Origin of the sequence: Streptomyces sp. TRM68416 (genome assembly GCF_014596915.1) — a bacterium.
Lineage (GTDB): Bacteria > Actinomycetota > Actinomycetes > Streptomycetales > Streptomycetaceae > Streptomyces.
Genome location: NZ_JACVWU010000006.1, coordinates 225,196 through 322,590, shown reverse-complemented (window position 1 = coordinate 322,590; position 97,395 = coordinate 225,196). Strand labels below are relative to the sequence as shown.

General features: G+C 72.7%; 86 protein-coding genes and 2 pseudogenes (1 of these 88 only partly in view). 47 read left to right on the top strand and 41 right to left on the bottom strand.

What is annotated here, in order from left to right; genetic code table 11:
- Positions 1–83: 83 nt before the first annotated feature.
- Both ICC28_RS13295 and ICC28_RS13290 read right to left on the bottom strand, forming a co-directional pair.
- Positions 84–659, bottom strand: coding sequence for a TetR/AcrR family transcriptional regulator (locus tag ICC28_RS13295; protein WP_188288704.1), 576 nt, complete (start codon positions 657–659; stop codon positions 84–86).
- A gap of 4 nt (positions 660–663) precedes the next feature.
- Positions 664–1,026 carry a DUF1304 domain-containing protein gene (locus tag ICC28_RS13290; protein WP_188288703.1) on the bottom strand — a complete coding sequence of 121 codons (363 nt, stop codon included), beginning with the start codon at positions 1,024–1,026 and terminating at the stop codon, positions 664–666.
- Positions 1,027–1,367: 341 nt separating this feature from the next.
- Between ICC28_RS13290 and ICC28_RS13285 the strand changes: the two genes are divergently transcribed.
- From ICC28_RS13285 to ICC28_RS13265, 5 genes are read left to right on the top strand one after another with little or no spacing between them, the layout of a single operon-like run.
- Entirely contained in the window at positions 1,368–3,140 is a 1,773-nt protein-coding gene (locus tag ICC28_RS13285) for a sensor histidine kinase (protein ID WP_188288702.1), read from the top strand.
- Positions 3,137–3,547 carry a roadblock/LC7 domain-containing protein gene (locus ICC28_RS13280; RefSeq protein WP_015655861.1) on the top strand — a complete coding sequence of 137 codons (411 nt, stop codon included), beginning with the start codon at positions 3,137–3,139 and terminating at the stop codon, positions 3,545–3,547. Before ICC28_RS13285 ends, ICC28_RS13280 begins: the two co-directional genes overlap by 4 nt.
- Positions 3,544–3,915 (top strand): DUF742 domain-containing protein, encoded by a 372-nt coding sequence (locus tag ICC28_RS13275; RefSeq protein WP_188288701.1) that lies wholly within the window; start codon positions 3,544–3,546, stop codon positions 3,913–3,915. Before ICC28_RS13280 ends, ICC28_RS13275 begins: the two co-directional genes overlap by 4 nt.
- On the top strand, positions 3,896–4,501 hold the full coding sequence (locus ICC28_RS13270) for a GTP-binding protein (RefSeq protein ID WP_188288700.1): 606 nt from the start codon (positions 3,896–3,898) through the stop codon (positions 4,499–4,501). Before ICC28_RS13275 ends, ICC28_RS13270 begins: the two co-directional genes overlap by 20 nt.
- The gene (locus tag ICC28_RS13265) at positions 4,498–5,745 is read left to right on the top strand and encodes a cytochrome P450 (RefSeq protein ID WP_188288699.1); all 1,248 of its coding nucleotides are present in this window, start codon (positions 4,498–4,500) and stop codon (positions 5,743–5,745) included. The genes ICC28_RS13270 and ICC28_RS13265 overlap by 4 nt, the downstream gene beginning before the upstream one ends.
- A gap of 62 nt (positions 5,746–5,807) precedes the next feature.
- Here the strand turns inward: ICC28_RS13265 and ICC28_RS13260 are convergent, their stop codons facing one another.
- On the bottom strand, positions 5,808–7,544 hold the full coding sequence (locus tag ICC28_RS13260; protein WP_317454006.1) for a hypothetical protein: 1,737 nt from the start codon (positions 7,542–7,544) through the stop codon (positions 5,808–5,810).
- A 201-nt stretch (positions 7,545–7,745) separates the two neighbouring features.
- On the bottom strand, positions 7,746–8,015 hold the full coding sequence (locus ICC28_RS41485) for a hypothetical protein (RefSeq protein ID WP_411158590.1): 270 nt from the start codon (positions 8,013–8,015) through the stop codon (positions 7,746–7,748).
- 126 nt (positions 8,016–8,141) lie between these two features.
- Here ICC28_RS41485 and ICC28_RS13255 point away from each other — a divergent pair, with 126 nt between their 5' ends.
- The 3 genes from ICC28_RS13255 to ICC28_RS13245 all read left to right on the top strand — a co-directional run bounded on the left by ICC28_RS13255 (position 8,142) and on the right by ICC28_RS13245 (position 9,517).
- Complete coding sequence (locus ICC28_RS13255; protein WP_188288698.1) at positions 8,142–8,582, top strand: hypothetical protein; 441 nt, start codon at positions 8,142–8,144, stop codon at positions 8,580–8,582.
- Complete coding sequence (locus ICC28_RS13250; protein WP_188288697.1) at positions 8,579–9,043, top strand: pyridoxamine 5'-phosphate oxidase family protein; 465 nt, start codon at positions 8,579–8,581, stop codon at positions 9,041–9,043. Before ICC28_RS13255 ends, ICC28_RS13250 begins: the two co-directional genes overlap by 4 nt.
- Before the next feature lie 78 nt (positions 9,044–9,121).
- Entirely contained in the window at positions 9,122–9,517 is a 396-nt protein-coding gene (locus ICC28_RS13245) for a VOC family protein (RefSeq protein WP_188288696.1), read from the top strand.
- A gap of 43 nt (positions 9,518–9,560) precedes the next feature.
- On the opposite strand, the gene ICC28_RS13240 is transcribed toward ICC28_RS13245, so the two are convergent.
- Positions 9,561–9,854 (bottom strand): DUF4235 domain-containing protein, encoded by a 294-nt coding sequence (locus tag ICC28_RS13240; RefSeq protein ID WP_188288695.1) that lies wholly within the window; start codon positions 9,852–9,854, stop codon positions 9,561–9,563.
- 20 nt (positions 9,855–9,874) lie between these two features.
- Positions 9,875–10,888, bottom strand: coding sequence for a glutathione S-transferase family protein (locus ICC28_RS13235; protein WP_188288694.1), 1,014 nt, complete (start codon positions 10,886–10,888; stop codon positions 9,875–9,877).
- A 156-nt stretch (positions 10,889–11,044) separates the two neighbouring features.
- Here ICC28_RS13235 and ICC28_RS13230 point away from each other — a divergent pair, with 156 nt between their 5' ends.
- Entirely contained in the window at positions 11,045–11,968 is a 924-nt protein-coding gene (locus ICC28_RS13230) for a cation diffusion facilitator family transporter (protein WP_188288693.1), read from the top strand.
- A gap of 61 nt (positions 11,969–12,029) precedes the next feature.
- Here the strand turns inward: ICC28_RS13230 and ICC28_RS13225 are convergent, their stop codons facing one another.
- On the bottom strand, positions 12,030–12,479 hold the full coding sequence (locus ICC28_RS13225; RefSeq protein ID WP_188288692.1) for a nitroreductase family deazaflavin-dependent oxidoreductase: 450 nt from the start codon (positions 12,477–12,479) through the stop codon (positions 12,030–12,032).
- Positions 12,480–12,813: 334 nt separating this feature from the next.
- Here ICC28_RS13225 and ICC28_RS40495 point away from each other — a divergent pair.
- Positions 12,814–12,933: pseudogene (locus ICC28_RS40495) on the top strand (ferredoxin); the annotation flags it as partial.
- A gap of 9 nt (positions 12,934–12,942) precedes the next feature.
- On the opposite strand, the gene ICC28_RS13220 reads toward ICC28_RS40495, so the two are convergent.
- Entirely contained in the window at positions 12,943–13,500 is a 558-nt protein-coding gene (locus tag ICC28_RS13220; protein ID WP_188288691.1) for a TetR/AcrR family transcriptional regulator, read from the bottom strand.
- Between the two features lie 111 nt (positions 13,501–13,611).
- Between ICC28_RS13220 and ICC28_RS13215 the strand changes: the two genes are divergently transcribed.
- From ICC28_RS13215 to ICC28_RS13205, 3 genes are read left to right on the top strand one after another with little or no spacing between them, the layout of a single operon-like run.
- Entirely contained in the window at positions 13,612–14,070 is a 459-nt protein-coding gene (locus ICC28_RS13215) for a nuclear transport factor 2 family protein (protein ID WP_188288690.1), read from the top strand.
- Positions 14,071–14,079: 9 nt separating this feature from the next.
- Positions 14,080–14,649 (top strand): flavoprotein, encoded by a 570-nt coding sequence (locus tag ICC28_RS13210; protein ID WP_188288689.1) that lies wholly within the window; start codon positions 14,080–14,082, stop codon positions 14,647–14,649.
- Positions 14,650–14,701: 52 nt separating this feature from the next.
- Positions 14,702–15,670 carry an aldo/keto reductase gene (locus ICC28_RS13205; protein WP_188288688.1) on the top strand — a complete coding sequence of 323 codons (969 nt, stop codon included), beginning with the start codon at positions 14,702–14,704 and terminating at the stop codon, positions 15,668–15,670.
- 3 nt (positions 15,671–15,673) lie between these two features.
- Here the strand turns inward: ICC28_RS13205 and ICC28_RS13200 are convergent, their stop codons facing one another.
- Positions 15,674–16,480, bottom strand: coding sequence for a phytanoyl-CoA dioxygenase family protein (locus tag ICC28_RS13200; protein WP_188288687.1), 807 nt, complete (start codon positions 16,478–16,480; stop codon positions 15,674–15,676).
- 64 nt (positions 16,481–16,544) lie between these two features.
- On the opposite strand from ICC28_RS13200, the gene ICC28_RS13195 reads away from it, so the two are divergent.
- Positions 16,545–17,483 (top strand): helix-turn-helix domain-containing protein, encoded by a 939-nt coding sequence (locus ICC28_RS13195; RefSeq protein WP_188288686.1) that lies wholly within the window; start codon positions 16,545–16,547, stop codon positions 17,481–17,483.
- Between the two features lie 326 nt (positions 17,484–17,809).
- Positions 17,810–20,281 carry a ricin-type beta-trefoil lectin domain protein gene (locus tag ICC28_RS13190; RefSeq protein WP_317454005.1) on the top strand — a complete coding sequence of 824 codons (2,472 nt, stop codon included), beginning with the start codon at positions 17,810–17,812 and terminating at the stop codon, positions 20,279–20,281.
- A 33-nt stretch (positions 20,282–20,314) separates the two neighbouring features.
- Here the strand turns inward: ICC28_RS13190 and ICC28_RS13185 are convergent, their stop codons facing one another.
- The gene (locus ICC28_RS13185; RefSeq protein WP_188288684.1) at positions 20,315–22,690 is read right to left on the bottom strand and encodes a SpoIIE family protein phosphatase; all 2,376 of its coding nucleotides are present in this window, start codon (positions 22,688–22,690) and stop codon (positions 20,315–20,317) included.
- A gap of 435 nt (positions 22,691–23,125) precedes the next feature.
- Here ICC28_RS13185 and ICC28_RS13180 point away from each other — a divergent pair, with 435 nt between their 5' ends.
- From ICC28_RS13180 to ICC28_RS13165, 4 genes are all read left to right on the top strand, one after another.
- Positions 23,126–25,369 (top strand): glycoside hydrolase family 9 protein, encoded by a 2,244-nt coding sequence (locus ICC28_RS13180; protein ID WP_188288683.1) that lies wholly within the window; start codon positions 23,126–23,128, stop codon positions 25,367–25,369.
- Positions 25,370–25,402: 33 nt separating this feature from the next.
- Positions 25,403–26,548 (top strand): effector-associated domain 2-containing protein, encoded by a 1,146-nt coding sequence (locus tag ICC28_RS13175; RefSeq protein WP_188288682.1) that lies wholly within the window; start codon positions 25,403–25,405, stop codon positions 26,546–26,548.
- 51 nt (positions 26,549–26,599) lie between these two features.
- A complete protein-coding gene (locus ICC28_RS13170) occupies positions 26,600–26,782 on the top strand; it encodes a hypothetical protein (protein ID WP_188288681.1) in 183 nt (60 codons plus the stop codon).
- Between the two features lie 185 nt (positions 26,783–26,967).
- Entirely contained in the window at positions 26,968–28,854 is a 1,887-nt protein-coding gene (locus tag ICC28_RS13165) for an HEXXH motif domain-containing protein (protein ID WP_188288680.1), read from the top strand.
- On the opposite strand, the gene fxsT is transcribed toward ICC28_RS13165, so the two are convergent.
- The 4 genes from fxsT to ICC28_RS13145 form a co-directional block, all read right to left on the bottom strand.
- Positions 28,797–32,885, bottom strand: a complete 4,089-nt coding sequence (gene fxsT, locus ICC28_RS40490) for an FxSxx-COOH system tetratricopeptide repeat protein (RefSeq protein ID WP_223188757.1) — start codon at positions 32,883–32,885, stop codon at positions 28,797–28,799. The genes ICC28_RS13165 and fxsT overlap by 58 nt on opposite strands.
- Positions 32,882–33,865: an AAA family ATPase gene (locus tag ICC28_RS13155; RefSeq protein ID WP_188288679.1), complete on the bottom strand. Its 984-nt coding sequence runs from the start codon at positions 33,863–33,865 to the stop codon at positions 32,882–32,884. The genes fxsT and ICC28_RS13155 overlap by 4 nt, the downstream gene beginning before the upstream one ends.
- 59 nt (positions 33,866–33,924) lie before the next feature.
- Complete coding sequence (locus ICC28_RS13150; protein ID WP_188288678.1) at positions 33,925–35,400, bottom strand: effector-associated domain 2-containing protein; 1,476 nt, start codon at positions 35,398–35,400, stop codon at positions 33,925–33,927.
- Between the two features lie 156 nt (positions 35,401–35,556).
- Positions 35,557–37,023, bottom strand: a complete 1,467-nt coding sequence (locus tag ICC28_RS13145; protein WP_188288677.1) for a cytochrome b — start codon at positions 37,021–37,023, stop codon at positions 35,557–35,559.
- A gap of 245 nt (positions 37,024–37,268) precedes the next feature.
- Between ICC28_RS13145 and ICC28_RS13140 the strand changes: the two genes are divergently transcribed.
- The 3 genes from ICC28_RS13140 (at position 37,269) to ICC28_RS13130 (ending at position 39,983) form a co-directional block, all read left to right on the top strand.
- On the top strand, positions 37,269–37,514 hold the full coding sequence (locus ICC28_RS13140) for a hypothetical protein (RefSeq protein ID WP_188288676.1): 246 nt from the start codon (positions 37,269–37,271) through the stop codon (positions 37,512–37,514).
- A gap of 3 nt (positions 37,515–37,517) precedes the next feature.
- Positions 37,518–37,895 (top strand): toxin Doc, encoded by a 378-nt coding sequence (locus tag ICC28_RS13135; RefSeq protein ID WP_188288675.1) that lies wholly within the window; start codon positions 37,518–37,520, stop codon positions 37,893–37,895.
- A gap of 516 nt (positions 37,896–38,411) precedes the next feature.
- Positions 38,412–39,983: an RICIN domain-containing protein gene (locus ICC28_RS13130; RefSeq protein WP_188288674.1), complete on the top strand. Its 1,572-nt coding sequence runs from the start codon at positions 38,412–38,414 to the stop codon at positions 39,981–39,983.
- Here the strand turns inward: ICC28_RS13130 and ICC28_RS13125 are convergent.
- From ICC28_RS13125 to ICC28_RS13115, 3 genes are all read right to left on the bottom strand, one after another.
- Positions 39,980–40,939 carry a 2-hydroxyacid dehydrogenase gene (locus ICC28_RS13125; RefSeq protein WP_188288673.1) on the bottom strand — a complete coding sequence of 320 codons (960 nt, stop codon included), beginning with the start codon at positions 40,937–40,939 and terminating at the stop codon, positions 39,980–39,982. The two genes, ICC28_RS13130 and ICC28_RS13125, sit on opposite strands and share 4 nt — an antisense overlap.
- A complete protein-coding gene (locus ICC28_RS13120) occupies positions 40,936–42,105 on the bottom strand; it encodes a lactate 2-monooxygenase (RefSeq protein ID WP_188288672.1) in 1,170 nt (389 codons plus the stop codon). The genes ICC28_RS13125 and ICC28_RS13120 overlap by 4 nt, the downstream gene beginning before the upstream one ends.
- A gap of 73 nt (positions 42,106–42,178) precedes the next feature.
- The gene (locus ICC28_RS13115) at positions 42,179–42,874 is read right to left on the bottom strand and encodes an alpha/beta fold hydrolase (protein WP_188288671.1); all 696 of its coding nucleotides are present in this window, start codon (positions 42,872–42,874) and stop codon (positions 42,179–42,181) included.
- A 350-nt stretch (positions 42,875–43,224) separates the two neighbouring features.
- Here ICC28_RS13115 and ICC28_RS13110 point away from each other — a divergent pair, with 350 nt between their 5' ends.
- A complete protein-coding gene (locus ICC28_RS13110; protein ID WP_188288670.1) occupies positions 43,225–43,659 on the top strand; it encodes a protease inhibitor in 435 nt (144 codons plus the stop codon).
- A gap of 145 nt (positions 43,660–43,804) precedes the next feature.
- On the opposite strand, the gene ICC28_RS13105 is transcribed toward ICC28_RS13110, so the two are convergent.
- From ICC28_RS13105 to ICC28_RS41090, 4 genes are all read right to left on the bottom strand, one after another.
- Positions 43,805–44,002 (bottom strand): CDGSH iron-sulfur domain-containing protein, encoded by a 198-nt coding sequence (locus tag ICC28_RS13105; RefSeq protein ID WP_188288669.1) that lies wholly within the window; start codon positions 44,000–44,002, stop codon positions 43,805–43,807.
- Entirely contained in the window at positions 43,983–44,630 is a 648-nt protein-coding gene (locus ICC28_RS13100; RefSeq protein WP_188288727.1) for a HemK2/MTQ2 family protein methyltransferase, read from the bottom strand. The genes ICC28_RS13105 and ICC28_RS13100 overlap by 20 nt, the downstream gene beginning before the upstream one ends.
- A gap of 27 nt (positions 44,631–44,657) precedes the next feature.
- Positions 44,658–45,671: an iron-containing redox enzyme family protein gene (locus ICC28_RS13095; RefSeq protein ID WP_188288668.1), complete on the bottom strand. Its 1,014-nt coding sequence runs from the start codon at positions 45,669–45,671 to the stop codon at positions 44,658–44,660.
- 143 nt (positions 45,672–45,814) lie between these two features.
- Positions 45,815–45,940: a hypothetical protein gene (locus ICC28_RS41090; protein WP_262928466.1), complete on the bottom strand. Its 126-nt coding sequence runs from the start codon at positions 45,938–45,940 to the stop codon at positions 45,815–45,817.
- A gap of 51 nt (positions 45,941–45,991) precedes the next feature.
- Here ICC28_RS41090 and ICC28_RS41480 point away from each other — a divergent pair, with 51 nt between their 5' ends.
- The 4 genes from ICC28_RS41480 (at position 45,992) to ICC28_RS13075 (ending at position 50,084) form a co-directional block, all read left to right on the top strand.
- The gene (locus tag ICC28_RS41480) at positions 45,992–46,264 is read left to right on the top strand and encodes a hypothetical protein (RefSeq protein ID WP_411158589.1); all 273 of its coding nucleotides are present in this window, start codon (positions 45,992–45,994) and stop codon (positions 46,262–46,264) included.
- Positions 46,261–48,051, top strand: coding sequence for an ABC transporter ATP-binding protein (locus ICC28_RS13085; RefSeq protein ID WP_188288667.1), 1,791 nt, complete (start codon positions 46,261–46,263; stop codon positions 48,049–48,051). Before ICC28_RS41480 ends, ICC28_RS13085 begins: the two co-directional genes overlap by 4 nt.
- A gap of 79 nt (positions 48,052–48,130) precedes the next feature.
- Positions 48,131–48,394 (top strand): hypothetical protein, encoded by a 264-nt coding sequence (locus ICC28_RS13080; RefSeq protein WP_223188754.1) that lies wholly within the window; start codon positions 48,131–48,133, stop codon positions 48,392–48,394.
- A complete protein-coding gene (locus ICC28_RS13075; protein WP_188288665.1) occupies positions 48,381–50,084 on the top strand; it encodes an ABC transporter ATP-binding protein in 1,704 nt (567 codons plus the stop codon). Before ICC28_RS13080 ends, ICC28_RS13075 begins: the two co-directional genes overlap by 14 nt.
- Before the next feature lie 423 nt (positions 50,085–50,507).
- On the opposite strand, the gene ICC28_RS13070 is transcribed toward ICC28_RS13075, so the two are convergent.
- Together ICC28_RS13070 and ICC28_RS13065 are read right to left on the bottom strand one after the other, a co-directional pair.
- On the bottom strand, positions 50,508–50,690 hold the full coding sequence (locus ICC28_RS13070; protein WP_188288664.1) for a hypothetical protein: 183 nt from the start codon (positions 50,688–50,690) through the stop codon (positions 50,508–50,510).
- Between the two features lie 58 nt (positions 50,691–50,748).
- Entirely contained in the window at positions 50,749–51,747 is a 999-nt protein-coding gene (locus ICC28_RS13065) for a Ppx/GppA family phosphatase (RefSeq protein ID WP_188288663.1), read from the bottom strand.
- 252 nt (positions 51,748–51,999) lie between these two features.
- On the opposite strand from ICC28_RS13065, the gene ICC28_RS13060 reads away from it, so the two are divergent.
- Positions 52,000–52,662, top strand: coding sequence for a hypothetical protein (locus ICC28_RS13060; RefSeq protein WP_188288662.1), 663 nt, complete (start codon positions 52,000–52,002; stop codon positions 52,660–52,662).
- On the opposite strand, the gene ICC28_RS13055 is transcribed toward ICC28_RS13060, so the two are convergent.
- The 5 genes from ICC28_RS13055 to ICC28_RS13035 all read right to left on the bottom strand — a co-directional run bounded on the left by ICC28_RS13055 (position 52,659) and on the right by ICC28_RS13035 (position 59,724).
- Positions 52,659–55,478: an NHLP bacteriocin export ABC transporter permease/ATPase subunit gene (locus ICC28_RS13055; protein WP_188288661.1), complete on the bottom strand. Its 2,820-nt coding sequence runs from the start codon at positions 55,476–55,478 to the stop codon at positions 52,659–52,661. The two genes, ICC28_RS13060 and ICC28_RS13055, sit on opposite strands and share 4 nt — an antisense overlap.
- 1 nt (position 55,479) lies before the next feature.
- A complete protein-coding gene (locus ICC28_RS13050) occupies positions 55,480–57,699 on the bottom strand; it encodes an NHLP family bacteriocin export ABC transporter peptidase/permease/ATPase subunit (protein WP_188288660.1) in 2,220 nt (739 codons plus the stop codon).
- A complete protein-coding gene (locus ICC28_RS13045; protein WP_188288659.1) occupies positions 57,696–58,502 on the bottom strand; it encodes an HlyD family efflux transporter periplasmic adaptor subunit in 807 nt (268 codons plus the stop codon). Before ICC28_RS13045 ends, ICC28_RS13050 begins: the two co-directional genes overlap by 4 nt.
- 130 nt (positions 58,503–58,632) lie before the next feature.
- Positions 58,633–58,848, bottom strand: coding sequence for a type A2 lantipeptide (locus ICC28_RS13040; RefSeq protein ID WP_188288658.1), 216 nt, complete (start codon positions 58,846–58,848; stop codon positions 58,633–58,635).
- A 462-nt stretch (positions 58,849–59,310) separates the two neighbouring features.
- Positions 59,311–59,724 (bottom strand): PaaI family thioesterase, encoded by a 414-nt coding sequence (locus ICC28_RS13035; protein ID WP_188288657.1) that lies wholly within the window; start codon positions 59,722–59,724, stop codon positions 59,311–59,313.
- A 187-nt stretch (positions 59,725–59,911) separates the two neighbouring features.
- On the opposite strand from ICC28_RS13035, the gene ICC28_RS13030 reads away from it, so the two are divergent.
- Positions 59,912–61,183 (top strand): S1 family peptidase, encoded by a 1,272-nt coding sequence (locus ICC28_RS13030; protein WP_188288656.1) that lies wholly within the window; start codon positions 59,912–59,914, stop codon positions 61,181–61,183.
- A gap of 126 nt (positions 61,184–61,309) precedes the next feature.
- Here ICC28_RS13030 and ICC28_RS13025 read toward each other — a convergent pair whose 3' ends face one another.
- Positions 61,310–61,720: a VOC family protein gene (locus tag ICC28_RS13025; protein ID WP_188288655.1), complete on the bottom strand. Its 411-nt coding sequence runs from the start codon at positions 61,718–61,720 to the stop codon at positions 61,310–61,312.
- Between the two features lie 583 nt (positions 61,721–62,303).
- On the opposite strand from ICC28_RS13025, the gene ICC28_RS13020 reads away from it, so the two are divergent.
- A complete protein-coding gene (locus ICC28_RS13020; protein ID WP_188288654.1) occupies positions 62,304–62,912 on the top strand; it encodes a response regulator transcription factor in 609 nt (202 codons plus the stop codon).
- On the opposite strand, the gene ICC28_RS40485 is transcribed toward ICC28_RS13020, so the two are convergent.
- The 4 genes and pseudogenes from ICC28_RS40485 to lanKC form a co-directional block, all read right to left on the bottom strand.
- A complete protein-coding gene (locus ICC28_RS40485) occupies positions 62,889–64,901 on the bottom strand; it encodes an ATP-binding cassette domain-containing protein (RefSeq protein ID WP_411158588.1) in 2,013 nt (670 codons plus the stop codon). The genes ICC28_RS13020 and ICC28_RS40485 overlap by 24 nt on opposite strands.
- A gap of 437 nt (positions 64,902–65,338) precedes the next feature.
- Positions 65,339–67,060 (bottom strand): annotated as a pseudogene (locus tag ICC28_RS13005) (ABC transporter ATP-binding protein); the annotation flags it as partial.
- A 93-nt stretch (positions 67,061–67,153) separates the two neighbouring features.
- Positions 67,154–67,270: a SapB/AmfS family lanthipeptide gene (locus ICC28_RS13000; RefSeq protein WP_188288653.1), complete on the bottom strand. Its 117-nt coding sequence runs from the start codon at positions 67,268–67,270 to the stop codon at positions 67,154–67,156.
- 55 nt (positions 67,271–67,325) lie between these two features.
- A complete protein-coding gene (gene lanKC, locus ICC28_RS12995; protein ID WP_188288652.1) occupies positions 67,326–69,932 on the bottom strand; it encodes a class III lanthionine synthetase LanKC in 2,607 nt (868 codons plus the stop codon).
- Positions 69,933–70,120: 188 nt separating this feature from the next.
- Here lanKC and ICC28_RS12990 point away from each other — a divergent pair, with 188 nt between their 5' ends.
- From ICC28_RS12990 to ICC28_RS12965, 6 genes are all read left to right on the top strand, one after another.
- Entirely contained in the window at positions 70,121–72,547 is a 2,427-nt protein-coding gene (locus ICC28_RS12990) for a SpoIIE family protein phosphatase (protein WP_188288651.1), read from the top strand.
- 118 nt (positions 72,548–72,665) lie between these two features.
- Entirely contained in the window at positions 72,666–73,085 is a 420-nt protein-coding gene (locus ICC28_RS12985) for a CBS domain-containing protein (protein ID WP_188288650.1), read from the top strand.
- Positions 73,086–73,180: 95 nt separating this feature from the next.
- Positions 73,181–74,248 carry a glucose-1-phosphate thymidylyltransferase gene (locus tag ICC28_RS12980; protein WP_188288649.1) on the top strand — a complete coding sequence of 356 codons (1,068 nt, stop codon included), beginning with the start codon at positions 73,181–73,183 and terminating at the stop codon, positions 74,246–74,248.
- Complete coding sequence (gene rfbB / locus ICC28_RS12975) at positions 74,245–75,225, top strand: dTDP-glucose 4,6-dehydratase (RefSeq protein ID WP_188288648.1); 981 nt, start codon at positions 74,245–74,247, stop codon at positions 75,223–75,225. The genes ICC28_RS12980 and rfbB overlap by 4 nt, the downstream gene beginning before the upstream one ends.
- Positions 75,222–76,091: a dTDP-4-dehydrorhamnose reductase gene (rfbD, locus tag ICC28_RS12970; protein WP_188288647.1), complete on the top strand. Its 870-nt coding sequence runs from the start codon at positions 75,222–75,224 to the stop codon at positions 76,089–76,091. Before rfbB ends, rfbD begins: the two co-directional genes overlap by 4 nt.
- A 28-nt stretch (positions 76,092–76,119) precedes the next feature.
- The gene (locus ICC28_RS12965) at positions 76,120–76,932 is read left to right on the top strand and encodes a class I SAM-dependent methyltransferase (RefSeq protein WP_188288646.1); all 813 of its coding nucleotides are present in this window, start codon (positions 76,120–76,122) and stop codon (positions 76,930–76,932) included.
- Here ICC28_RS12965 and rfbC read toward each other — a convergent pair.
- Both rfbC and ICC28_RS12955 read right to left on the bottom strand, forming a co-directional pair.
- On the bottom strand, positions 76,917–77,525 hold the full coding sequence (gene rfbC, locus ICC28_RS12960; protein WP_188288645.1) for a dTDP-4-dehydrorhamnose 3,5-epimerase: 609 nt from the start codon (positions 77,523–77,525) through the stop codon (positions 76,917–76,919). The genes ICC28_RS12965 and rfbC overlap by 16 nt on opposite strands.
- 16 nt (positions 77,526–77,541) lie before the next feature.
- Positions 77,542–79,491 (bottom strand): glycosyltransferase family 2 protein, encoded by a 1,950-nt coding sequence (locus ICC28_RS12955; RefSeq protein WP_188288644.1) that lies wholly within the window; start codon positions 79,489–79,491, stop codon positions 77,542–77,544.
- Positions 79,492–79,929: 438 nt separating this feature from the next.
- Here ICC28_RS12955 and ICC28_RS12950 point away from each other — a divergent pair, with 438 nt between their 5' ends.
- Together ICC28_RS12950 and ICC28_RS12945 are read left to right on the top strand one after the other, a co-directional pair.
- Positions 79,930–81,900, top strand: coding sequence for a GTP-binding protein (locus ICC28_RS12950; RefSeq protein ID WP_188288643.1), 1,971 nt, complete (start codon positions 79,930–79,932; stop codon positions 81,898–81,900).
- 94 nt (positions 81,901–81,994) lie between these two features.
- On the top strand, positions 81,995–83,836 hold the full coding sequence (locus ICC28_RS12945; RefSeq protein WP_188288642.1) for a cellulase family glycosylhydrolase: 1,842 nt from the start codon (positions 81,995–81,997) through the stop codon (positions 83,834–83,836).
- Positions 83,837–83,926: 90 nt separating this feature from the next.
- Here the strand turns inward: ICC28_RS12945 and ICC28_RS12940 are convergent, their stop codons facing one another.
- Positions 83,927–85,183 carry a YncE family protein gene (locus ICC28_RS12940; RefSeq protein ID WP_188288641.1) on the bottom strand — a complete coding sequence of 419 codons (1,257 nt, stop codon included), beginning with the start codon at positions 85,181–85,183 and terminating at the stop codon, positions 83,927–83,929.
- Positions 85,184–85,365: 182 nt separating this feature from the next.
- On the opposite strand from ICC28_RS12940, the gene ICC28_RS12935 reads away from it, so the two are divergent.
- On the top strand, positions 85,366–86,028 hold the full coding sequence (locus ICC28_RS12935) for a TetR/AcrR family transcriptional regulator (RefSeq protein WP_188288640.1): 663 nt from the start codon (positions 85,366–85,368) through the stop codon (positions 86,026–86,028).
- 28 nt (positions 86,029–86,056) lie between these two features.
- Here ICC28_RS12935 and ICC28_RS12930 read toward each other — a convergent pair whose 3' ends face one another.
- Complete coding sequence (locus ICC28_RS12930; protein ID WP_188288639.1) at positions 86,057–86,422, bottom strand: nuclear transport factor 2 family protein; 366 nt, start codon at positions 86,420–86,422, stop codon at positions 86,057–86,059.
- Positions 86,423–86,592: 170 nt separating this feature from the next.
- On the opposite strand from ICC28_RS12930, the gene ICC28_RS12925 reads away from it, so the two are divergent.
- The 3 genes from ICC28_RS12925 to ICC28_RS12915 all read left to right on the top strand — a co-directional run bounded on the left by ICC28_RS12925 (position 86,593) and on the right by ICC28_RS12915 (position 89,128).
- Positions 86,593–86,886 carry a hypothetical protein gene (locus ICC28_RS12925; protein WP_188288638.1) on the top strand — a complete coding sequence of 98 codons (294 nt, stop codon included), beginning with the start codon at positions 86,593–86,595 and terminating at the stop codon, positions 86,884–86,886.
- 207 nt (positions 86,887–87,093) lie between these two features.
- Positions 87,094–87,609, top strand: a complete 516-nt coding sequence (locus ICC28_RS12920) for a hypothetical protein (protein WP_188288637.1) — start codon at positions 87,094–87,096, stop codon at positions 87,607–87,609.
- Between the two features lie 79 nt (positions 87,610–87,688).
- A complete protein-coding gene (locus ICC28_RS12915) occupies positions 87,689–89,128 on the top strand; it encodes a flotillin family protein (RefSeq protein WP_188288636.1) in 1,440 nt (479 codons plus the stop codon).
- A gap of 48 nt (positions 89,129–89,176) precedes the next feature.
- Here ICC28_RS12915 and ICC28_RS12910 read toward each other — a convergent pair whose 3' ends face one another.
- Positions 89,177–89,611: a GNAT family N-acetyltransferase gene (locus ICC28_RS12910; RefSeq protein WP_188288635.1), complete on the bottom strand. Its 435-nt coding sequence runs from the start codon at positions 89,609–89,611 to the stop codon at positions 89,177–89,179.
- A gap of 180 nt (positions 89,612–89,791) precedes the next feature.
- On the opposite strand from ICC28_RS12910, the gene ICC28_RS12905 reads away from it, so the two are divergent.
- The 3 genes from ICC28_RS12905 (at position 89,792) to ICC28_RS12895 (ending at position 92,525) form a co-directional block, all read left to right on the top strand.
- Positions 89,792–90,877 (top strand): S-(hydroxymethyl)mycothiol dehydrogenase, encoded by a 1,086-nt coding sequence (locus tag ICC28_RS12905; protein WP_188288634.1) that lies wholly within the window; start codon positions 89,792–89,794, stop codon positions 90,875–90,877.
- Positions 90,877–91,506, top strand: a complete 630-nt coding sequence (locus ICC28_RS12900) for an MBL fold metallo-hydrolase (RefSeq protein WP_188288633.1) — start codon at positions 90,877–90,879, stop codon at positions 91,504–91,506. Before ICC28_RS12905 ends, ICC28_RS12900 begins: the two co-directional genes overlap by 1 nt.
- 104 nt (positions 91,507–91,610) lie before the next feature.
- The gene (locus tag ICC28_RS12895; RefSeq protein WP_188288632.1) at positions 91,611–92,525 is read left to right on the top strand and encodes an SDR family oxidoreductase; all 915 of its coding nucleotides are present in this window, start codon (positions 91,611–91,613) and stop codon (positions 92,523–92,525) included.
- On the opposite strand, the gene ICC28_RS12890 is transcribed toward ICC28_RS12895, so the two are convergent.
- Positions 92,516–93,064, bottom strand: a complete 549-nt coding sequence (locus ICC28_RS12890) for a hypothetical protein (RefSeq protein ID WP_188288631.1) — start codon at positions 93,062–93,064, stop codon at positions 92,516–92,518. The two genes, ICC28_RS12895 and ICC28_RS12890, sit on opposite strands and share 10 nt — an antisense overlap.
- 50 nt (positions 93,065–93,114) lie before the next feature.
- Between ICC28_RS12890 and ICC28_RS12885 the strand changes: the two genes are divergently transcribed.
- Both ICC28_RS12885 and ICC28_RS12880 read left to right on the top strand, forming a co-directional pair.
- Complete coding sequence (locus tag ICC28_RS12885) at positions 93,115–93,921, top strand: SDR family NAD(P)-dependent oxidoreductase (protein ID WP_188288630.1); 807 nt, start codon at positions 93,115–93,117, stop codon at positions 93,919–93,921.
- A 190-nt stretch (positions 93,922–94,111) separates the two neighbouring features.
- Positions 94,112–94,813, top strand: coding sequence for a L,D-transpeptidase family protein (locus ICC28_RS12880; protein WP_188288629.1), 702 nt, complete (start codon positions 94,112–94,114; stop codon positions 94,811–94,813).
- Positions 94,814–94,845: 32 nt separating this feature from the next.
- Here ICC28_RS12880 and ICC28_RS12875 read toward each other — a convergent pair whose 3' ends face one another.
- Both ICC28_RS12875 and ICC28_RS12870 read right to left on the bottom strand, forming a co-directional pair.
- Positions 94,846–96,045, bottom strand: a complete 1,200-nt coding sequence (locus ICC28_RS12875; protein ID WP_188288725.1) for a Gfo/Idh/MocA family protein — start codon at positions 96,043–96,045, stop codon at positions 94,846–94,848.
- Between the two features lie 14 nt (positions 96,046–96,059).
- Positions 96,060–97,395, bottom strand: partial view of an ABC transporter substrate-binding protein gene (locus ICC28_RS12870; protein ID WP_188288628.1) — the 3' portion only. It continues 8 nt past the right edge of the window; 1,336 of the gene's 1,344 nt are visible here — the last part of the coding sequence; the start codon falls outside the window, past its right edge; it ends in the stop codon at positions 96,060–96,062.

Below are 97,395 nucleotides of genomic sequence, written 5' to 3'. Positions count from 1 at the left end.
GGGCCTGTCCGGCGGATCATGCCGGTGAGCGATGAGTCACCGCCGCTTTCCTGCGACCTGATCCGCCGGACAGGCCCTGGCCGTCAGCGGCTGGCGTGCAGGGCGACCAGCAACTGCCAGACCTGGTGGGCCACTTCCTCGGAGTCGGCCTCGATCATGCCGTGCAGCCAGTCGGCCAGGACTCCGGCGAAGGTGGCGGCGACGGCGGAGGCGACCAGGGGAGCGTCCGCCGCGCCCGCCAGTTCCCGCTCGCGCAGGCTGTACGCGCGCAGGTCGCGGTGGAGCACCCGGCCGAGCGGACCGCCGCCGCCCGGGGCGAGCAGCGCGCGGTACAGCGCGGAGTGCGGGGTGAGCGAGGCGAAGAACTCCACCAGCGCGGGCGGGGCGTGCACCGGGTCGGGCCGCCCGCGCCAGGCGTGCAGCGCCTCCACCGCCTCGCGCACGACGTCCGCGCACGCGTCGACGGCCAGGTCCTCCAGGCTGTCGTAGTGCACGTAGAAGGTGGCCCGGCCGATCCCCGCCCTGCGGACCAGGGCGGCCACCGCCACCTCCGCGAGGGAGCGCTCGGAGCACTCGTCGAGGAGGGCCTGCCGCAGCCGCGCCCGGGTGCGCGCGGACCGCGGGTCCTTGGGTGGTGCCTGCCCGGCCGTTCCGCTCATCCGATCATCCTGCTACGAGGACCGCCGTCAGGGCGAGTGCGCCGGGCAGCGCCTGGGCGAGCAGGATGCGCGGGTTCGCCGTCACCGCGCCGAAGACGCCCGCGACGACGACGCAGGACAGGAAGAAGACCTGCACCCGGTACCCGGTGGGGTCGGCCGCGATCAGGCCCCAGACCAGACCGGCCGCGAGGAACCCGTTGTACAGGCCCTGGTTTGCGGCCATCGGCGCGGTCGCCCGGGCCATGGCCGGATCGAAGCCGTGGAACCCCAGGCCGGGCTTCTTCTGCCACAGGAACACCTCCATCACCAGGATGTAGACGTGCAGCGCGGCCACGAGGCCGACCAGGACGTTCGCGACCGTTTCCATGCGGGAGAGCTCCTTCGTGACGGGACGGACCGGTGGGAGGGATGCCGGACGGGCATCCGCACTTCATGGACAGGTGTCCACTATACCTGGACAACTGTCCATGAGGAGATTCGGCGCAAAGTCGCACCCGAAGTCGCCCGAAGTCGCGCCCGAAATGTGGCGGAGCGTGACGGAACCCTCAGCTCCGCCGAGTGATCAAGGTTGATCCTTTTGCCTTCAAACCCGATAAGCTCCTGTGCGGCGCTGCGAGTTGAATCGGTCGTAATCGGTCGTTCGCGGTGCGTACTCATGAGTGCGGTCCCCTTGCACACCCCCCTTGTTCGTTGGTTCGAAGGATGCAGATGGAACTCGCCACTCCGCCGCCGGCGGCGCGGGCCCCTGTCGCCTGGTACAGCTGGTGGCTGATGCCGCTGGCCTTGGGAGGCGGAACGGTCGCCGCCACGTTCATGAGTTCCGAGCGGATCACCGCCGCGGTCGCGGGCGCGGCGGCGACGGCCGCCGGCACCGTCTGCGTACGGCTCCTGATCCGCACCCGGGCCCAACTGAGCCGCGCCGAGAGCGAGTTCCGCACCTCGCAGGCCCAGTACTCGCAGCAGTGGCAGCAGCACGTGGCCGGTCTGGAGCGGAAGTTCGCGGCCGAGCGCGTCGCCCTGGAGGGCGAACGTGCCGCCCTGGAGGACCGGCTCGCCGAGCAGACCGGCGTCTTCGAGGACCGGCTCGCCGAACAGGCCGGCTCCTTCGAAGCGCAACTCGCCGAACGGACCCGGGCGTTCGAGGAGCGGCTGACCGGCCAGACCGAGTCCTACGAGGCACGGCTCGCCGAGCAGGAAGCGGCCTGGAAGGAGCGGCTGACGCACCAGCAGGCCGCCGTCGCGCGGCTCGCCGACGAGCATCTGCCCGACGCGCTGGCCCGGCTGCGCGCCGGTGACGCCGTGGACGACGTGCTGCCCACGGCGAACCAGTGCGCCAAGGTCAGCGCCGAACTCCAGGCCGAACTGCGCAAGATCATGCGCACCGCCCTGATCGGTGTCGAGGAGGAGTTCAACCGCTCGACCTCCGCCGAGCAGGCCGTGATCAGCATCGGCAACCGCATCCACGTGCTGACCAGCAAGCTCCGTGGCCGGCTGCACGAGATGCAGGGCGAGCACGGGCGCCTGCCGTCCGTCGCCGGCGGTCTGATGGAGCTCGACCAGGCGATCGGCCCCGCCGACTGCCTGGCCGCCAGCATCGGCGTGCTCGGCGGCTCCGACCGGCCCGGCCGGCAGTGGCAGGAACCGCAGCGGCTGCTCAGTGTGGTCCGCGGCGGCATCGGCCGGATCAAGGACTTCCACCGGGTCGACGTACACCATCTGCCCGAACTCGGCGTCGACGGCGGGCTGGTGGACCACCTGACGCTGATCTTCGCCCACCTCCTGGACAACGCCGCCCGCTACTCGCCGCCCACCGAGCCGGTGGTCGTCTCCGGCAAGGAGGTGCCCAACGGCGTCGGCATCGAGATCCAGGACTCGGGCAAGGGCCTGAGCGAGGAGAAGAAGCGAGAGGCCGAGCACGCGCTGGCCGGCACCGCGCCCGGCGCGGGCCTGGGCGGCATCTCGGAGGACGCCAACATCGGCCTCCGGGTCGTCGGCAGCCTGGCCCGCCGCTACGGCATCCGCGTCACCTTCGCGGACTCGCCCTGGCTCGGCACCTCGGTGGTCGTCGTGGTCCCGCACAAGTACTTCAGCCCGCTGCCCGCCGTCACCGCGTCCGCCGCACCGGCCGCCGCACCCGCGACGGCCGCACCGGCCCGCACCCCGGCCGTCGCGACGGCGCCCGCCGAGGCCGTGGCCGAGACGGGCCCGGCAGTGGAGACCACGCCCGGCGGTCTGCCCCGGCGCCGCAGCAGGCGGAACGAGCCGGCCCGGCACGAATCGGTCGCGCGCAGCGAGCGGACCGAGGGGACGGCGGTCGCCGCCGTCCCACCGGACGCCTCCTTCGCCGGCCTGGCCGCCTTCGCCACCGCAGGCCGCGATCCCGGTGAGGAGGGCGGGGCCGACGACGCCCCCGCCGCCGACGTCCCCGCCGGACGTGAGGCCACCGATCACCGCACCGAAGAGAGCGACAAGTCCGCATGACGCAGCAGGGAACCGACGTGAGCTGGGCGCTCCGCGATCTGGTGGAGTCCATCCCGGAGATCCGCTTCGCCCTCGTGGCCTCCAGCGACGGCAAGGCCATCACCTCCTACGGCGCCGAAGACCCCGACGACGTCGACCGCTTCGCGGCGGTGGTGGCCGGACTGCAGGCACTGGCCCAGCCGGTGGCCGAGCAGTTCCCCAAGTACGCGGGACAACTCCGCCTGGCGATGATCGAGGTCGACGGCGGCCATCTGTTCGTCGTACGCGCCGGGGTGGAGACGTATCTCGGCGTCCTCGCCCGGGAAGGCCTCGACCAGGGCCTGCTCGGACACCAGATGAGGGACCTGGCACGCAGAATGGGGGAGCTCCTCGGCACCACGCCGCGCCTGGAGGAGCACTCTGGATGAGTGCCCCCCGCCGGCCCAAGGACCCGTCCGGTCTTGAGCGCTACTACGTCCTGACCAAGGGGCGCAGCGGACCGGGCGGTTCGGCGTCGAGCCTCGACGTGGCGACCCTCGTCGTCTCCCGCGCGGCCCCCGTACCGGGCATGCAGCACGAGCACGAGGAAATCCTCCGGCGCTGCCGCGATCCGCTGTCGGTCGCCGAACTGGGCGCCCACCTCGGACTGCCCTTCAACATTCTCGCGGTGCTGCTGACGGATCTGCTGGACGCAGGCCGTGTCGAAGCCCGTGACCCCATCCCGGCACACGACGCCGGCCGCGGGCCCGACCTCGCGCTCCTTGAGGAGGTACTCAGTGGACTTCAAAGGCTTTGACCACCCCGGCGGGCCGGACTCGGCGGGCACCCGCTCGGTGAAGGTGATGATCGCGGGCGGCTTCGGCACCGGCAAGACCACCATGGTCCGCTCGGTGAGCGACATCAAGCCGCTGACCACCGAGGAGACCCTCACCCAGGCCAGCGCCGACGTCGACCACCTCATCGGCGTCGCCGACAAGACGGAGACCACCGTCAGTCTGGACTTCGGCAAGATCAGCATCAACGACAGCCTGATGCTGTACCTGTTCGGCACCCCGGGCCAGGAGCGGTTCTGGTTCCTGTGGAACGGCCTGTTCAAGGGCGCGCTCGGCGCGGTCGTGCTGGTGGACACCCGCCGGCTCGACTCCAGCTTCCGCGCGATCGAGGAGATGGAACGGCAGGACGTCCCCTTCGTCATCGCCCTGAACGTCTTCCCCGACTCCAAGGAGCACCCCGTCGAAGAGGTCCGGGACGCCCTGGACATCTCCCCCCACACCCCGATCGTGGTCTTCGACGCCCGCGACCGGTCCTCCAGCCGTGACGTCCTGATCGCCCTCATGCGTCACTTGAAGGAACGCTCCGCTGTCGCCCTGGAGTCCCGATGAACGACGAGAACCCCGACCGTCCCGCCGCTCCCCGCGGCTGCCCGGTCGAGCACGGTTCGGCAGAACCGGTCCGCCTGTACGGGCCCGAGGCGGCGACCGACCCGCACGGCATCTACGAGCGGCTGCGCAAGGAGCACGGCTCCGTGGCGCCGGTGCTGCTGGAGGGCGACATCCCCGCCTGGCTGGTCCTGGGCTACCGGGACAGCCGGCGCGTGCTCGACAACCCTCGCCAGTTCGCCCGGGACGCGCGGATCTGGCGGGACTGGCAGGAGGGGCGGGTCGCGGACGATTCTCCGCTGGTGCCGATGCTCGGCTGGCGTCCCGACTGCGTCTCCCAGGACGGCGAGGCCCACCGCCGGCTGCGCGGCGCCGTCAGCGACGGGCTGCAGTCGGCGGCCGGCCGCGGTGTCCGGCGCCATGCCACGCACTTCGCCAACAAGCAGATCGACACGTTCGCGGACGCGGGCCGCGCCGATCTGGTGGCGGACTACGCCGACTTACTGCCCATGCTCGTGATCGCCCGCATCCTGGGGCTGGCCGAGGCCGAGGGGCGTCGCCTGGTGGAGTCCTGCGCCCAGGTGATGAAGGGGGGCGAGGACGCCGTCATGCACGACGGTGTGATCAGGGAGATCTTCGGCGAACTCGCCGAGCGCAGGCGCACCGAACCCGGCTCCGACCTCGCCACCGGCCTGCTGGAGCATCACGCGGGGCTCGACCACGACGAGGTCGTGAGCCATCTGCGTACGGTGCTGATCGCCGCGCACGTGACCACCGGCCTGCTGGCCCGGGTGCTGGAGCTGGTGCTGACCGACACCTCCCGGCTCTCCGGACTGATCAGCGGTCAGCTGAACATCTCGGCGGTGATGGAGGAGGCCATGTGGAACTCCCCGCCGCTGGCCGTCCTGCCGGGACGCTTCGCCGCCAGCGACGTCGAACTGGGCGGGCACCGCATCGAGGAGGGCGACCTGCTCGTCCTCGGTCTCGCCCCGGGCAACCTCGACCCCGAGATCCGGCCCGACCCGAGTGTCTCGGTCCACGGCAACCAGGCGCACCTGGCGTTCGGCTCGGGCCCGCACGAGTGCCCCGGGCAGAACATCGGGATGTCCGTCATCGAGATCGCGGTGGACGTGCTGCTGCACCGCCTGCCGGGTCTGCGGCTGGCCGTGCCGCCGGAGGAGCTCACCTCGACGGCGTCCACCTGGATGTCCCCGCTGGACAGCCTGCCGGTCGAGTTCACGGTGTAGGGCCGTCGGCGCCGCTGCCCGCCCGGGCGGCGGCGCCGATCCCCACGAAGGGCAGTGCGGCGTCAGCCGTCGAGCCAGTCGCCCGCGAGGTCCGTGGGACGGTGGCCCGTGGCGTTCCAGAGGAAGTGCGGGTGGGCACCGCCGAACATGTAGGCGAGCAGTGCGGTGTCCTGCCGGCCGGTCCCGGGGTCGAGCAGGGTGTGGAAGAGCTCCGCTCCCACCACGCCGGAGTCCTGCTGTATCGCGCGGGCGCGGTCCGTGGACGGTGCGGCCCCGGAGGCCTCCACGGCGGCGATGTACGTACGGCGCAGGATCTCCCACGTGCTGTCGGTGTTGCCGTGCCAGGGACCGTGCAGCGCCTCGAAGGCATGCAACTCGGTGTCGAACAGGGCCCATGCCCCGGGGTACTGGTCCCGGCAGCGTGCGGAAAGCTCCGCGGCCCGGGCGCTCAGCGCCGGTACGGTGGCCCGCGCGGCGACGGTGAGCGTGGTGCCGTCGGTGAGCAGGCCCGTGCACGCGTTGGGCTGAAGGTCGCACAACACGCAGTCCTCGGCCGGGGGCAGGCCCTGGGTGATGCCGTCGAACCACAGGGCGTGGCGGCCCGTGAGACCCATCCAGACCACGGTGTTGGTCATCAACCAGGTGTTCCACATCGGGCGACGCGCCTCGGGCATGCACCCGTACTTGACGAGGGCGATGGCGCAGGCGGCGTAGAGGGCCTTGGTGTGGGCCGGCATGTCGGCGAGCCAGAAGTTGCTGATCTCGCCGGTGAGGGCGTCGACACGGACGTCGGTCATGTCGTCGACGACGCGGCACAGCAGCAGGGAGGCGAGGTGTTCCTCCTGCCAGAGTTCGGTGTCGGGGGAGACGTGCCAGAACAGGCAGTCCATCATCTGCAGCACCGAGTACGTGCCCTGGTCGAGCGGGTTGGTCTGGGGGAGTGCGACGTTGCCCGCGTGGTGCTGCTGGAGCCAGTACTCGTCGACGGACCGCTTGTGGGCCGCGTAGAGCCCGCAGACCAGCGCCCGTGCGGTGTTGGTGCTGAAGTTCTCGGCCAGGCGGCCCTCGACGAGCCGGGTGAGGCGCTCGGTGTCTATGGTGTCGACCACGCGCTTGTACTCGTGGAAGAGGAGGATGTCGTCCTCGAAGCGATGGCGGTAACCGAGGTCCCGTTCCAGGTCGTTCATCTGCCGGACCACGGACCAGCCGCCGGTCAGGACGCTGTCGAGTTCCCGGCGGTAGGGCCAGGTCTTGACGGCGAGGGGAAGACCGGCGCTCTGCCGCCAGCGGTAGTCGTCCAGCGTACGCGCGGGAGCCGTGGGCAGCCGACGGCACAGAGGGCAGGCGCAGACGGCGGTCCGCTCCTCCTCGCGCTCGCGCGACGGGGTCAGGGCCCGGCTGCGCCAGGCCCCTTCGAGCATCATGCAGGTCAGCCGACAGACCTCGATGTCGGTGCTGACCTGGGGAAATGCCTCCTCGATCACGCGCAGGCCGTCGTCGAGCCGCTTCAGCCTGGCGTGGCCCTCCTCGTCGGGCGGGAGGAACGCGCGCGACGCCGCACGGAGAGCTCCCGTCACCTGCAGCGTGGTGCCGGGGTCTACCGGTCCGAGTGCGTCCAGCCGCTGTTGGGCGGCGTTCTCGCAATCTCGGAACTCCTCCGTGCGCCCCTTGGCGTGTTCCGCGAAGAGGCGGGCCAGGGCGCTCCCCGCCTCCTCCGGCCGGAGCCGGGCGCTCGGCTGCGCCGGGACCGAGCTGACGGTGGACGTCTTCCGGGCACCGCCTACGACTCGATGGTTCACACCGGTTTCCCTTCACGCTGTGGTCCTGGCGACGGAATCGATCGGCAGTGGTGGTCGGCCGGCCGCGTACGAGGCGCGGCGCAGAGTCCTCCGGCCCTGCGAACGGGCGGTCGTCGATGACCGCCCGTGCACTCGAACTTGCTTGCTCAATACGAAAATTGAACCGACAAGCGGAACGAGGCTTCCCAGAGCGTAAATGATCTACACCGTGACCCTGCCGTGATCTCCGTTACTGCTCAGGTGCCTTGAGCTGCGTATACTCGCCCGCCCGCCATAAAGGTCTGGTCCACTCGGCGTGTCGCCGCTCGACTCGAGCGGCGCGCCGAACGGATCGCGGTCCAGCACCACGAGGTCCGTCGGCGCCCCGGGCCGCGCCCGGCCGGTGTCGTCGAGGTGGTTCAGCCGGGTCGATCCGGCCGCGTACGCGGTCAACGCCTGGGCCGGATCCAGCCGTTCACCGGGCAGGGGCACGCGGCCAGTCGCTGCACCGTCCCCGCCGTGGCCCGGGCACCGAGCGGCCGCGTTGCGGCGGCCGGAGTTCCGTAGCCAGGGCCGACCCTGGACCGCGCCGGGCCGAGCGTACGGTCCCGGCCGAGCGTGCGGTCCCGGCCCATCGCGCACCTGGCGCGGGCGGTCGGAGTCACCCCCGTCTGCACCACGGCCACCGCCGAGAACACCAGCGCCATCCACGGCAGTACGGGTCGGCGGCCGCGCGGCGAGCCGGTCACCGAAGAGGGCCGGCCCGTTGACTCCGCGAGCACCGCCCCGCCCCGGGCCGCCCACGCCGAGGAGGCATCCGTACGGCCGCCCGCCTACGGCCGCCCGCCTACGCCCGCCCGCCGGCACCCACCGCCCGCGCATCGCGGCGACGGCCCGCCACTCGTCGCCGGCATGCGGCACGGCGCCTGCCCGGTGGCGCCGGACCCGCTGCGTGAAGCGGTCGGCGCGCGGTCGGCGGAAATCGCAGGACAGGCCCGACCGGCCGCGGTCACACTGGACATGTTGATCAACGTCCCGTCAGGAGGCACTCCACGATGACCCCTCAGCCCGCGCGCCCCGCCAAGCAGCGCAAGCTGGACACCCTGCACCGACTGGAGCACGACGAGGACGTGTGGGTCGCCACGGCCGTCGCCGACGGCGCTGCTCCCTACCTCGTGCCGCTGTCGTTCCTCTGGGACGGTGAGACCCTGCTGCTGGCCACCCCGGCCACCAGTCCCACCGGCCGCAACCTCAAGGAGACCGGCCTCGTCCGCCTCGGCATCGGGCCGACCCGTGACGTGACGATGATCGAGGGGACCGTCGACACCGTCCCCCCGGCCGAGCTGACCGAGGCGGAGGGCGACCGGTTCGCCGCCAAGACGGGCTTCGACCCGCGCGAACTGGCCACCCCCTACCTGTACTTCCGGGTGCGCCCCCGGCGCATCCAGGCCTGGCGCGAGGCGAACGAGCTCGCCGGGCGCACGCTGATGCGCGACGGAGCGTGGCTGGTCGCGGACTGATCCCGCCGTCCGGGGATATCCGCAAGGGGAGGGCGGCGGGGCAGACCGCCCCGCGCCCGCGGACCGTACGGAGGAGACATGGCACTGGTGAAAGCGGGCGTCGTGGTGCTCGACTGCGCCGAGCCCGAGAAACTCGCCGTGTTCTACAAGGAGTTGCTGGAGGGCGAGCAGACCGCCGTCACAGCCAACCGCGTGGAGATCAAGGGCGCCGAGGGCACCCGGCTGGCCTTCCGCCGCGACGTGAACGCCACCCCGCCGAGCTGGCCCCGCCCGGAGAACTCCCTCCAGGCGCACCTGGACCTCGTGGTGGAGGACCTGGACGAGGCCGAGCGCAAGGTGGTCGGCCTGGGCGGCCGCCCGACGGAGACGAAGGGCTCCACGGGCCCGTTCGAGGAACGGAGCTACGCCGACCCCGCCGGCCATTCGTTCACCCTGCGCCGGGAGCAGCAGTTGACGGCCCCGAAACGGGGCTGAGCGCGGAGCCCGCCACAGCGCGCCCGCGGACGGACACGACGGCTCAGTCCCGGCCCTCCTCGGAAGCGGGCCAGACACCGGTGGTGCGCTCGATCGCCTTCGCCCCGGTCCGGTCGACCGCACTGCGCACCGCGGCGAAGATGGCGCCCTGGATCGCGGCGGCGAGCAGCACCTCGCCCCACCCGCGGTCGCGGTCCAGGGCGTCGGGCGCGTCCTCCTCGTTGCGCAGCACCATCCACGTACGGCGGAAGGCGAGCCCTGCCAGCGCCCCGCTGACCCAGCCCAGGGCGAACCCCAACGGCTTGTAGGCGAGGGGGAGTTTCTTCTTCTTGGCCACGTCGGTCTCCTTCGTCGTCGTCAGGGCCGGCCCCGGGGCGGGATCCGTTCCGCCGCCGGTACCGGACCCGGCGGGGTGCCGTCCCCGAACGGCCGGCCGCCCAACTGCTCGCGGTGGTGCGGGGTCAGCCAGCCGGACAGGTCCGGGCCGACCGGCACGATGCCGGTCGGGTTGATGCCGGTGTGCACCTGGTAGTAGTGCCGCTTGATGTGGTCGAAGTCGACGGTGTCACCGAACCCGGGCGTCTGGTAGAGGTCCCGGGCGTAGGCCCACAGCACCCGGTTCTCCGTCAGCTTCCAGCGGTTGCACTTGAAGTGGCCGTGGTAGACGGCGTCGAAGCGGACCAGCGTGGTGAACAGCCGGATGTCCGCTTCGGTGAGGGTGTCGCCGACCAGGTAGCGCTGCCGCTCCAGGACCCCGGCCAGCAGCTCCAGCCGCCGGAAGACCCCCGCGCACGCCTCCTCGTACTCCCGCTGTCCGGTGGCGAAGCCGGCCCGGTACACACCGTTGTTGACGTCCTCGTAGACGTCCGCCATCACCTCGTCGATGCGGTCGCGCAGCGCCCGCGGGTACAGGTCGGGCGCCTCCGCGCGGTGCAGGGAGGTCCACTCGGTGGCGAAGTCGAGGGTGAGCTGCTGGTAGTCGTTGGTGACCAGCCTGCCGCTGGGCACGTCCACGACCGCGGGCACGCTCACCCCGCCGGGCGCGTCCGGCTCCCGCCGTTCGTAGGCCTCGGCCAGGTAGCGGATGCCGAGCACGGGGTCGCGGCCGCCCTCGTCCAGGGTGAACCGCCAGCTGCGGTCGTCCTGGACGGGGTCGGCGACCGCCAGCGACAGCGAGTCCTCCAGCCCGAGCAGCCGCCGGGAGATGATCGCCCGGCTCGCCCACGGACAGGCACGGCTGACGACCAGCCGGTAGCGGCCCGCCTCCACCGGCCAGCCGTCCCGGCCGTCGGCCGTGATCCGGTCCGTGAAATGGCTCTTGGACCGCTTGAACGCCGTACGGCCGTACGCGTCGTTCCCGTCGGTGCGCATGCCCCTCTCCTTCGTACGGTGAGCCCCCGCCCCCACCGGGTCCCCCGATTTCCGCCGTCCGCACGGTGTGATCGGCACCGACCGGGGCAGTCGGCGTGGGTGAGCGGGAGGACCAGGGAAACGGACCGGAAGGCGGACCGCAGGACGCGTGTCACCGTGCTGGTGGCGCTCGCCGCCAATCTGCTCATCGCGCTGGCCAAGACCGTCGGCGGCGTGGCCGCCCAGTCACCCGCGCTGCTGTCGGAGGCCGCGCACTCCGTGGCGGACAGCCTGAACGAGGTCTTCCTGCTGGCCGCGCTGCGCCGCAGCCGCCGCCCCGCCGACCGTAGGCATCCGTTCGGCTACGGCAAGGAACGCTTCTTCTGGTCGCTCCTCGCCGCCGTCGGGATCTTCGTCATGGGCGGCTGCTTCTCCTTCTTCCAGGGCTTCGGCGCCCTCCGCAACGGCACCGGGGAGAGCCGGGAGGGATACGTGGCCGGCCTGATCGTGCTCGGCTTCGCCCTCCTCGCCGAGGGGGCCTCACTGCTGCGGGCGGTGCACCAGGTACGCCGGCAGGGCGGCCGGGCCGACGGCGGGCTGCGCGACCCGGCGCTGCGCACGGTCGTCGCCGAGGACGGCACCGCCGTACTCGGCGTCACCCTCGCCCTGGCGGGCATGAGCCTGCACATGGCCACCGGCCGCATCGTCTACGAGGCCGTCGCCTCGCTCGCCATCGGCGCGCTGCTCGTCTACGTCGCCTACCGGCTCGGCCGCGACGCCCGCGACCAGCTGATCGGCGAGGCCGCCGACCCCGAGGCGGCCGCCCGGATCCGGTCGCTGCTGCGGGCGCAGCCGGAGATCGACAGCGTGGAGGCGCTGTTCACCATGAAGACGGGGCTCGACACGGCCCTGGTGGCGGCCCGCGTCGACCTGGTGCCCGGCCTGGACAGCGAACAGGTCGAGGAGGTCGCCGACCGCATCAAGCGGAGCATCGGCGACACGATCCCCGAGGCGGACCAGATCTTCCTCGACGTGACCGACCGGGTCGCGCAGGAGGCAGCAGAAAGCCCCGCCGCGACGGGGGAGCGCGGCGGGGCCTGACGCACGTGTGCCCGGCGGACGCCGGTTCATGCGCCGTCGGCCGGAAAAACCTTCCCGGCCCTCATTCCCTGGCGAAGGGCTCCAGCACGAAGACCGGGATCTCGCGGTCCGTCTTCTTCTGGTAGTCGGCGTACGGAGGGTAGGCGGCCACGGCACGCTCCCACCACTCGGCCTTCTCCGCGCCGGTGACCTCGCGGGCCTTCATGTCCTGCTTGTGGGGGCCGTCCTGGAGCTCCACATGGGGATCGGCCTTGACGTTGAAGTACCAGACCGGGTGCTTCGGCGCCCCGCCCAGCGAGGCGACGGCGGCGTAGCGCCCCTCGTGCTCGACCCGCATCAGCGGGGTCTTGCGGATCTTTCCGCTCCGGTTGCCCCTGGTCGTCAGCAGGATCACGGGCCTGCCCGTGTTCTGCAGCGTCGTCCCCTCCTTGCCGCCGGAGCTCTCGTACAGCTCCACCTGCTCGCGGACCCAGCGGGTGGGGCTCGGTTCGTACTCGCCCTCAAGAGGCATGGCATCGGTCCCATCGTCGTAGAGCGCGACTGGCTGACACCCTCCCTCAACACCCGTGCCGCCACGTTTCATCCGCACTGGGGCCGAGGGCGCCCGCACGGGAGCGGTCCCGGCCGGAATCCGGCGTCCGTCGATCCGGCGCGGGCATCTCAGGCTGACCGGCACGCCGCGCCCTTCGTCTGCGAGGTCTCCCACGACGGAACCGGACACGGTCGCCTTCCCCCGGAACCGCACCCGCCCCTACCACCCGAACACCGCCTACGACCCGCTGCGCGCCGCCCGCCCGCCGGCCCGGCGCCCCCTCTACGACGGCCGCCCGGCCCGGCTCCTCCGCGTCTTCACCCAGGACGACGACGGCTGCCGCACCCTGCGGCCCGGCCGCGAGGGGGGCTCCGGTGGCCCGACGGTCCGTGAGGCGGCCCGGGCCTGCCCGGTCGGGGCGAGCACCGTGTCGTGGCCGCGATCACCGTGTCGCGGCGCTCAGCAGGAGCCGCGCCGCCTCGCGTGCCTCCCGGGCGGGCTCCGTGCTCTTGACGATGCCCGCGGTGACCATCGCGCCCTCGGCCAGCAGGAACAGCTGCCCGGCCACCGCGCCGGGCAGCCCCGCGTCGGTCACGAGACCGGTCAGGTACTGCCGGAACGCCTCCTTGTGCGCCCGGACCTGGGCCGCCACCCGCGTCGAGGTCGCGCCCAGCTCGCCGTAGGAGTTGATCCAGGCGCAGCCGCGGAAGCCGTCCTCGCCGAACCACCGCTCCAGCCAGTCGAAGACCGCGAGGAGCCGCTCCTGGGGGTCCGCGTGCTGCTCCACATGGGCGGCGAGGCGTCCGCGCCAGCGCTCGTCACGGCGCTCCAGATAGGCCTCCACCAGCAGTTCCTTCGCGGGGAAGAGCTGGTAGAGCCGCTTGAGCGAGACGCCGGAGGTGCCGCGGACGTCGTCCATGCCCACCGACTGCACGCCCCGCCCGTAGAACAGCTCCTCGGCGGCGTCCAGGGCCCGTTCCCGGGCGGTTGCGCTGTCCATGTCCGGCCACTCTCTCGTGCGACGGTCGCTTGACTGGAGAACCAACGTTCTCCTACGGTGTCGATCGTAGCGGAGAACGCTCGTTCTCCCGTATTCGTCACGGAGGACCACATGACCACCCGCCCGCCGCTGCCCCCGTTCACCCGCGAGACCGCCGCCCGCAAGGTGCAGGCCGCCGAGGACGCCTGGAACACCCGCGACCCGCACCGGGTGGCCCTCGCCTACTCCGAGGACTCGGTCTGGCGCAACCGGGACACCTTCGTCACCGGGCGCCCGGAGATCGTCGAGTTCCTCACCGCGAAGTGGGCCCGTGAGACGGAGTACGCCCTGCGCAAGGACCTGTGGGCCTTCGACGGCAACCGCATCGCCGTCCGCTTCCAGTACGAGAGCCGCGACAGCGACGGCCGCTGGTGGCGGTCCTACGGCAACGAGCTGTGGGAGTTCGACGAGCGCGGCCTGATGACCCGGCGCGAGGCCAGCATCGACGACGTGCGCATCGAGGAGAGCGAGCGCCGCATCCACGGCCCGCGGCCCGAGGCCGAGCGGGGAGTTCCGTTCCCCCTCCAGTAGGGTTTCCGGATGACCGAACTGGCCGGGGGGACCGGGGAGACCGGGAAGCCCTTCCTCTACGTCGTCGTCTGTGCCGCCGGAATCGCCGACGGCGTCGACAAGCTCGTCACCGCCGCCCAGGAGCGGGGCTGGGAGGTCGGCGTCATCGCCACGCCCGTCGCGATGAACGGCTTCTTCGACACCGCCGCCGTCGAGGCGCAGACCGGCCGCCCGATCCGCTCCGCCTGGCGCACCCCGGGCGACCCGCGCCCCTTCCCGCCGCCGGACGCGGTCGTGGTGGCGCCGGCCACCTTCAACACCGTCAACAAGTGGGCGGCGGGCCTGGCCGACACCCTCGCCGTCGCCACCCTGTGCGAGGCCTACGGCCTCGGCGTCCCCGTCGCCGTCCTGCCCTGCGTCGCCGACGCCCTCGCCGCCCACCCCGCCTACCGCGAGAGCCTCGCCCGGCTGCGCGCGATGGGCGTCCGCTTCGGCGAGCCGTACACGGGGAAACCCCAAGTGGACGGCGGGCGGCCGGAGTTCGCCTGGGAACGGGCGCTGGACCTGCTCGGAGACCGCAGGGTGACGCCCCAGGCGTAACACAGGACGTACGCTCCCCCTCGTACCGACCCCGAAGGCAGGAGCAGCAACGATGCAGTACGTGAAGCTCGGTTCGACGGGCCTGGACGTGTCGCGGATCTGTCTGGGCTGCATGACCTACGGGCTGCCCGACCGAGGCGTGCACGAGTGGACGCTCGACGAGGAGGCATCCCGCCCGCTGATCCGGCAGGCGCTCGACGCCGGCATCAACTTCTTCGACACCGCGAACGTCTACTCCGACGGCACCAGCGAGGAGATCGTCGGCAAGGCGCTGCGCGACTTCGCCCGACGCGACGACGTCGTCCTGGCGACCAAGGTGCACGGCCGGATGCGGCCCGGGCCCAACGGCGGCGGCCTGTCCCGCAAGGTGATCATGACGGAGATCGACCACAGCCTGAGCCGCCTGGGCACCGACTACGTCGACCTGTACCAGATCCACCGCTACGACCCGCACACCCCGGTCGAGGAGACCATGGAGGCCCTGCACGACCTGGTCAAGGCCGGCAAGGTGCGCTACCTCGGCGCGAGTTCGATGTACGCCTGGCAGTTCTCCAAGATGCAGTACACCGCCGAACGGCACGGCTGGACCAAGTTCGTCTCCATGCAGAACCACTACAACCTGCTCTACCGCGAGGAGGAGCGCGAGATGCTGCCTCTGTGCGCGGACCAGGGCGTCGGCGTGCTCCCGTGGAGCCCGCTGGCCCGCGGCCGGCTCACCCGGGACTGGGGCACGGTCACCGAGCGCAGCGCCAACGACAACTTCGGCGGCCGGCTCTACCAGGAGGGCGACCGCACGATCGTCGAGGCGGTCACCCGTGTCGCCGGCGACCGCGGGGTGCCGCGCGCCCGGGTCGCCCTGGCCTGGCTGCTGGCGCAGGAGACCGTGGCGGCCCCGATCGTCGGCGCGGGCAGGCCGCAGCACATCGAGGACGCCGTGGCCGCCATGGAACTCGACCTCAGCGACAAGGAGATCGAGGAACTGGAGCAGGCGTACACGGCACGCCCGATCTCCGGTCACTGACCCTCAATGAGGTCCCTGCGGTGCGAACTCCGTGCCGCAGGGACCCGCGCCCTCGCTCTCGGGCAGGACGACCCGCTCACCGCTCATCGTGAGCGTCCGGTAGTAGCCGCCGATGCGCGCGGTGGAGCGGCCCACGTAGTGCCCGATGAACGACCGGCGGAACCGGTCGGCCGAACGGTTGGGCCGCGAGCCGTGCACCAGGCTCCCGTTGAAGAACAGCACGTCGCCCGGCGCCATGTCGACCGGCACTGCGGCGAGACCGGCCGGCGGCGGCACGTACTCCCGCGCGAACGACACGTCCGGGTCCGCCGTCTCCGGACAGAAGAGGTCCATCTCGTGGGTGCCGGGGACCACTTCGAGGCCCCCGTTCTCCCGGTCGATCTCGTCGCAGGCGAGCCAGGCCGCCACACACGTGCCCGGCTCGACCCGCAGATAGAAGTTGTCCTGGTGCAGCGCCTGCCCCCGGGCACCCGGCGGCTTGAAGTAGAACATGCTCTGCGCGGCCAGCACCTCCTCCCCGAGCAGCACCTCCAGCACGGCACGCAGCCGCGGATCCAGCAGCACACCGAGGGCCGCGTCGTCGATCTCGTGCGGCTGCATCACCCTCGGGTACCTGCGCAGGGGATCGGCGTCCGCCGGGCGCGGCTCGAAATGCCCCGGCACCGGCCCGGCCGCGTGCAGCGCCGCGAACCGCGCACGCAACCGCTCGATCTCCTCGTAGCCGAACAGCCCGCGTACGACGGTGAACCCGTCCGAGCGGAACTCGTGCAGGATGGTGGTGCCCAGGGCGCCGATGTCCGTGGCTGTCATGCGTGCACTCCTCGGTCGGGTGTCCTCCGGCCCGCCACGCTAGGCCGGGGCGTGCCCGAGGAGGATGCCCGTGCGTGCTGACCGATTGCCCGACACCGCTGCCCCCGGCGACCCGGCACCGCCGCCGGGTGTGGTGGTGGTCGGCCGCTTCGACCAGCGGCCGGGCTACGCCGTGGACCGTCCGCGCGGCGCCGACAGCTGGCTGTTCACCTGGACGACCGGCGGCCACGGGCGGCTGAGCCAGGGCGGCGCCGGTACGCGCGCGGGCACCGGCGACCTCGTGGCACTTGCACCGGGCGCCCCGCACCGCTACGGCGTCGAACCCGGCGCGCAGCACTGGCAGTTCTGGTGGGTCCACTGCCAGGCCCGCCCCTCCTGGCAGTCCTGGCTGCGCCCGTACGACGCCGGTGACGGGATGTACGTCGTGAGCCCGACGCCGGCCGCCGTGCACGAGCGGGTGACGGCGGCGTTCGTCCGGATGCTCGCCGACGCCCGCTGGACGGGCACGCAGGCGCCGCCCGCCCCCCGGGCCACGGACGGCTCGGTCGCCGTGGCGCACGACACCGCCGCCCGTGAACTCGCCCTGTGCTCACTGGAGGAGGCCGTCCTGCTCACGGCCGCCGGGACGCGGACGCCCTCCCCGCGACCCGGCGTCGACGCCTGCGTGCTGCGCGCTCAGGCACTGATCGCCGCCGATCCAGGCGCCCCGCACACGGTCCGCTCGCTCGCCGCGCACGTCGCGCTGTCGCCCTCCCGCTTCGCCCACCTGTTCGCCCAGCAGCTCGGGCGGTCGCCGATGCGGGCGCTGCGCGAGGCGCGGCTGCGGCATGCCGCACGGCTGCTGGAGAGCACCGACCTGTCCGTGGAGCGGGTAGCGGCCGCGTCGGGCTTCGCCAGCCCCTTCCACTTCAACCGGGTCTTCCGCGAGCGGTACGGGACGCCGCCCGGGGCGTACCGGCTGGGCGGCCCAATGGTTGGCGACGGGCCGTCGGCTGGGAGCTGAGGCCGAATGGGCCCGTATGACCAGGCGAAGTGGCTGGTCAACGGTTGTTCAATGGTTCCCGGCGGCTCCCAGGTCCAAGTCCACTGATTACCATTTCCGATTTCCGGGCCCGGTCCCGCATTGCTCGGCATTCTGTTATTGACGGACGGTCAATTACCTGTGCCTCCTGCACATTGCGCAAATTCGCAGCATCGCTTGTTACCCGCCCTTGACCTGTGCAAAGGTGACCCAGCTCCCTCACGCCCCACGCTTCACAAGAGCCGCGCCCGGAGCATACCCATTGGTATGGACCATCAATGCCGCAAGTCCTCCGGAGGAATGCCGTCGTGCATGACGCAGGCCTGTCGAATTCACCGGACACCACGAACCTCTTCGATGTGACCGACGCCCAACTGAGCGCCGAACTGAAGAAGTGGACCGGAGCGTCACCCGCGCTCCATCCCGTCGGTGAACTCCTCGACCGCCACTGGGAGGCGGGCTTCGCCTACGCACGGCTGTGCACCGCGGACGCCCGTTCCGCGGGCATGCTCACCACCGCGGCCTTCACCCGGCTGTTCGGCGAGACACTGCGGCAGACCGGACCCACCTCCGCCTGGCGCCCCCATCTGCTCGTCACCGTCCGGCGCATCGCCGCGGAGTGGGACACCGACCAGCGACGCGAACTGCTCCACCCCGACCTGACCTCCGGCACCGACGGCGAGCGGGCCGCCGCCCGCCTGCTGCCGCCCGCCCACCTGCGGCTGCTCTCCGGCGCGTTCCAGCGGCTGCCCCAGTCGGCGCGCTGCGTGCTGTGGCACACCGAGGTCGAGGCCGAGCCGCTCCGCGTCCCCGCCGGGCTGCTGGGCCTGGACGAGGAAGGGGCCCGGCTCGAACTCGGGCGCGCCCGCGACCGGTTGCGCGAGGAGTGCCTCCAGCTCCACCGCGAACTCGCCCCGGAGCAGGACTGCCGCCGCTACCTCCGGCTCCTCGACGTCACCTACCGGCGCGGCGGCGCCGACGTCGACCCCGACCTGCGCGACCACCTCACCCACTGCCGGCACTGCCGACCCACCGCCGAGCAACTGGACCGCTTCAACCACGCCCTGGGCCCGGCACTGGCGGAGGCCGTCCTCGGCTGGGGCGCGCAGGCCTACGTGGTGTCCAGGACCGTCGTCGACGAGGCGGAGACGGAAGCGGCGCCTGCGGTCCTGGCGGGCGAGGACTTCGGCGCGGACACGGAGACGGCGCCCGCGGCCGGCACGGGCGCAGGCGCAGGCACGGGCATCGGCGCAGGCCCAGCGGCCGCCGGGCCGACCGCCGCCGTTCCGCCGACCGGACCCGCACCCGTCGACGGCGCGGAGTCCGACCCTTGGGCCGGTTTCAGCGGCGATGCTGGCCGTTCGGCGGCGGGCGCGGAGTCCGACCCCTGGGCCGGTTTCGGCGGCGATGCTGCCCGTTCGGCGGCGGGCCCGGGGACAGGCATGGGACCCGGTTTCGGAGGCGACGCCGCGGCCCGTGCGGCGGCGGGCATGGAGTCCGGCCCGGGGCCCGGTTTCCGTGGCGGGGATGCTGCGCAGTCGGCGGCGGGCGCGGAGTCCGGCCCTTGGGCCGGTTTCGGCGCGGATGCCGCTCGTACGGCGGCAGGACCGGAAGCAGACCTGGGGTCCGGTTCCCGTGGCAGGGACGCTGCTCGTACGGACGCGGGCCCGGGGTCCGGCGGTCGGGCTCGGCTCCGGCGACGGGACCGTGCCCGTCCCGAGTCCGGACCCGGCACCGGCCCCCGCCGCTCGGACCCCGCCCGCGCGGAGCACGGCGCGGAGCCGGGCCCGGAGTCGAGCCCCCGCCCGGGCCGCCGCCGGGACCCCGCCCGCGCCGCGTCCGGTGGCGGCCCCGCCCCGACCGGCCGCTCCGCGCAGCGCACCGCCCGACGTGCCGCCCGGCGCCGCAACCTGACCGCGGCCGTGTCGACCGTGGCCGCCCTGGTCGTGGTACCGCTGGTCCTGTGGTCGGCCCTCGGCCCGGCCGACGACACCGGAGCGGCCGAGGGCGAGCGGCCCACCGAGGCCTCCGGCTCCGGCGACGCGGCGAGCGCCGACCCCTCCTGGGCCGGCGCCGAGGAAGCCGCGCAGGGCACGCTGACCGGGCGGCTGTACAACCTGTCCTCCGGCCTGTGCGTGGGAGTCGTCGGCGGCAAGGCCGTCAAGGACGCCGAGACCGAACTCGCGAAATGCTCGGGGCAGGCCGGCCAGCAGTGGTCGTACGAGACCGACGGACTGATACGCAGCGTCGCCGACCCCGGTCTCTGCCTCGACTCCCGCCTCGGCTACTCGGTGCGGCTGGCCCCGTGCGCAGACGCGTCCGCCTCCGCCGCCAGGAACGTCCGCTACGACTTCACCCTCCGCGGCGCCCTGGTCCCGCGCTGGAACCAGGACCTGGCACTGACCCCCGCCGCCACCGACGGTTCCGGTGCCCTCGTCGTGAAGACCCGCGCGGACCGGAGCCGGGAGGAGTCCGCGGCCCAGCGCTGGGTGGTCGACACCTCCAAGCCCGAACTCCAACTGGAGGTCGTCAACTGGGCCGTGCCCGAGGAGACCCCCTCGGCCGCCCCCGCTCCCGGCCCCTCCCGGACATCCGCGCCCACCCCGACCCCGAAACGGTCGACGCCGCAGCCCACACCGACGACCCAGGCCCCGACGCCCACGCCCTGCTACGGCTACTGGTGCTCGTGGGAGGGCAACGGAGACTCGGGAAACGGACCCGGGCCTGGACCCGGACCGGGACCTGGGCCCGGATTCGGGTACGGCGGCGGGTGGCGCTGAGGAGCCCCGCCAGGTCAGGGCCCCGGGTGCGGGTCAGTCCTCCTCGAAGAGGGCCAGCTCGGCCCAGATCGTCTTGCCCTCGGCGGTGTGTCGGCTGCCCCAGCGCTGGGTGAGCTGGGCGACCAGCAGCAGCCCGCGGCCGCCCTCGTCCCAGGTCTTGGCCCGGCGCAGGTGCGGGGCCGTGTGGCTGCTGTCGGAGACCTCGCAGATCAGGGTGGCCGCGTCGTGGATCAGCCGCAGCCGTATGGGTCGGGAGCCGTACCGGATGGCGTTGGTCACCAGCTCGCTCACCACCAGCTCGGCCGTGAACGACGCCTCGCTCAACTGCCACACGTCGAGCTGCTCGACGACCTGCTTGCGGATCGGGCCGACCAGCGCAGGGTCGGCCGGGATGTCCCAGGTGGCCACCTGGGACGCCGGCAGTCCGCGGGTGCGGGCCAGCAGCAGGGCGACGTCGTCGGCGACCCCGCCCGGCGGCAGCAGCGCGTACAGGATCCGGTCGCAGGTCTCCTCCAGCGAGTCGGCCGGAGCCGACAGCGCCTCGGACAGCAGCGCGTGGCCGGCGTCGGCGTCGCGCTCGCGGCTCTCGACCAGACCGTCGGTGAAGAACGACAGCACGGTGCCCTCGGGCAGATCCAGCTCGGCCGACTCGAAGGGCAGTCCGCCGAGGCCGAGCGGCGGCCCGGCGGGCAGGTCGAGCTGCCGGGGCGCGCCGGCCGGCGGGACCATCATGGGCGAGGGATGCCCGGCCCGGGCCAGGGTGCAGTGCCGGGAGACCGGGTCGTACACCGCGTACAGGCAGGTGGCGCCGACCTCCCCGGGGCTGCCCTCGCCGCCGGCCTCCGCGGACAGCCGGACCACCAGGTCGTCGAGGTGGGTGAGCAGCTCGTCGGGGGCCAGGTCGATGTCGGCGAGGGTGCGCACGGCGGTGCGCAGCCGGCCCATGGTGGCCGAGGCCTGGATGCCGTGGCCGACGACGTCCCCGACGACCAGGGCGACCCGCATCCCGGACAGCGGGATCACGTCGAACCAGTCACCGCCCACCCCCGAGCGGGCCGCCGGCAGATAGCGGGAGGCCGCCTGGACTGCGGCGGTGCGCGGCAGCGTCCGGGGCAGCAGGCTGCGCTGCAGGGCGAGGGCGGTGTCGCGCTCGCGGGAGTAGCGGCGGGCGTTGTCGATGCACACGGCCGCGCGGGCGGTGATCTCCTCGGCGAGCAGTACGTCGTCGTCGGTGAAGGGGTCCGGCCTGCGGAACCGGGTGAGGACGGCGACGCCGAGGGTCAGGCCGCGGGCCTGGATCGGCACGGACATCGTGGAGTGGATGCCGTACTCCCGGACCCGCTCGCTGCGGGCCGAGTCGCGGCGCAGCCAGTCGTCGAGCTCGCCGCTGGGCACCGAGGCGACGACGGACCGGCCCGCGGTCAGTGAGGCGGCCTGCGGGGACTCGGCCGGGTAGAGCTCCAGCTGCCCGGGCTTGACGAGGGCCTCCGGGCTGCCCGGGTTCACCGACCGGTGGGCGGCGCGGCGCAGGCCGACCGGCGCGGTGAGCGGGAAGGTCGGCTCGCCGCCCTGTGCCTGCGGGTCGAGCAGGTCGACGCTGACGAAGTCCGCGAGCGCCGGCACGCAGACGTCGGCCAGTTCCTGTGCCGTGCGGCCGACGTCGAGGGTGCTGCCGATGCGGACGCTCGCCTCGTTGACCAGTTGGAGCCGCTCCCGGGCGAGGTAGTTCTCGGTGAAGTCGTGGGCGGCCAGGCAGACTCCCCGTACTCGCCCCGCGGTATCGGTGACGGGTGCCATCCGGGCGAGCCAGGCGTGCGCGTGCTCCTCGCCGCCGGTGCGCAGGTACGTCTGCACGTCCCGGGCCAGGCCGGTGGCCAGTACCTGCGCCAGGTGCTCCTCCAGTTCCTCGCTCTGCGTCTTGCCGCCGATCTCGGACAGCCGCAGGCCCCTGATGCGCTCCTCGGGCAGCCCGACGACCTGGGCCATCGCGTCGTTCTGGCGGCGCAGCCGCAGCCGCTCGTCGTAGACGGCGACGGCGCACGGCGACTGGGTGAGGGCGGCGGTGTCCAGCGGGTCGTCGGGGGAGTGGGGGCCGTCGCCCTCCAGCGGGGTGACCACGAGCCAGTGGGCCGCGCGGCCGTCGCGGGACGGCCGGTGGTGGGCCAGCAGCCACACCCGTACGGTGTGGCCGTCGTGGTGGCGCAGCGGGAGGGTGCCGTGCCAGCGGGGGCCCGTCGGGGCCGGTACGGCGGCGTCGGCCAGCAGCTCGGCGGCGGGACGCCCCACCACCTGGTCCGGCGGCCAGCCCAGCAGGCGCCGGGCGCCGGCGTTCCACTCCAGCAGCATGCCGTGCTGATCGATGACAGCCCGGGCCGTTGCGGCGTCGTCGAACGGGTCGTGCGGGGTCATCGTCGCCACTCCAACGCGGACACTCACAGTGAACAGGCGCGTCACTTGAGTTCCAGCCTAGTGTGTCCGGGCCTCCGGCGGACGGGAACCCCTGTGCGGAGGGTCGGACGAGCGAGAAGGGGCTTCCGGCAAGGGGTGCGCCCGGCTCTGTCGGGCCCCTGCAGTCGTTGTGTGGCGCCCCGTCGGAATCTGTGCGTTCGCGATCAGCAGTGAGCACTTCCGAGACCTGGTGAGGTCTTCGGCGCGGTGCGCCTCGGCAGGCCGGCGGTGCCGGGAGTCCGAGCAGGTCGTCATCCTTTCGTGCGGTCCGGAGGAGAAACCAGTCCCGTCCGGACCGTTGACGCAGTGTCATGACTGCAACAACCATGGCCTCGTCCGCATCTGGGAGCGCTCCCACGACGAGCGTCGCCCGCACCTCTCCCGAGGAGCCCAGACGTGAAACGACGCAGAACCGCCCTGTTGTCCCTGGCCGCCCTGCTGGCGGCGGGACTCAGCACACTCCCGGCCGCACCGGCGGGCGCAGAGGAGGTCGAACAGCTCAAGAACGGCACCTTCGACACCACCGTCGAACCCTGGTGGACCACGAGCAACGTCACCGCGGGCCTGTCCGACGGACAGCTCTGCGCCGACGTCCCCGGCGGGACCGTCAACCGCTGGGACGCCGGCGTCGGCCAGAACGACATATCCCTCGTCGAGGGGGAGTCCTACCGCTTCTCCTTCAGCGCGAACGGCACCCCCGAGGGCCACGTGGTGCGGGCGATCGTCGGCCTGTCGGAGGCGCCCTACGACACCTACTTCGAGGTGTCGCCGCAGCTCAGCGTCTCCGGCAACGCCTACACGTACACCTTCACCTCGCCCGTCGACACCGACGGGGCCCAGGTCGCCTTCCAGGTAGGCGGCAGCGCGGACCCGTGGCGCTTCTGCATGGACGACGTCTCGCTGCTGGGCGGAGTGCCGCCCGAGGTGTACGAGCCCGACACCGGCCCGCGCGTGCGCGTGAACCAGGTCGCCTATCTGCCCGCCGGGCCGAAGAACGCCACCCTGGTCACCGACGCCACCGCGAAACTGCCCTGGCAGCTGAAGAACGCCTCCGGGACCGTCGTCGCCCGCGGCTGGACCGTGCCGCGCGGCACCGACGCCTCCTCCGCCCAGAACGTCCACTCCATCGACTTCGGCGCCTACCGCAAGCAGGGCAGGGACCTCACGCTGGTCGTCGACGGAGAGACCAGCCACCCCTTCGACATCGGCACGGCCGCCTACGAACGGCTGCGCCTGGACGCCGCGAAGTACTACTACACCCAGCGCAGCGGCATCGCGATCCGCGACGACCTGCGCCCGGGCTACGGCCGCCCGGCCGGCCACGTCGACGTCGCGCCCAACCAGGGCGACGGCAACGTGCCCTGCCAGCCCGGCGTGTGCGACTACCGACTCGACGTCACCGGCGGCTGGTACGACGCCGGCGACCACGGCAAGTACGTCGTCAACGGCGGCATCTCGGTGTGGGAGCTGCTCAGCACCTACGAGCGCGCCCTGCACGCCCGCACCGGCCGGCCCGGGAAGCTGGGCGACGGCACGCTCGCCATCCCCGAGAGCGGCAACAAGGTGCCCGACCTGCTGGACGAGGTCCGCTGGGAGCTGGAGTTCCTGCTGAAGATGCAGGTGCCCGCGGGGCAGCCGCTGGCCGGCATGGCCCACCACAAGATCCACGACGAGCAGTGGACCGGCCTGCCGCTGATGCCGCACGACGACCCGCAGAAGCGGGAGCTGCACCCGCCGTCCACCGCGGCGACCCTGAACCTGGCGGCGACGGCCGCGCAGGCCGCGCGCCTGTACAAGCCCTACGACAAGAAGTTCGCGGCGAAGACCCTGGCGGCCGCCCGCACGGCCTGGGCGGCGGCGCTCGCCCACCCCGACCGGTACGCCTCCGAGAGCGACGGCATCGGCGGCGGCACCTACGCCGACGACAACGTCACCGACGAGTTCTACTGGGCGGCGGCCGAGCTGTATCTCACCACCGGTGAGAAGGAGTTCGCGAACCACGTCCTGAACTCGCCCGTGCACACGGCCGACATCTTCGTCCCCAACGGCTACGACTGGGCCAGGACCGCCGCCGCGGCCCGCCTCGACCTGGCCACCGTCCCGAACAGGCTCCCCGGCCGTCACAAGGTGCGCCAGTCCGTGATCAAGGGTGCGGACCGCTACCTGGCCACCCTGAAGTCACACCCCTACGGAATGCCCTACGCCCCCGAGGACAACGTCTACGACTGGGGCTCCAACCACCAGATCCTCCACAACGCCGTGGTCATCGCCACCGCGTACGACATCACGGGAGGAGTGAAGTACCGGGACGGCGCGCTGCAGAGCATGGACTACATCCTCGGCCGCAACGCCCTCAACATCTCGTACGTCACCGACTACGGCGAGGTCAGCGCGCAGAACCAGCACGCCCGTTGGTACGCCCGCCAGCTCGACCCGAGCCAGCCGAAGCCGCCGCGCGGCACGCTGGCCGGCGGACCGAACTCCAGCATCCAGGACCCCTTCGCACAGAGCAAACTCCAGGGCTGCGTCGGCCAGTTCTGCTACATCGACGACATCCAGTCCTGGTCGACCAACGAACACACCATCAACTGGAACTCGGCGCTGACCCGCATGGCCTCCTTCGTGGCGGACCAAAGGTGACGCGCTGACGCCCCCGGGCGGCACACTGAAGGCATGAACTCACCGGCTCCGCAGCTCGATCCGCGTCGCAGCACCGTCGTCGTCGTGGGCATCGACCGCTACGAGGCGGGGCCGAAGTGGGATCTCGACGGACCCGTGGCCGACGCGCTGCGGTTCGCCGAGTGGTTCATGTCCCGAGGTGTGCCGCCCGACCGCATCACCGCACTGCTCTCGGCACCGCCCGAACGCGCCCCCCAACCGGACGACTTGCCCTACGGCGTCCTGAACGCCGACCGCGCGACCGTGCACCGCACCCTGCTGAGAACCGTCACGGCGGCACCCAGCGACCTGCTGTGGGTCGTATGGGGCGGCCACGGCCTGGTGGACGCCGAGGGACGACGGCGGCTCCTCTACGCGGACGCCACCGAACACGACCCCCTCAACCTCGACTTCGACGCGCTGCTGACGTACTACCGCTCGGTGCCCGGCCACCCGCGCCAGATCTGGCTCGTCGACGCCTGCCAGAGCCTGCGCGACCCGTGGCGCGCGCGCCGTCTGCTCCCGCACGAGGACTACGGCGCCGCGCGCCCCGTGACCGCGCGCAACCAGGCCGTCCTCTTCGCCGTACGCCCCGGCGAGGCCGCCGCGAACCTCACCCCCTCCCGCACCGGTCTGTTCAGCCGGGAGGCACTGGCCGTACTCGCCGGCACCACCGACTGGCCGCCGGACCCCGGCGCGGTGATGGACCGCCTGCGTGACCGCTTCACCCACCTGCGGGCCGCCGGCCGGCCGCAGCAGACCCCCACCTACGTCTGGTCCCGCACCTGGGACGGCGACGAGGGCCAGCTCCTGTCCCGCGGCCACCCCGACGGACGCGCCCCCGAACAGGACACCGACCTCACCCCGGACCGCCTGCGCGCCCTGACGGACGCCCTGCTGGCGGTCCCGGAGTTCGTCGAACCGCAGGGCCGGGAGGAGATCCTGGGCCTGCTCAGAATCGGCGTCCGCGCCGCCGTCCCCCGGCACAGCCGCCCCCGCCTCGACACGATCAGCATCCTGCGCACCTGCGCCCGGCGTCCGGGAGCGCTGCGGGAGCTGGGCGAGGCGGTGCTGCTGTGCGCCGGCGGCAGCCCTGCGGCGGAGCGGGTCCACCGGCTGATCGACGACGCGGCAGAAGCGGTTGACGGCAAGGGAAGTTGACCTTCTCGCAGGTTGCCTGTGTTTGCCCCGTCCGTGGCCTACCATCGGCCCATGCGTGAACCCCGTGATGCGGCAGAGCCCGCTGGTGTCGACTCCTGGCTGCCCTGTCTGTCGCACCTGACACTGGACGATCTGCCCCAGGTCAGCTCCGCGGCGCTGCGGCCCGCCATGGACATGCTGCTCAGCAGCGTGGACCGGCCCTTCAGTACCCGCGGCGGCAGCGAAGGCAGTTGACCCGCTTACGCTTCCCGCCCCCGCCCTGCGGGTAGTCTGCGCGGCACGTCGGGTCCGAGCGGCCCGAGGCCGGGGACACCGTGGGTGAGGAAGTGTTGGTGCGCACGTCAGTCGAAGAAGGCAGAGCCGAGGCGGCAGCGGGGTCCGGCGGCTTTGAGGAGCCGTCCGGACCGGCGGACCACCCCATGAGACATCACCGTCTCGATCACGCCTGCCTCGAACTCCTGTGCTCGGCCGGGGAACGGGCGGAGGTGACGCGTGTGCTCCTCGACGCCGAGTACAGCCGACGCCTCCTGCTGCTGCGACTGCTGGTCGACGAGGCCGCCGCCCGCCCGGCCGCGGCCGGTGCCCTGCCGCCGGTGGGGGAGGCCTGGCAACTGCTCGCACGGGCCCAGCGCCGCCACCCGGCCGCGGTGCGCCGTCTGCTGATGGACCCCCAGGTAGGCCTCTGGGCCGCCCATGTGCTGCGCAGGCTGCGCGGCTCCGCGGACGACGACGCTCCCTTGTGGACCGACGTGGGCCGACTGCACGCCCTGGCCGCCTCCGGTGCCGTCCTCGCCGGTCTCGACTTCCGGATGCCGGTCCCGGCCCGCGCCGGCACCGTACTCCTGCCCTGCCTCGGGCAGGCCTCGTGCGGCACGCGCGAACCGTGGGCCCTGGCCGAGGTCAGCGCGCACGGCGGCGCCACCAGGGTCGGCATGGACGGCGGACACACCGTGGACGTACCGGCCGACGCCACCACGGACACCGAGAACTGGTCCGCCGTACGCCGCCTGACCACCCGTCACCGGGGCCTCGTCCTCACCCTCACCGTCGACGACCTGGCGCTCTACCCGGTCATCGCGGGTACGGCGGGACCGGCCCGCCTCGACGAGGCGGAGCTGCGGCGCTGGCAGCTCGGGCTCGACCGGGCGTGGACGCTGCTCGTCGAGGACCACCGCGAGAGCGCGGAGGCGCTCGCCGCCGGACTGCTCTCCCTCGTCCCCCTGCCGCCGGGCGAGCGGTTCCGCCCGCGCAGCGCCTCGGCCTCCGAGGCCTTCGGCTGCGTGATGCTCTCGGCGCCGGACCCCGGCGTGCCGGAGCAGGAGGCCACCGCCGAACTCGCCGTGACCCTCGTGCACGAGTTCCGGCACACACTGCTCAACGGCCTGATGCACCTCGCACCGCTGACCGAGGACTGCGCCGACCTGTTCCACGCACCCTGGCGCGACGACCCCAGGCCGCTGACCGGCATCCTGCACGGGGCGTTCGCCTTCTCCGGCGTGGCGCGGTTCTGGCGGACCCGCTGCGCCCGCGACACCGGCAGCGCCCGCGAACGCGCCCGGTTCGAGTTCGCCCTGTGGCGCCGTCAGGCCCGGACCACCCTGGAGACCCTCGACACCCACCCGGCCCTCACGGCGACCGGCCGGAAGCTCGTGCGGGGCCTGCTCGCCGACCTCCGCTCCTGGGACGACCGCACGCTTCCCGAGTCGGCCCTGCTCCTGGCCGAACGGGCCGCGGCCCACCAGCGGGCCGCCTGGCGCGCCCACCACGTCGTGCCCGACGAGGAGACGGTACGCGCCACCGCCGACTCCTGGCTCAGCGGCGGCCCCCCACCGCGGACCGTCGCGGACGGAACCGTACGCACCGATCCCGACGGCTGCCGACTCGACGTCTTCGCCCACCTGGTCCGGCTGAGCATCGCGGACCCCCCGGCCTTCTCCGCCGCCCGAACCACCGACCCCGCGGCCGTGAACCATCTGAAGGGCGTCACACCCGCCGACCTGGCCCACGTGGCGGGCGACCTGGCGGAGGCCCGGGCCCTGTACGCCCGTCAGACCGCCACCCGGCCCGGCTCCTGGGGCGGACTCGGGCTGCTCCTCGCCGACCGGCACCGCGCGCTCGGGGAACGGCCCGAACTGCTGCGGGCCGTCTCCCGGGCCGTCACCCGGCGTTCCGGACAGGCCGTCCCACCGGCCGAACTGGCCGAGTGGCTCGCCCGGGCCTGGAACGGCGACGGCTCACCGGCCGACGCTCACAGCGGCAGCGGATCGATGTCGCAGTCCGCCCGGTGCTCCCAGTCCACCGCCTGACGCACGGCGGGATGATCCGCCCCCAGCGCACGGTTCAGCCGCTCCGCCGTCGAACTGTGCCGGCGCTCCGCCTCCTCGCGCCGGCCCAGCGCCCGCAGGTCCAGCGGAAGGTTGGCGGCACAGGCCAGTGTCGACGGGTGGTCAGCCCCGAGCACGCTCGTGGAGAGCGCCAGGGTCCGCTCGTCCAGCTCCAGCGCCGCCGCGTACTCGCCCAGCGCGTACAGATCGCTGGCCAGGTTGGTCGCGCACACCAGGGACGAGGGATGCTCCTGCCCGAGGACCCGGCCGAAGTCCGCCAGCACCCGCTCGTCGATGGTGCGCGCCACGTCGGCGTCGCCGATGAGCCGGTGCGTGATGGCCAGGTCGACCTCGGCCGACAGGGTGTGCGGATGCGTCGGGCCGTAGGTCGCGGCGTACTGGCGGTGGATCTGTGCGCCGAGTCTCCGGGCCGTGTCGAGTTCGCCCGCGTGCCGCAGGTCGATCGTCAGCTCCAGCGTCGACGCCATGGACCCGGGGTTGCCCTCGCCGTAGCGGCGCACCAGGTCCGCGCGGGCGCGCTCGGCGGTGGCCCGCGCCTCGTCGTGCCGGCCCGCCTTCCGCAGCGCCACCGCCAGATGGCGGTGCGTGGAGAGCGTGAACGGGTTGTCGTGGCCGAGCAGCCGGCCCGCCTGATCGGTCAGCTCCCGCTGGTAGGTGAGGGAAGCGAGGTAGTCGCCCAGCTCCCGGATGTCCAGGATGAGCCCGAGCCAGGTCACCAGGCTCACCACATGGTCCTGGCCGTAGATCTGGGTCTTGCTGTGCAGGGTCTCCTCGTCGAGTTGCCGGGCGCGGGCGAAGTCCCCGGTGAGCCGGAGGCTGACGCCCACGTTGTGGGCCGCGCGCAGGGTCTCGGGGTCGTTGGGGCCGAGCAGCCGCAGATACCGCTGGTGCACCGACTCGGAGAGCTGCCCGGCCGCCGCGAAGTTGCCCTTGACCCGCTCGTCGATGGCCACGTTCCCCAGCGCGTCCAGCGTGTCCTCGTGGTCCTCGCCGACCGTGCGCCGGTAGGCGTCCAGGACCCGGTCGTTGACCTCGGCCGCCTCCGTGTAGCGGCCCATGCTGAACAGCACGAACCCCAGCCACCGGGAGACCTCCAGGGTCTGTGCGTCGTCCTCGCCGCCGTCCTGGCGCCAGCAGCCGTAGGCGGACTGCGCGAGATGCAGCGCGGCATCGAAGTTGCCCCAACGGAACAGGTACCGCACCTCGTTGACGATGAGTGCCCGCACCCACGGGTCCGTGGAGCGGAAAGCCTCGGAGACGAGCAGGTGCGCGTACAGCTCGCCGTAGCGCGGCCAGTGGCTGACATTGTGCGGGTCGTTGGGATCGTTGGCGGAGAGCAGCAGATGGGTACCGGCGCGCATGCGCTGCTGCTCGGTCTCCGTCATCCGGGAGATGAGCGCCGCCTGCACCAGCCGGTGCATCTGGATGGAGTTGGTGCGGTAGTCGAAGCGGGCCAGCGAGTACCGGCCGATCTCCCGGATGGCCTGGCCCAGCCGGATCGGGTCCCGCAGCACCGCGTCCAGCTGGGGCGCGATGGAACCACCGGGGCGGCCGGCGAACAGGGTGCGCGAGATCGGCTCCGGCGCGCAGAACGCGCAGATCTGCAACAGCTGCATCGCGGCCGGGTTCTTCGCCTCCAACTGGTCCAGGGAGACGTTCCAGGCCGCGATGACCGGCAGCTGGTAGTCGAGCGGGGCCGCAAGTCCCAGCAGGTCCACCTGCTTCTCGTCCAGCAGGCGCAGGTATTCGTCCGCGGGCATGCCCGTCTCGGCCCGCCAGGCGGCGGCCTGCTCGATCGCCAGGGGCAGGTCCCCGAGGGCGTCGGCGAGCCGGTCGGCCTCGTCGTCGCTGATCTCCGGGCCGCGCCGGCGCAGCAGGGCCACGCTCTCCTCGCGCCGGAACACGTCGACCTCCAGCGGCTGGGCCACGCTCGCCCACTGCGGATTGCGCGAGGTGATGAGGATGTTGCCCGGCCCTCCGGAGGGGAAGTAGGGGCGCACGCTCTCGGGGCTGTCGGCGTTGTCGAAGACCAACAGCCAGTTGTCGTAGGGCTCGCCGCGGCGCAGCGCCTCCAGAACGGCAGCCACCGACCAGGTGGCCTCGCTGCTCGCCTCAAGACCGAGGCGGGGCGCCAGTTCCACCAGGGACAGCGCGATCTGGGTGGTGCGTTCCGCGGAGATCCACCAGACGACGTCGTAGTCTCCGAGGTGCTGGTACAGGTACTCGACCGCGAGCAGGGACTTGCCGACGCCGCCCATGCCGTGCAGGGCGTTGGGCAGCACCGCCGTCGCCTTCTCCCGCCGCAGCCGCCGGTGCAGCGCCTCCAACAGGTCTTCCCGGCCGGTGAAGTTGGGGTTGCGCGGCGGTACGTTGCCCCAGACGGCCGGCGTGCCGCGGGTACCGCCCCGGCCCTCGGGACCGGGGGGCGGGCGGCGCGGACCGGCGGTGCCGACCGGTCCGGGCCCGCCGGGCGGGACGTCGCTGCTCGGCTCGGGTCCTGTGCTCGGCTCGTTCACCAGGTCCTCCCGCTTCCGGAGGTGCATAGGGGGTGGGGTCGGGGTGCGCCCGCGGACCGGGGCGCGGGACTCCTCGACCGCGCGCTCCAACTCCCGCGCGCGGACGGCGTAGGGGCCTGACAGGGCCTGCAGTACGGCGATTTCGGCCTCGGCCCAGGCGCGGGTCTCCGCGTCCAGGGGACGGGGCCCGCCGGTGTCCTCGCCCGCGAGCAGTCCGGGGACCCGCCAGAGCCTCTCGGCCACCGGCCCGAGCGCCTCGCCGACCACGTCCACGACCCGGCGCAGATCCTCCGTCCGCCCAGCGGCCAGCAGCTCTCCCCGGACACCCGGCTCGAACTCGTAGGCGATGCGCGGGCCGATGAGGATGGGGGACGGCGGCGCGGTCCGCGGCTCTCCTCGTGCGTCCGGCGCGCAGTCGTCGGCGATGCGGAGGCCGTTGACAGCGGTGGACGGCGACGGTGCGGCGGCCGGTGGCTCTCCTCGTACGCCCGGCTCGGACTCGTGGGCGATGCGGGGCCCGGTGACGGACGGCGCGGCGGTGGGGTGGACCAGGCCGTGGGTGAGCAACTGGACGAAGTCGGAGATCCGCGCCCCGGGCCGAAGGACCGTCAGGACCCGCCGCACCAGCGGTACCGCGAGCGGCGTCGCGGCGAGCAGGGTGGCGAGGACGGAGACGTCGGGGGAGACCGAGCGGCGGAACGCCGCGACGCGCTCGGCTGCCCCCGGCCGGCCGGACACCGGGGACGGCGCCACGGGCACTCCGCCCGGGACCGGGGCGGCGAACGTCAGCGGCAGCCGGATCCACGGCCCCCGCGGTCCGGCGACCAGCCGCGCCCACGCCGCCAGGCTGCGGGGCGCCAACTCCAGTACCGGTACGGGCAGATACGGGGCCGCACCGGCCGGATCCCCGGGTGTTCCCAGCCCCACTCCGCGTGGCTGTGTGTCGAGCCGGCGGTTGGGCACACCGGGGCCCGCCGCTCGCAGCGACAGCGGCCAGGTCGGGATACCGGCCTCGGGCCAGGACTGATACGGCAGCAGGTGCAGCACGGCCAGCGTGGTCGTCTGCGCCCACCGGTGCAGGACGTGTCCCAGGGCGCCGGTCCGCCAGCCCGGCGCGTTGCCGTCGGTGATCACCAGCACCAGCCGCCGCGAGCGGCTCGAGGGCGCCGCGCAGCCGCGCGGCGGCACGTCCTGCCCCGGTCGCAGCTCGCGCCGGTCCACCCGGCGGAACGCCCGCGAGCGCCGCAGCAGTTCGGTGAACTCCGCCACGGTCTCCCGCCAGACCGCCATACCGGGATCGGCGTCAACGGCCACCACCACGTCCCGGACGCCGCTCCCGGGCAGGCCGCGCAGCAGGTGCAGCGCCCGCAGCGTGCCGTGCGGGTCGGTGATGTCGGTCCAGCGTCCGGGGGCCGCCCAGGGTGCCCTCGGCCCGCTGCTCCCCTCGGCGCCGTCCCGGCCGTCGAAGGACTTCATGGCCCCTCCACGGCAGCCCAGCGCCAGACGGCGTCGAGAGCCGCCTGCCCTTGCTCCTCTCCTTCCCAGGTTCCGCCGAGCGCACCCGCCCGCACCAAGTGCAGTGCGTTCAGGAGCCGTTCGGCCACCGGTCCGGAACCGGGATCACGGGCGGCACGGTCCAGCAGGGCGTCCAGGAGCGGGCCCTGCTCCCCGGCGAGCGCCGGGAACCGGCTGCGGGCCAGGGCGGCGAGCCGCTCCGACGTCATCCGCGGCAGATCGAGCGTGACGCAGCGGCGCAGGAAGGAGGCCGGCAGATCCCGCTCCCCGCCGGTCGTGGCGATGAGCAGAGGCGGCTCGTGGCAGCGTACGACGGCTTCGCGGACCGTCGCCGTGACGCCCGGCTCGCAGGTGTGGACGAGGACGCCCGAGCCGTCCGCCGCGCCGGCGCCCAGGAGTTCGGGTACGGCGAACTCGCCGTCCTCCAGGACGCCCAGCAGCTCGTCGGGCAGGTCGAACCCGCTTCGGTCGAGGTCGTCGGCCAGGATCACGCGCGGCAGCCGACGGGGCAGCAGGGCGGTACCCAGCGGCCCGAGCCGTACCACCCCGGGCCCGGCGGCGACGTAGAGTCCCTCGCCGAGGGTGCTGCCTCCGGTGATCCGCCAGCGCAGCACCGGGCCCAGGCCGAGCTCCCGGGCGATCCGGTGGGCCAGCGCGGACTTGCCCGAGCCCGGTTCGCCCGCCACCAGCAGCGGCCGGCGCAGGAACAGCGCGGTGTTGACCCGCAGTACCTCCTCGGGATCGGCCGCCACGGAGCCCCCCACGGCGCCGAGGACCCTGGTGCCCGCCGTGTCCGGCGGCCGTGCGGCGGACTCGTCGGGGACTCCGGCGTACGTGCGCCAGGGCGGCGGTGCGGGCCATCTGCGGTCGCGTTCGGCGGGGTCGAGCGGCACGCCCGTGCCCCGGTAGAGCCACCAGGAAGGGGTGGAGGCGGAGTCCATGGCGGTTTCCTCCCTGCGAGGGTCGGCCGGGTGAGGCCGGCCGGACGTCGGAGATCCGGTCACAGCGGCTTCCGGTCGGGGTCGTCCCACAGCACCGCGAGATGCCGGCCGATCCGGTGCTCCGGTGTGCCTGCCCCGAGGGCGGCGGCCTGACGGCGAAAGCGGGTGATCCGGGGCAGCAGGTCGGCGAATCCCTCGGCGAGCAGATCGCCCACCACCTGCCGGAACTCCGTCGTCGACTCACTGGTGCGGTGCCACACCACCACCGGATAGCCCGTGCACAGCGCCGTCCTGAACTCCAGGCAGCCGTACGGCCGTCCGGCCTCGGGCGGTTCGCTCAGCACCGCGGCGACATGCGCCTCGTCGGCGAGCTCCGCCGCCACCCGGTCCGGATGCTGCGGGCTGCTGCTCGGGATGCTCATGTACACGGAGCTGGTCGTCGGCTCCTCGCACAGCTTCTGCCAGCGCAGCCGCCACCAGCCGTGCCAGCGCCGGTCCATCAGCCGGTCCAGGCTCCGGACGACCACCGCCGGATGGCTCGTGCCCAGCAGGAGATGAGAACCTTCGGCGACATCCAGGGGCCAGGACTCGACGGGCAGGTTGATCAGTTCCAGCGGGAGCACGAACTCCAGTCGCAGATGTCCCGGCCGGTCCCCCTCCGTCCACTGCACCTGCGAGATCACGCCGCTGACCGTCTGCTGCAACTCGGCGAAGGGGACCGTAGGGCTGTCACTGCGTCCCTCGAAGTCCGGCCCGCGCAGGGCGGAGTGGAACCAGTGGGACACCGTGTAGTAGCCCTCGTCGTAGGGCGCCTCCATGATCCGGATGGCCAGGTGCTCGGCGTGCGTGGACGGCTGTTCCGAGGGCTGCCGGGCGTACCGCGCCCGGTCGAGTGTGTGGCCGAACTCCCAGCGGGCGGCGGGTCTGCGGTTGATCGCGCGCAGATTGCGGCGGTGCGCCGCGTCCAGCCACGTGGACGCGGCGTCGAGATAGGCCATCCACGGCGGTACATGGTCCGGCGCCGTGTTCTGCCCCACCAGATAGAGGAAGTCCGACCACACGGTGATGCTGTGGCGGGGGAGGCTGCGTAATCGGGACTGGGTCGCCTGCGCCACCATGGCCCTGCGCTCCGCGTCGGGAATGCGTACCGACTGCAGCGCCTGTTCCAACAGCCCCCAGGAGTCGGTGAACTCGTCCGGCAGCGTCCGCACGGCCTTCCACTCGTCCGCGAGCCGGTACATCAGCAGTGACTCCGCGCAGCCCGGGTCCAGCAGATCGAGGACGGCCGCGAGGCAGGTCAGCCCGTCCGTGCCGCCGGAGGCGGGCGGGGTCGTCATACAGAAACGGAGCAGCGCCACGTACTGCCCGCGCGGCGTGCTGTGCCGCTGCAGCCCGCCGCTGCGCCGGAGCCCGTCCAGGACCAGACCCAGGAACTGTTCGCGGTCCTCGGGCGAGCCCAGCGTGTCACAGCGCACCAGGGCGTCGACGGCGCGGCGCCGTATCCGGTCCTTGATCTCCTCTGTCTCCTCGCACACGGCGGCTCCCCCCTCCGGCGCCCCGTGGCGGGGACGCGCTCCCTTGCCCCCGTGCGGCGACGACTCGCTGTGCACGGTCCGTGACTCAAGATTAGAGGCGACCGTGCCGGACGGAAGGGGCTGGGAGAAGCGTCCCCGCGGAGGCGGGGGAGACGGCTATGGTTCGCGCTCCACCAGTTCGCCGGGCCGTTCGTGTGCGGTGAGGGTGTGCAACTGCGCCTGGCTCAGCGGCTCGTGCACCTCCACGTACTCGCCGTGCGGCAGCCGCTTGATCACGCCCGTCTCGCGGCCGTGCGCCACCCGCTCCCGGTCGCGGAGTTGCAGGCCGAGGCAGATGCGCCGGGTGAGGACGAAGACGGCGGCCGGGACGACGAACACCCCGATCCGGAGCGTCCAGGTGACCACGTTGATCGACAGGTGCAGCCGGGTGGCGACGATGTCGTTGCCGCCGGCCACCAGCAGGAGCAGGTAGAGGCTGAGCCAGGAGGCGCCGATCGCGGTGCGGACCGGGCGGTTGCGCGGGCGGTCCAGGAGATGGTGCTCGCGCTTGTCGCCGGTCAGCCACGCCTCCAGGAACGGGTAGACGCCGATGAAGACCAGCATCAGGGGGAAGACGACGACAGGGATGAGGACACCGAGGACGAGGGTGTGGCCCCACAGGTTGATCTCCCAGCCCGGCATGACGCGGACCAGGCCCTCGGCGAAGCCCAGGTACCAGTCGGGCTGGGCGCCGGTGGAGACCTGGTCGGCGCGGAACGGGCCGTACGCCCACACCGGGTTGACCGTCGCGACCGCGGCGAGGAGGCAGAGGGTGCCGAAGACCAGGAAGAAGAACCCGCCCGCCTTCGCCAGGTAGACCGGCATGAACGGGGCGCCGACGACGTTGCGTTCGGTGCGGCCGGGGCCGGCGAACTGGGTGTGCTTGTGGTGGACGACCAGCAGGACGTGCGCCACCACGAGCGCCGCCATGACGCCGGGGATCAGCAGCACGTGCAGCGAGTAGAAGCGGGCCACGATGTCGTCGCCGGGGAACTCGCCGCCGAACAGGAACAGGGACAGGTACGTCCCGACGATCGGCACCGACAGCAGGGCGCCGTTGACGAACCGCAGACCCGTGCCCGACAGCAGGTCGTCCGGAAGCGAGTAGCCGAACAGGCCCTCGAACAGGCCGAGGAAGAGCAGCGACCAGCCGAACAGCCAGTTGACCTCGCGGGGTTTGCGGAACGACCCCGTGAAGAAGTGCCGCATCATGTGCGTGAGCATCCCGGCGACGAAGACCAGCGCCGCCCAGTGGTGCAGCTGCCGGATCAGCAGCCCGCCGCGCACGTCGAAGCTGATGTCCAGGGTGGAGGCGTACGCCTCGGACATCCGCACGCCGTTGAGGGGCAGGTAACTGCCCTGGTACGTCACCTCGTTCATCGACGGGTGGAAGAAGAGCGTGAGGTACACGCCGCTGAGGATCAGCACCACGAAGCTGTACAGACAGATCTCGCCCAGCAGGAACGACCAGTGGTCCGGGAAGACCTTGCGCAGGTACTTCCGGCCCAGGGTGTGGGTGCCCAGGCGGCCGTCGAACCAGTCGGCGAGTCGTTCGCCCTTCCCGGGCGGTGCCACGGCTGTCACTGCTCCTCCTCGGGGGCGTGCGTGAGCCTGTCGGGACGAACGGGGATCTCGGACATGCGCAGGGCCTCCGCTGCGTGGGCTCGCACCTGCGACGGCCCCAGAGGGCCGAATGTGACATCCGAGAGACTCGATGTGACCCACGTCTCACCCGGGGGTGGTGCGCGTGAATCCCTCGCGGTACCGTCCCGTGAGCCGCTTGACCTGGTGATATTTACGGTCGAGTACCCGCGCGGTACCGTGAGGGCATGCCAGCTCTCAACGTGGAGTTCAGCGACCGCGAGCTAGAGGACCTGCGGCAGATCGCCAAGGAACGCGGTACGTCCATGAAGGCCCTCGTCCGCGAGGCGGCGGCGGCCGACATCGCCCGGCACCGGGCGCTCCAGGAGGGCGCCGAGGCCTTCCGCCGGTTCTTCGCGTCCCACGCCGACGAATTCGCGGCCGCCTTCCCCGACGACGAACCGCCCGCCAAGGACGAGGGGCGGGCCGCCTGACCGATGGCACCTGTCATCCACATAGACGTGCCGTGGCTGCTCCAGCGGCACGAAGAGGTCCTGCCGGACCAGCCCACGATCAACGACTTCTCGGCGCTGGTCGCGGCCGTTGCCCGGCACCGCGTGGACCCGCCGCGGCTCGGCGTGGACTCCGACCCCGCCTGGCGGGCCGCCGCGCTGCTGCACACCCTCGCCCTGCTCAAGCCGCTGCCCTCGGCCAACGCCCGCTTCGCCTGCGCCACGGCCGTGGCCTACATGTTCGTCAGCGGTGTCGGCATTGATCCGCCCTACGGCGCTCTCGTCGACCTCGCCCGCGATCTGATCGACGGCAAGACCGACGTCTTCGGGGCCGCGGACCGGCTGCGCTCCTGGCAGATCTGACGGCCGCTGTCCGGCGGGCCCGTGGGCCGTCGGCCCCGGCCGCCTCCCTCGGGGCCGCCGACCGAGGGCGGGAGGATCGGGGTCGGCGGCCCGTTCGCACAGGAGAGCCGCCGTCCTGCGCGGGGCCTTCCGAGGGGCCGCTTCCAGTGGACTGCGCCGCGGCGTGCGCCGGGAGCGTGCGCGCCGCCCCGGAACGGGTGCGCGATTCACACGGGGCACAGGGAATGACGAATGCCAGTGCGAGTGAGTCGAGTTGCCGTCGAATCTGACTATCTTTCAAAGGTGCTGATGTTGCCCGAGTGCCTTGTTGGGCAAGAGTGTTTTGTGCGAGGGTGAAGTGCCCGTGCGGGGGGTAAAAGCCGGGTCGCATTCGTCCGTGGGGGAACCGGACCGAATGGGGGTCGGTGGAATTCGCGCTCCCCGCGTCCGGCGCCCAAAAGGGACGCACCAGGCAGAACTCCTTTTCGGGGGCCGGAGCTTCTGTGTGTCACCTTTGCGTGGGAAGGAATCCGCTCAGTGCCCACCCCCCACCCCCCTCGCCCTCCTTACCCGCCGCCCGGCGGGCCTCCCGGGGAATCCGACGAGGGGCTCGCCGTGCTGCTGCGCGGCCGGCCCGACGGCGAGGCCGCCCAGTCCGTCGCCCTGCTGATGGCGCGGCACTGGCAGCCCGTCCAGGAGTACGCGGTGATCTGCCTCGCCTCCCGTGAGGACGTCGCGTCGATGGTCACCGCCGCCGCCTTCCACCAGGTCCTCGGCCGGCTGACCCTCGGCGAGTCCGCCGCCGCGCTGCGCCCCCGGCTGCTCGTGGCCGTCCGGGACACCGTCCGGGACTGGGCGGCCGAAGAGCGAATAACCGCGGTCCTGCCGGATCTCGGGAAACCTGCGGGCGGCCGCGGTATGCGGGCCGCGAAGTCCATGACGCCGGAAAACCGCAAGCTGGCCGGGCGTTCATTCCATGCCCTTCCCGGACTCTCCCGGTGTCTGCTCTGGCACACCGAGGTCGAGGCCGAGCCGATAACCGTCCCCGCCGGCCTCCTGGGCATGGATGCCGACACCGCGTCGGTCGCACTCGAACAGGCGCATGAAAAATTCCGTATGGGTTGTGTACATGCCCATCGGGAACTCGCGCCGACCAAGGATTGCCGGTTCTACAACCGCCTTCTCGACGTCCCCATTCGGCGCGGCGGAGCCCTCCTGCCGGACGTCGAGGAGCATCTGGCCCAGTGCCGCTACTGCCGCGGTGCCGCCGAACAACTGGGTCATTTCGAGGGCGCGTTGGGGGGCCTGATCGCCGAGTCCGTGCTCGGCTGGGGCGCCCGCCGCTACTACGAGTCCCGTCCGGGCCGCACCCAGCAGGGCGCCCGCTCGCGCGCCCGCGGCTCCGCACGGCACGGCCGCGGCCGTCGCCGGCTCCTGCCGCAGCAGCTGCGCAGGACGCCGGGCGGGCCGCGGACACTGCTCACCGGCGTGGGCCTCACCTCCGTCGGACTGCTCGCCACGATGATGGTCGCCGGAGTGTGGTCGGAGGACGACGGCACCGCCCCGGCCGTCTCCGGCAGCGCCGTGGAGAACCCGCCCACGGCGTCCTCCGCGCCCCCGGACACCGCCCGGCTCCCCGTCCCGTCCCAGCGGACCGGGCTGCGCAACGCGGACGCCGACCTGTGCCTGGCCGTCCGGGGCGAGGTCCGCCGCGGCGCCGGCACCGAGCTCGCGCCCTGCTCCGCCACCGCCGAGCAGCAGTGGACGTACGAGAAGGACGGGCTGCTGCGCAGCGCGGCGGACCCGGATCTGTGCCTGGACTCGCATGTGGACGCCGGGGTCGTCGTCCTCGGCCGGTGCGCCGACAGGGACGCCGGCCGCGGTGACGACGTGCGCTACGACCTCACCGCGCAGGGCGAGTTGCTGCCCCGCTGGGACGAACGGCTCGCCCTGGCCTCCACCACCGGCGAGCCGGGCGCCGACATCGTGGTCAAGGTCCGCGACGGCACCGACACACAGCGCTGGCTCGCCGACCCGGGGCCATCGGCGGGCCCGGGGTCGTTCGCGGTCAGTGACAGTGCCGCCCAGGTCTCGGACGGTTCCCTCTAACCGATCACGTCCCGCGGCGGGCCGCCCGCCAGATACCCGGTCACGTTCTCCACGGCCGCCAGGGCGATACGGACCAGGGTCTCCCGGGTGACGCCGCCGACGTGCGGGGACAGCACCACGTTCGGGGCCCGCAGCAACCGCAGCGCCGGGGTGGGCGGCTCGGGGTCGAAGACGTCGAGGCCCGCCCCGGCCAGGGCGCCCTTCTCCAACGCGTCCGCGAGGGCGTTCTGGTCGATCAGGGCGCCCCGGGCCGTGTTGATCACGAACGCCGTCGGTTTCAGCAGGGCGAGGCGCCGCGCGTCCAGCAGGTGCCGGGTCTCCTCGGTGAGGGGTGCGTGCAGGGAGACGTAGTCGGCGGTGCGCAGCAGCTCGTCCAGGGGGACGTGCCGGGCGCCGGCGAACTCCTGCGAGCGGGGGGCCGCGTAGACGACGGTCATGTCGAACGCGGCCGCCCGGCGGGCCACCTGCCGCCCGATACGGCCGAGGCCCACGATGCCGAGGGTCTTGCCGGACAGCTCGGTGAGCGAGCCCTGGAGCCGGGGGAGCGCCCAGTCCGCCTCCACCAGCGCGGTGTGGGCCGGGATCAGCCGCTTGGCGAGCGCCAGCATGAGGGCGAAGGTCTGCTCGGCCACGTTCTGCGCCTCGGCGCCGCTGGAGCCGATGGTGCACACCGGCACCCCGCGGGCCCGGGCCGCGCCCAGGTCGACGTAGTCGAAGCCGTGGCTCGCGCACTGCACCAGCTCCAACTCCGGTGCGGCGGCCAGGTGTTCGCCGGTCACCGGGGCCAGCGCGGTGATCAGGACATGGGCGGTGCGCAGCGCGGCCGGGTCCTCGTCCGCGGCCTCGACGACGGTGACGTGCGCCTCGGCGGGGAAGAGCGCGGCGAGTCCGGATGCGACGGCGCGGCCGCCCACGTGGGGTGCGACGACGGCGAGGACGTTCCTCACGGCGGTCATGCGGAGTCCTCCACGAGGTCGGCGGGGCCGACGGTGGCGGGACGGGCGTGCCCGGTCAGCGCGAGGGTGAGGTCCAGCTCGGCCAGCAGACAGCGGATCACGTGCTCCACGCCCGCTTGCCCGTCGAGTCCGAGACCGTATACGTACGGCCGCCCGACGAGCACGGCCCGGGCGCCCAGCGCGAGCGCCTTGACGATGTCGTCGCCCGTGCGCACGCCACTGTCGAACAGCACCGTCAGTCGCTCCCCGGCCGCCGCCACGATGCCGGGCAGCGCGTCGGCCGCCGCGACCGCACCGGCCACCTGCCGGCCGCCGTGGTTGGAGACGACGACCCCGTCCATCCCGGCGTCGGCCGCCGCCACCGCGTCCGCCGGGTGCAGGATGCCCTTCAGCACGATCGGGCCGTCCCAGTGATCGCGCAGGAACGCCAGGTCGGGCCAGGTCTTGGCGGGGTCGGCGAACATCCCGACGAAGTGCATCACCGCGGCGTTGGGATCCTCGTGCACCGGCTTGGCCAGACCGGCCAGGAAGGCCGGGTCGGAGAAGTAGTTGGCGGTGCCCACGCCGTGCAGGAACGGCAGATAGGCCTGGTCCAGGTCGCGCGGGCGCCACGCGAGCAGCGGGGTGTCCAGGGTGACGACGAGCACGGTGAACCCGGCCGCCTTGGCCCGGCCCAGGAAACTGCGCGCCACCTCCGGGTCCTTCGGCCAGTACAGCTGGAACCAGCGCTCGGCGTCCCCCATGGCCTCGGCGACCTGCTCCAGGGGCGTGCTGGACGCCGAGGACAGCACGAACGGCACGCCCTGCGCCGCGGCGGCCCGGGCGGCGCCCGGCTCGGCGTCCGGATGCATGATCGACAGCACCCCGACCGGCGCCAGCGCCACCGGGGCGGGCAGCCTCCGGCCGAGCACCTCGACGGACAGGTCCCGCTCGTGCACGTCCCGCAGCACGCGCGGCACGATCCTGCGCCGGTCCAGGGCCCGCCGGTTGGCGAGGGCGGTGCTGCCGTCCCCCGCGCTGCCCGCCACGTACCCGACCGGGCCGGGGCCGAGCCGCTGCTCGGTGAGCGCCTCCAGCCGGGTCAGATCGGTGGGCAGCCGGGGGACGGCTCCCGTCATGCCGTTCAGATAGATCTCGTACTGGAAGTCCGCCCAGTGCCTGGCCATCGGTACGACCGCCTCTCGTCGCTGAGAACGCGCTGCACGCCGACCATACCGACTGGTAGGCAGGGGCGGGTGATCAAGCGCGGGGCGGCAACGCGTCCAGGATGCGGGCCAGTTCGCGCGGCTGCGAGAACATCGGCCAGTGGCCGGTGTCCATGGTCGCCAACTCCCACAGCTCGCTGCTGAGGAGCTCGGCCGCGGCGCCCCACGGTTCCTCGCCGTCCAGGAGGCACTTGATGTAGGTGCCGGGCAGCTCACTCAGTGGGCGGGCCATGACCGCCGGTTCGGTCAGGGTGGCGCCGGGGTGTGCGGTGGCGCCCTTCACGATCCGCGCCACCTGCTCGTCCGTCAGTCCTTGACCGGCGAACTCGGCGGCGTCCGGGCACGGCCAGAACCCGTCGTGGGCGGCGATCGCCTCCCGCACCGGGTCGCTCGGCCAGCCCGACAGGAAGCACTCCCCGTCCACCGCCGCGTTGCCGTCGACGATCACCACCCGGTCGACCCGCTCGCCGAGCCGTACGGCGGCCTGGCCCACCGGAACGCCCGCGTAGCTGTGCCCGACGAGGACGACCCGTCCGAGGCCGAGGCGCTCGACCTCGTCGACGACGTCCCGCACATGCGTCTGCTGCCCGGCGGGCACCCCTTGCTTCTCCGCGAGGCCGGACAGCGTCAGCGGGTGGGCGCCGTGCCCCGCCGCACGCAACTGCGCGGCCACCTCCTCCCACGCCCACGCGCCGAGCCAAGCACCTGCCACCAGTACGAAGTTGGTCATGCCCGCACCGTAGCCGCCGGCACTGACACCGGCCCTTCTCCGCCCGCGACCGCGGAGTCGACCGAAGGCCGCATCGGCCGCGGGCCGGAATCGGAATGTTTCAGGCCGATTGCCGAGCGAGTGGAATCCGGCCACTTGGCTGCTCCAGGCGATCAAGATCGGCCCGGTTGCGGGGTTGGAACGTTCGAATTCCGTCACTTCGCGCCACTGATTCAATACGCAAGGTTACTGAAACCCGTGGGTCGGATGTGTGTTCCGGCGACGGACTCGGCAGACTCGCGCTCGCTGGTTCCGGCCCGACCGGGCGTGGTTCCGGCACACCCTCGACAGTCAGCGGAAGGATGCACACAATGCGGAACACCGCGCGCTGGGCAGCGACTCTCGGTCTGACGGCCACCGCCGTCTGCGGTCCCCTCGCAGGGGCCGCCCCCGCCGCCCCGGTCGCCGCCCCCGCCTCGCTCTACGCCCCCTCGGCGCTCGTCCTCACCGTGGCGCACGGTGAGAGCGCGGCCCTCGTCCGGCCGGAACGGGCGGTCACCCTCTCCTGCGCGCCGACGCCGACCGGCACGCACCCGGCCGCCGCCGAGGCCTGCGCCGAACTGCGCGCCACCCAAGGGGACTTCGATGCGCTGGAGGGCATCGAGGGCGTGATGTGCACCCGCGAGTACGACCCCGTCGTCGTCACCGCCGAGGGCGTCTGGCAGGGCCGCCGCGTGTCCTACGAGCGGGTCTTCTCCAACGAGTGCATGCAGATCTCCCTCGGAGCGAGCGTCTTCGCGTTCTGAGGGACCGGGATCGCACGGTTCCCGTGAGGACGTGCAGCGGCTCGTAGCTGGGGAGTGCGAGCTCTGACGCGGGCCGTGCGATCCCGCGCCGAGGGCCGGCCGGGCGGAGTGGGGCCACCCGGCCGGCACCTCGGTACCGCCGCCGTCAGCCCCGGTCGCGATGGCTCGTGTCGCACCAGGGGTAGCGGCGGCTGCGCCGGCAGGTGCACAGGGCGACCCGGAAGCGGTCGGAGGAGACGGTCGTGCCGTCCTCCAGCTCGACCTCTACCGGGCCCTCCACCAGCAGCGGACCGCGGCGCTGCATCGTGATCCTGCGGGGCGGCTCAGACCGGGAGTTCGGCACGGACGACCACCAACTCCTCCTTCTCCTGCGCGGCGGACAGCAGGCCCTGCGCCCGCAGCCACGGCTCGCGCGAATGCAGTACCGGACCGAACGGGATCCGGCGCCGCCGGGTCACGGCCGCCTTCAGTCCGGCCTCGCGCAGCCCGTCCACGGTCCGGCCGGGCCCGCTCAGCGCCGAGTGCACGACCAGCAGCACCCCTCCGGGGCGCAGCAGCGCGGGTGCTTCGCGGCAGATCCGGTTCAGGACCGACCGCCCGTCGTGCCCCGCGTCCCACGACCGGGCCGGCCCGCGCGGACCGGCCTCGGCGGCGGGTGCGGGAACATAGGGCGGGTTGGCGAGGATGAGGTCGAACGACTGCCCCCGCACGGGCGCGAACAGATTGCCGTGCCGGATGCGCAGCGGGAGCCCGGACAGCCGGGCGTTGAGCCGGGCCGCGCACACGGCCCGCCACGACACGTCGACCGCGGTCACCCGGGCGGAGCGCCGGGCCGCCGCGAGCGCCAGCGCGCCGGAGCCGGTGCCCACGTCGAGCACCTCCGCGCCGGTCGGCAGCGGCTCGTCGGCGAGGGCGCCGGCCAGCAGATCCGTGTCCTCCTGCGGGGCGTAGACGCCCGGTGGTATCACCATGTTCACGGCGCCCGGGTACCCCGGCAATCAGGAGATATGGGGTATTCCGGAAGGAAGTGGCGTCCGCAGCGACGACCTGCCCGCCCGCCAGGCGGTGAGCAGCCGGTCGGCGAGACGGTCCTCCAGGTGGCCCGTGGCGTCGATGCCGAAGGCCATGTCGGGTGCCAGCTGCGGCTCCTCGGCCAGCAGACCGCCGATGACGTCGTGCCGTACCACCTGCTCGTGCACCGCGTCCGCCTCGACGTGCTCGTCGTAGAAGTGCTCTGCCGCCGGTCCGGCGCCGGTGCGGCGCATCGCCTCGGCCAGCCGCCGGGAGCCCGGCGAGGAGGTGATCTCCACCGCCGCGAAGTGGCCGACGAGGGCGCCTCTGAGGGTGCGGTGCAGTCCGAGCAGGGACATGAGGTTCACCGTGGCCAGCAACTCGGCGCCCGCCGCGTCCAGATAGCGGCCGTACGCCGTGTCGAGGTCCAGATCCGTCATCAGGTCGGCGAACAGGCGCGCATGGATGCGGTCGGGGCGGCCGGCGCCGTACTCGTCGAACTCCACCGCCGCCATCGCCGACTTGGCCCGGCCCCACAGCCGGGGCAGCACCCAGGCGTGCGGATCCGCCTCCTTCAGGTGGTACAGGGAGCGCAGCGCCGCGTACTCCCGCACGTGCCACAACTCGCCCTCGCCGCACAGGAAGTGGCTGACTCCGGTGCCCTCGACCGGCTCGACCAGCAGATCGGCGAGCGCCTCGTCGACGCCGTCGTGGACCGGGGCGTCGGTGCGCAGGGTGGTCAGGAAGCGGTGTTCCAGTGCCGCGCGCACCCGCAGCAGGTCGGGGTCCCACTCACGCTCCGCGGGCACCCCGGCGAAGCCCCGGTAGTGCAGCTCGTAGCACAGGTAGAGGGCGAGCTGGAGGTCGTCGCCGTACACGGGGGCGCCCGCGAGGTCGGCGTCGCGTGGCAGGGGGCCTGTGCCCCGCAGATACCGTGTGACGGCTGCGGACACCGGCCCCCGGGTGCCCGGCAGCCGGGGTTCCGTACGCTCGTGGGTCATGCGGGCCGGGTACCCGGCCCGCGCCGGGCGACCCGTCCGAGTGGAGCGGGCCGCCATGAAGGCATGCGTGATCAACCGCACCCTGAAGAGGCCGCCCCGATCCCTCCGGGCACGGGGGCACTGGCCCGGGGCGTCACCGTCGGCTACGGCGGCCGGACGGCCATCGACGGCCATCGACGGCCGAGCTGCTGTACGAGGCGTTCGGCCTGCGGGCCCATGATCGACGCCCCGGTGAGGGCGGCCGCTCGTCGTGCCGGGTGGTCGCGCATACGTCCAGGCCAGCCCCCGGGGAACCCACATGCTTAGGCTAGGCTAACCTCATGCTCATGCGACGCGACGGCGACTCCGGCCCCAACGGCGAAGAGTTCGCCGCCCTGCGCCCGGACCTGATCACCGCGGTCCGCTCCGAGGCCGCCCGGGCCGCCCACGACGGCTTCTGCACCAAACCGTCCCCCGAGCGCATCGACCGCGTCGACGGCGACCGCGTCTTCGTGCTCACCGACAAGATCTCGTACCTCCGCGACAGCGAGGCCCCGGCGGTCGGCGCCGCCCTCGCGATCGACGCATGCGTCAGGTCGGCCGGGCAGGGGTGAGCGCGACAGACACGCGCGCCGCCGCCCCGGCGGCCCTGCACACGGCGACCGGACGCGAGGCGTGGCGGTGGGTCGCGGCGCACTGCCGCGAGGTGCCCTGGCTGACCGCCGCCACCGTGCTCACCACCGTGGCCGGGGCGGCTCTCCAGGTGCTCCCCGTGCTGCTGCTCGGCCGGGTCGTGGACGGGGTCGTCGAGGGTGAGTCGCGCTCGATCCTCGTCACCGTAGGGGCGTTGATGGTGGCCGCCGCTCTGCTCGGCGCGGCGGCCACCGCCGTCTCCACCTATCTGGTCGGACGCCTCGGCGCCGATCTGCTCGCCCGGCTGCGGGAGGGCGCCGTCCGGGCCGTCCTCGGCATGCCCAGCGCCCGCATCGAGCAGGTCGGCCGGGGCGACGTGCTCTCCCGCGTCGGAGACGACGTCGCCGTCGTCTCCAAGGGCATCCGCACGGCCGTCCCCACCATCTTCTCCGCCGGGGTACTGGTCGCCATCGCCACGGTCGGCATGTTCGGCCTCGACTGGCGGCTCGGCCTGGCGGGCGCCGGCGCGCTGCCCGCGTACGCGCTCGCCCTGCGCTGGTACCTCCCGCGTTCCGCGCCTCTCTACCGCGAGCAGCGCGTGGCCCAGGCCGACCGGGCGCAGGCGCTGATCAGCGGCCTGAACGGGATCGACACCGTCCGGGCCTACCGCCTGGAGGGCGCCTTCCGCGAGAAGGTCACCCAGGAGTCATGGCGGGTGCGCGACCTCGGGATCGAGGTGTTCCGGTTCTTCGGCCGGTTCGTGGGCCGGGAGAACCGCGCCGAGTTCATCGGTCTCGTCCTGATCCTCGTGGTGGGCTACGCCCTGCTGGAGGCCGACGCCGCGAGCCTCGGCGAGGTGTCGGCGGCCCCGCTGCTGTTCCACCGGCTGTTCACCCCGCTCGGCCTGATCATGTTCACCTTCGACGAGGCGCAGAAGTCCGGCGCGAGCCTGACCCGCCTGGTCGGCGTGCTGGGGGAGCCCGCCGAGGAGCGGCTGGTCGGCGACGCCGCCGTCACCCCGGTGGACACCGCGCCCCTGCCGGTGACCGTGCAGGGGCTGACGTTCACGTATCCCGGAGCCGAGGAGCCGGTGCTGCGGGACGTCGACCTGACGATCCCGGCGGGCGGTTCGCTCGCGCTGGTCGGGGCGACCGGCGCGGGCAAGACGACCCTGGCCGCGCTGATCGCGGGCATCGGGACCCCCGACGCCGGGTCGGTGCGCATCGGGCCGACCGACCTCGCCGACCTGGACGAGGCCGGGGCGCGGGCCCTGGTGAGCATCCTGACGCAGGAGACCCACGTGTTCTCCGGCCCGCTCGCCGACGACCTGTGGCTGGCCGCGCCGGAGGCGACCGACGCCGAACTGAGGGACGCGCTGCGCACGGTCGGCGCCGACGGCTGGGCGGACACGCTGCCCGAGGGGCTGGGCACTCCGGTCGGCGAGGGCGGTGAGCGTCTCGACGTCACCAAGGTCGCCCAGCTCGCCCTGGCCCGGCTGGTGCTGGGCCGGACACCGGTGGTCGTGCTCGACGAGTCGACCGCGGAGGCGGGCAGCGAGGGCGCCGCGGAGCTGGAACGGGCCGTCCTGGCCGCGTGCGCGGGACGGACGACGCTGTTCGTGGCGCACCGGCTGACCCAGGCGATGACGGCGGACCGGATCGCCGTCCTGGACGCGGGACGCGTGGTGGAGCAGGGCACGCACGACGAGTTGGTGGCCCTCGGCGGCCGGTACGCGCGACTGTGGCGCGCCTGGCGCGAGGGCAGTTAGGCACATTTCCGAGTCGGGTGCGGGCCGGCGGGAGCCGGCCCTCGCTCCTGGAAGGGGCACGGGGTCTTCGATGACGGGGATGACGGAGATCTGGAAGGGGCACGGGGTCTTCGATGGCGGAGATGACGGGATGACGGCGACAGCGGAGACGACGGCGACAGCCGAGACGACGGCGACAGCGGAGATGACAGGACCGCGCGCTCGTCCCGCCCTGCGCGGACTCCAGGCCGTACGGCTGACCGGACTGCTCCGCCGCGAGTACGGCCCTCTCATCACGATCCGAGACCTGTTCACCCCGCGTACCCCGGAAGCGATGGCACGCCACCCCGATGACCACTCCTGACACGCAACAGCCCCGCACGGGGGCGGACATCCTCCGCAGCGCGCTGCGCCGCAACGTCGGCGCCATGATCCGGGGCACCCTCCTGATGGGCCTGTACCAGGCGGGGGAGACCGCGTTCCCCATCGCGCTCGGCCTGATCGTCGAGCACACGATGCAGGGCGAGCGCAGCCTCGGCGCGCTCGCCGTGTCGATCGCCGCGCTGGCCGTGATCATCACGACGGTGTCGCTGTCCTGGCGGTTCGGCATGCGCATCCTGCAGAAGGCCAACACGACCGAGGCACACCGCTGGCGGGTCCGGGTCGCGGGGTGCGGACTGCGGCCGGTGGCACGGGACGTCGACCTGAAGTCCGGCGAGGTGCTGACCATCGCCACCGAGGACGCCGACCAGACCGCCGACATCATCGAGGTGGTGCCGCTGCTGATCAGCTCGCTGGTCGCGGTGCTGGTCGCGGCGGTCGCCCTGGGGCTCGCGGACATCCGGCTCGGCCTGCTGGTGATCGTGGGCACCGTCGCGATCCTGTCGATCCTCAGCGTCCTGTCCAAGCGGATCGGCGCGAGCACCCGGGAGCAGCAGGCCCGGGTGGCACGGGCGGGCGCGAAGGTCGCCGACCTGATCTCCGGCCTGCGCCCACTGCACGGCTTCGGCGGCAACCACCAGGCGTTCCTGGCCTACCGGCAGGTCAGCACCGAGGCGAAGCACCAGGCGGTCACCGTCGCCCGGGCGAACGGCGCCTACGCGGGCGCCGCTCTGGTCCTCAACGCGGCCCTGGCCGCCGCCGTCACCCTCACGGCGGGTCTGCTGGCCTTCGACGGCCGGATCACCGTCGGCGAACTCGTCATGGCCGTGGGCCTCGCGCAGTTCATCATCGAACCGCTCAAGCTGTTCTCCGAGATGCCGAAGTACGTGATGATCGCGCGCGCGTCGGCCGAACGGATGGCGCTGGTGCTGGCCGCGCCCCCGGTGCTGGTCCCCGGATCGGAACACCCGTCCCCCGGAGGGGACCTGGAGGTCGACGGTGTCCGTCACGGAACCCTGCGCGGACTGAAGTTCCAGGTGCGGGCGGGCGAGTTCGTGGCAATCGCCGCCTACCGGCCGCGCGCCGCGGCCGACCTGGCGGCGGTCCTGGCCCTCAACGTCCCGCCCGCCGCCTACGAGGGAGCCGTCCGGGTCGGCGGGCGGGAACTCGCGGAGCTGTCGGTCGAGGCGGTCCGCGCGCACCTGCTGGTGAACCCGTACGACGGGGAGATCTTCGCGGGCACCCTGCGCACGAACATCGACCCGTCGGGCACCAGCCGGACGGTCCCCGAGGCCGTCGAGGCGTCCCTGCTGACCGACGTGGTCGCCCTGCACCGCGAAGGACTCGACTACGGCGTGCGCGACCGCGGCGCGAACCTCTCCGGCGGGCAGCGCCAACGGCTGTCCCTGGCCCGGGCGTTGGCCGCGGACTCCGACATCCTGGTGCTGCACGACCCGACGACGGCCGTCGACGCGGTCACCGAACAGCTCATCGCGCGCAACCTCGCGGAGCTGCGCCGGGGCCGTACCACCGTCGTGATCACCAGCAGCCCGGCCCTCCTCGACGCCGCCGACCGGGTCCTCGTCCTGGACGAGGGCGTCGTCACGGCCGAGGGCACCCACCGCAACCTGCTGGTCACGGACGCGGAGTACTGCGCGGCGGTGACGCGCTGACCTGTTCGTCGGGGGTCCGGGCGGCCTCCCTCGGCAGGGCGTGCCGACATGCCCACCTCGGCGTGCCGACAGTCCGTGTCGTCCCACCGGCGCAGCGGCACCGGCTTGGACCAGCTCCCGAGCCGCGCCACAGGAACAGTCACCCAGCCGCCGTCCCCGGGCGGCGTCGACGCGGGCGACCCGGCCACCGCCCAGGACCGCTCGGTGCCGAGCCTGCCGGGCGGCCCGAACGCGACAAAGCCGTCCACCCTTCGCCGACGTACCCGGCGGATGGACGGTCGCCCCGGAGGGGAGCGCACGCAACGCGTGTCCGGAGTTCGTCCAGTCCCACCGGACGGACCTGCGCCCCGCTCGCTCGTGGACTCCGCGGACGCCTGACGGGCGTGCCGTCACGCGTTCCGCGGAGTCCTCGTATCGGAAGGATCAGTCGCCCTCGGACTCCTCCTGGGCGCGCGTGTTGGGGGTGACGGCGTCGGCGGCCTCACCCCTGCGCCGCCGTTCGTCGTCGGAGTCCCGGGTGCGGTGCGCGGCTTCCCTGATCTCCCGCAGCACCTCCTCGCCCGCCGTCCTGGGCGGCTCCTCCCGGTGCTCGCGCTCGTCACTCATGGCTCGCTCCTTCCTCGGGTGCGTGCGGTCGGCTTGTCCCTTCCTCGGGTGCGTGCGGTCAGCTCGTCGCGATGCGCAGCGGCACCGGATCGTGCGCCGCGGGCTCCTCGTACCGGTTGACCTCCGCCCACCAGGACGGGCCGTCCTCGATGAGCCGCAGCAGCACCCCCTCCCGGATCGCCCACGGGCAGACGGTGACCGTCCGCAGGCCCGTGAGCTTCATCGCCGTGTGCCCGACCACCGCACCGGCCAGGCTCTGCGCGGCACGCGGCGCGGAGATGCCGGGCAGCCGCGAGCGTTCGGCGGCAGGCAGCGAGGACAGCCGTGCGATCGCCTCGCGCAGGTCGCGGCGGTGCAACTGCCGCTCCACGAACGGGCCGTGACGCCCCGGTGCGGAACCGCACAACCGGCCCAACTGCTGGAACGTCCGCGAGGTGACCACGGCGGTGCGCGGCCCCTCCCAGCGGATCCGCGCCGCCACGTCCCGCATCTGATGGCGGACCTTGCGGCGCAACGCCCGTACCCGCTCCGGGGCCGGCGGGTCGTCGCCGTCGAAGAACTCATGGGTCAGCCGACCCGCGCCGAGCGGCAGTGAGGCCGCGAAGTCCGGCAGACGCCCACGGCCGAACGCCACCTCCAGTGATCCGCCGCCGATGTCCAGCAGCGCGAGCGGCCCCGACCGCCAGCCCATCCACCGCCGCGCCCCGAGGAACGTCAGCTCCGCCTCCACCTCACCCGGCAGCGTGCACAGGTCCACCCCGGTCCGCGTGCGTACGGCACGCAGTACCTCCCGCCGGTTCGGGGCCGCGCGCACCACGGCCGTCGCGAAGGCCAGCGGCGCGGTCGCGCCCCACCGGGTCGCGGTCCTGCTCGCCTCGGCGACCGCGCCGACCAGCCGGTCGACGGCCTCCTCCGGAATCGCGTCCCCCGGTCTGACCTGCTCGGACAGCCTCAACCGCCACTTGGCGGTGTGTACCGGTAACGGCACCCCGTCCGCGGCGTCCGCCACCACGAGCCGGACCGTGTTCGAGCCCACATCCACCACGCTGATACGCATGGGCACGTGAGTACCCGTTTTCGGGGCCGGACAACAAGAGGGCCTCCCTCTCCCCGGAGACGGCGGCCCTCTCGCGCTCGGACGGCCCGAGGGCCGGACCGTTGGCGCCGACCCCGTCGGCAGGCGGTGTCGACGAGGGCGGCGTCCAGCACCACCATCGGCTGCGCGACGGAGACGACCGCCGGAATCCACCACCGCCCAGGTGGGGCGGCGGGCGGCTCTGGACGGCCCGCCTGCGGATACGGTGCTGTCATGTCTCGATCAGCAGAAACCGGATCTGTCCCGTCCGCCGTCACCGCGGACGACGTCGGCCTGGCCGTGCGGCTCGCCGTGGGCGTCCTCGGGGACGCACCCCCGCACGGGTGGGACGCCAGGGCCGGTTCGCTGGAGTGGGACTGCTGGGAGACCGTCGAGCACCTCGCCAACGACCTGGTCTACTACGCCGTGCAGCTCGGGCCGCAGAGCCCGCCGCTGGACACCCATGTGCCCTTCGCGCTGCGCCGGAAGAGGCCCGACGGACCCGCGTACTTCCTCCTCGCCGAGCGCGACGCGGGCCCGGCCGGCCTGGTGCAGGTGCTGGAGGCGTGCGGCGCACTGCTGGCCGCCATGGTGCGTACGACGCCGCCCCACGTCCGCGCCCACCACGCCGCCGGGGTCTCCGACCCCGAGGGCTTCGCGGCGATGGGGGTGGTGGAGACGCTGGTGCACACCCACGACGTGGCGGAAGGCCTCGGGCTCGACTGGACCCCGCCCGCCGCCCTCTGCTCGCGCGCGCTCGCCCGGCTCTTCCCACAGGCCCCGCAGGGCGCGGACCCCTGGCTCACCCTGCTGTGGGCCACCGGCCGCGCCGAACTGCCGGGACACCCGCGCCTCACCACATGGCGCTGGACCAGCACACCGCGGTCGCGAAGCTAGGCCAGCTGGCGCCGCACCAACTCGTGCAACCGCCCGCCCGTGTCCGCCAGCAACTGCGCCGGCGACCCCTCCTGGGCCACCTTTCCGTCCTCCATCACGATCACCCGGTCGGCGTCCAGCACGGTGGACAGCCGGTGGGCGATCACGATCCGGGTGGCGTTGAGGGCCTTGGTGCTCTCGATGACCGTGCGCTGGGTCTCGTTGTCCAGCGCGCTGGTCGCCTCGTCGAAGAAGAGGATCCGCGGCCGCCGGATCAACGCCTGGGCGATCATCAGGCGTTGGCGCTGGCCGCCGGAGACCGCGCCGCTGCCGGAGACGATGGTGTGCAGGCCCATCGGCATCCGCCTGATGTCCTCGGCGAGCCCGGCCATCTCGGCCGCCGCCATCGCCTCCTCCGGGGTACAGGGCTCGGTGCCGCAGATGACGTCCAGGACGGACCCGGTGAACGGCTGCGCGTGCTGCAGGACGACACCGCACTGCCGCCGGACGGCCGACTGGTCGAGGGCCGCCAGGTCCTGGCCGTCGTAGAGGACGCTGCCCGAGGCCGGCCGGTCGAAGCCGATCAGCAGTCTCAGCAGGGTCGACTTGCCGCAGCCGCTCGGGCCCACGATCGCCACGAACTCGCCCGGGCGGACCGAGAAGGAGACGTCGTCCAGCACGAGCGGGCCGTCGTCGGTGTACCGGAAGGACAGCCGGCGGGCCTCGATCGCGCCGGTCAGCGGGCCCGGCCGGGTGCTCGCCGCGCGCACCTCCGGAGTCGCGTCGAGTACCGGCCTGATCTGCTCGAACAGCGGCAGCGCGGCCACCATCGAGACGAACGCGCCGGTGATCTGGGTGACGGAGGTCAGCAGCATCGTCACCGCGGTGTTGAAGGTGAGGAACGCCGCCGCCGACATCGACCCGCGCGCCGGACCCGCCAGCAGCATGAACATCAGCAGGGTGCACAGCGGCAGGTACACCGCGCCCAGCACCGTGGTGAGGTTCTTGATCCGGCCCACCTTCTGCTGGAGCTCACGGCTGCGCGCGAACCGGTCCGCCCAGGCCGCGTACGCGTAGTTCTCGGCCGCCGCCACCCGCAGCTTCGGCAGCCCGCGCAGCGTCTGGAAGGCCTGGTTGTTCAGCTTGTTGCCCAGCACGACCAGCCGCCGCTGCCAGCGCACCTGCCACAGCCCGAGCCCCAGGAACACGGCCGCGACGACGACGAGCATGCCGATCGCCGCCAGCGCCATCGGCACGCTGTACCAGAGCAGCAGCCCCAGGTTCATCGCGCCGACCGTGACCGACTGGGCCACGGTCGGCCCGACCCCCGCGAGCAGCCGCCGGATCGCGCTGATCCCCATCGCCGCGCTCGCCAGCTCGCCGGTGGAACGCTCCGTGAAGAACGACGTCGGCAGCCGCAACAGCCGGTCCCACACCGCCGGTTGAAGGGTCGCCTCGATCCGGCCCTCCAGGCGCAGCATGGTCAGGTTCTGCAGCAGCATGAACGCCGCGGCCACCACGCTGCTGACCATCACCGCCAGACACATCCGGACGATCGGCCCGGTCTGCGCCTGCGGCACGAACTGGCCGAGCACCTTGCCCGTGGCGATCGGCACCAGTGCGCCGATCGCGACCGTCACCAGACCGCTGAGCAGCAGGTTCGTCAGATCGCCCGAGGTGCCGCGCATGCTGAACCGCAGCAGCCCGAGCGGGCCGAGCCGACGCTCGGGCAGCGGCCGGTAGAACATCACCGCGCGCGGCTCGAACTCCTCCGCGTTGGCCTTCTCGACCGGTGTCTCCCGGCCGGTCGCCGGATGCACGGCGACATAGCCGCCGCGCCGCCACAGCAGCGCCACCGGTGCCCCGGACAGCGCCCGGTGCCCCACCAGCGGACCGACGTTCTCCCGCCACCAGCGGCCGTCGAGGCGGACGGCGCGGGTACGGACCCGGGAGGCCAGGGCGATCCGCTCGACCGGGTCGAGCCGCTCGCTCTCGGTGCCCGACCGCGCGGGCTCGGCCAGCGTGATCCCGGCCGCCCGTGCGACCAGCCTGCAGGCCGCGTAACCGGCGTCCGCGTCGGCGGCCGTCGTGCGCTGCGCCGACCGCTTGCCGATCGACGCCAGCAGCGTGCGGTCGGCCCGGGCGCGCACCGCCTCGCCGGCCCTGATGCCCTCCGCCGTGCGCGACTCGTGGGTGCGTTCCACCTGTTCGATCCAGCGGTCCAGCGTGGTCAGCAGGCGGTACTGCTGGTCGACCATGCTCTGCCAGACCGCCGGGTCCATCAGCAGGTCGGCGGCGGCCTCCTGGCCGTAGAGCGCGCCGTACTGCACGCTGCCGGGCGGGACCTGCATCCAGAAGACGTCGTCGTCGGTGAGCCGGCCGGCCGTGCCCTCGGTGGCCATGGGCGCCTGGAAGAGGATGGAGAGGCTGCGGCCGACGCCGAGGGCGAGGGCGTACTCCAGCGGGCTCGTCGTGGGCGGCACGTACTGCGGGTTGCCGTACGCGTCGTAGGACCATGTCTGCGTCTGCGCGGGCTGGTACAGCTCCCGCAGTCCGATGCGGTGCACCACGCAGTCCCGCAACGGGCGTGCCACCAGCGTGTGGTGCGGTCCTGCCACCGGCCCGAGCAGCAGTGACCCCGCCTCCAGGCGGCCCAAGTGGTGCCAGTGGCCCTGCTGTTCGGCGTCCACGGCGAACAGGTCCACCGCGCCGGCCGCCACCAGCCACAGCACCTGCGGCCCTTCGAGGTCCAGCCGGGTGAGCCCGGCACAGTCGACGCGCGAGCCCAACTGCCCGAGGGCGTTGAGGACCAGGTCCCCCTCGTGTACGGAGGTCATCTCACCGCTCCCTGACCAGCGCCGCGTACGCGCCGCCGCGCGCCACCAGCTCGTCGTGCCGGCCGCGCTCCACGATCGTGCCGTGCTCCAGTACGACGATCTCGTCGCTGTCGCGCACGGTGCTCAGCCGGTGCGCGATCACCACGCACGCGCAGCCGCGCCTGCGCAGGTTGTCCATCACGACCTGCTCGGTCTCGGCGTCCAGGGCGCTGGTCACCTCGTCCAGCACCAGGATGCTCGGCCGGCGCACCAACGCCCGGGCGATCTCCAGACGTTGGCGCTGCCCGCCGGAGAAGTTGCGGCCGTCCTGCTCGACCCGGCTGTGCAGACCGCCGGGCCTGCGCATGACCACGTCGTACAGCGCCGCGTCCCGCAGCGCCTCGATCACCGCGTCGTCCGGGATCGACGGGTCCCACAGCGCCACGTTGTCGCGGACGGTGCCCTCGAAGAGGAACACCTCCTGGTCGACGAAGGAGACGGAGGCCGCCAGCGCGCCGCGCGGAATGTCCTCGAGACGCTGACCGTCGATGCGGATCACGCCCTCCCAGGGCGCGTAAAGACCCGAGATCATCCGGGACACGGTGGACTTGCCGCTGCCCGAGCCGCCGACCAGGGCCACCTGCTGACCGGGGCCGACGGTGAGGTCGAAGCCCGTCAGCAGCGGCTTGTCCAGGGGGTTGTAGCCGAAGCTGATGTTCTGCAGCTCGACGTGCCCGTGCAGCCGGCGCGTGGAGTCGCCGCCGGGCCGGTCGTAGAGCGGGTCGGCCCGGAAGTTCTCCACGTCCTTCAGCCGGGCCACGTCGGCCGCGAAGTCCTGGATGCGGCCGGCCACGCCGTTGAGGCGGGTCAGCGGGGCGGTGAACCGGGTGACCAGCGCCTGGAAGGCGACCAGCAGACCGACGGAGATGTGCCCCTCGACCGCCCGCATACCGCCGATCCACAGGATCAGCGCGCTGTTCAGCGTGGCCAGCGTCGGCGCCACCACGCCCAGCCAGGCACTCGGCACGCCGAGGCGCTGCTGCTCCTCCAGCGTGGTGGCGTGCTGCCCGGCCCACTTGCGGAAGTAGCCGTCCTCGCCGCCGGTCGCCTTCATCGTCTCGATCAACTGAAGGCCCGTGTAGGCGGTGTTGGTGAGGCGGGCATTGTCGGCGCGCAACTTCGCGGTACGGGTGGCGCGCAGCCGGATCACCACCCGCATCGCCACGATGTTCAGCAGCGCGACCCCGATGCCGACGAAGGTCAGCTGCGGGTCGTAGGTGTACAGCAGCAGCGCGTACAGGACGACGACCACCGCGTCCACGCCCGCCGCCGCCAGGTCGCGAGCCAGCGTCTCGGCCACCGCGTCGTTGGACTGCAGACGCTGCACCAGGTCGGCCGGGCTGCGCTGGGAGAAGAACGTCACCGGCAGCCGCAGCAGATGGCGCAGGAAGCGGGCGCTGGAGAGGGTGGAGGAGATGATCCGGCCGTGCAGCAGGTTCGCCTGCTGCAGCCAGGTCAGCACGACCGTGAGGAGTACGGACGCCCCCATCGACGCGAACAGCACGCCCAGCAGCGAGGTCTGACCGCCGATCAGGAACATGTCGATGTAGGTGCGGCTGAGCGCGGGCACCGCCGCGCCGACCACCACCAGCAGCAGGCTCGCCAGCACCGCGGCGGGCATGGTGCCCGCGGTGCCGCGCAGCCGCGCCGGCATCGCCCCGAGGACGCCCGGCTTGCGGCCGCCCCTGCTGAAGCCGTCGCCCGGCTCCATGACCAGCACGACGCCGGTGAAGCTGCCGTCGAACTCCTCCATCGGCACGAAACGCCTGCCCTTGCCGGGGTCGTTGATGTACACCCCGCGGCGGCCGAAGCGACGCCCCATGCCGTCGTAGACGACGTAGTGGTTGAACTCCCAGAACAGCACGGCCGGGGTCTGCACCTCGGCGAGGGCGGCCGTGTCCATCTGCATGCCCTTGGCCGTCAGGCCGTAACTGCGGGCGGCCTTGAGGAGGTTGCTGGCCCGGGAGCCGTCCCGGGAGACTCCGCAGGCGATGCGCAGCTCCTCCAGCGGGACGTGCCTGCCGTAGTGGCCGAGGACCATCGCCAGGGAGGCGGCGCCGCACTCGACGGCCTCCATCTGGAGCACGGTCGGGGTGCGGACGGTCTTCGCCCTCCCCTTGGGCACGGGGCGCTTGGGCGGGGCGGCGCGGCGCCTGCCCCGCGTGTCCTGGGCGGCACTCACGGCAGCAGCCAGTCGACGGGACGCTGATCGGCCAGGTGCACCGAGGCGTCGGCGAGGGTCATGGAGGTGAGGGGGAAGGGCGGGCCGTCCGCGGACGACCACCGGTAACCGCTCTTCGTGGCGGCCGACGTGTCCAGCTTCACCAGCACGGCCACCGGCCTGCCGTCCTTCGTGAACTGCTCGCCCAGCTGGCTGTCCCCGAGGAACGCCGCGATGGACTGGGCGGACTGGGCGGTGCGGTCCACCGACGTCACCCGGCCGCGCAGCACGCCGTACTCCTGGGCGGGCACCGACTGGACGGTGAGGTCCACGGCGGCGCCGTCCGGGATGGCGGCCGCGTTCCCGGCGGGCACGTAGACCGTCGCGTACAGCGGGTCGTCGGCGTGCGCGACCTTCTCCACGGCGGCGACGTTCGCGCCGGTGGAGATGATCTGGCCGATGGTGGCGGCGAGCGCGGTGACCCGTCCGGCGGCGACCGTGCGCACGACCGTCGTGCCCTTGGCCGTACGGACCTTCAGGACGGGGGAGTCGGCGGGCAGCCGCTCGCCCTGCTCGGCGAGGACCGCGGTGACCTGGCCCGCGACCGGGCTCTGCAGCAGGTAACTGCCCTGCCCGTGCGTCAGGACGGCGGGCGCGCCGACCGTGGAGGTCACCGAGCCGGTGACCGCCCACACGGAGGCCGCGGCCATGACGGCGACGGTCACGGCGAGCGTGAGCCAGCCCTGGGGCCGGGCGAAGCGCACCGGGAGATCCAGCTCCTCGGGCGACTGGAGCCTGGCGAGGGCCTGTTGGCGGAACTGCAAGGAACTTCCCTCACCTGTGCGGGAGAGTCTTTCGTGAAGGAGCCGGGTTCGTGAAGGAGCCGTCACGGCACCCGAAGAGTCCCGGAGCCGGGAAGCGGCTCCGGGACTCGACGTTCAGAACAGGGTGCGATCAGAGACCGGCGACCAGGCTCGTGACCGGGGCGGTGTTCAGGCCGGTGGCACCCTCGACGGTGCCGACGGCCGTGTCGACCAGGCCGGAGACGGGGGCGACGCCGTCCACCAGGCCGGTGACGGTGCCGAGGGCGTTCACGGAGAGGCCGCCGGAGACGTTGTCGAGGTCGGCGTCCGAGATCTCGGCGGTCTCAACCTGGGGGGTGGAGTTCATGATGGAACTTCCCTTCGTATGGATAGGTCACAAGGGGGGAGCGGCCCCTCGTCGGCCCCTCGGGGACTGACGGACGGCCGCGACCGCGGGCGCCCGGCGCCCGTCTCCGGGTGCCTTCACGGCTCCCGCGGTGCGATGGATCAAAGCACGCGGCGTGCGGGCGCTTCCAATCAACCGTCCGGCTCACCAGGCAACTTGAGCCCCAGGGGCAACCATCCGTGCAGGCGCGGGCACCACTCGTCGAAGACTTCTCCACATGCGTCACCGCATCCGCTCGCGAGTGCCCTTGCCCTCGCCCGGCGGAATCAGACACTCCGGCCCCAATGACGTAACCGGCGGCAGCGGGTTGTGGGGGGTTCCGGACGCCGGTGACTTCGTTGGGCAGTCGATGTGCAGATTCGCTGAAGCCGGGATTCCGCTCCGGGCGCGCCACCGAACGTCACCGGGTGGACGCGGAACGTGTCAGCCCAGCAGCGCGTACACCGTGCTCGCCTTCGCGGCCAGCTCCCCGGACTTTGCCGCGGTCATCGTGATGTCGGCGAACGCCGTCCGGCGCCCGAGCCTGGTGACGACCGCCTCGATCAGGACATCCGAACCGACCACCGCACGCTGGAAGGACGTCGACTGCTGAACGGTCGTCATGGGCCCGTACCCCCCGCGCGCGGCCGACACGGCGATCACCGTCGCCGTGTCGGCCGCGGCCATCAACGCCTGCCCCGACAGCGCGCCGCCCTCCCGGGCCAGCCCGTCCGACCAGGGCAGACGCAGCATGGCCCGGTCGTCGCCCAACCGCTGGACCGTCAGGCCCAGCGCGAGGACCCAGGGGGCGAAGTTGTCGGCGAGGATCTTGTCGGCTTCGGCGGTGGTCATCGTCATATGGGGGATTCTTCCCGTCACGCGCCGCCGGTGCGCGGCGGTTGGCCGATTCGGCGTCTCGGCCGGGGCGCGCGGAAACGGAATTGAACGCCCCGCCCGGCCCGTGCGTACCTCCTGCCATCCAGGCGCCCCAACCGCCGCCCAAGACACGGCGGCACGGACCCCGTCCCCCAGGAGGTCGAGAAGTTTGAGTCACAAGCGAATGCCGAAGCGGAAGGCCGCGATAGCGGCGGGCGGCGTCGCGGCACTCGGAGCGGCCGCGATTCTGCTGCCCAACGCCAACGCATCCCAGGACGGCGCCTCGGACGGCAGCGCGGCCCCCCGGACCCTGAAGGCGGCGGACGCCTCGGACCTGGCCTCGCAGCTCGCCGGGCTCCTCGGTGACGCCTTCGCGGGCTCCTACTACGACGCCGACAGCCAGCAGCTCGTCGTCAATGTCGTGCCCGGCGACAACAACAACATCATCGTCCAGGCGAAGAAGGCGGGTGCGGCCGTCCGCGAGGTCGACAACAGCCTCGCCGAACTCGCCGCCGGCGCGCAGACCCTGAAGTCCGAGGCGACCATCCCGGGCACCGCGTGGGCCGTCGACCCCAGAACGAACAAGATCCTGGTCACCGCGGACAGCACCGTCACCGGCGACAAGTGGGACCAGCTGGAGTCGACCGTCGAGACCCTCGGCTCCGGCATGGCCACCATCAAGAAGTCCCAGGGCACCTTCAAGACCTTCCTCTCGGGCGGCGACGCCATCTTCGCCGGGGGATCGCGCTGCTCCGCCGGCTTCAACGTCGTCGCCGGTGACGGCACGCCCGCCTTCCTGACGGCGGGGCACTGCGGCGTCGCGGCCGCCGAGTGGTCGGACGCCCAGGGCGGCGCCCCCATCGCCACCGTGGACCAGGCCACCTTCCCTGGCGCGGGCGACTTCGCGCTCGTCAAGTACGACGACCCGGCGACCGAGGCGCCCAGCGAGGTCAACCTCGGTGAGCAGACCGTGCAGATCAGCCAGGCCGCGGAGGCCGAGGTCGGCCTCCAGGTCTTCCGGATGGGCAGCACCACCGGGCTGAGCGACGGTCAGGTCGTCGGCCTGGACGCCACCGTGAACTACCCCGAGGGCACGGTCACCGGCCTGATCCAGACCAACGTCTGCGCCGAGCCCGGCGACAGCGGCGGTTCCCTGTTCACCCAGGACGGCCTCGCGATCGGCCTGACCTCCGGCGGCAGCGGTGACTGCACGGTGGGCGGCGAGACGTTCTTCCAGCCGGTCACCACGGCCCTGGAGGCGGTCGGCGCGAGCCTGGGCGCGGGCGGCGCGGAAGGCGGCGCCGGCGAGGAGGCCGGTGCGGGCGAAGAAGCCGGCGCCGGTGAGGAAGTCGGCGGGGGAGAGGCCGGTGGTGAGGAAGCCGGCGGCAATGTGCCGGGCGCGGGCGTCGGCAACGGATTCGGCCTGAACAAGAACAACTGACGGCCACCGACCCGGCCTCCACCCTCGGCCGGGTCGGACAGGAACCGGTCCGGGTGACCGGCCCTCCGGCGGGAGGACCGGCCGCCCGGACCGTCGCACGAGGCCCTGCGGACCGGCCCCCGGGGACTAGGGACGGACGTAGGGCCTCGTCATGATCTCCATGTTGTGGCCGTCCGGATCGTCGAAGTACGCGCCGCGACCGCTGAACAGATGGTTGATACGCCCGGGTTCGGCATGGTGGGGATCGGCGTAGTAGGTGACGCCGACCGCCTCCAAGCGGGCGATCATGTCGTCGAACCGTTCGTCGGGTACGAGGAACGCGTAGTGCTGCGGCTGGATCGGCTCGTCATGCTGCTCGTAGTAGTCCAGCGTGACGCCGTTGCCGAGTTCGACGGGGAGGAACGGCCCGAAGGGCGCGCCGATCTCCAACCCCAGGATCACGGTGAGGAATTCGGCCGACAGCCGTCGGTCCCGGGCATGGACGACGGTGTGGTTCAACTGCACGGTCGTCACGGGGTGATGTGCTGCGTCAGGCATGGGTGAGGTGTCTTCCGGGTCGGGAATCCGTGGAGAGGGGCGCCGCTTCGGGCGCCGGGCGGAGGAAGACGCGGGAGGGCGGGGCTCTGGCCCGCCTCGCCCTCACGTCGAGGCCGGGAACCCGTTTCGTGTATGGCTCTTGGCCGACCCGGCAGTCACCCGTCCGACCCTAACGGGCGTCACCGGCCGGAACAACCGGGCTTCCCCCCTTCCCCCTGCGCCCGCAACAGCAGCAACGCCACGCCGTCCGAACGTCCCTGCGGTATCGCGCAGTGCCGCACCGGACGGTCGGCCGGCTGCTCCAGCGGCCCGTCCCGCACGGCGTGCGGTCCCGGCGGCGGCTTCCCGGGGCTGCCGCGTACGGGCGCACGGGTGCCCCTGGGCGGCGGTGCGCGGTGTGTACCCGCAACCCCTCGGCGTATGCCACCACGGTCGTTGCACGCACGGTGGCACGGGCCCCCGGGTGTGCGCCCCCGCGCACCCGTATGGCTGGATCTCCCGCCCCGGCAGCCGTTAAGGGCGCGAAGAATGGGACACGCGCTCATCCACCGAGAACCGGCGTAGGCAGGCTGAAGGGGCGGCAGTGATCCGGGTGCTTCTGGTGCACGACGCGTGTCTTGTGCGATCGGTCCTGGCGGAGTGGCTGCGCCGGGAACCGGACCTCAAGATCTTTGACAGTCCGTGGCGGAACGCCCCCGCGCGCGTGCGGACCGTCCAGCCCGATGTGTGCGCCGCCGATCTGGAGTGCTCGGACGCGTACGGCATTCCGCCGCTCGGCGAACTGCGGCCGCGCGGCACGGAGACGCCGCCACCGCGGCTGCTGGTGCTGGCCACGACGAACCGGCCCGGCCTGCTGAAGCGGGCGGTCGAGGCCGGCGCGCTCGGCTACGTCGACAAGGAGGCGTCGCCCGAGAACCTGGTCCGCGGGATCCGGCGCGTCGCACAGGGGGAACGTTTCATCAACGACTCGCTGGGCTTCGGATTCCTCAAGGCCGCGCAGATGCCGCTGACCAGGCGGGAGCTGAGCGTGTTATCCCTGGCCGCCGAAGGCGCCTCGATCGCGGAGATCGCGGGCTGCCTCCACCTGTCCCACGGGACCGTGCGCAACTACATGGCGGCCATCACCCGCAAGACCGGAGCGCGCAACCGCATCGAGGCCATCCGCATCTCACAGGGCGAGGGCTGGGTCTGACCGCCCGCCCGGTCCGGGCGTCCACCCGCCGACCAGCTCGCGGTACGGCGCCGACCGGTCCACCAGCTCCGCATGAGTGCCGTACGCCGTGTGCCGCCCGTCCAGCAGCAGGACCCGGTCGGCCCGGCGGGCCGAACTGATGCGGTGTGCCACGACCACCAGGGTGCCGCCCGGGCGGGCGGCGAAGGCCCGCTCGGCCCGCTCCTCCGCGGCCGCGTCCAGGTGACAGGTCGCCTCGTCCAGCAGGGCCAGGGGGGCGTGTGCCAGATATGCCCTGGTGAGGGCGATGAGCTGCCGCTCACCCGCCGACAGGGCCGCCGGATCCACCGGCGCCGCCACACCGCCGAGCGCTTCGAGCAACGGCGTGAGCCCCACCGCCTCCGCCGCCGCCAGCAACTCCGCCTCGGACACCGGGTCCGGCCGCAGCATGCACAGGTTCTCGGCGAGGGTGCCGGTGACCACGTACGCCTCCTGCGGGATCAGCACCCGCAACTCCGCACGGTCCGGCCCGTCCACCGGCCGCCCCCCGATCCTGATCACCCCACGCCCGGGCTCCAGCAGCCCGGCGACCAGCGCGGTGAGCGTGGACTTCCCGACCCCACTGGGCCCTACGACCGCCAGATGCGCGCCGGGCGGCAGGACGAGGTCGAGCCCCTCGACGACCGGGGCGCTGTGCGGGCCGTAGGCGAAGCTGACCGAGTCGAGCATCAGGGCGGGCACGGCGCCCCCGGGAACGGCGGGACGGGCGACCGGGGCGGGGGCCGCCGGGCCCTGCGCGGCCTGCTCGCGGAGGGCTCCACCCTTGACCGGCGCAGCGCGACCGTTGCTCCGGTGCGCGGAGCCCCGTCGCCCGGCGACCGGCTGTCCGGCGGTCCCGGCGGTGGGGGGCGTGTGTCCGTCGGTCGGGTGCCCCGTGGTCGGATGCGCTGCCCCGTGGCCGGCGGCTCGTTTCCCGGCGGGCCCGTCGCTGGGAGTCTCCTGTACGTCGGCCGGGTGGGCGGTGGACCCGGGCCAGGACTCCGAGGGCCCGGGAGCCTGTTCGCCGGTCGCCTCGGCCCCGTCAGGCCCTTGCGCTGCTGCCCCGTGCCCAGGGGGCCGGCCCCCGGACGCGTCGCCGGCCGTGCCGTCCCGCATCAGGCGGCGCAGCACCACCAGGAGCCGCGCGCCGCTGGTGCCGAGACCGTGGACCAGGTTGCGCAGGGCGGGGAGCAGGGACTGGGTGACGTAGGCGAGGGCGCCGACCAGGGCGCCCGCGGTGACGCCGTGGGCCAGGAGCCAGGGGCCGGCGGCGAGCAGGAGCACGATCGGCAACTGGCCGCCGACGGCGAGGGAGGACACCCGCAGGACGCTCCAACGGGCGAGGGAGCACGCGGCGCGCAGCTCGGCGTCGATCCGCCGGCCGGTCCCCTCGGCGATCTGCCGCTCCGCCCCGCTCGCGGTGATGTCCCGCAGCCCCGGACAGACGGCACCGAGATCGGCGGCCAGGGCCTCGTCGGCGGCGAGGAACACTTCCTGGCGTCGGGCCAGCGGCCGCAGGCTCAGCACGAACAGCGCCACACCGGCGACCAGCGGCGGCCCGACGACCAGCAGGAGCAGCGGGTCGAGCGAGAAGAGCCCGACCAGCGCGCCGACGGACGTGAACAGGAACGCACGCGACACCATCACCAGCCCGGCGAACGTGTCCCGGGCGATCTCCACCTGCTGGGTGAGCCCGGACAGCGCACCGCTGTCCCCCTCCCGCACCCCGCGCTCCACGACCCGTGTGACGAGCCGGTCCCGCAGCGGCTCCACCAGCTCCGCCACCGCCGCGTACACCCGGGCCGTGCCGTACGCGCCGACGAGCACGCCGAGGGCGGCGACCCCGAGCCAGGCGAGGCCGGTCCGGAGCTGCCCCGCCAGGAAGCCCTCGTCGAGGGCGCGGGCGGGCGCGTACCCGGTGAGGAAGGTCTGCGCGGTCTCCAGCAGGGACCAGCCACCCAGCCGCCCCACCACCCGCTTCCGGCCCCACAGAAACCTGAGACCCGGCCGCCGGATCCCGCCCCCGCTCACCGCACCGTCCCCTCACCGGACTCCTCGAAGCCCACCGAGGCCCCCTGACTCCGCGGCAACCCACCGGCCTCCCGAGCGCCCCCGCCCACCCCGCCCTCCGGCTCTCCGACACCCCCGTGCCCGTGGTCCTCCGACTGCCCGGCGCCGGTGTGCGTGCCGTCCTTCGGCTCTCCGACACCCCTGTGCCCGTGGTTCTCCGACTGTCCGGCGCCGGTGTGCGTGGCGTCCTGCGGTGTCCTGGCACCCGCATGCATGCCGTTCTCCGATGCCTTCGCGCTCGCGTCCTCGCCCTTCTCCGATGCCTGGGCGCTCGCGTGCCCGCCCCCCTCCGCAGCCCCGGCACCCGCGTGCCCCCCGTCCGTAGATGCCTCGGCACCCGCGTGCCCCCCGTCCGCAGATGCCCCAGGAGCCCCCTGCACCCCGAACACCGCCCGGTACTCCGCCTCCCCCCACAGCGCCTCGTGCGGTCCCATCGCCCGCACGCGCCCCCCGTCCAGCCAAGCCACCATGTCCGCGCGGGCCGCTGTGACGGCGCGGTGGGCGACGAGGAGGCGGGTGGTGGGGGAGCCGCCGGCGAGCAGGGCGGCGGTGATGTGGGCCTCGGTGACGGTGTCGAGGCTGGAGAGGGCGTCGTCGAGGATCAGGAGGCGGCCTCCGTGGGCGAACGCCCGTGCCAGGCCGAGGCGTTGGGCCTCTCCGCCGGAGCAGGGGGCGTCGGCGACGGTCGTGTCGTAGCCCTCGGGCAGCCGGCGGACGAACGCGTCCGCGCGGGCCGTCACGGCCGCCTCCCGGACCCGGTCGGGGGAGGGGGACGCGAGGCCCAGCGCGAGGGTGTCCTCGACGGTGGTGCCGAGCAGCGCCGGACGCTCGAAGGCGTATCCGACCGACCGGCGCAGCTCGTCGTGGGACAGGTCGCGCAGGGGCACCCCGTCGAGCCGCACCTCACCGGCGTGCGGGTCGGTGAGCCGTCCCGCGACCGCGGCGAGCAGCGACTTGCCCGCGCCGGACCGGCCGACCACGGCGACCGTCGACCCACCGGGCACGACGAGGTCGACCCCGTCGAGCACGGTCCGAGTGCCCCGCCGGGCCACCACCCCGCGCAGTTCCAGCCGGCCGGGACCGGGCGGCAGCCCCGACCGGCCGTAGGCGGGCGCGGGCTCGGCCAGGACCTCGCCGAGCCGTCCGGTCGCCGCGCGGGCCCGGGCCAGGCCCGCGAGATGGCCGACCAGCAGGCCGACTCCGGTCGCCAGGACCGCGTACCGGGAGGCCGCGAGGACCTCCCCGACCGTCACCCGGTCCCGGGTGAGCAGCACACCGGCCACGGCGACCACCGCGAGCTGGAGCAGCGGTGCCACGGCGACCGCCTGTCCGGCGGCCCGCCCCTGCACCTGCCACATACGGTGTCCGGCCCGGGACAGCTCGGGCAGCGGCCGCAGGATCCGTGCCGTCTCCCGCGGCGCCGCCCCGGCCGCCGCGACGGTGCGCCAGCCGCCGACGGCCTCCGCGAGCGAGGCGGCGATGCGCCCCTGCACCCGCTGGTACCACGCCACGCACTCCGTCGTGTCGCGGCTGAGCGCGCGCAGCAGCAGGACCAGTACGGGCGCCCCGGCGAGGAACACCGCCGCGAGCCAGGGGTCGATCAGGGCGAGGGCCACGATCGCGCCGAGCGGCCCGGCGAGTGCCGCGAACAGCGCGGCACGCGCGGTCGGCGCCGTTCCGGCCTGCGCGGCGTTGCCGACCAGCCGGGCCACCAGGTCGCCCGGGCCGAAGCGGTCGGCGGCCCGGGGGCCGACGGCCAGCACGTGCCGGGTCAGCCGCCGGCGCAGCCAGGCGGTGGAGCGGGCGTCGACCGTGCCGCCGAGCACGGTCTGGCAGGCGTCGAGCAGGGCGAGCAGCGCCACGAGCCCGGCGCAGTACAGCACCCACCGGGTGGCCGGTGCGTCGGCCAGCAGCAGGTCGAGGGTGCGGCCGAGAGCGGCCGGAAGCAGCAGACCGGCACCGGTCGCGGCCGTGCTCACCAGGGCCAGGGCCAGAACGCGGCCGGGGACCGGTCCGAGCGGCCCGGGCAGTGTCCGGTCGTCTGCTGTGGAAGTCGTCATGCGGGTGCGGCCCTCACCGGTCGGCGGACGCAGGACCCTGGGCGGCCCCTCCCTCGCGGGAGCGGACCGCCCGGAGCTGTGAGCGTGTGTGCGTCAGAGGCAGAGCAGAACGCTCGTCGTGCTGACACAGGACAGCAGGCTCACCGTGCTGTTGGCCGTGCCCTCGGTGTGCTCCTCGGACTCCATCGTCTGCAGGTCGAGCAGTGCCATGTCGTGTCCTTCCTTAAGGGTTCGTCCGTGGGGACAGGGTTGGGTCACGACTCCGTCAGGTCGCGGAGCCGCGTTCTGTGGGCCGTCCGAGCGGTGGCAGGAACGGCAGGTGTGCGCTCTCCCGGCGGTCGACGGCCGCGCCGAGCGCGAGCAGGCAGCCGGCCGTCCCGGTGCCCAGGTCCATCGACAGCCGCATCATCTGCTGTCCGGGGAAGGCCAGTTGGCCCTCGTAGGACATCGCGAGCCAGCCGAGCCCGGCGATCTGCCCGGCCAGCCGCTGCGCGTGGTCGCCCGGTGTGCTGGTCCGGGCCAGGTGCAGGATCATCCCGGCGCGGCCCTGGAAGAGGCCGGGCTGGGCGTAGAACCGGGAACTGGCGGCGGTCACCATGCCCGCGCGCACGGCCTCGAACTCCGCCGCGGCGTCCGGGACATGACCGGCGTAGTCGTCGAGGACCATCCCGATCCCCGCACTGCCGTCGCCGAGGTACGGCAGGGTCCGCCAGCCCTCGTGGACCTCCACCGCGCCGCTCTCGCCCGTCGCGCAGCACTCCAGGTCCCGGCGCAGCGCCACCCCGGCGGCCGCCAACAGGCCGTCCCCGCCGGTGCGTTCGTACTCCCGCAGCAGGAACAGCGCGGGCCCGCTCGCACCGCGCAGCAGCCCGGCCCGGCGCTCCCGCGGCGCCTGCGCGGGCGGCTCCGACAGGCGTTGTACGAGGAGGGCGGCGGCCTCGGTGGCCCGCTCGGCGAGTTCCGGCTCGCCGGTCGTGCGGGCCAGCTCGCCCAGCACCAGGCCGAGGCCGGCCAGCCCGCCGCGCAGGTCGGAGGAGAGGTTCTGCCACCGCTCCTTCAGGACCGCGTCCATCAGGTCCAGCGCCCGCTGCCGGTGGCCGAGCCGGTTCAGGACGTGGGCGACGCCGGCGAGTCCGTCGTACAGCCCGAGCGGGGTGCCCGCCGGTGGCGGTGCGGTGCGGGCGAGGAGCCAGCGCTCGCCCTCCTCGTAGCGGTCGGCGCCGACCGCGTCCAGCGCGTACAGCACCCCGGCCGCCCCGTACGCCAGCCCGAGCCCGCCGCCGTCGGAGAACTGGGCGATGTCACCGGGGAAGAGCCGGTCGGTGCGTTCCGGGGTGGCCGAGGCGAGGATGCCCTTGACCATGGAGTCGCGGCTGTGGGGCCAGTCCCCGGGCTCCACGAAGGTGGACGCGGGCGCCGACGGACGCGGGGTCACGTCCCGGGTGATCTCCGCGACCGCCTCGTCGAGGAACCGCCGGGGCACGTCCGGGAACTGGCCGGCGATCACCTCGGCGAGATGGGCGGCCTTGCCCCGGTCGACCACGAACAGCGTGGTGACGGGCAGGAAGAGCGCCAGCCGGAGACAGGCCAGGGCGTAGCGGTCGACGTCGAGCCCGGTCCGGTCGGCGGGGGCGAAGAAGCCGGGGTGGGCGACCACCTGGCGGCCCTGCTCCGCTGCGGGTGCCGCCGCCTCGAAGTCGACCAGGAACACCGACTCCTCGTCGGGCGCCACCATGATGTTGAAGACCTGAAGGTCGTGGAAGACGATGCCGCGCTCGTGCACGGCCCGCACCGCCCGCTCCACCAGCCCGTGGACGCGCACCGCCCAGGCGGCGTAGTCGGCCACGGCCGCCGGGTCGGGGTCCGCGGTGAGCAGCGGATGGCGCTCGGCGAAGAACGAGTTGAGCGTGCGGCCCTCAAGGAAGTCCATGACCAGGAAGCTGTGGTCGCCGAGCGTGAACCAGTCCCGCACCTCCGGCACCACACCGGTGCCCGACAGCCGCTCCAGCGCGTCCCGCTCCCGCCGGAGCCGGGCGACCGCGTCCGCCCCGTCGGCGGCCAGCCCCGCGTGCGGCCGCGCCTCCTTCAGCACGACCCGGCGCCCGTCCCGGGTGTCGGTGCCCACGTACACCCCGCCGCCGTTGGAGAAGTGCAGCGCCTTGTCGATGCGGTACGGCAGCTCGCCCACCGTCGTGGTGTTGCGGGCCGCAAGCTGCGGCTGGAGGAAGTCCGGGAGCGTCACCCACTCGGGCACCTGGAAGGCCGGCGTCCGCAGATCCGGCACCAGCCGTCCGGCGCCGTCGCGCACCGCGGGCACCAGGGACCCCCGCTCGTCGACCACGAAGGAGCGCGCGAACGCCCCGTACCGGACGTAGAGCGGACCGTCCTCCCAGCGCAGGTCGGAGAGGATGTACGGCCCCTCGAAGCCCTTGAGCAGGTCGCCCAGCTCACGCAGCACCAGGTGCAGCTGGTCCTCGTCGGCGGGGTAGAGGGTGACGAACTTGCCGCTGCCGCCCCGCGGCGCGTACTTGGCGTTGCGCAGGTGCACCAGGTGCGGGCCCGGCACGAACTTGAACGGGATGCGCCGCGGCACGCAGTACTCCCACACGATCTCGGCGATCTGCGCCGCGTTCGCCCGAGTGGCCGAGGCGTGGATCTTCCAGCCCTGGGCCGGGCCGGGCGCCGGAGCACCGTCGGTGCCGAGCGGCGTCAGCGCCAGCCAGTCACCGGTCCGGGCCGCGTCCCACCCCTCGGGCACGGCACGCCGTGCCGTCTCGAACAGCGGTGTCTGCTCGTCCGCCGCCGAGAACCGGTCCGGCGTCTCGTAGAAGTGCCGGTCGGCGAGCGCGTACACCTCGTACCGCTTGTCCATGCGTCCCCCTCCGTGGAAACGGCATCGAGCCTTCCAGCGGGCCGACGGGCACGGACAGTCGTGTCTGTCACGACCTCACCGTGCGGAACGCATGCGTCAAGTCATGTTCGGGCGCTTTCGACCGCGCCGGCCACCGAACCTCCGTCGAACGGTCACAGGGGCTGCGCGGGTGTCTCATTAGCGCTGTAATGGCCAACGTGGTCAGTGAGGGCGCTGCGGGACGCGGATCGAGGAAGCTGCGTGCCGAGGACGCCCTGAAGACGGTCCTGGCCGACGCCGACTCACCCGAGCGGCTGCGTCGGATGCTCGAACAGGTGCTCGTCTACGCGCACGCGGCCCTCGCCGCCGTCTACACGCCGACGGAGGAGGGCGAACTGCTCTGCCTCGTGGAGTGGGCCGGAGCCCCGCGGACCCAGTACGGGGTGCGCGACAGCTACGCCGTCTCGGGCCCGTCCCCCATGGCCGACGCCCACCGCACGGGCCGGCCGGTCTGGCACGCGCCGCAGGAGCCCGGCGAGCACGTCCACCTGGCCGTGCTGCCGGCGTCGGGAAGAGACGGGAACGGCTGCCTGCTGGCCCTGAGCGAGCGTCCCGACGGCTTCGACACCGACGACCGGGCCTGTCTGGAGCTCGTCGCCGAGGCCCTCGCCCACCCCGCCCCGCCCCACACCCCCGCCGGCGGTGAACTGCCCGCGGGCGCCTTCAGCCTCGCTATGGACTCCGGCCGGATCGAGGTCGGTTCCGACATCCTCGACCTGTTCGCGCTCACCCGGGCCGAGTTCGACGGCCGGGTCGAGACCCTGCTGGGCCTGACCGTGCCGGAGGACCTTCCCGCGCTGATGTCCGCCGTCGAGTCCGACCCCCTGTCCGTCGGCGACCGCGAGCTGGAGTTCCGGGTGCTGCAGCCCACCGGCCCGCCCCGCTGGCTGCGGCTGCGCGGACGTCTGCTGCCCGCCGGGGAGGGCCGCACGGCACGGCTGGTGGGCACCGTCGCCGACGCCTCCAAGCTGCGCTCGGACGTCACCGACGTGGCCCGCGTCCAGCGTCTGGCCTCCGCCCTGGCCACCGCCGGCACGGTCCGTGACGTCAGCCAGGCCGTGGTCACCGCCCTGCGCGCCCCGCTGCACGCCGACCGGATCGCGCTCGCCGAACTGGAGAACGACCGGCTCGTCGTGACCGTCCTCGACCCGCCCGAACCGGAGTCCTGGCCCGAGCTGTGGCGCCTGGAGTGGCGCACCGAATGGCCCGACGCCCCGGTCCGCGCGATGCCCACCCTCGCCGCCGCCCTGCGCGAGGGCCGCTCCCGGATCTGGCCCGCCGGCACCCCGCTGGAACCCGCCCTCGCCGAGGTCGGCCCCGGCGGGCTCGCGGTCCTGCCGCTGCCCGCGGCGGGCCGCATGGCGGGCGTCTGCCTGATCGGCTGGGACGCCCCCCACCATTTCGGCCCCGACGAACGCGCCCTGCTCACCGCCTCCGCCGGCCTCGCGGGACAGGCCCTGATGCGAGCCCGTGCCTTCGACGCCGAGCACGAACTCGTCGGCATGCTCCAGCGCCAGCTGCTGCCCCGCCGACTGCCCCGGCTGCCCGGCGGGGAGGCCGTCGCCCGCTACCTGCCCAGCACCGCCGGCCTGGAACTGGGCGGCGACTGGTACGACGTGATCCCGCTGCCCGACAACCATGTCGCCCTCGTCATCGGCGACGTCCAGGGCCACAGCGCGGCCGCCGCCACCCTGATGGGCCAGATGCGCACCGCCCTGCGCGCCTACGCCGCCGAGGGCCACCCGCCCGACGTCGTCGTCTCCCACGCCAACCGGCTGCTCATGGAGATGGAGACCGACCTCTTCGCCACCTGCGCCTACGTCGACGTCGACCTGGAGGAGGGCACCGCCTGGTGCGTACGCGCCGGACACCTGCCCCCGGTGCTGCGCCACCCGGACGGCCGTACGGAGATCGCCGAGGCCGAGGGCGGACCGCCGCTCGGCGTGATGACCCAGGCCGACTTCCCGATGAGCCCGCTGCGCCTGTCGCCCGGCACGCTCGTCGCCCTGACCACGGACGGCCTGGTGGAGTCCGTCGAGGCCGACATCGACGAGGGCATGGAGCGCCTCGCCCGCGACCTGTCCGGCTCCGACCCCGCCCACCTCGGCCTGGTCGCCGACGGTCTGCTCGGCAACGCCCGCCGCAGCGACGACGTCGCCCTGCTGCTCATGCGCTACGACGGCATGGCGCTGCGCCCGCTGCGCGAGAGCTGGACGGTGTGGCGCGTCCCCGAGGCGGTCGGCCACGCCCGCCGCTTCACCCGGCGCACCCTGCGCTCCTGGGGCCTGAGCGGCGTGCAGACGGACGCCGTCCTGCTCGTGGTCTCCGAACTCGTCACCAACGCCCTGGTGCACACCGACGGCCAGGTCCGCCTGGACCTCACCCTGGTCAACGGCCGGCTCCGGATCGCCGTCGCCGACACCTCGCCCCGCACCCCCGTCAAGCCGACCAGCATCGGCTGGGAGGCCACCGGAGGCCGCGGCATCCTCCTGGTCGAGGCGATGTCGGCGTCCTGGGGGACGCTCCCGGTGAGCGGCGGCAAACAGGTCTGGAGCGAACTCCCGCTCGACCGCTGAGTTCCGGTCTGGAGGGCACTCCCGCTCGACCGCCGAATTCCGGTCTGGAGCGAACCCCCGCTTGACCGCTGAGTTCCGGGTACCCGAGGGCCACGGACACCCGAGCGAGGAGCACGCCATGACCCAGCACGTCCGCGACATCATGACCGCCGCGCCGGTCACCGTGGAACCGCAGGCCTCCGTGGCGGCGGTGGCCCGCCTCATGCGCGACCAGGACCTCGGCGCGGTCCTGGTGACCGACGGCGACCGGCTGCGCGGCCTGGTCACCGACCGTGACCTGGTGGTGCGGTCCGTCTGCGAGGGCGGCGACCCGGAGCAGACCACCGTCGCCGGAGCGTGCAGCGACGACCTGTACACCGTAGGGCCGGACGACGAACTGGACCGCGCGGTCGAACTGATGCGGGAGCACGCGGTACGGCGGATCCCGGTCGTCGACCACGGCCGCCCCGTCGGCCTGGTCTCCCTCGGCGACCTGGCCATGGAGCGCGATCCGGACTCCGCGCTGGGCGACATCAGCGTGGCCCGGCCCAACACCTGACGGCCCCGGCCCGCCATGGTCCCGGCGGTCATGCGTGACGAAGCGGTCAGGTGGTCAACAATCGGTTATGCGCGATCGACGCTAAGGTGAAGCAGATGAAGGCTCTCGTGCTGTCCGGCGGAGCCGGCACACGGCTGCGGCCGATCACGCACACATCGGCCAAGCAGCTGGTCCCGGTCGCCAACAAAGCTGTGCTGTTCTACGGGCTGGAGTCCATCGCCGAAGCCGGCATCACCGAAGTCGGCATGATCGTCGGCGACACCGCCGCGGAGATCCAGGAAGCGGTGGGCGACGGCTCGAAGTTCGGCCTCCGGATCACCTACATCCCCCAGGAACACCCGCTCGGGCTGGCCCACGCGGTGCTGATCGCGCGGGACTGGCTCGGCGACGACGACTTCGTGATGTACCTGGGCGACAACTTCATCGTGGGCGGCATCAGCGCCCTGGTGGAGGAGTTCCGCCACAACCGTCCCGACGCCCAGATCCTCCTCACCCGCGTCCCCGACCCCCGCGCCTTCGGCGTCGCCGAACTCGACGGCGCGGGAGGCGTCGTCGGCCTGGAGGAGAAGCCCGAGCACCCCAAGAGCGACCTCGCCCTGGTCGGCGTCTACCTGTTCACGCCCGCGATCCACGACGCCGTCCGGGCCGTCAAGCCGTCCTGGCGCGGCGAGCTGGAGATCACCCACGCCATCCAGCACCTCATCGACGCCCGTGCCGACGTCCGGTGCACCGTCATCAGGGGCTACTGGAAGGACACCGGCAACGTCGACGACATGCTGGAGGTCAACCGCACGGTCCTGGAAGGACTCCCGCGGCGCATCGACGGCGAGGTCGACGACCGGTCGGAGACGGTCGGCCGGGTGGTGGTCGAGGAGGGCGCCCGGATCGTCAACTCGCGCATCGTCGGCCCCGCAGTGATCGGCGCCGGAACGCTCGTCGACCACTCCTACGTCGGCCCCTTCACCTCCATCGCCGAGAACTGCCGGATCACCGACAGCGAACTGGAGTTCTCCATCGTGCTGCGCGACTCCTCGATCGACGGCGTGGGCCGCATCGAGTCCTCCCTGATCGGCCGGCACGCCGAGGTGACCCCGGCCTCGCACGTCCCCAGCGCCCACCGCCTCGTCCTCGGCGACCACAGCAAGGTGCAGATCCACACATGAACCTCCTCGTCACCGGCGCCGCCGGGTTCATCGGCTCCCACTACGTCCGCATGCTGCTCGCGTCCGAAGCGTCCGACGCCGGGCACGTCACGGTGCTGGACAAGCTCACCTACGCGGGCAGCCTCGACAACCTCCCGCTCGACCACCCCCGCCTGGAGTTCGTGCAGGGCGACATCCGCGACGCCGAACTGGTCGGCAAGCTGATGGAGCAGGCCGACCAAGTGGTGCACTTCGCCGCCGAGTCCCATGTGGACCGCTCGATCACCGGCGCCGCCGACTTCGTCCTCACCAACGTGGTGGGCACCCAGACCCTGCTGGAGGCGGCGCTCCGGTCCGGGGTGTCGAGCTTCGTGCACATCTCCACCGACGAGGTCTACGGCTCCGTGGAATCCGGTTCCTCCACGGAAGATGACCTGCTGCGCCCCAGCTCGCCGTACTCCGCCTCCAAGGCCTCCTCCGACCTGCTCGCCCTCGCCTACCACCGCACCCACGGCCTGGACGTGCGCGTCACCCGCTGCTCCAACAACTACGGCCCGCGCCAGTTCCCCGAGAAGGTCGTCCCGCTCTTCGTCACCAACCTCCTCGACGGCAAGCAGGTCCCGCTGTACGGCGAGGGGCTCAACGTCCGCGACTGGCTGCACGTCGACGACCACTGCCGGGGCGTCGAACTCGTCCGCACGCAGGGCCGTCCCGGCGAGGTCTACAACATCGGCGGCGGCACCGAACTGAGCAACAGGGAACTCACCGGCATGCTCCTCGACGCCTGCGGGGCGGACTGGGACCGGGTCACACGGGTGCCGGACCGCAAGGGCCACGACCTGCGCTACTCCGTCGACTGGACCAAGGCCCGCACCGAACTCGGCTACCGACCCTGCCACGACTTCCGCACCGGTCTCGCCGAGACCGTCGACTGGTACCGGAAGCACCGGGCCTGGTGGGAGCCGCTCAAGCGACGCGTGAGCGAGGAGCACCGATGAGGTGGCTGGTCACCGGGGCCGGCGGAATGCTCGGCCACGACGTCGTCGGCGAACTGCGCGGGCGCGGCGCCGAGGTGACCGGCCTCGGCCACAGCGCCCTGGACATCACCGAACCCGGCTCCCTGGAACGGGCGTTCACCGCCCACCGCCCGGAGATCGTCGTCAACTGCGCCGCCTACGCGGCCGTGGACGACGCCGAGTCGGACGAACCGCGCGCCCTGCGCGTCAACGGCGACGGCCCCCGTCTGCTCGCCCGCGCCTGCGCCGCGCACGGCGCCCGCCTGATCCATGTCTCCACCGACTACGTCTTCTCCGGCAAGGGCCGCACCACCCCCTACCCCGAGGACCACCCGCCCGCCCCGCGCACCGCCTACGGCCGCACCAAGCTCGCGGGCGAGCGGGCCGTGCACGAGGAACTCCCGGGCGCGAGCGCGGTGCTGCGCACCGCCTGGCTCTACGGCGTCCACGGCCGCAACTTCGTCCGCACGATGATCGGCATCGAGGCGAGCCGCCCCACCGTCGACGTCGTCGACAACCAGCGCGGCCAGCCCACCTGGAGCGCGGACGTCGCCGCCCGGATCGCCGACCTCGGCCCGCGCGTCGGGCCGGACGTGAACGGCGTCTTCCACGCCACCAGTTCCGGCGAGGCCACCTGGTGCGAGCTGGCACGGGAGGTGTTCCGGCTGCTCGGCGCCGACCCCGAGCGGGTGCGCCCCACCGACACCACGCCCTGGCCCCGGCCCGCGCCCCGTCCCGAGTACAGCGCCCTCGGCCACGACCGTTGGCGGGAGACCGGCCTGGAGCCGCTGCGCGACTGGCGCTCCGCCCTGCGCGAAGCACTGCCCCGGATCCGCAAGGAGACATAGTCCGCCCAGGAGAGGAAACGTCCCCGCGATGTCGATCAGAGCAACGGTGAAGTCCGCGCTGGGAGACAGGAACGCAAGGACACTGCGCCGGCTGAGGAACCGCCTGACGGGCCGGCCTCCCGAGCCTCCCCGGCCGACCGGACTCGCCGCGATCTCGGACGACCTGACCGCACTGGCCGTCCACTTCAAGACGGACAAGTGGGGCACCCACCGCTACACCCGGCACTACCAGCGCCATCTCCAGCACCTGAAGAACGAGCGGTTCAACCTGCTGGAGATCGGGATCGGCGGCTACGGCCGGACCGGCCAGGGCGGAGCCTCGCTGCGGATGTGGAAGCACTTCTTTCCCCACGCGCAGATCTTCGGCATGGACCTCCACGACAAGTCGTTCGTCGACGAGGACCGCATCACCACCTTCGTCGGCGACCAGTCCGACCCCGCGTCACTCAACGCCGTCGCCGACAAAATCGGGGAACTCGACGTCGTCATCGACGACGGCAGCCACCGCAGCCCGCACGTGCTGACGACGTTCGCCACGCTCTTCCCCCGGCTCAAGGACGGTGGCATCTACGCTGTGGAGGACACGCAGTCCTCGTACTGGCCGGAGTGGATGGGCAGCGAGGACCTCGACGCCCGGCACACCACCATGGGCATGCTGAAACGGCTGACGGACGGCCTGAACTACGAGGAGTTCGTGGACGAGGAGTACGAACCGACGTACACGGACCTGAACGTGGTCGGCGTGCACTTCTACCACAATCTCGTGATCATCGAGAAGGGCCGGAACGCCGAAGGCTCCAACAAGCGGCGCGTGCTGAAACAGCGTTACTCCGACTCCTGACCGCCCCGCAGCCACCGGTAGTGGGCGGAGCAGTCCGCGTACGCGGGCAGCAGCCCGGACCGCTCCGCCTCGGCCAGGGACGGCGCCGCGGCATCCTTGGCGGACAGCACCGGCGCGATGCCCTCCGGCCAGGCGATGCCGAGCGCCGGATCGAGCGGGTCCACCCCGTGCTCCCGCCCCGGCGCGTATCCGGTGGAACACAGGTACACCACTGTGGCGTCGTCGGTCAGCGCCATGAACGCGTGCCCCAGGCCCTCCGCGAGGAACACCGCGTGCCGGGTGTCGTCGTCCAGCCGCACCGCCTCCCACCGCCCGAAGGCCGGCGAGCCGGTCCGCAGGTCCACCACCACGTCCAGGACGGCGCCGCGCACACAGGTGACGTACTTGGCCTGACCGGGCGGCACGTCGGAGAAGTGCACCCCGCGCAGCACACCCCGCCGGGAGACGGAGCAGTTCGCCTGCGCCAGCGCCAGGTCGTGGCCGGTTGCCTCGCGGAACTCCGAGCCCCGGTACCACTCGTGGAAACTGCCCCGCTCGTCCGGGAACACCTTGGGCTCCAGCACCCAGGCGCCCTCGATCCCCAGTGATCGCACCCTGCCGCCTCCCTCGTCAGGCCGTCCGTCGCGCACTCGCACGGCGCACCGCGGCGGCGAGTCCGCGCCGCACCACGCGCACCACGCGGCGCAGCGAGCTCGGCCCGGGGGCGCGCCGCACCCGCACACCGTGCGCCCCGGCGCGCAACGCGAACGGCAGCGCCAGCAGCCGCGGTTCGGCGGCGTCCGGGTCCGGGCCCAGCGCCGCCCGCCAGGTCGCCCCGCGCAGCGCGGCCACCGGCAGGGCCGCCTCCAGCAGCGCCCCGGAACCGCCCGGCGCGGGGGACAGCGTGCCGCGCGCCTGGAGCACCTTGCGGGGCGCGGTCAGCCGTACCAGCACCGGCGCCTCACCGGGCACGTACAGCGGCAGGGGAGCACTCAGCCGGTCCTGTGCGACGCCGACCTCGGCGGGTGTGAGCCGCCCGAGCCCCAGGCTCCTGCCCGCACGGTCCACGTCCAGGGCGAGCGTGCCGTGCCGGGCGGTCCAGTACGGCAGCAGCACCTGCCCGCCCACCACGCCGGCGGGCGGGGCGGGGCGTGCTCCGCGCGCGGCCGGGCTCAGCCGGCAGTCCTTCGTCCAGCCGCCCAGCTTGACGCGGACGAGGGCGTCCCAGAGGCCCTCGTCGAGGGGCTTGCCGCCCGCCGCGGACGCCGGGTCCACGGTGGCCGTGGCGCGCAGCACCAGCCGGGACCGCCGCCCGTCCTCGGTCGGCACGGTCTCCCGGGTGAACCGCACCGGCTGGAAGTGCTGGGCGGCGCTGGCGCGTTCGCGCAGGAGCAGGTCGGCGGTGGCCGAGCCGAAACGGGCCACGGTGTCGGCCTCCACCCAGGCGATCGCCTCGGCGACGTCCTTCGGCGGGGCCTCCAGCGGGTCCCCGCCACCCCCGGCGGCGTACGTCAGCGGCGCCCCGCCCGCGTGGTACTCGGCGGCGAAGTCGACACGCAGCGCGCCGTCCCGCCACGCCACGCTCTCGGCGACGGCCGTCAGGGCGATGCCCGCCTCCCACTCGGCGAAGGCCTCCACGTCGTCGTACCGGTCGGCGGCGATCAGCGCGGCGACCACCTGCTGCGTCGGCTGGAGCCCGGCCGCCACCCCGGGGCCGAACCGCTCCACGACCACGTCGTGGATCTCCCGGAACAGCTCCCTGCGGTAGTCCTCCGGCGCGCCGAGCAGCCGGCGGCCGCGCATCCGCTCGACCATCTCCACCCGCAGCCAGCGCCGGTGCAGCCGGTCGCGCAGCGGGCCCGGCTCGGTGTACCGGTCGACGACGTCCAGCGCCTCGCGCAGGTTCTTGAAGTACCCGACCGGGTCGAAGCGCTGGAAGCCGGCGTTCGCGGCGTCGTCCCGCCGTACGTGGTAGTAGCAGACGTAGTCGCTGAGGACGCTGACGTTGTCCGCGCGCAGATACGCCTCGGTGACGAAGACGTGGTCCTCCAGACGCCGTCTGCCCTCGGGGAACCTCAGCCCGATGCGGTCCAGGAAGGCCCGGCGGAACATCTTGTGCGGGGTGAGACTGTCGATGAGCGGTGCGTTCGCGACCGTGGCGCGCGGGCGGTTGCGGCGGAACAGCTCCACCGGCACCCCGCGCCCTTGGCCGGCCATCTTGCCGACGACCACGTCCGCGCCGTTCGCCACGGCGTAGTCGTACATCCGCTCAAGGGCCTCGTCGCCCAGGTGGTCGTCGTTGTCCACGAACATCACGTACTCGCCGCGGGAGGCGTCGACGCCGACGTTGCGGGGCTTGCCCGACCAGCCGGAGTTCTCCTGGTGCAGGACCGTCACGCGCGCGTCCTCGGCGGCGAGCCCGTCGAGCCGGGCGGGGGTGCCGTCGGTGGAGCCGTCGTCGACGAAGATCACCTCGTACTCGTCCGGCGGCAGGGACTGGCGCAGCAGCGAGGCGATGCACTCCTCGATGTACGGTCCCGGGTTGTAGACGGGAACGATGACGCTGACCTTGACCGGCATCGGGCTCGAAGTCCCCTCGGGTCGTCGCTTGCCTGGCGCGTTGCGGCACGGTGCGTTGGGCCGATGCTAACCCGCCGGCAGGGGCTTGCCACCTCCGCCGCGGCGGCACGCCCGTGGCCCGATCGGGCGCGTCCGCTGCTGATGTCCGCCACCCGCCTGTCCGGGCGGCTCCTCGCCGCGTTCCCGCACGCCGACGTGGTAATCCACGCGGGGGACCCCCTTCGCCGCCCGCTCTCCGACCTCGGTCGCCGCCGAACGGGTGAGTCACGTCCGGCACCGCCGGGACATGCCTGGTCGAGCGTTAATCGGTTGCCCCCGCGAAAGGGCGCCTGCTGGACTGCAGGGGTCGGTTCACCGAAGACCCAGGAGAAACAATGCGCGCTGCGTTCGTGTCCGCCCTGGAAGGAATCGCCCCCTCTTCGAAGGACATGACGCTTCGTGCACCTGCTCAACCTCGGGATTCTCGCCCACGTCGACGCCGGTAAGACCAGCCTGACCGAGCGGCTGCTGCACTCGGCCGGTGTGATCGACGAGATCGGCAGCGTCGACGCCGGGAACACCCAGACCGACACCCTCGCGCTGGAGCGCCGGCGCGGCATCACCATCAAGTCCGCCGTCGTCTCCTTCGCGCTCGACGACGTCACGGTCAACCTCATCGACACCCCCGGCCACCCGGACTTCATCGCCGAGGTCGAACGGGTCCTCGGTGTGCTCGACGGCGCCGTCCTGGTCGTCTCCGCCGTCGAGGGCGTCCAGGCGCAGACCCGGGTCCTGATGCGGACCCTGCAACGGCTGCGGATCCCCACGCTCGTCTTCGTCAACAAGATCGACCGACGAGGGGCGCGTGACACCGCCGTCCTGGACGCCCTCGCGCGGCGTCTGGCGGCCGCCGTCGTCCCGATGGGCACGGCGGGCGGACTCGGCACGCGCGAGGCGCACTTCGTCCCCGGGCTCGGCCCCTCGGCCGTCGACGTCCTCGCCGATCACGACGACGCGCTGCTGACCGCCTACGTCGAGGACACCCTCTCGCCCGAGCGCCTGTACGCGTCCCTGGCCGACCGGACCCGGCAGGCCCTCGTCCACCCGGTGTACTTCGGCTCGGCCGTCACGGGCGCCGGGGTCGAGGCGCTGACGGACGGGATCAGGGAACTGCTGCCGACCGCCGACGGCGACCCCCACGAACCCGTCTCCGGCACCGTCTTCAAGGTCGAGAGGGGACCGGCGGGGGAGAAGGTGGCGTACGCGCGGATCTTCTCCGGCACGCTGCGCACCCGCGACCGGATCCGCTTCGGCGAGGCCGGCGCCGAAGGCCGGATCACCGGCATCAGCGTCTTCGGCGACGGCACCGACAGCCGCGCCGACGCCGTCCCCGCGGGCCGGATCGCCAAGCTGTGGGGCCTGACCGACATCCGGATCGGAGACGCCCTCGGCGAACCGCGCAGGGCCCACGGCCGCTTCTTCGCGCCGCCCACCCTGGAGACGGTCGTCGTCCCCGGCGACGGCACGGACCCGCGCGCACTCCACCTCGCCCTCACCCGGCTCGCCGAGCAGGACCCGCTGATCGGCCTGCGCCACGACGAGGTGCGCCACGAACTCTCGGTGTCCCTCTACGGCGAGGTGCAGAAGGAGGTCGTCCAGGCCACGCTCGCCGACGAGCACGGACTCTTCGTCACGTTCCGGGAGACGACACCGCTGTGCGTCGAGCGGCCGGTGGGGACGGGCTCGGCGGCCGAGTTCGTCAAGAAGGGCGACAACCCCTTCCTCGCGACGGTCGGCCTGCGCGTCGATCCCGCACCCGCCGACGCGGGCGTGGAGTTCCGCCTGGAGGTGGAGCTGGGCGCCATGCCGTACGCCTTCTTCAAGGCCGTCGAGGACACCGTCCGCGAGACCCTCGGCCAGGGCCTGTACGGCTGGCAGGTCCCCGACTGCACGGTCACCCTGACCCACTGCGGCTACTGGCCCCGGCAGAGCCATGCCCACCAGGGCTTCGACAAGAGCATGTCGAGCACCGGAGCCGACTTCCGCGGACTGACCCCGCTGGTCCTGGTCGAGGCGCTGCGCCGGGCGGGCACCGAGGTGCACGAGCCGATGCACCGGTTCCGTATCGAGGCCCCCGCCGACACCCTGGGCGCGCTGCTGCCGGTGCTCTCCGGGCTGCGCGCGGTGCCGCGGACGACCGGGACGCGCGGCGCCTCCTGCGTACTGGAGGGGGCGGTGCCCGCGGCCCATGTGCACGCTCTGGAGCAGCAGTTGCCGGGACTGACCCGGGGCGAGGGCGAGCTGGAGAGCGCCTTCGACCACTATGCGCCCGCCGCGCGCGGCACGCGCCCCGAACGCCGGCGCACCGACCTCAACCCGCTGAACCGGAGGGAGTACCTGCTGAACCTGACACGCAGGGTGGGCATCTGACGAGGGCGCCGGGGCCGCAGTGAGGGCCGGGAGCGAACTTACTCCAGAGTCAGAGGTGTTGACGGTGTCCTGAAATCGCCGGACTGTAGTGGACATGCCGAATATACGGGCGCGTCTGCTCGCAGTTCTGGTTGTCCTCCTCGGATCCCTGACGGTGGCGGGATCCCCGCCCGCCACCGCCGCCACCCTGCCCTTCGACGGCACGGCGCTCACCGTCTCCGCCGGCCGCTTCACCGACGGCCACGGCCGCGAGGTCGTCCTGCGCGGCTACAACGTCTCCGGCGAGACCAAGCTGGCCGAGAACGGCGGCCTGCCCTTCGCCTCCGTCGCCGACGCCCGCAAGTCCGCGACCGCGCTGCGCGCCCTCGGCGGCGGCAACTCGGTCCGCTTCCTGCTCTCCTGGGCCTACGCCGAACCCGTCCGCGGCCAGGTCGACACCGCCTACCTGTCCGCCGCCACCGCCCAGATGCGCGCCTTCCTCGACGCCGGCATCCGCGTCTACCCCGACTTCCACCAGGACCTCTACTCCCGCTACCTGTTCCACGCGGGCAGCTGGTACACCGGCGACGGAGCCCCCAAGTGGGCCGTGGACGCCGGGAACTACCCCGACGAGTTCTGCGGCATCTGCCTGTTCTGGGGCCAGAACATCACCCAGAACGAGGCCGTGAAGCGGGCGACGTACGACTTCTGGCACAACGCCCACGGCCTCCAGGACGCCTTCCTCACCACCGCCCGCAAGACGATGACGTACATCAGGCAGAACGTCACCGCCGCCCAGTTCGCGGGTGTCGTCGGCTTCAACCCCTACAACGAACCGCACGCGGGCACCTACGACTCCGGCCAGACCAGCCGCACCTGGGAACGCGACGTGCTGTGGCCGTTCTACGAGAAGTTCCGTGCCCGTATGGACGAGGCGGGCTGGCAGGACAAGCCGCTCTTCGCCGAGCCCAACCTCTTCTGGAACGCCAACCTCGACTTCCAGCGCCAGGAGGGCGGCCTGCTGGACGCGGGCACGCTCGGACCCCGCTACGTCTTCAACACCCACTTCTACGACCAGAAGGCCATCTCCGGCATCTTCATGTGGGGCAAGGCGGCGGACGGCCAGTACGCGGGCGACTTCGGGAAGATCAGGGACCGCGCCTCGGCCACCCGCACGCCCGCGATCGTCAGCGAGTTCGGCCACCCGCTGTCCGGCCCGGTCGCCGACAAGGCCCCGACCGTGCTGAAGGCGATGTACCAGGCCCTGGACTCCCGGGTCCCGGGGGCGCGTTGGTGGTCGAACCCGGCGGGATCCGGACCGGTGCTGTCCGGCACGCAATGGCAGTGGGACATCTACAACGGCCGCCACCACGAGCTGATGAACGGCAACCCCGACAAGGTGCTCACCGCCGGCGACGCCTGGAACGACGAGGACCTGTCCGCCGTACGCCTCGACGACTCCGGCACACCCGTCCTGCGCCAGGACGCCCGGCTCGTCGACCGCCTCTACCCGAGCGCCACGTCCGGGACGACCGTGGCCTTCACCTACGAGGACCGCTCACGGGACGGCTCGACCACCCTCACCTGGAACCCGGTGCCGAGCTCCCTGCCGAACGTGGCACGGCTGGTCGGAACGGGCCAGTACGGCCTCCTGCTCTGGCGCTCCTCCGGCGCCTCGGCGCCCACCGAACTCCACCTGCCGGCATCCTTCCCGACCGGCGCCACCACGGTCGTCTCCGACCTCGGAACGGTCCACGCCCCACCGGAGTACACCCCGTCGACCCCGATCGCCGTGGCCGCGGAACCCGGCGGCACGGGCAGCCGCCGCCTCCTGCTCACCGACCGGGACTCCGGCGTCCTGCACTACGCGCTGGTGACCAACGGGGCATCGGCCCCCGCGGCGGACCTGCTCGACGCGGCCCGGTCGGAACTGGCGACGTGGGCCGCACGGCAGTGAGCGAGTGAGCGGTGAACCGAGGGGCGGGGAACGGGTCGTGGAACACCACCCGCTTCCCGCCCGCCGGTTCGCCACCAGGGCCTGGCCCGATCAACGAGCCGCCGGGCCGGTCCAGCCGGCCTCGACGTGGCCCAGCCGAACGCGCTGGGGGTGGTCCCCGACCGGTACGGACACCGTCTTGCGGCCGGTGGCGAAGTCGATGGCGGTGACCTGGTCGGTGCCGCTCTCGGAGACGACGCAGGACCTGCCGTCACCGCTGACCGTGGCCCAGTACGGCTTGGAGGCGGTGACGAGCGGACCCTCCTGGAGCGTGGCGCGGTCGACGACGGTCGCGTAGTCGTCCATCGTGCCCGCCACGCACAGCTTGCTGCCGTCCGGGCTCATCGCAATGCCGTGGTGGCGCGAGTCGTTGACGAACGTGGTCCGGTCGTCGCTGGTCGCCGGGTTCTTGGGCAGGGTCTTCGTCCGGGTGATCCGGTCGGTGGCCAGGTCGTACTCGAAGAAGCCGTGGAAGAACGACACCTGGAAGTACAGCTTGGACTCGTCCGGCGAGAACACGGCGGGCCGGACGGCGTCGGAGTAGTCCTTCAGCCCGATCGCGTCCAGGCGCTGCCGCATGTCGATGACCTTCACCTGCTGGAACGTGGCCGCGTCCACGACGGTGATGCGCCGGTCGCCCTTGGTCCAGTCCAGCCAGGGGGCGTCGGTCTGGGTGTTCACGTCGCCGATCGACATGTTGTAGATGTACTTGCCGTCGTTGGTGAAGATGTTCTCGTGCGGCTTGTCGCCGGTGCTGAACCTGCCGAGCTGCTCGCCGGTGACGATGTCCAGCACGTGCACGGTGTTCGCGGTGGAGGCGGAGACCGCGACGCGCTTGCCGTCGGGGGAGACGGCCATGTGGTCGGAGCGGTAACCCGACACGCGGAAGCGCCAGTTGACGGCTCCGGTGGCGAGGTCGAGGGAGACCACGTCGGCGAAGCTGGGCCGGGAGACGACGACCGACTTCCCGTCCGGCGTGGAGTACATGTCGTCGACGAACTGGTCGTGCCCCTCGCCGACGCTGTTGCGGATCGCCATGAAGTAGATCCACTTGATCGGGTCGGCGTTGATCTCAGCCATCCGCTGCGCCTTGTCCGGGACGACGTCGAGCCGCCCGACCTTGGCGAAGTCACCGCTGGAGCGGATGACATCGGCGGTGCCGTCCCAGTTGTTGCCGACGAACAGCACTTCGCGCAGGGCCGCGGCGTCGGAGCCCGCCCCGGCCGCGGTCGCGGTCGCGGGGGCGCTGACGGTCAGGGCGAGGGCGGCGGCTACGGCACAGAGGTGCCTGGTTCTGATGGCAGGCATGAGTGCTCTCCTCAAGGGCGGCGGGTGACGTGCGGGCGTACCGGTGACGGGGGCATGCCAAAGGTGGAATCTGAACACGGGGTCGTTCAGAGTTTGACTTACTGGAAAGTAAGGAGCGGGGGGCCTTCTCCACAAGACTGCGTACACGACAAAATGGTGAACTGCCGAGGAGAGGTGGGGAGTTGGCGGGCAGGCTCAGGGCGCCGACCGGCCGTTACGGCGGCAAGTCGGCCGAGGAACGCAAGGCCGAGCGCCGCTGCCGCTTCCTGGACGCCGCGCTGCAACTGTTCGGCGACACCCGCGGCTACCGCGCCACCACCGTCGCGGCCCTCAGCGAGGCGGCGGGCCTGTCGACCCGCCAGTTCTACGAGGAGTTCCGCACCCTGGAGGACGTCCTCGCCGCCCTCCACCTCCAGGTCAACGACTGGGCCGAACAGGCCGTCCTGGCCCGGGCCGCCGCCGCACCGGACGCACCGATCGCCGAGCGGGCCGCCACGATCTTCCAGGCCTACGCCGCCAACGTCACCGCCGACCCGCGCCGCATCCGCATCACCTTCGTCGAGATCATCGGCGTCAGCCCCCGCCTGGAGGCCCAGCGCCTCTCCCGCCGCGCCCGCTGGACCGACCTCATCTGCGCCGAGGCCCACGCGGCGGTCGCCCGCGGCGAGGCCGCCCCACGCGACTACCGCCTCGCCGCGGCGGCCTTCATCGGCAGCGTCAACGGCCTCCTCCACGACTGGAGCGCAGGCGGGGTGGACGCCACCCTGGACGAGGTCGTGGAGGAACTCGTCCGCCAACTCCTGGCCATCCTCCGCCCACCGGGCTGGCGACCGACGTCGCCGTGAGGGCTCCCGGCCCGTGCCCGACGCGCTCCTACTCGTCCCAGGCCTGGATCATCGTCTGCTCGACGATCTTGCCGTCGCGCAGGGACGCCATCGACTCGGCCAGAACGCGTACCCCGTCGGGATACTCGCAGGACTCGCTGAACGCGACGCTGTCGCCGTCGACGACGCAGCGCTCCAGCTTGTGGCTCATGTCGCGGCCGTAGACGTCCTCCAGCAACTCGCCGATCTCGTCACGACCGTGCAGAACCCGGGGGCTGCTCGGCTGGGTGTTGCGGTCCACGACGCGCAGTTCGGCGTCGTCCGCGTACAGCGACAGCAGCGTCGCAGCCGTGTGTTCCTCGATGCCCCGGCGCAGGGCTTCGGTGTCGAAGCCGGGGCGTTGCGCGGTGCCCATGGTGACCTCCTTCGAGGCCCGCGGTCCTCGGGGAGCGGGCCGCGACGGCCTCTCCTTAGAGGCTCCTCCGCCCCGACGGCCTCGGCAAGCGCAGGCGCACCGCTGCGCCTGACGGGTGAGCGCCACCGCCCGGCCGTGTCCGGCACCGGCCCGTCCGCGTTGCTGAAAGCATGATCTCAACACGACGTATCGCTGCCGCCGTCGGTCTGGCCGTCTCGGTCACCGGCCTGGCCGCCCCGCTGGCGAGCGCGGCCGAGGCGGACGCCCAGAACGCCGCGCCGCTCAGCCCGATGAGCATGCTCGACTCGCTCACCGTCAGCGACATCCCCGCGGAGCGCAAGGCCGAGATCCCGCGGCCCTCCGAGCAGTTGAACCAGCTGAACAGAGTCCACGAACTGAACCAGCTGCAGCAGGTCACCGACCTGGCCGCCCCGGTGACCCAACTGCTCCCCGGGATCCAGTAGATCCACCGCGTGATCCACCGAGGGCCGCCCGGAACCCGGGCGGCCCTCGCGCGTCCTCGGCTGGTCGGCCGTCGGCCCCGCCCCGGTGGCGAACACAGCATCGAAGGGCCACTAAGATTGCCGAGACCAGGCAATGTCACGGACGCCGTTTACATGTAAGCATGCGCTTATCAGCACGGTACGACGGGGAGAGGGTGGTGCATGTCAATGGCCTGGTTTCTGGGTCTGGGCATCGCTGGAGTTGTGCTCCTCGTCGCGTCCCTGCTCCTCGACGGGGTCCTGGAGGGGCTGTTCGGCGGCGCCGACGCACTCGACGGCCTGTTCGACGGGTGGCTGTCGCTCCCCGTCATCGCCGGATTCGTCTCCATGCTCGGCTTCGCCGGCGCCATCGCCATGGGCACCACCGGCGTGGGCGCGATCGGCGCCACCGCCGTCGGCGTACCGGCCGGTGCCGCCACCGGCTGGCTCGCGTACCGCGTCAGCCGCGCCCTGATGAGCGACCGGTCGGGTGCCGCCCCGCGCGGCGACGACCTGATCGGCGCCGCGGGCTCGGTGGTCACCGCCATCCCGGCCGACGGCTACGGCGAGATCCTCGTCCACCTGGGCGGGCAGCCGGTGAAACTCGCGGCGAAGTGCCCCGTGGCCGTCGCGCGCGGCGCCGAGGTCTGGGTGGCGGAGACGCTGTCGCAGACCTCGGTCCTCGTGCGCCCGGTGGAACGCTGACCCCGGCCGCGCACTCCTCCACATCGTCATCCATCGCACACCATTCGCCGTCCCCTGGGAAGGCTGAGGGGAAAACCTCATGAGCCCTGTCGTCATCGCCGTGATCGGCGTAGTCGTCCTCCTCGTACTGCTCGGTCTCGTCGTCATCACCCGGTACAAGGTGGCCGGCCCGAGCGAGGCGTTCATCGTCACCGGGCGGCGTGGCAAGACGGCCACCGATCCGGAGACCGGCCGGATCTTCACCGACAACAGCGGCCAGAAGGTCGTCGTCGGCGGCGGCGTGTTCGTCGTGCCGTTCGTGCAGCAGAAATTCACCCTCGACCTCTCCTCGCGGCACATCCCCGTCGCCGTGCGCGGCGCGGTCACCCTGCGCGGGGTCAAGGCCCACCTGGAGGGCGTCGCGATCGTCAAGGTCGGCGGCACCGAGGACTCGATCCGCGCGGCGGCCCAGCGGTTCCTGATGCAGCAGGACGGCATCGTCGGCTTCACCCAGGAGGTGCTGTCGGGCGCGCTGCGCGCGATCGTGGGCCGGATGTCGGTGGAGGACATCATCCGCGACCGGGCCGCCTTCGCCGGGCAGGTCGCCGAGGAGGCCGAGGCCAGCCTCTCCGGGCAGGGCCTCGTCCTCGACGCCTTCCAGATCCAGGACATCTCCACCGAGGGCTCCTACCTGGAGGACCTCGGCCGGCCCGAGGCCGCGCGCGCCAAGCAGGAGGCGGACATCGCCGAGGCGGTGGCCCGGCGGGCGGCGGAGCAGGCCCGCCTGAAGGCCGAGGAGGAAATCGCCGTCGCGCAGCGGACCTTCGCGCTGAAGCAGGCGGAGATCAAGGCCGAGACCGACGAGGCCGCGGCCCGCGCCGCCGCGGCCGGCCCGCTCGCCGAGGCCGCCCGTCAGCAGGAGGTCCTCAGCGAGCAGGAGAAGGTCGCCGAGCGGCAGGCCGCGCTGACCGACCGCGAGCTGGACACCAAGGTCCGCAAGCCCGCCGACGCCGCCCGCTACCAGGCCGAGCAGGAGGCGGAGGCCCGCCGTATCGCGCTGGTCAAGGAGGCCGAGGCGGCGGCCGAGCGGGCCCGGCTGACCGGTGAGGGCGAGAAGGCCCAGCGTGCCGCGCTCGCCGCGGCCGTGCGCATCGAGGGTGAGGCGGAGGCCGCGGCGATCGGCGCGAGGGGCAGCGCCGAGGCCGAGGCGATGCGGCAGAAGGCCGACGCCTTCGCCCAGTACGGCGACGCGGCCGTGCTCCAGATGCTGGTCGAGGTGCTGCCGCAGGTCGTCGCCAAGGCCTCCGAGCCGCTCGGCGCGGTGGACAAGATGACCGTGATCTCGACGGACGGCGCGAGCCAGCTGTCGCGCACGGTCGCCGACAACGTCGCCCAGGGCGTGGAACTGCTCAGCTCCACCACCGGCGTCGACCTCGCCGAGCTGCTCAAGGGCATCACCACCCGCCCCGCCGCCGCACAGCCCGGGACCGCGACCGAGAGCAAGGACAAGGACAAGGACAAGGTGGAGATCACCGACTGACGTCGCACCGCGCACACGAGCCCGGACGGTCCCCGTGACCGTCCGGGCTCAGTCGTCACCGGGCGACCGCTGTCGCGGCACCCGCGTCAGCAGGCGCCGCAGCCGGCCCACCAGATGCGGGCACAGCGGCCCGCCCGGCGCGAGGGACAGCCCCGTCTCCCGGGACATCGCGGTGAAGAACGCCTGTCCCTGACGCGTCTGCGAGGTCGTGGTCCACGCATGGCCCGGATGGCGGGCGAGCAGACCCCGCACCAGCTCACGGCCGAGCCCCTCGCGCTGCCAGGTCTCGTCGATCCAGATGTCCAGGATGCGGCCCGTACGGCACTCCCGGCAGGCGCGGAACGTCAGTCGGCCGATGACGCGGTCGGCGCCGTCGAACAGGACGATCTCGGTCGGCATGCCGGAGACGGACTCGGCGGTGCCGTTCAGCCGTCCCGGCAGGCCCAACCCGGCGCCCGCGGATCCGACCCTCGTACCTGACACACGCGGACCGCCTCTCGGGGAGCTTCGCGGCCTCGCCGTCGAGGTCCGCGAAGGAGAGGCCATCATGGCGCGTCCGTGGGGGAGCGGTGAAGGGGCCGTGCACGGATGCGTCCCGTCGCCGATCGATCACGCGTAGGGTCGAGGACACGCACAGCGGTCGGCGACAGAGAGGTCAGCACCATGGCGCAGCAGGTACGCGGCGTGATCGCACCGGGCAAGGACCAGCCCGTAAGGGTGGAGACGATCGTCGTGCCCGACCCGGGGCCCGGCGAGGCCGTCGTCCGCGTCCAGGCCTGCGGTGTCTGCCACACCGACCTGCACTACAAGCAGGGCGGCATCTCCGACGAGTTCCCCTTCCTGCTCGGCCACGAGGCGGCCGGCGTGGTCGAGGCGGTCGGCGACGACGTCACCGACGTCGCACCCGGCGACTTCGTGATCCTCAACTGGCGTGCGGTGTGCGGCCGTTGCCGGGCCTGCCGGCGCGGTCGCCCCTGGTACTGCTTCGACACCCACAACGCGAAGCAGCGCATGACCCTCACCGACGGCACCGAACTCTCCCCGGCCCTCGGCATCGGCGCCTTCGCCGAGAAGACCCTGGTGGCCGCCGGGCAGTGCACCAAGGTCGACCCGGCCGTCTCCCCGCAGGTCGCCGGCCTGCTGGGCTGTGGTGTGATGGCCGGCCTCGGCGCCGCCCTCAACACCGGCAACGTCGGCCGGGGCGACACGGTCGCCGTCATCGGCTGCGGCGGCGTCGGTGACGCGGCCGTCGCCGGGGCCCGCCTGGCGGGCGCTGCGCAGATCATCGCCGTGGACATCGACGACCGCAAGCTCGACAAGGCCCGCACCGTGGGCGCCACGCACACCGTCAACTCCCGCGACACCGACCCCGTCGAGGCCATCCGCGACCTCACCGGCGGCTTCGGCGCCGACGTCGTCATCGAGGCCGTGGGCCGCCCCGAGACCTACCGACAGGCCTTCTACGCCCGCGACCTCGCCGGCACCGTCGTCCTCGTCGGCGTCCCCACCCCCGAGATGAAGCTCGAACTCCCGCTCCTGGACGTGTTCGGGCGCGGCGGATCCCTGAAGTCCTCCTGGTACGGCGACTGCCTGCCCTCCCGCGACTTCCCCATGCTCGTCGACCTGCACCTCCAGGGCCGCCTGGACCTGGACGCCTTCGTCACCGAGACCATCGAACTCACCGACGTGGAGAAGGCCTTCGAGCGCATGCACCACGGCGACGTCCTGCGCTCGGTGGTGGTGCTGTGATGGGCCCGAGCATCCAACGCCTCGTCACCTCCGGCACGTTCAGCCTCGACGGCGGTACCTGGGACGTCGACAACAACGTGTGGATCGTCGGCGACGACACCGAGGCGATCGTCATCGACGCCGCCCATGACGCCGACGCCATCGCCGCGGCCGTCGGCGACCGGCGGCTGACCGCCATCGTGTGCACCCACGCCCACAACGACCACATCGACGCCGCCCCCGCCCTCGCCGACCGCACCGGCGCCATGATCTGGCTGCACCCCGACGACCTGCCGCTGTGGAAGCAGACCCACCCCGACCGCGACCCCGACGGCCAGCTCGTGGACGGACAGGTGATCGAGGCGGCCGGCGCCGACCTGCGGGTGCTGCACACCCCCGGGCACGCGCCCGGCGCGGTCTGCCTGTACGACCCCGGCCTCGGCGTCGTCTTCACCGGCGACACCCTCTTCCAGGGCGGCCCCGGCGCGACCGGACGGTCTTTCTCGCACTTCCCGACGATCATCGACTCGATCCGCGACCGGCTGCTCACCCTGCCGCCCGGGACGAAGGTCCTCACCGGCCACGGCGACCCCACCACCATCGGCGCCGAGGCCCCGCACCTTCAGGAGTGGATCGGCCGCGGCCACTGACGGCACTTTTCCGGCGGGTCGCCGACCCGCCGGAAAAGCTGACAGAAGATGTCCGGTTTACCGGGGAGGGTGGAACCACCAAGCCGTCACACGGAAGGCCGGACATGTCACAGCCACTCAAGGGCAAGGTCGCACTCGTCGCCGGAGCGACCCGCGGCGCGGGACGCGGCATCGCCGTCGAACTCGGCGCGGCCGGCGCCACCGTCTACGTCACCGGCCGCTCCACCCGCGCCCGGCGCTCCGAGTACGACCGCCCGGAGACCATCGAGGACACCGCCGACCTCGTCACCGAGGCCGGCGGCCACGGCATCGCCGTACCCACCGACCATCTCGAACCCGCACAGGTCCGCGCACTCGTCGAGCGCATCGACACCGAACAGGGCCGCCTCGACGTCCTCGTCAACGACATCTGGGGCGGCGAGAAACTGTTCGCCTGGGACGGCACCGTCTGGGAGCACGACCTCGACAACGGCCTGAGACTGCTCCGGCTCGCCGTCGAGACACACGCCATCACCAGCCACTACGCGCTGCCCCTGCTGCTGCGCCGGCCCGGCGGCCTGGTGGTGGAGATGACCGACGGAACGGCCGACTACAACCGCGACCACTACCGCGTCTCCTTCTTCTACGACCTCGCCAAGGCGTCCGTCCTGCGCATGGCCTTCGCCCTCGGCCACGAACTCGGCCCGCGCGGCGCCACCGCCGTCGCGCTCACCCCGGGCTGGCTGCGCTCGGAGATGATGCTCGACCACTTCGGGGTGCGCGAGGACAACTGGCGCGACGCCCTCACCGAGGTCCCCCACTTCGCCATCTCGGAGACCCCGCGCTACGTCGGCCGCGCCGTCGCCGCCCTCGCCGCCGACCCCGACGTGGCCCGCTTCAACGGCGAGTCCCTCTCCAGCGGGAGCCTGGCCCAGGTGTACGGCTTCACCGACCTCGACGGCAGCCGCCCGGACGCCTGGCGCTACCTGGTCGAGGTCCAGGACACGGGCAAGCCGGCCGACACCACCGGCTACCGCTGAGACGAGGCCGGGTCTGTCACCGGCAGCCGCCAGCGCGCCGAGTGGCCCGGGGGCAGGCCCAGGTCCTCCCGCACCGCCGTGTAGTAGCCCTCACGTCCGGCGCGCTGCCGCGCCAGCAGCGCCTGCCAGGCCTCCGGGTCGCGCCGGCCCTCGCGCACGAACCGCTCCATCTCCATGACCGTCACGACCCAGGCCCGCGCCTCGTCCACCACGGCGACACTGCCCAGCATCAGCAGCGCCTCGCCCGAGGGGTCCCGTCCGTCGTTGGCCCCGGCCAGCAGCGGCTTGGCCTCCTCAAGGGGGAGCGGGTCCGGGTGCGTACCGCAGCCCAGGTGGGCGGCGACCCGGTAGGTCACCGTGACGGTCTTTTTCACCGAGCGCGCGTAGTCGGCGTACACGGCGAGCCGCCGCTCCTCCCACCGTGCCGCCTGCTCCCGCCCGAACCGGGCCTTGTCACTGCGCACGAGCGCCAGGTACGAGCCGAGCGCGCCGATCACGACGCCTATCAGGGCGGGCAGTTGCTGGACGAACTCAGACATGGGTGCACGGTATCTGCCGCGTTGATCTCCGCGGCACTACGGTGCGGTGCATGACGGACATCACGCGCTTCGAGGGGTACGGAGTTCTCGTGACCGGCGCGGCCCGCGGCATCGGCGCGGCCACCGCCCGCCGGCTCGCCGAGGAGGGAGCCCGGGTACTGGTGACGGACGTGGACGAGCCGGAGGCGCAGAGGACGGCGGCGGCCCTGCGCGAACAGGGCCTCGCGGCGCAGGCGTTCGGCTGCGACGTGGGGGACCGCACGTCGGTGGAGGCAGCAGTGGCCCGGGCCGTCGCCGCCTTCGGCTCCCTCGACGTCCTGGTGAACAACGCCTACGGCTGCACCCCCGACGCCCCGCTCTTCGAGGACGAACCCGACGACGTCTGGGCCCGCGACCTCGACCTCACCCTGACCGGCGCCTACCGCTGCAGCCGCGCCGCCCTGCCGCACCTGGTCGCCTCCGGCCGCGGCGCGATCGTCTCCATCGGCTCGGTCAACGGCATCCAGGGCTTCGGCAACCACGCCTACAGTGCCGCCAAGGCCGGCCTCGGCTCCCTCACCCGCACGCTCGCCGGGCATGCCGCGGCCCGCGGGGTCCGCGTCAACCTCGTGGCACCGGGGACCGTGCGCACCACCGCCTGGGCGGGCCGCGAGGGCCGGCTGGACTCGCTCCGCCGGGTCTACCCCCTCGGCCGGGTCGGCGAACCCGAGGACATCGCCGCCGCCGTCGCCTTCCTCGCCTCCCGCGACGCGTCCTGGATCACGGGAACCACGCTGGTCGTCGACGGCGGTGTCACCTCCGTCAACACGGCCTTCACGGGGGCCTGCCCGGTCCCCGGACCGACGGACGGCAGCTGAGGCGAGCGCATCGGCCCCGGGGGTACGCCGGAGTCCCGAACGCCGCCCCCTTCCGGGTGCCGGGTCGAGCCGGACGACCGGGCGGAACTTCACCGTTTCGTCACAGCACGGGCAGTCCTACAACCGATACCCCCGCGCACCGGTCTAGCTCGCAGAAGACCACAGGAGCACCCGACGGAAGGGTTCGGTCATGGGGGACATACGCAGACGGCGCGCCGTCGCACTCGGCATCACCGCAGGACTGGTCGCACCGCTCGGCCTCGCGCTCGGCGCCGCCGCACCGGCGCAGGCCGCGAGCTGTACGACGCAGACCGGGCCGTACCAGAAGAAGGTGGAGAAGTTCCTCGGCCTGCCGGTGGACGGCAAGCAGTCGCCCAGCGACTGCAAGGCCATCCAGGCCTTCCAGACCAAGCACGGCATCAAGCCGAACGCCGGCTACGCGGGCCCCGTCACCTGGGGCGTGATGGACCTGATGCTGAAGCAGAAGGCCGTCGGGAACAAGCCCAACAAGGCCGGCAAGTGCCCGGTGAACAAGGGCCGCATCGCCTGCGTCAACCTCACCCTCCAGCTCAGCTGGATCCAGGACGGCGACAAGCTCGTCTACGGCCCCGTCCCGGTCCGCACCGGCCGCGACGGCAACGAGACCCGCACCGGTCTGAAGAAGATCTACTGGCGGAACATCGACCACGTCTCGACCATTTACGACGTGCCGATGCCCTACGCCCAGTTCTTCGACGGCGGCCAGGCCTTCCACCAGGCCAACGTCAGCATGTGGAACCCGCCCGGTTCCCGCGGCTGCGTCAACATGACCAAGAAGGCCGCCAAGAAGTACTGGTCGCTGCTGAAGAAGGGCGACGACGTCTTCGTGTACGGCCGCAAGCCGGGCACCTGACCGGAGTCGGGCGCCCGGCCCGCGGGCAAACGTCACGCCGGGGCGTCCCCGAAGTCCGGGATCTCCAGCCTCGCCCCGCCCTGCCGCGCCGACTCGTGCGCGATGATGCCCGGCAGGGTGTAGCGGGCGGCGACCCAGGCGTTCACGGGCGGCAGGGTCCGGGTGTTGACCGCGGTCACGAAGTCGTCCGCCAGGAAGTGGTGGCTGCCCTCGTGCCCGTTGTGCAGGTGGTCGAACTCCCGCGGCAGGCGGGCGCGGTCGTGCACCGGGGCCGAGCCGGAGGTGAAGGCGGCCCGCAGGTCCGGCGCGATGTGCTGGAGCGAGGGGTCGTCGGGGGACATCGTGGGCTTGGGCTCCAGCAGCTCGCTGATGTCCTTCACCCCGCTCTTGTCCTGCCACAGGGCCACCGTGGCGAGCTGCTCCATGCTCGCCTCCGTACCGAAGAACCGGAAACGGGACTCGCGGATCTGGCACGGGTAGCCGACCCGCCGGAACTCGTTCGTACGGAACGACCCGCCGCCCGCCACCTCGAACAGCGCGGTGGCGTTGGAGACGTCGTTGTCGAACTGGCTCACCGACCGGTCGAAGACGCCGTCGCCCCGCTCGTCCACCACCCCGATCGCCGACACGCTCACCGCGTGCGTCTGCCAGGCCCCCAGCACCCCGCCCACCGAGTGCGTCGGGTACAGCAGCGGGGGATAGCTGGCGGTCGCCTTCCAGTTCTCGCCGCCGCTGTACTGGTACGCCTCGTAGAACCCCAGATCCATGTCGTGGACGTAGTCGCCCTCGGCGTAGAAGATCCGCCCGAAGGCGCCCTCGGCGATCTGGTTGCGGGCGTGCACGGTGGCCGGGTTGTAGTGGCTGGTCTCGCCCATCATGTACGTCAGGCCGGTCGACTTGACCGTGTCGATGATCGCCGCGATCTCGTCGGTGGCGATGGCCATGGGGACCGCGGAGTAGACGTGCTTGCCCGCGTTGAGGCCCTGGAGGACCAGCGGGCCGTGGGTCCAGCGCTGGGTGAAGATCGCGACCGCGTCGACGGCCGGCGACTCCAGCATCGCCTCGTAGGACGGGAAGGTGCCCGACAGGCTTTCGGCGGCGGCGAGTTGCTCGGCCCGCTCGGGCAGGAGGTCGGTGACGTAGACGTCGCGGACGCCGGGGTGCGCCTGGAACAGCCGGGCGAACTGGCCGGAGAACTGTCCGGCTCCGACGATACCGAGGGAGAACGTCATGAAGAAGGTGCCTTTCACTGGCCGAGGATGAAATTGATCTGTTCGTTGGTTTCGGTCAGGTCGCTCGCCGGGGCGCCGTTGGCGTAGACGTCCTGCATCGCGGGGCGCATCAGGGCGAAGACGTCCGCCGCGTAGTCGGTGACGGGGAAGGAGAAGGTGGTGAAGTTCTTCTTGTCGGTGACCGGTTCGGTGAACGCGGACACGTCGATGCCCTTCTTCTCGTACGCGGCCACGGCGGCCCGCGTGCCCTCGGGGGTCGCGGGGAAGACGATGCCGTAGCCGCCGACGGTCCGTTGGCACGCGTCCGAGGCCAGGTACCGCACCCACTTCTTCGCGCCCTCCTTGTTGCGGGCGTTGCTGGTCACGGAGTCGGCGAGGCCGTTCAGCATGGTGGCCCGCTTGCCGGTCGGGCCGACCGGGGTGACGGCGGTGCCGACCTTCAGGCCCTTGCTGCCGTAGTAGGTGGAGATCATCCAGGCGCCGTCCAGGGAGGTGGCGGCCTTGCCGGAGGCGAGCTGGGCGACGGCCGGGTTGGCGCCGTCGGTGTAGTCGGTGAAGGGCGCCAGGTAGCCCTTCTTCGCCAGGCCGAAGTACCAGTCGATCACCGACTGGAAGGTCGGGTCGTCGTAGCGGTACTCGGAGCCCCAGCGGGCCTTGTCCGTGTAGTGCCAGCCGGCCGAGGCGGTGAACGGGCTCCAGGTGCTCTGGCCGTCGCTGTCGCCCGCGCCGCCGGTGGCCAGCCCGTACACCTTGACGTTGTTCTTGTCGAAGCCCTTCTCGTCGCCGCGCCTGCCGTTCCTGTCGACGGTCAGACGCGCGACGGCCTTCTCGAAGGTGCCGCCGTCCTCGGGGTTCCAGGACAGGTCGTTGAGTTCGGCGGCGGTCAGCCCGGCCTCCTTCACCATCTGCCGGTTGTAGAAGAGGGCGATGGTGTCCCAGTCCTTCGGGGCGCCGTAGCGACGGCCGTCCTGGCCGGTCCAGTTGGCGGCCAGGCCCGGCTGGTAGGCGGAGTCGTCGATGCCCAGGTCGTCCAGCGGCTCCAGCACCTTCAGATCGGCGAACTGGCCGAACTTCTGGATGTGGTCGGTGAAGACGTCCGGTTCGGTGCCCGCGATGAAGCTCGCGGTGAGCTTGGTCCAGTAGTCGGCCCACCCCATCTGCGTGATCTTCACCTTCAGGCCCGGGTTCCGCCGCTCGAAGTCCTTGGCGCAGGCCCGGTAGGCGGGCAGCTGGTTGGCGTCCCACAGCCAGTACGTCACCGTGTTCGCCCCCGATCCGGCCGCGCCCTGCTGCGCGCACCCGGTGGCCAGGGACAGTGCGAGGGCTCCGGCCAGCGCCGTGACGGTACGA

Coding starts and splice junctions, on each gene's coding strand:
- ICC28_RS13295 (WP_188288704.1), bottom strand. CDS start 659: ATGAGCGGAACGGCCGGGCAGGCACCACCCAAGGACCCGCGGTCCGCG.
- ICC28_RS13290 (WP_188288703.1), bottom strand. CDS start 1,026: ATGGAAACGGTCGCGAACGTCCTGGTCGGCCTCGTGGCCGCGCTGCAC.
- ICC28_RS13285 (WP_188288702.1), top strand. CDS start 1,368: ATGGAACTCGCCACTCCGCCGCCGGCGGCGCGGGCCCCTGTCGCCTGG.
- ICC28_RS13280 (WP_015655861.1), top strand. CDS start 3,137: ATGACGCAGCAGGGAACCGACGTGAGCTGGGCGCTCCGCGATCTGGTG.
- ICC28_RS13275 (WP_188288701.1), top strand. CDS start 3,544: ATGAGTGCCCCCCGCCGGCCCAAGGACCCGTCCGGTCTTGAGCGCTAC.
- ICC28_RS13265 (WP_188288699.1), top strand. CDS start 4,498: ATGAACGACGAGAACCCCGACCGTCCCGCCGCTCCCCGCGGCTGCCCG.
- ICC28_RS13250 (WP_188288697.1), top strand. CDS start 8,579: ATGACCCCTCAGCCCGCGCGCCCCGCCAAGCAGCGCAAGCTGGACACC.
- ICC28_RS13245 (WP_188288696.1), top strand. CDS start 9,122: ATGGCACTGGTGAAAGCGGGCGTCGTGGTGCTCGACTGCGCCGAGCCC.
- ICC28_RS13235 (WP_188288694.1), bottom strand. CDS start 10,888: ATGCGCACCGACGGGAACGACGCGTACGGCCGTACGGCGTTCAAGCGG.
- ICC28_RS13225 (WP_188288692.1), bottom strand. CDS start 12,479: ATGCCTCTTGAGGGCGAGTACGAACCGAGCCCCACCCGCTGGGTCCGC.
- ICC28_RS13220 (WP_188288691.1), bottom strand. CDS start 13,500: ATGGACAGCGCAACCGCCCGGGAACGGGCCCTGGACGCCGCCGAGGAG.
- ICC28_RS13215 (WP_188288690.1), top strand. CDS start 13,612: ATGACCACCCGCCCGCCGCTGCCCCCGTTCACCCGCGAGACCGCCGCC.
- ICC28_RS13210 (WP_188288689.1), top strand. CDS start 14,080: ATGACCGAACTGGCCGGGGGGACCGGGGAGACCGGGAAGCCCTTCCTC.
- ICC28_RS13205 (WP_188288688.1), top strand. CDS start 14,702: ATGCAGTACGTGAAGCTCGGTTCGACGGGCCTGGACGTGTCGCGGATC.
- ICC28_RS13200 (WP_188288687.1), bottom strand. CDS start 16,480: ATGACAGCCACGGACATCGGCGCCCTGGGCACCACCATCCTGCACGAG.
- ICC28_RS13195 (WP_188288686.1), top strand. CDS start 16,545: ATGCCCGTGCGTGCTGACCGATTGCCCGACACCGCTGCCCCCGGCGAC.
- ICC28_RS13185 (WP_188288684.1), bottom strand. CDS start 22,690: ATGACCCCGCACGACCCGTTCGACGACGCCGCAACGGCCCGGGCTGTC.
- ICC28_RS13175 (WP_188288682.1), top strand. CDS start 25,403: ATGAACTCACCGGCTCCGCAGCTCGATCCGCGTCGCAGCACCGTCGTC.
- ICC28_RS13170 (WP_188288681.1), top strand. CDS start 26,600: ATGCGTGAACCCCGTGATGCGGCAGAGCCCGCTGGTGTCGACTCCTGG.
- ICC28_RS13165 (WP_188288680.1), top strand. CDS start 26,968: ATGAGACATCACCGTCTCGATCACGCCTGCCTCGAACTCCTGTGCTCG.
- fxsT (WP_223188757.1), bottom strand. CDS start 32,885: ATGAAGTCCTTCGACGGCCGGGACGGCGCCGAGGGGAGCAGCGGGCCG.
- ICC28_RS13155 (WP_188288679.1), bottom strand. CDS start 33,865: ATGGACTCCGCCTCCACCCCTTCCTGGTGGCTCTACCGGGGCACGGGC.
- ICC28_RS13140 (WP_188288676.1), top strand. CDS start 37,269: ATGCCAGCTCTCAACGTGGAGTTCAGCGACCGCGAGCTAGAGGACCTG.
- ICC28_RS13135 (WP_188288675.1), top strand. CDS start 37,518: ATGGCACCTGTCATCCACATAGACGTGCCGTGGCTGCTCCAGCGGCAC.
- ICC28_RS13125 (WP_188288673.1), bottom strand. CDS start 40,939: ATGACCGCCGTGAGGAACGTCCTCGCCGTCGTCGCACCCCACGTGGGC.
- ICC28_RS13120 (WP_188288672.1), bottom strand. CDS start 42,105: ATGGCCAGGCACTGGGCGGACTTCCAGTACGAGATCTATCTGAACGGC.
- ICC28_RS13115 (WP_188288671.1), bottom strand. CDS start 42,874: ATGACCAACTTCGTACTGGTGGCAGGTGCTTGGCTCGGCGCGTGGGCG.
- ICC28_RS13110 (WP_188288670.1), top strand. CDS start 43,225: ATGCGGAACACCGCGCGCTGGGCAGCGACTCTCGGTCTGACGGCCACC.
- ICC28_RS13100 (WP_188288727.1), bottom strand. CDS start 44,630: ATGGTGATACCACCGGGCGTCTACGCCCCGCAGGAGGACACGGATCTG.
- ICC28_RS13095 (WP_188288668.1), bottom strand. CDS start 45,671: ATGACCCACGAGCGTACGGAACCCCGGCTGCCGGGCACCCGGGGGCCG.
- ICC28_RS41090 (WP_262928466.1), bottom strand. CDS start 45,940: ATGCGCGACCACCCGGCACGACGAGCGGCCGCCCTCACCGGGGCGTCG.
- ICC28_RS41480 (WP_411158589.1), top strand. CDS start 45,992: ATGCTCATGCGACGCGACGGCGACTCCGGCCCCAACGGCGAAGAGTTC.
- ICC28_RS13080 (WP_223188754.1), top strand. CDS start 48,131: ATGACGGAGATCTGGAAGGGGCACGGGGTCTTCGATGGCGGAGATGAC.
- ICC28_RS13075 (WP_188288665.1), top strand. CDS start 48,381: ATGACCACTCCTGACACGCAACAGCCCCGCACGGGGGCGGACATCCTC.
- ICC28_RS13070 (WP_188288664.1), bottom strand. CDS start 50,690: ATGAGTGACGAGCGCGAGCACCGGGAGGAGCCGCCCAGGACGGCGGGC.
- ICC28_RS13065 (WP_188288663.1), bottom strand. CDS start 51,747: ATGCGTATCAGCGTGGTGGATGTGGGCTCGAACACGGTCCGGCTCGTG.
- ICC28_RS13060 (WP_188288662.1), top strand. CDS start 52,000: ATGTCTCGATCAGCAGAAACCGGATCTGTCCCGTCCGCCGTCACCGCG.
- ICC28_RS13055 (WP_188288661.1), bottom strand. CDS start 55,478: ATGACCTCCGTACACGAGGGGGACCTGGTCCTCAACGCCCTCGGGCAG.
- ICC28_RS13040 (WP_188288658.1), bottom strand. CDS start 58,848: ATGAACTCCACCCCCCAGGTTGAGACCGCCGAGATCTCGGACGCCGAC.
- ICC28_RS13035 (WP_188288657.1), bottom strand. CDS start 59,724: ATGACGATGACCACCGCCGAAGCCGACAAGATCCTCGCCGACAACTTC.
- ICC28_RS13025 (WP_188288655.1), bottom strand. CDS start 61,720: ATGCCTGACGCAGCACATCACCCCGTGACGACCGTGCAGTTGAACCAC.
- ICC28_RS13000 (WP_188288653.1), bottom strand. CDS start 67,270: ATGGCACTGCTCGACCTGCAGACGATGGAGTCCGAGGAGCACACCGAG.
- lanKC (WP_188288652.1), bottom strand. CDS start 69,932: ATGGACAAGCGGTACGAGGTGTACGCGCTCGCCGACCGGCACTTCTAC.
- ICC28_RS12990 (WP_188288651.1), top strand. CDS start 70,121: ATGGCCAACGTGGTCAGTGAGGGCGCTGCGGGACGCGGATCGAGGAAG.
- ICC28_RS12985 (WP_188288650.1), top strand. CDS start 72,666: ATGACCCAGCACGTCCGCGACATCATGACCGCCGCGCCGGTCACCGTG.
- ICC28_RS12980 (WP_188288649.1), top strand. CDS start 73,181: ATGAAGGCTCTCGTGCTGTCCGGCGGAGCCGGCACACGGCTGCGGCCG.
- rfbB (WP_188288648.1), top strand. CDS start 74,245: ATGAACCTCCTCGTCACCGGCGCCGCCGGGTTCATCGGCTCCCACTAC.
- rfbD (WP_188288647.1), top strand. CDS start 75,222: ATGAGGTGGCTGGTCACCGGGGCCGGCGGAATGCTCGGCCACGACGTC.
- ICC28_RS12965 (WP_188288646.1), top strand. CDS start 76,120: ATGTCGATCAGAGCAACGGTGAAGTCCGCGCTGGGAGACAGGAACGCA.
- ICC28_RS12955 (WP_188288644.1), bottom strand. CDS start 79,491: ATGCCGGTCAAGGTCAGCGTCATCGTTCCCGTCTACAACCCGGGACCG.
- ICC28_RS12945 (WP_188288642.1), top strand. CDS start 81,995: ATGCCGAATATACGGGCGCGTCTGCTCGCAGTTCTGGTTGTCCTCCTC.
- ICC28_RS12940 (WP_188288641.1), bottom strand. CDS start 85,183: ATGCCTGCCATCAGAACCAGGCACCTCTGTGCCGTAGCCGCCGCCCTC.
- ICC28_RS12930 (WP_188288639.1), bottom strand. CDS start 86,422: ATGGGCACCGCGCAACGCCCCGGCTTCGACACCGAAGCCCTGCGCCGG.
- ICC28_RS12925 (WP_188288638.1), top strand. CDS start 86,593: ATGATCTCAACACGACGTATCGCTGCCGCCGTCGGTCTGGCCGTCTCG.
- ICC28_RS12920 (WP_188288637.1), top strand. CDS start 87,094: ATGGCCTGGTTTCTGGGTCTGGGCATCGCTGGAGTTGTGCTCCTCGTC.
- ICC28_RS12915 (WP_188288636.1), top strand. CDS start 87,689: ATGAGCCCTGTCGTCATCGCCGTGATCGGCGTAGTCGTCCTCCTCGTA.
- ICC28_RS12905 (WP_188288634.1), top strand. CDS start 89,792: ATGGCGCAGCAGGTACGCGGCGTGATCGCACCGGGCAAGGACCAGCCC.
- ICC28_RS12900 (WP_188288633.1), top strand. CDS start 90,877: ATGGGCCCGAGCATCCAACGCCTCGTCACCTCCGGCACGTTCAGCCTC.
- ICC28_RS12895 (WP_188288632.1), top strand. CDS start 91,611: ATGTCACAGCCACTCAAGGGCAAGGTCGCACTCGTCGCCGGAGCGACC.
- ICC28_RS12890 (WP_188288631.1), bottom strand. CDS start 93,064: ATGTCTGAGTTCGTCCAGCAACTGCCCGCCCTGATAGGCGTCGTGATC.
- ICC28_RS12885 (WP_188288630.1), top strand. CDS start 93,115: ATGACGGACATCACGCGCTTCGAGGGGTACGGAGTTCTCGTGACCGGC.
- ICC28_RS12880 (WP_188288629.1), top strand. CDS start 94,112: ATGGGGGACATACGCAGACGGCGCGCCGTCGCACTCGGCATCACCGCA.
- ICC28_RS12875 (WP_188288725.1), bottom strand. CDS start 96,045: ATGACGTTCTCCCTCGGTATCGTCGGAGCCGGACAGTTCTCCGGCCAG.